We start from the raw sequence: 113,558 nt of genomic DNA, 5'->3' as shown, positions 1-113,558 counted from the left end.
TCTTCGATATCGTCGCAGCCGATCTGCTGCCCAAGCCCGGCCGCGAGGCCTATGACAAGTTCCTCGCCCGAACCGGCGTCTCGCCGGTCCGCGCCGCCATGTTCGAGGATCTGTCCAAGAACCTGACCGTGCCCCACGAGCTGGGCATGCGGACGGTGCTGATCGTGCCGGAAGGCAGCCGCGTCATCTTCGAAGGCGACTGGGATCTGGAGAAGGATACCGCCCCGGAAGTCGACTTCGTGACCGACGATCTCGCCGGCTTCCTGCGCGCGGTGCGCGGCAGCCTCGACTGAGCCATTTCCCTTGCCCAGAAAGCGGTGACCTTTCCGGCCCCCTTGCCGGAAAGCGCGTGACAGGATCGCGCGTGGCTTCGTATATTGAGTTTAGCTCAAAGACCACGTGAGAAATCCGAAATGGCGTCCCTGCGCGCGCTGCATGCCTTTGCCCTTCTGGCCCGCCATGGCCGCGCGTCCCAGGCCGCCGATATTCTCGGCGTCTCGCCCTCCGCCCTGTCCCATCTCATGCGCAAGCTGGAAAGCGAGCTGGGCGCGACGCTGGTGCTGCGCGACGGGCGGGGCCTGAGCCTCACGGAAGAAGGCCAGCGCCTGGCACTGGGGATCGGCGATGCCTTCGAGCGCATCGACGAGGCAGTCGACAGTTTCCGCCGCCGCGGACGGACGGAGCTGCGGATCTCGACCGTTTCCACCTTCGCCACCCGCTGGCTCATCCCGCGCCTGCCGAAGTTCCAGGCCCTGCAGCCGGACGTAGAGATCCTGCTGTCGACCTCCACCCGGGTGGTCGATCTCGACCGGGAGAACTTCGACTGCGCCATCCGTCTCGGCCGGGGTCACTGGCCCAGCGTGGACGGCGAGCTTCTGTGGCAGGAACATCTGGCCGTGGCCTTCTCGCCCAGCCTCATGTCGCCGAACACGCCTCTCACGGCGGAAACGCTCAAGAGCCTGCGGCTGCTTCATTCGGCAGCACGACGCAATGACTGGCCGTCCTGGCTGGCCTTTGCCGGCCTGTCCCATGCGGAGGCCACCTCGGGCACGCTGCTGGAGACCCGCGACCTTGCCATTCAGGCGGCGATCGCCGGCATGGGAGCCATCGTCATCGACCGGCGCTTCGTTGCCGGCGAAGTGGCGGCCGGCCATCTGGTGCTGCCTGACTGGCCCGTGCAGGATCTGGAGACCGGCTACTGGTTCGTCCGCACCCCAGCGCGCCCTCTGACGCGTCCGGTCGCGGCCTTCAAGGCCTGGCTTCTGGACATGGCCCGTTCCTGACGCCGACGCCTTAACCATAATCAATCCAGCATGCGAATATAACCGACGCTCATTCGAACATTCGCGAAGCCTGAAAATGACGCTCAGGCATCCTCTGGCACCTCTCGCAGGCACGCGCTCCCGGAGGTGCAAGAGGCGGTTCATTTTCGAGACATGACTGTCTCAAGGCGCTGTTTCCCCACACTCTTGCGCCTGCAATGCACGGTGTCATTAGCAATTTTTTCACGCCCCCGACGCGAGTATGCGAGCAATTGGAAGGGGGGCGCATTCTATGACCGCCGCGAAACATTCGAAAACCGAAACGACATCTGCCTTCGCCCGGGACATCTCGGGCTTTCTTAATTCCGGCGCCATCCGGCATGAGGAGGTCGTTCAGGTCTGGCCGCTCCTCGAAGAGGCGCTGCCTGGCGTTCTGGAGAACTTCTACAAGGGCATCCTCGCCACGCCCTATCTGGCTGCCAAGATGGGCGACAAGGCGAAGGACACCTCTGGCCTCGTGAAGGCTCAGACCGCCCACTGGAAGCACATCTTCACCCATGAACCGGACCTGGAGTTCGAGAGCCAGGCTGCCAAGATCGGCGCCGCCCATGTGCGCATCGGCTTGACGGGGCCGTGGCTCATGGCTGCCTTCGGTCGCCTGATCTCCGATGCGATCCCGCAGATCGTGAAGGCCAACCGGCTTTCGCCGAAGCGCGCAACCCGCCTGCTGCAGGCCATGGTCAACCGGTTCTTCCTCGACATGATCCTGGCTCAGCGCGCCTTCGAGGAAGGCATGATGCTGAACCAGAAGAATGCGGAAGAGGCGGAAAAGAACCTCTCAAGCCTGCGCAACATTGCCGACACGGTCTGCGAGATCAACGAGCTGTCCATGGCCATGGCCATCCTGAGCCGCAACAGCCGGGACGCCAACCAGAACAGCCAGGCCATTTCCGCCGCTGCGGAAGAGCTGGTGCGCTCCATTCAGGAGATCTCCCAGAACAGCGAGGAAGCCAACCGGGAGGCCTCGGCCACCAACGAGGCAACTCGCGAAGGGCTGGACCGAATGGCCGCCGTGTCCGGCGCCATCGAGGAAATCGCCAGCACCTCGTCGCTGACCTCCGAGAGCCTGCAGGAACTGCACGAAGCCTCCGGCCAGATCGGCGAATTCCTCGCGGTGATCGAATCCATCGCCAACCAGACCAACCTGCTGGCCCTGAATGCGACCATCGAGGCCGCACGCGCCGGTGAAGCGGGCAAGGGCTTTGCGGTCGTTGCGGCGGAAGTGAAGTCGCTGGCCACCCAGACCGCCAAGGCGACGGAAGACATCTCCCGCCGCATCGAGGCGCTGCAGGCCGGCATGACCACGATCCAGAACGCGATCACCAGCTCCCATACCGCTGTTGGCAAGGGTCAGGATGCAATGCTGGCGGCCAACACGCTGATGCAGTCCATCGGCGGCCAGATCTCCACCGTGACCGAGCGCATCACCGACATCTCGTCCATCCTGTACCAGCAGAAGGACACCAGCCAGGAAATCGCGCGCAGCATTTCGCAGGTTGCGGAGATGGCCCATGACAATGACGACCGTCTGGCCACGATGAACCGGACGCTGCAGTCCTCCAACGACAGCTTCTCCGAAAACGCCTCGCGCTGGTTCTCTCCGGATTCCACCCGGTCCATTTGCGAAATGGCCAAGATCGACCATGTGCTGTTTAAGAAGCGGGTGGTGGATACCATCACCGGTCGCGGCGACTGGCGGGCCAATGACGTACCGAACCATCACGGCTGCCGGCTGGGCAAGTGGTACGACAGCATCCAAAACGCCGAGATCCGGGCGCATTCCAGCTTCCGTGCGATGGAAAAGCCGCATCAGCAGGTGCATGAGCTGGCGCGCAAGGCCCTGCAGGCGCACGAAGCCAACGACATGGTCAACGCATTCCAGATCCTTTCCGAGCTGGAAAGCGCAAGCCAGGCGGTGATCAGTTCGCTGAACGCCTTCAGCAAGGCGCTCGACGGCGAGCTTGCCAGTGCCGACAAGCGCGGGTTCGCCCGTCAGGCGGGTGATGGCAAGGCGCGGGTCGAAGGCCAGAATGGCGCGCGCGACCTGGAAGTGACCGACGTGTCGCGCACCGGGATCGGCCTCAAGGGCGTGACCCGTTCGGATGTGGGCAAGGCCATGCAGATCGACTACGCCGGCAAGCGGCATATCGGTGAAGCGGTCTGGTCCGACGGTCAGTCGGGCGGCGTGCGGTTCCTGTCCTCGCGCGAAGACTGACGGATCACCAACGTCGGATCATGAAGACAAGGGCAGAGGCTGAAAGGCCCCTGCCCTTTTGCTTGCGCCCTCAGACTGTCATGCTCGGCCTGTCCCGAGCATCCGGTCGGCCCGCGAGACACCATCAGGCTGGAATCCCGGCAAAAGACCAAGAATGACAACGGCGGGCCAGAGCATCTGTGTCGGCGCTCAGAAGACGGAGGCTGCGAGGCTTCTGCCCGTCAACCTGCTGAAAACAGGTGAGTCCGAAAGGCGTCATCAACTCTGTTTTCTTGAAGTCGTCTCTGATCCCGGCGCTGAAGAGGGTAAGGGCGCCATGGTCGGCTTGTGGAGCACCCCATTGCTCCCTCACGAAAAGGCACGGCGCCATTTACCTCTCCCGGGATCGGTGAGAGGTAACGTCCGCCTCTTGTTCCGCAAGACAGTGCACCAAACGATTTGACTTCGTCATCCCGGGCAAGCGACAGCGCGACCCGGGATCGGTGAGCCACGGAACCCGCTTTTTCCGGCGCCCCCTCTAACCTCTTGGCTCACCGGCCCCGGATCTTCACGCTTTGCCTTCGTCCGGGGTGACGATGGTGGGGGTGGTGTCTGTCCGGTCGAAGGGTCACAAGACGCTGACCTGCGCAGGGACAGCAAAACGGGAAGCATGCCGCACGCTGCGTGCCCCTGCGATAGCGCCTCTGTTCGCGCACGCCGGCCCCTCCTTCGTCATGACGAAGGAAAGCCTCCCTGCCTAACGTGGCAGCAGGATGATCAGCAGGACGCTGCCCAGGATCATCAGGCAGCCGAGCAGATCGCGCGGGCCGAGCCTTTCGCGGAAGACGAGAACCGAGACGGCGAAGGTGAAGAGCAGTTCCACCTGACCGAGCGCGCGCACATAGGCCACCTGCTGCAGGGACATGGCTGTGAACCAGCCCATGGAGCCGCTGACACCGGCCAGTCCGACCAGTGTGGCCGCGCGCCATTGCCGGGCCGTCGCGCGCAACTGCTCCGGCCGGAATCGCACCATCCAGAGACCCATGGCAAGGCTCTGCAGGGCCGTCACGGCCACAAGCGCGAGGGCTGCCTGCAAGAGGAATGGCACGCCCTCGAGCGAGAGACAGGCCACCCGGTAACAGGCGGCCGATCCCCCGAAGAGCGCGGCCGCACCAATGCCCCAGAAGGCGGGCTTTCCGACGCGCTGCCACCACCCCTCGCGCTCAGAGCTGGGCTTGCCCTTGCCAAGGCTGATGGCCGCGACACCGGCCACCCCGATCAGGATCGCCCCGCTCATGGCCCAGGTCACGCGTTCGCCCAGCAGGACGAGGCCGAACACGGCGGCGAGGATCGGCTCGGTCTTGGAATAGGCGGTTGCCACGGCGAAGTTGCGCAGGGTGAAGAGGCGCAGCAGCAGGAAGGTCGCCGCAATCTGGGCGCCACCGCCCAGGGGCACCGCCCAGAGGAAATCGGCGCCCACGTCTGGCCAATCCGGCCGAAGCACGAGCCAGAGGACCGCGCAATAGAGCACGGCAAACGGCAGACCGAAGCCGAAGCGGATGAAGGTCGCCGCCTCCGCACCGATGCCGCCGGTGAGATGCCGCTGAAGGGCCGACCGCAGGTTCTGGCAGAAGGCGGCAAAAATCGTGATGGGAATCCACAGTTCCACTTGAGCCAACCTCAGGGTTCGGAAACGGGGCAAGGAGCGCAATCTATCCTGTTCATCGAACAGAAGCCGCAATTCCGAGTTCAAGGACTGTTGAGAAACGCTGAAGTCTTTCACTCGTCTGCGGGTGGTGCTTCTCCTTGACATCGGCGCCGACCACGGCTTAGGTCCGCCCACCTGTTCCTTTCACCTGCGCATGAGACAAGGCATCCCGATGACCATTGATTTCGCCGGTCTTGAGAAGACCATCGACGCGGCTTTCGAAGATCGCGCCAACATTGACGTCCACACCACCGGGGACGTTCGCGACGCGGTCAACAAGACCCTCAATCTGCTCGATCGCGGCCAGCTGCGCGTGGCCGAAAAGAAGGATGGCGACTGGGTGGTGAACCAGTGGGCCAAGAAGGCCGTCCTGCTGTCCTTCCGCCTCAACGCGATGGAAGTGATCAAGGGTGGTCCGGGCGATGCGACCTGGTGGGACAAGGTGCCCTCCAAGTTCGACGGCTGGCGTGGCGTCGATTTCGAGGAAGCCGGCTTCCGTGCGGTGCCGAACTGCACCGTGCGCCGCTCCGCCTTCATCGGCAAGGGCGTGGTCCTGATGCCGTCCTTCGTCAACCTGGGCGCCTATGTGGATGAAGGCACCATGGTCGACACCTGGGCCACCGTCGGCTCCTGTGCCCAGATCGGCAAGAACGTGCACCTGTCGGGCGGCGTCGGCATCGGCGGCGTTCTGGAGCCCCTGCAGGCCGGCCCGGTCATCATCGAGGACAACTGCTTCATCGGCGCCCGTTCGGAAGTCGTCGAAGGCGTGATCGTCCGCGAAGGCGCCGTGCTGTCCATGGGTGTCTTCATCGGCGCATCCACCAAGATCATCGACCGCAACACCGGTGAAGTCTTCATCGGCGAGGTGCCGGCCTATTCCGTTGTGGTTCCGGGCAACATGCCGGGCAAGCCGCTGCCGGACGGCACGCCGGGCCCGAGCCTCTACTGCGCCGTCATCGTGAAGCGCGTGGACGCCCAGACCCGCTCCAAGACCGCGATCAACGAACTGCTGCGCGACTGATCCGAGCATCTTGCGCGCAAGCTGAGAAAGCCGCCCTTCGGGGCGGCTTTCGTGTTTTCAGGCCGAGGCAGACGGCAAGCTCAGAGCTGGAAGAGGCGCGCCATCACCTCGCCGATGACGAGGGACAGGGCCGTGTCGAGGATGACCAGCCCGATGGCAACGGAAACGCTGACCTGCGCCACATGGCGGGCGATGCGGAACTGGAACCAGAGCATCACCGGAATGATGCTCAGGGTGACCAGCACCAAAAAGCCCGAGGGAATGATCCCGAGCAGATAGGCAAGGCTCGCCACCGCATAGGGCAGACTGATCAGCAGCGCGGACCAGTTGCGCACGATGATGAAGGGCACATAGGTCCGGCCAATGCCAATCCAGCCGGCCAGCGCGGCGAGGAGAAGAGGCAGCGTCAGCCATTCCACGATCAGGCCGGCGCTTCGCGTCAGCCAGAAAGTGCCGAGGGGCAGCGCCTCGACCGGTAACTCGCTCTCCGCGATCATCAGCTGCCACTGGGCCTGACCGGACACGACGAAGAACGGCAGCAGCAGCCCCAGCACGAGGAAGGACCGCCAGAAGCCGGGCAGCGAGACGTCGAAGTGGCGGATGCCCTCGGGACGATTGCAGAACAGCAACCAGCTGCCCTTCACTGCCTCGCGGATTTCCATGCCACTGATCATTGCCTCAGCCCTGTACGGATGCTGCGAAATAGCTCTCGAGGAACCGCTCGTAGATGGCGGCGAGCCGATCGAGATCCGCCACTGGCGTGCACTCGTCGACCTTGTGCATGGTCTGACCGACCAGCCCGAATTCCACCACCGGACAGTAGTTCTTGATGAAGCGGGCGTCAGAGGTGCCGCCGCCTGTGGAGAGCTCGGGCGTGCGGCCGGTTTCCGCCTCGATGGCCTTGCCGAGGGCCGCGATCAGGGCCTCGTCGCGGGTGAGGAAGCTGTCGCTGCCATCGCGGCGGAACGAGATGTTCCACTTCAGATCCGGGCCAGCGGCCTGGGTCAGCACCTGGGTGATGCGGTCGCGCAGGGTCTCCTGGCTCCAGCTGTCGTTGAAGCGCACGTTGAAGCGGGCTTCCGCCCGGGCCGGGATCACGTTGAAGGCCGGGTTGCCCACGTCGAAGGTCACGATCTCCAGATTGGTCGGCTGGAAGCGCTCGTTGCCCTCGTCGAAGACCACGTCATTCAGAGCGGTCATCAGGCGCATCAGGCCCGGGATCGGATTGTCGGCCAGATGCGGATAGGCCGCATGACCCTGCACGCCTTCCACGCTGACCACGCCGGAGAGCGACCCGCGACGGCCGACCTTGATGGCATCACCGAGAGCGTCCGGGTTGGTCGGCTCACCAACGATGCAGGCATCGAAGCGATGACCGCGCTCGGCCGCCCAGGCCAGAAGCTTGTCCGTGCCATTCACCGCCGGGCCTTCCTCGTCCCCGGTGATCAGGAAGGACAGGGTGCCGGTGAAGGCGTCGCCCGCCTTGTCGAGGAAGGACAGGGCAGCGGCGGCAAAGGCAGCGATCCCGCCCTTCATGTCCACCGCGCCGCGACCGAAGAGAATGCCGTCGGCGATCTCCCCGGCGAAGGGCCCGTGGCTCCAGTCCGCTTCCCGTCCGGCCGGCACCACATCCGTATGACCGGCAAAGACGAAATGCGGCGCGCCGCTGCCGATGGTGGCGAACAGGTTCTCCACGTCCGGCGTGTCCGCATCCTTGAAGACCGGGCGGTCGACGGTGAAGCCGCGTGCCTTGAGCAGGGTCTCGAGGAAGGCAAGGGCTCCGCCTTCTTCCGGCGTCACGGAGGGGCAGCGGATCAGGTCACGGGCGATGGAAACGGCGGGGGAAAGCGACTGGGACATGGGATCTCGGACTGGTCGGACACTGGAGCGTGACTGGGACGCAAGGGGGGCGCGGGGGACGCGCCGGTTGAGGGGCAGGAGACGGCGTCGCGGCGCAGGCGTCAAGCCTTGCCGCGATAATAGCTGTCTGGGAAGGGACCATATCGGTTGGGGCCGCGAGCACTGGGGAAGAGCCCGAGCAGGATAACGGCGAGGACATTGACCACCGGCACGAAGATCAGAGCCGCGGCAAAGCCGGGCATGCCCATGTCCTGGCAGCGCTTGATCACCAGCGCCAGCTCCAGCCACTGGAGCACCAGGAACAGGATGGGGAAGAGCGGATTGGATTCCATGAAGCTGGCGATGTCGAGCCCCAGCAGGTCCTCTTCCGGCGGCACGGAATTCAGCCACATGTTCACGGCCAGGCCGACGATCGCCCAGATGAGAAGGAAGCCCAGCCAGTAGACCTTTCTGGAGACCCGCCCGAAGGGACTGGCAAAGAGCCAGAACAGGCCGGGGGTCGCGTTGATCTCGACAGGGGTCTTGGACATGAGCTGCGGTCACCGGGTTCGGAATGTTGCGGTCTGGAGGTAGTCCCTGCCGCCCGGCGGATCAAGCCCCGATTGGGCAAGGGTCTGCGGCACGGGTACGCCGGCTCCAGCCGCGGCCGACGTCTTGCCTTGCCGCCTTCCGAAGGACACCTGCCACAGACCGTCTCACGGGGCTGAAGCATCGACGAAACTCCACTAGCGGAAGTGGTCGGATCGGGTCATGATGACGCAAGGTTTCTCCGCACAGGAGGCCCGAGGGGCGCATTCCCCGAGGGGCGGAGGACTTGAGACCATGTGCTCGGGAGAGGTTTCGGGAGGAGGCCATGAACGAACAGACAACCATTACCGGCGTGGACAAGCCGGCAGAGTTTCGCCCCCTGCCCAAGGTGCGCCAGATCACGTGGGATGACATCACCCGTGCGTTCCGCGCCGGGTTGCAGGATTTTCACACCGCGCCGGTCTACGGACTGACCTTCGGGGCGTTCTTCGCCTTCGGTGGCCTCTTCGTGGTGCTGTGCGCGTCCGCCTTTGGCATGTCTTATCTCAGCTATCCGCTGGCGGCGGGCTTTGCGCTCATCGGACCCTTTGCCTGCGTCGGCCTCTATGAGGTGAGCCGGCGTCTGCAGACCGGCGAAAGGATCACCTGGTCCTCGCTTCTGGCCACCATGTGGGCCCAGAAGGGGCGCGAACTGGCATGGATGGCCTTCGTCGTGCTCTTCGTGATGATCATGTGGATGTATCAGGTGCGGCTGTTGCTGGCGCTCTTCATGGGCTTCCAGTCCTTCGCCAGCCTCGACAGCTTCATGGACAAGGTGCTGTCCACCGGCGACGGATGGATGTTCCTCATCGTCGGCCATTTCGTCGGCGCGGCCCTGTCGCTGATCCTGTTCTCGCTGACGGTGATCTCCTTCCCGCTGCTGCTGGAAGAAGACCGGGATTTCATCACCGCCATGATCACCAGCGTGCGCGCGGTGCTGACCTCGCCCGTGCCGATGATCGGCTGGGGCCTTGTGGTCACCGTCTCGCTCGTGATCGCGATCATGCCCTTCTTCACCGGGCTGATCTTCGCCCTGCCCATCCTGGGTCACACCACCTGGCATCTCTACAAGGCCTGCGTGGTGTCCGAGGGCGAGGCCCAATAGCGCGCTCGGCGCGGGCTGGTCAGTCCGCGTCGTCCTCGTCTGCGTCCAGGTCGGCGTCAGACACATCGAAGCCGGCGGGCGCCGCAAGTTTGCCCGCCGTTGCCTTTCTCCGGTCACCCCAGATCCGCGCAGCTTCCAGGTCCATCTCGGCAGGGCGGTAGTCCACCCGCGTCAGATAGAGGCCATCGGCCGGGGCCACGGGCCCGCAGGCGCGGCGGTCGCGCGCGGCCAGCGCGTCGGTGATGGCGCCCGGGCCCCACTTGCCCTCGCCCACCAACCGCAGGGTGCCCACCATGGAGCGCACCTGATTGTGCAGGAAGGAGCGCGACGAACACTCGGCAATGACGAATTCCCCTTCGCGGCGCACGGAGAAATGCTCCAGCGTCTTCTCCGGGCTTTTGGCCTGACAGCGCGAGTGGCGGAAGGTGGTGAAGTCGTGATGGCCGACGAATTCCTGGGCGGCGGCATGCATGGCCTCCGCGTCCAGCTCCGGCTTGACGTGCCAGGCCAGCCCGCGCTGATGGGTCAGCGGCGCCAGCCGGTTGTGGATGCGGTAGCGATAGGCCCGGCGGATGGCGGAGAAGCGGGCGTCGAAGCCCTCGTGCATCTTCTCGACCGCGAGAATGGCGACCGGATCCGGCTGGCAATGGAAGTTCAGGGCGCCAAGCACGGTCTTCTCCGGCCAGTCCTTCTCCAGATCCGCATGGGCGACCTGCCCCGTGGCATGGACACCCGTATCCGTGCGGCCTGCGCCGCCGATCGTGACCTCCTCGCCGGAGAAGGCGCGGATGGCCCGTTCGATCACGGCCTGAACGGACGGGCCATTGGCCTGTCGCTGCCAGCCGCAGAAGGGGCGGCCATCATATTCCACGGTCAGCTTGTATCGCGGCATCGCGGCAGTTACTCGAATTCTTGAAACGGAGTGGCAAAGGCCACGGTCACGGGCAGGCAGTTCTGGCCCGCCTCGCTCAGTGCACAGGCCATGAAGGCATTGCCCGCATAGGGCGCCTTCACATGCCGCGCCAGTTCGGCGGAAAAGCCGAAACGCGGATAATAGGCCGGCGACCCCAGCACAAGGACCAGATCCTCGCCCTGATCGCTCAGCTGATCCAGCCCCTGGCGGATGAGCTCGGCCCCGATGCCCTGCCGCTGGAACTCCGGCCAGACCGCCATGGGCGCAAGGCAGGTGACCGCCAGATCGCGGCCGGGGCCCACATCGGCCGGGGTCACCCGCGAAAAGGCGATATGCCCGAGCAGCCGGCCCCGGTGGGTCTGTGCAACGAGTTCGAGGACCAGCGCTCCACAGGAGCGCAGGCGTTCCAGGAGATGCGCCTCGTTGCCCTGACCGAAGGCAGCGGTCACCAGCTCGCCAATGGCCGTTTCATCCGCCTCGGTTGCCGGTCGCAGGACCAGATCGGAAGCATTTGCGTCGTCGCTCATGAACCTCTTCCTCTCCCCGATCCGAGCCCGGCTCACAGGTGCCTCAAACGGCCTTCCGGAGACTTCGGGGCTTCTGCGGCCGCTTCTCTCAGGCGAGCCTGTCGCCGACGGCGACCTGCAGCCCGCGCAGGAACTCCGCGCCGCTGACGGCCGTCTTGCCCGCCCGTTGCACCTGGGTCAGACGCACCGCGCCCGCGCCACAGGCCAGAATCGGTCCGTTGCCTTCCGCGTCCAGAAGGGTGCCCGGCTCGGCTGCGGCCGGATCCGTCTCGACGAGCTGGCTGCGCAGGACCTTGACCCGCTCCAGCTTGTCGCCGCGATGCATCTCGAACCACGCGCCCGGGAAGGGCGAGAGACCGCGAATGTGATTGTGCACCGCCTTGGCGTCCTGCGCAAAGTCGATGCGCGTCTCGTCCTTGGAGAGCTTGGATGCGTAAGTCACGCCCTCCTCGGCCTGGGGCGTCTGCATCAGCGCCCCGCGGGAGAGAGCGGCCAGCGCCCGCACCATCAGATCGCCACCGAGCGCGGACAGGCGGTCATGCAGGTCGGAAGCGGTCATGTTCGGTTCGATCGCGACCGTCTCGGACATGCAGATCGGGCCGGTGTCGAGACCCGCTTCCATGCGCATGACCTGAATGCCGGTTTCCGTGTCGCCGGCCATGATCGCCCGGTTGATCGGAGCGGCGCCGCGCCAGCGCGGCAGCAGGGAGGCATGGAGGTTCAGGCAGCCTTCACGCGGCGCATCGAGGATCGCCTGCGGCAGCAGAAGGCCGTAGGCCACGACGACGGCCACATCCGCATCCAGCTCGGCGAAGCGGCGCTGTTCTTCCGGATCCTTCAGGCTGACGGGCGTGAAGACCGGAATGCCGAAGGATTCGGCGGCCTCATGCACCGGCGACTTCTTCAGCTCCATGCCGCGACCCGCAGGACGCGGGGGCTGGGAGTAGCAGGCCACGACCTCGTAGCCCTGGCCAACGATTTCCATCAGGGTCGGCACGGAAAAGTCCGGCGTGCCCATGAAGATGATGCGAAGATCCATGGTCTCTTCCGAAGGTTGGGGCCGGGGGTAAACGGCTGCGCGCGAGACGCGCGCCTGCACATCAGCCCTTGGCGGTCAGCTTGGCCTGCTTGGCAAACTTCTTCATCACCCGGTCGCGCTTCAGCTTCGACAGGTAGTCGATGAAGAGGGTGCCGTTGAGGTGATCGAGCTCATGCTGGATGCAGGTGGCCAGAAGGCCGTCCGCCGTGATCTCGTTCTCCGCGCCCAGACGGTCAAGGAACTGCACGGTCACCTTCGCCGGCCGTTCCACCTCTTCATAGTACTCGGGGATCGACAGGCAGCCTTCCTGATAGACGCTGCGCTCCTCGCTCTCCCACACGATCTTCGGGTTGATGAAGACCATCGGTGCGTTGGGCTCTTCTTCCTTCGACACGTCGAGGACGAACATGCGCTGCAGCACGCCGATCTGGCTGGCGGCCAGGCCGATGCCCGGGGCGTCATACATGGTTTCCAGCATGTCGTCGGCCAGCTGGCGGATGCCGTCGTCAATGGAGACGATCGGTTCGCACGTCTGGCGCAGAACCGGATCGGGAATGGTGATGATCGCGCGTTTGGTCATGGGCTCCACATAGGCAAAGCGCGGGATCAGGTCAACGCGAATCGACGGATCCCGGGCATCGGATCCTAGACGGCGAAGGTTCTGACTGCCTTCTGGAGCGAGCCGGAAACGTCCGCCAGACTGCGCGAGGAATGCCCGAGCACTTCCGCCGAACGCTGACCGCTTTCCACCTGGCTGCGGAGCCGCCCTGCCCCACCCTCGAAGGAGGTGGCCATGCGGGTCATCTCAACGGAGTTGCCATCGACGGTCTCGATGAAGCCGGCCAGCCCGCGGATGCGTTCGGTCACGCCGTTGCTGTGCTCGACCACGGCGCGCACGTTGCCGGTGATGCGATGGGCGAGAACCGACTGTTCGCCCGCCACGCCCCGGATGTTGGACACCGCGAGGGAGATCGTGCGGACCACCTGGGTGAGCTGAGCGATGCCGGAGAAGATCTCGTCGGATCCGGTCTGGACCCTGGCGACCCGCTGCTGGATGTCTTCAACCGCCCGTGCGGTCTGGACCGCAAGATCCTTGACCTCGGAGGCGACCACCGCAAAGCCCCGACCCGCATCGCCGGCGCGCGCCGCCTCGATGGTGGCGTTCAGCGCCAGAAGGTTGGTGCGGCCCGAGACGTCCAGGATGAAGGCGACGATCTCGTTGATCTGGTCCGTAGCCTCCTTGAGCGTATCGACCGTGTCCTGTGCGGCCTCGGCGAAATGAGCGGCCTCGCGGGACACCGTGTCGGCGGCCTCCGCCTCGCTGCCAATCCGGGTGACGGCTTCCGCCACCTGTTCCACGGCGGCGGCCATGGCGGTCATCTGCGAGGCCATGTCGATGGCCACGGCCGCAACCGCCTGCCCTTCCCGGTTCATGCTGGACAGAAGCCCCGAGTTCTCGTCGAGCTTGCCCCGCACCGAGCCTGCGGCATCGGTGTTCGAGCGGGAGACATCATCGACGTGGCGCACATTGTCGCGCACGGACCCCGCAAGACGGGCGAGATCCTCGGAGCGAGCGCCCACCGCATCGGCCTGGCTTGCGATATTGCCGATCAGGTTCTGAAGACGCCCAAGGAAGGGGTTCAGGATCTGGGCGATCTCGGCGGCCTCGTCACCGGAATTTTCGTCGAAGCGGGTGCGCAGGTCGCAGACCTGGCCTTGCGTCATGGCCAGAAGCTGGCGCTGGATCTCGCCGGTGCCCAGCGTCGCGCCATGTTCGGCGATGTTGAGGCCCTGTTCCTCGTCCTCCTGCGAAACGCGGATCCCATAGAGAAGGTCAAGCCCCTTGAGCACGGCAAAGCTGACGCCGAAGCTCCAGACGAAGGCAAGGGCTGCCCCCTCGGTCTGAATCAGCAGCTGGTCGAGGCGTGACCCGGCCGCCAGTTTCTCGTCGAGGGCGAAGACCGCCAGAACGATGGTGCCGAAGACGCCGCAGATGCCATGAACCGACACGGCACCGATCACGTCGTCCAGCTTGAGGGTCCGCTCGATGAAGAGTTCCGACACGACCACGAGGCACCCGGCGAGCAGACCGATGATCGCCGCCCCGTGCGGGCCGACCGCATCGCACCCGGCCGTGATGGCGACCAGTCCGCCCAGCATGCCGTTGAGGGCGCGCATGGGCAGAAAGACCTTGTCGAGGGCCGCACCGAGCATCAACCCGCCGACCCCGCCGAAGACGGCGGCCAGCAGGGTGTTGGCGATGATGCGGGCAAAGGCAGGCGTGCCGGCCGTCGTGGAGCCGCCGTTGAAGCCGAACCAACCCACCAGCAGCAACAGACCGCCGGCGGCAGCCAGTGGCGCACTGTAACCCTGAATGGTGTTGGCAGAGCCGTCAGCGTTGAACTTGCCGAGCCGCGGCCCCAGCACCAGGACACCGGCAAGGCCGATCCAGGCCCCCACCGAATGAACCACGGTGGAGCCGGCGAAATCAATGAAGCCGCGATCGCCCAGATAGGCCGGATTGTCGCCGTTCAGCAGGTTGCCCCAGGCCCAATGGCCGAAGGCGGGATAGATGACCAGCGCGATGACCACGGACATGACCAGATAGGCGGAGAATTTCATCCGCTCGGCCACGGCCCCGGACATGATGGTCGCAGACGTTCCGACGAAAACCGCCTGGAACACGAAGAACGTGAAGTTCCAGTCGCTTGTCATGTCGAAGGCGAAGAGATCCGTGCCGAACCAGCCCCCGGCGGACGTGCCGAACATCAGACCGAAGCCCACCAGATAGAAGACCGCCACGGAGAGCAGCACGTCGACCACGTTCTTCTGGGCGACGTTGATGGAGTTCTTGGCCCGCACGGATCCGGCCTCGAGCAGCAGGAACCCGGCCTGCATCAACAGAACGAGGGTTGCCGCGATCATCGTCCAGATGTGGTCCGAATTGCTCTGCTGGTCCGCGACACTGTGCCTCAGCTCCTCGATCTGGATCTGAAGCGCGGCCTCATCCGCGAGACCGGGCACCACGAGAGCGCTGAACAGGACGAAGGCGAGCGGGACACATCGGAAAGAACGCATGGCGAAACCTGTGGCTGATTTCCATCAGAAGACGCCCTGATCGGTAAATTCTTCATTGATATTTTTACCATTCATGTGCTTGTTTTTTCAGCACATTACCGATTGTTTTGCGAAACTTGCAGTCACTCGACCGGAGGGGATGCCCCCGTCACGCTGTCCCTTTGCCTGACAGATCGCTTTGCGCGCATGTGCGATCCCCGGATGTGGGAACGTCAGAATCGTTCTATGTTTGTTTCCATGAACACGGTTCTCTTCACTTGGGGCACAACGCCCGTCACCTCACTCGAGGCTGCCATCGGCGGCGGGCTCTTCCTGCTTCTGCTCATGGTCTTCCTGCTGATGGGCGCGCGCGCCCAGATCCGGCGCAACAGCGAAACAGAGCTGGCGGCCAGCGAGAGGATCCACGATCTGGAAGATCATCTGGCCCGGCTGCTCCAGTCTCAGGGCGAAATTTCCGGCCGCATGCAGACCATGGCCGAGGTCTTCGGATCGCGGCAATCGGACATGATGCGCGCGGTGAACGAGCGGCTGGACGGCATGGGTCAGCGGCTGGGCACCTCCATGGCCGACACGACGAAGCAGACCTTCGAAGGCCTGCGCCAGCTTCATGAGCGGCTGGCGGTGATCGACCGGGCCCAGCGCACGATCACCGATCTGTCCGGTCAGGTGGTGGAGCTGCAGTCGATCCTTGCCAACAAGCAGACGCGCGGCGCCTTCGGTCAGGGCCGGATGGAGCTGATCATTCAGGACCAGCTGCCGTCGAGCGCCTACAGCTTTCAGGCGACCCTTTCGTCCGGCGTGCGTCCCGACTGTCTGATCTTCATGCCCAATGGCGCCCCGCCGCTGGCCATCGATGCGAAATTCCCGCTCGAAGCCTTTCACCTGATCCGCAACGCGGAGACGGACGAGGCGCTGAGAATCGGCCAGACCCAGTTCCGCCGCGACTTCACCAAGCACATCACGGACATTGGCGAGAAATATCTGATCCCCGGCGAGACCCAGGAGACGGCCTTTCTCTTCGTACCCTCGGAAAGCATCTTTGCCGAGTTGCACGAACGGTTCGAGGACCTCGTCCAGAAGGCGCATCGCAGCCGGGTGGTGATCGTCTCTCCGTCTCTCCTCATGCTGTCGATCCAGGTGGTGCAAGCCGTCCTGCGCGATGCCCGGATGCGCGAACAGGCCCATCTGATCCAGGCCGAGGTGACAAGGCTGCTGGATGACGTGAGCCGCCTGAACGACCGGGTCGGCAAGCTGCAGAGCCACTTCGCCCAGGCCAACAAGGACATCGACCAGATTCTGATCTCGACGGACAAGATCTCCCGGCGCGGGCGCAAGATCGAGGAGCTGGAGCTGGGTGAGGCTCCGTCCGAGCGCTCGGAGCTTGCCACCGGACGTTCTGAGCGCGACGACGACGCAGACCGGCCGCGCCTGCCCGATCTCTAACCCTCGCGCCCACAGGGCTCGTGAAAGGACTGTACCATGCCGCATTTGACCATGCCGCATTTCGCCAGAATGTCAGGGCTTCTCGCTGCGGCAACGCTGCTTGCCCTGTCTCCCTTGGGTGGGCCCGTTGCGCGGGCTGACGGAGACCAGTGCCCCGCCGTTTTCGAAACCACGTGGCCCGGCGGATTGATCGCACGGGGATCGAGCGCCGGAGACTGCTCGACGGCGCGGCTCGCACTTCAGGTGCGGACTGTGGACGATGAGGTGGTCTGGTCCGATGTGCTTCCCGCCCATGACCTGCTGGTGTTCGAATGGGTGAAGACCGGTCAGGACATGGACAATGCGCTGCGCGACTGGCTGACCGTCAACGTCACCCATGACACGACGGCCTCCCTGCCGGAATGGCGCGCAGGTGCCGAGGCGCCGGAGGGGGAGGAGTTCCCCTTCGTGCCGGACGAGAGCCTTGACCAGGAGGCCTATGCGGCGCTTCGAGCGCGCTCGCTGCCCCTCATCTGCTATGTGCAGGGAATGGAGAGCCTGACCTGCCTCACCCGGGAAGGCGCCGATACGCCGCTGCGGCGGATCGGCATCCAGATGTTCCCCGGCTGAGGCGGCGCTTGCTCAGGGCAGGCGACGAACGGCCGTGACTTCACCGAACTCATTCGCGCCGATGCGGGCCAGGGCTGCCTTCAGACCCTCATAGGCCACCGTCATCGTATATCCATTGGCGTGAAGGATGGTCTCCGGATCGGTGATGACGGCCACATGGCCCTTCCAGAAGACCAGATCGCCGCGCCGGGGTGTCTCCAGAGCGCCGGCGCCGAGCAGGGTGCCGGATCCCGCCTCCTGCATGTCGCTGTCGCGCAGAAGCCGGTGCCCACCGGTGCGCGCCGCGACCTGGATGAGGGCCGAGCAGTCGAGACCCAGACTGGTCCGCCCGGCCCAGAGATAGGGCGTGCCGACGAATTCTTCCGCAACAGCCACCCAGTCCGGCTCCACGTGGTCGAGCGGCACCAGATGTTTCGCGACCATGGCGGTGCCGTCGGCAAGAAGGGCGTAGTCCAGTCCCCGCGTGGTGGCCTGGCCGACCACGCTGACTTCGCTGCCCATGGAGACGAGACTGACCGGGGGCAGGCGCAGATCGGCTCCGGGATAGCGGAAGCTGCGCAGTGCGCGCACCCGGTGGGTCGGCGTCACCGGATCGCCCAGACCGTCCGAGGCGACCCAGCCTACATACCCGTCGGAGCCCAGCTGCCCCCAGGCCCAGCCTTCCGGGGTTTCCTCGAAGACCGTGAAGGTCTCGCCGAAGAGCGCTTGGGTGTCCACACCGCAGTCGGGACGCGGATCACGGCGCAGGTCGAGACAATCCCGCACCACCTGGCGCTCGCCCCCCTCGGCAAAGCGGCCAGCCTCCACCCTGCCTTCATAGGCGCGGGCGGCAAGGTCGGGACGGACGGGGTGAAGGCGACGGTCGAAGGAGGCAGACATCTGAGACAATTCCGAAGTGAGGGCGACGGGGCGCGTCCATGGGACGAATCCGGTCGCGAGGCGGCCGTTGAAATGAACAAGTACTGACGGGACCCGGGCGGGTCGCAGCCCGACCCGGGGTTCACCAGGGCAGGCTTGCGGCCTTCTCCGCAACGAGATCTCCGAGCCGCTCCAGATAGAGCGATCCGTCGACCGTGCGGGTGATGATGACATTTCGACGGTCGGCCTCATCCCGCTTGCGGGAGAGAAGCCGCATGCCGCCCAGCGTGTCGAGTGCCCGGGTGATGGCCGGCTTCGTCACGTTGAGCTTGGCGGCGAGCCCCCTCACCGTGTGGGGAGGCGGCTCCAGATAGACCGTGAGCAGGATCGTCAGCTGGCGGGCCGACAAGTCCTGATCGCTGTCGCGCACGAGGGCCAGATTGACCTCGTGCATCAGCTTGAGCGCCTGACCGGCGCGGATCTCGACCCCCATGTCCCGACCCTTGTGTCTCCATGTCCCCGACTGTGTTTGCGAGAGTGAAGCACAAGTTCGTTTCGGAGGCGTTATCTATTCGCCGGAATAGTGATCCGAAATCAGATCGAAGAGCGCCCGGATCGCCTGGGCCTCACCGCCCGCGACACGGCCCGGCCGATCGGAGGGAGCCCAGCCGTAGATGTCGAAATGCGCCCAGCTTTCCGCCTTCTCGACGAAGCGCGACAGGAAGAGAGCCGCGGTGATCGACCCGGCGAAGCCCGTGCCGGAGGTGTTGATGTGGCTGATGTCGGCGACCTTGCTGTCGAGATACTTCATGTAGGGCTGCCAGAGCGGCAGGCGCCACAGCGGGTCCTCGCTCGCCTCGGCGAAGATCGAGATGTCCTCGGCCAGATCCTCGTCATCCGTGTAGAAGGGCGGCAGGTCCGGTCCCAGCGCCACGCGAGCCGCACCCGTCAGGGTCGCCATGTCGATCAGCAGTTCCGGTGCCTCCTCGTCGGCCAGCGCCAGCGCATCGGCGAGGATCAGCCGGCCTTCCGCATCCGTGTTGCCGATCTCGACGGTGAGGCCCTTGCGGCTCGGCAAAATGTCGCCGGGACGGAAGGCATTGGCGGAGATCGCGTTCTCCACGCAGGGAATGATCACCCGCAGGCGTACCGGCAGCTTCGCCGCCATGATCATGGAGGCCAGACCCAGCACATTGGCCGCCCCGCCCATGTCCTTCTTCATCAGGGCCATGGAGCTGCCCGGCTTGATGTTGAGCCCGCCGGTGTCGAACACGACGCCCTTGCCCACCAGCGTGACCTTCGGGGCCTCCGGATCGCCCCAGGTGAAGTCCGCCAGGCGCGGCAGGTTGGTGCTGGCCCGCCCGACCGCGTGAACCATCGGGAAGTTCTGCGCGAGCAGATCATCGCCCACGATGACGCTGCCGCTTCCGCCATGGGCGGCAAAGAGATCCTGCACCGCGCGGGCGAGGTCTTCCGTACCCAGATCATTGGTCGGGGTGTTGATGAGATCGCGGGCGAGCTGGACACCGTCCAGGATGACACAGATGCGTTCCAGATCCACGTCGGCCGGCACGACCAGACGACTCTGGGCGGCAGACGACGCCCGATAGCGGGTGAAGCGGTAGCTGGACAGGGCAAAGCCGAGCACGGCCTGCGCTGCTGCGGGGAAGCCGTCCTCAAGCTGATAGTCGCCAGCCGGAAGGTCGTTTGCAAGGGCTGCAAGCGCGAAGGGGTGGGCCGGGCCAGCAGGGCTGCAGCCGAAGAGCACCGCCTCGCCACCGGACTGGGTGGGCACGAGCAGGGCCTTGCCCTCCTGCGCGGTGTAGCCCTGGCGCGCTGCCCAGGCCGCCGCGGGGCCACCCAGACGCTCCAGAAGATCGGGCAATCCGGCCTCGGTCACGGCGTGAACGGTGACGGGAGAAACGGCATCGGCTTCGCGGATGAGGACGTGGCGCAAGGGGGCCTCCTTGGGGTCTGCGGATCTTGGCGGCGGGCGGGTCTCGGTCGGCAGCGGCCAAGTGCCCCCTGCTCGGGCGACACAGCGGCCATGCCTGCTCCTTCCTGATATGGGGTCGCCCGGACTTTGGCAACTGGCGAGCCGGTGCGGCCTCCTCGGCGAGTTTAAGGAAACATTAGGGTTAACAAGCTACTACTCAGGCGAATTGCAAGACTGGTCCCGTTTGTCTGCTTGAGGAAAACCCCATGGCACCGCTTTGCCCGCACCCTGCCCCGGCCTCCCCCCGACTGCGCCGCAACGCGCGCATTCGCTCGGCCTGCGTGGTTCTGGCGGTGGTGGCGGCCACGGCCCTTGGCGGGTGTTCCAGCTCGCGCCAGGCGGCGGTCGCAACCCATGCGGCTCCGGCCAGCGGCGACGCGATGCCCGGCACCTCGGAGGCCCGCTCCGCCGTCGCCCGCTGGGCTGCCTCCTATGACCAGAATCCGCAGGATGCAGACGCGATCCTCGGCTATGCCAATGCGTTGACCCTGAATGCCCAAACCGCCCAGTCCATGGCCGTTCTGCGCAAGGGTGTGCTTCAGCACCCGGACAACCAGCCGATCGCCTCGGCCTATGGCAAGGTTCTGGCCATGAACGGTCAGTTCGAGGAAGCGCTCAACGTCATCAAGCGGGTGCAGAACCCGGCCCAGCCCGACTGGCGGCTGCTGTCGGCGGAAGCGGCCGTGCTCGACCAGATGGGCAATCACGAGCGTGCCCGCTCGCTCTATCATCAGGCCCTGCAGATCGTGCCGGATGATCCCTCGATCCTGAACAATCTGGCGCTGTCGCACCTGCTCTCCAACGAGCTGCCCGAGGCGGAATACAACCTGCGCCGGGCCGTCGCCCTGCAAGGGTCGGATGCCCGGGTGCGCCAGAACCTGGCGCTGGTGCTCGGCCTGCGCGGCAAGTTCCAGGAAGCCGAACAGGTGGCGACCATGGATCTGAGCGGCGAGGAAGCCCGCGCCAACATCGCCTATCTGCGGGAAATGCTCGGCTCCGCCCGGGGCTGAGCCAGTCTTCATTCACCTGATGAACATGAAAAAAGCGGCCCCCGAACGGGCGCCGCTTTTTTGTCGTCGCGCGACCGTGCGTGCTGCCTACTTGAAATGATCCATGACCTGCATGACCGCAGGACCGAGAATGACGCAGAAGAGTACCGGCAGGAAGAACACGATCATCGGCACGGTGAGCTTGGGCGGCAAGGAGGCTGCCTTCTTCTCGGCCTCCTGCATGCGCTGGTCGCGGTTGTCGTCGGCCATGACGCGCAGGGCGTTGCCGACCGGCGTGCCGTAGCGCTCGGCCTGGATGAGCGCGAGCATGACGTTCTTCACCCCGTCGACGCCGGTGCGCTTGCCCAGGTTCTCATAGGCCTGACGGCGATCGCTGAGGAACGAAAGCTCGGCATTCGTCAGCGTCAGCTCCTCGGCCAGCGGCACGGACTGGATGCCGATCTCCTCGGCCACCCGGGCAAAGGCCGCCTCGATGGACATGCCGGATTCCACGCAGATGAGCATGAGATCCAGCGCGTCGGGCCAGGCGCGCCGGATGAGAAGCTGGCGCTTGGTGATCTTGTTCTGGAGATAGATGTTGGGCAGGAAAACGCCGATGCCGGACACGAAGAGCACGCTGGTGAACTTGGTCAGGGTCGGCAGGCTCGGCGGCGCCAGCATGAAGATGTAGAAGCCGGCGATCACCATGAGTATCAGCGGCGTGACGATGCGTGCAAACAGGAACGTGTAGAGCGGACCGGTCCCCCGGTAGCCCGCCATGCGCAGCTTGTCCTGGGTCTGTTCGTCGGAGAGCATCTGCTTCAGGTTCAGCTCGTCGACGATCTTCTTCACGTTCTCCTTCGGCTTCAGGCGCAGGGAGGCCCGCGGATCGTGGCTGCCCTCGGCGGCAAGGCGCGCGCGCTCGCGAGCTCGCAGCTTGTCGCGCTCCAGAGCCACCGTCTTCATCCGCCCTTTCAGGCCGCTGCGGTCGAACATTGGCATGACGAGAGAGAAGAAGGTGCCCGTCACCGCCACCAGGGTCAGCAGCGCGATCAGAAAACGGGAATTCATGAACTCTGCGGGATCGAACATGACCGTGCCTGCCTAGAAGTCGAAGTTGATCATGTTGCGCATCACCATGATGCCGATGAACATCCAGAAGAGCCCGCCGGCGATGATCATGTGCCCGCCGGAGCGGGTGAAGAGCAGGCCGATGTAGTCCGGCGCCACGAGGAACAGGATCCCGGAGACGAGGAACGGCAGGGCGCCGATGATCATGGCCGACGACTTGGCTTCGGAGCTGAGGGCCGTGATCTTGCGCTTCATGGCCTTTCGGCTGCGCAGCACCTTGGCAAGGTTGCCCAGCGCCTCGGACAGGCCGCCACCGGCCTTCTGCTGGATGGCGACGACGATGGCGAAGAAATTCGCTTCGGCCAGCGGCATGCGCTCGGGCAGACGCGCCACGGAATCAGCGAGCGAGATGCCCATGACCTGGGTTTCGACAATCTTCTGGAACTCGCTGCGGACAGGCTCCGGCGCTTCCTTGGCGACAATCTTGATGCAGTCGCCCAGCGGCAGACCGGCCTTCACGCCACGCACGATGATATCCACCGCACCGGGCAACTCTTCAAGAAAGGCGTTGAAGCGCTTCTTGCGGCGGAAATTGACGAACCACTGGGGCACGCCCAGTCCGCCGGCAAAGGCAAAGCCCAGGGTGATCAGCAGGTTCTTGCTGATGACAAAGCCGATCAGGGTGAAGACGATGCCGCAACCGATGCTGAAATAGATGAAATGTTTGCGGTCCCAGGCCAGCCCCGCCTGTTCGAGCCGCTGGTTCAGGTTCTGCTTGCGCATCTTGTCGGCGCGGGACTTCTGCCGTTCCTCGAACTCCTTCAGCTGATCCTGAACCGAGCGCCGGCGCCGCTCGCCGTCGCGGGCCTTGGAGCGGGTATCCACGGCCTGCGCACGGGACGAGATGGTGGTGAGCCGTTCCTTCTGGCGCTTGCTGCCCGAGAGCACGGGCTGAAACAGGGCAAAGAGCACGCCGCCAATGCTGAAGGCAGCCAGAAGGGCGATGGCCAGGAAGGTGACCTGGGGCCCGAGAAGGTTCTGGATCTCGGCGAGGGTCATGCCATTTCATCCCTGTATTCGGGAAGCTCCGAGGCGTCGAGCGCCGCCGCCAGGCGGTTTTCCTCACCGAAGTAGCGGGCGCGCTCCCAGAATTTCGGACGGCCGATGCCGGTCGAGCGGTGACGGCCGATGATGCGGCCGCTCGCGTCTTCGCCCATCATTTCATAGAGGAAGATGTCCTGGGTGATGATCACGTCGCCTTCCATGCCCACCACTTCCGTGACGTGGGTGATGCGGCGCGAGCCATCGCGAAGGCGGGCGGCCTGCACGATCACGTCGATGGAAGACACGATCATCTCGCGCAGGGTGCGGGACGGCAGCGAGAAGCCGCCCATGGTGATCATCGATTCCAGACGGGACAGGGCTTCACGCGGGGAGTTGGCGTGGAGCGTGCCCATGGATCCGTCGTGGCCGGTGTTCATGGCCTGGAGGAGATCGAAGGCCTCCGGGCCACGCACTTCGCCGACGATGATGCGTTCGGGACGCATACGCAGACAGTTCTTCACTAGGTCGCGCATGGTGATCTCGCCCTCGCCTTCCAGGTTCGGCGGGCGGGTTTCCAGACGCACCACATGGGGCTGCTGCAGCTGAAGTTCGGCGGAGTCTTCGCAGGTGATGATGCGTTCGGTCAGATCGATATAGGCAGTCAGACAGTTGAGCAGGGTCGTCTTGCCCGAGCCGGTACCGCCGGAGATCAGGACGTTGCAGCGGGACCGGCCGATGATCTGCAGGATCGTCGCGCCTTCCGGGGTGATCGAGCCGAAGCGGGTCAGCTGATCGAGGGTCAGCTTGTCCTTCTTGAACTTACGAATCGTGAGGGCCGGACCGTCGATAGCCAGTGGCGGGGCGATCACATTGACACGGGAGCCATCGGGAAGACGGGCGTCACAGATCGGGCTGCTGTCGTCGACGCGGCGGCCGACCTGGCTCACGATGCGCTGGCAGATGTTCATCAGCTGGGCATTGTCGCGGAAGTTGATGCCGGTCTTCTGAACCTTGCCCTCGGTTTCGATGTAAACCGTGTGGGCGCCGTTGACCATGATGTCGGCGATGTCGTCGCGGGCCAGCAGAGGCTCCAGCGGCCCGTAGCCCAGAACGTCATTGCAGATGTCGTCGAGCAGGTCCTCCTGCTCGGCGATCGACATGACCACGTTCTTCAGGGCGATGATGTCGTTGACCACATCGCGGATTTCGTCGCGCGCGTCTTCCGGCCCCAGACGGCTGAGCTGGGACAGGTCGATCGCCTCGACGAGGGCGCTGAAGATCTGGCCCTTGGTCTCGTAATATTCAGCAGACTTCGGACGGCCCTCGGCCGGCGCTGCAGGTGCCGGTGCACTGGCCTTGGGTGCGCTCGGCGCGGGGGCCTCGGGCGCGGGAGGCGGCGCCTTGGAGACAGCCGGCTCCGGCGGGGGCGCCGGCCGCGCCCTCACGTCGTTTTCGAACGATGTCCCGCGTCTTCCAAACATGCGTCGCCTAGTCCCGTGTGTGCCGTGTTACGCGTGTGCCCTCAGGCAGACCTGCGGGTGAGTTTAGACAGAAGACCCTTGAGCGCAGTGCGCTTGACCTTGTTCACGTCGCTGCGTCCGGAGACGAGCGTCGCCAGTTCGCCGAACATGTCGGCCACCGGATGCTTCGCATCGACTTCCGCGATCATCTGGCCGTTGTTTGCCGCCGTTCCGAAGAGCTGCGGATCGAAGGGAATGGAGAGCTGGGCCTTGAGACCAAGGGCCGTGGCGAATTCCTCCGGCTTGATCTCCGGCCGCTTGGCCATGTTCGTGCGGTTGAGCACGAGATGGGGCGGCGCATCGTTGGGGCGCAGCTGGCGCAGGCTGTCGATCACGTTCTTCGCATTGCGCAGGTTCGCCAGATCCGGCTCGGCCACCACGACGATGTCGTCGGCATGGGTGAGAATCTGGCGGGTCCAGCCGTTCCAGCAATGGGGCACGTCGAGCACGATGGTCGGCGTGGCAGCGCGCATCACGTCCATGAGGCCGTCGAAGGCGCTTTCGCTGAAGTCATAGGCGCGTTCGAGGGTTGCGGGCGCCGCCAGAAGGGTCAGATGCTCCGAGCATTTGGCCATGATGCGGTCGAGATAGGTCTCGTCCAGACGCTCCGGGGACGACACGGCCTCGAAGACCCCCTGCAGCGGATCCTGATTGTAGTCCAGCCCGGCGGTGCCGAAGGGCAGGTCCAGGTCGGCGACCGTCACCTCGTTGCGGTAGTTGCGCGCCAGGGCCCAGGCGCAATTGTGCGCGATGGTGGAGGCCCCGCAGCCGCCCTTCACACCGAAGAACGCAATGGTCCGTCCCAGCGGTTCGGCACCCGGCTCGCCATAGAGCTCGCCGATGGCCGCAATGAACTGGAAGAGATCGATCGGCGCGACGAGATATTCGCTGATGCCCTTGGCCATCAACTCCCGGTACAGGCTGACATCGTTGATCTGGCCGATCACGATAACCTTGGTGCCAGCGTCGCAATATTCGGCGAGCTGGTCGAGCTCGTCCACCAGCCGCTGCCGGTCCTCGCCGGCCTCGAGAACGATGAGATTGGGGGTCGGCGCCTGCGCGTAATGCTCGATGGCTGCCGGCAGACCGCCCTGGTGGACCTTCACATGGGCCTTCTGCATACGCCGGTCTTCCGACGCGCTTTCGATGGCGCGCATGGTCCGGTCGTCCAGGCAGAAGCACTGCACCGAGATGCGCGGGACCGCGCGAATGTTGGACGCGCCCTCGGGCACCTCCGCCGGACGGTCGGCATAAGCCTGGTAGGATCCGCTTCCGAAGGGGTCAGACATGGGATTCTCGCTGCTCATCTGCCTTATCATTCCGATACTTGCGCGCCGACACCTTCGGTGTACTGGCTCGAGGTTCCGGTGCCTGCCCGATAGCCCTTGTAGATGATGGCGCGACGCTGCTGGTCGGCCGGGGTCTCAGCCCGCGGCGCCAGGAGATCGGCAGGGTTCTCGACCATGGCCGCCAGGTTCGCCTGCGTGGCGCACCCGAAGTTGTGGTAGTCCTTGTTGACGTTCACGCCGCCGCCGATGTTCTCCGGCCAGTTGCCGCAGGGCCCGGCAACGGCCTTGACCCGGGCATAGGCGAGACGGATCGGCGCATCCGCGTTTGCATCCTCGACCGCATAGGTGCTCAGCATCTGAGCCCCCTGCCCGACGCCGCCCTGGGCGAGTGCCCGGCGGATCTGCGGGGTGAGCGCATGGACCGCCATCTCGTTGGCAGCACCAGAGGGCACGAGGATCTCGACCCGGCCGTTGCCCTTGGCGCGGGCTTCCTTCGCAAAGCCCTCGACGCTGCCCTGAAGGGCGCCGCCAAGCGTGCGGGTGGAGTAGCCGACCGGCAGATCCAGGGTTTCCATGGTTTCAGCCAGGACAATCGGGTGGCGCAAGCGATAGTCGTTGTCGACAAGCACCTGACTGGTCGCCGTGGCTTCTTCCGTGGTCTTGCAGGCGGCAAGGCTGCCGAGCGCCAGTCCGGCAAGGGCCAGCCGCGAGAGGCGGCCGAGGCGAGAGGACTTCTTCGTTCTCATGTTCCGCTCCTCACTTGTAGATGAAGCCGACCTGGCCGTGATAGGTGCCGGCAGGTGCCGCACCGGTGTTGAAGATCTTGTTCAGACGATTCAGGAAGACGTTCTCGCCATCGCTCGGCGGGATCAGGTTCTGGTCCGGACGGGTCATGGCCGAAGCCTTGGCGGGCGACACCGTGTAAGGGGTCACGAAGACCACCAGTTCGGTCTGCTCGCGCAGGAAGTCGCGGCTCTTGAACAGGGTGCCGAGGATCGGCACCTGCATCAGGCCCGGAACGCCGCTGACCGCCTGCTGATAGGATTCCTTCAGAAGACCTGCCATCACCAAGGTGCCGCCGGACGGGAGCTCGATGGTCGATTCGGCGCGACGCACCTTCAGGGCCGGAATGGAGATGATGGACAGGGTCACCGCGCCATCGCTTGACAGCTCGCTGACCTCGGTCTTGACGCGCAGGTTGATCCGTCCCCCGGACATGACCACCGGGGTGAAATCGAGCCCCACACCGAACTTCTTGAATTCGACGCCGATCTTGTCGTTGTCCTGGGACACGGGGATCGGGAACTCGCCGCCGGCGAGGAAGCTGGCGTTTTCGCCGGAAATCGCGGTCAGGGTCGGTTCGGCCAGGGTGCGGATCACGCCTTCGCGCTGGAGAGCCTCGACGGAGGCACTCAGGCTGGCGTCGCCGGAGAGGAACCCGCCGGCGGCAACCGCCTGGTTCACCACATCCGGGTTCACGGTGAAGGCGGTCGAGTTGTTGAAGCCGGCGGTGAAGTTGCCGATGCCCACGGTGCCCGACAGGTTCATGCCGAGCTGCTTGACGACCGAACGGTCGACTTCGGCCACCGTCACCTTCAGGAGCACCTGATCGGAACCGGAGACCTCGATCATGTTGAGCACGGTGCTGGCATCCACCGTAGTTCCGCTGAAGCGCGCGGCGAGATCGGCGGCACGCTGGGCGTCGGCCGTGTTCGCGGCCTGACCGGACAGGATCAGGTTGCCGTTAATGGATTCGGCCGTGATGTTCGAATTCGGGATGGCGCGGCGCAGAAGACGGGTCAGGTCGGAGGTGTCCGGTTCGACGCGCAGGTCGAAGCTGGCGAGTTCGCGGCCGCTGCGGGCGAAGAGGACCAGGTTCGCCTGACCGGCGGCCTTGCCCAGGATGAAGACCCGGTGGCTGCTGCGCACGACGGCATCGGCGACGGCCGGGTTGGACACCAGAACGTCCGCCACTTCGTCGGACAGATCGACGACCACGGAGCGGCCGATGCCGACCGGCAGCAGACGATCACTTGCCTGCTCACCGGATGCGATGTGGATCTGTTTCGGGAAGCCGGATTCGGCCCGCGCTCCGGTGGGCAGGAACGCCGCCATCATGACGGCCGCCAGGGCCCATGTGCCGAGCAGCAGCAGACAGGCCTTGATGTCCTTGCGCCTCATAACTGTTCTCAAACCGATCATTGACCCGTCGCCTGCGTTGTCACACCGTATTTCACCATGTTCACGCCTCCCTTGCGCTGCGGTTCGGGCGCCTCGTTGTCCGAGGAGTCCTCCACGCTGCGCAGGGCGAGATCGATGGTGCCGAGTTTCTGGGCCTGGGCGACCACTTCCGCCTGCTGCGGGGTCAGCTCCAGGGTGGCGGTCCGCTTCGGCGCAAGGGTCTTCTGCTCCTTTTCGCCGGCGGTCACCGTGTCGATGGCGAGAACGCGGATGTTCTCGAGAATGGTCTCGCTGCGGACCGAACCGCCGCTTTCACGCCCGCTGCGGGTGAGGATCAGATCCACCTTGTCGCCGGGCAGGATGAAGCCGCCCGCCGTGGTCTCTGCCTCGACGCCGACGGCGATCGCGCGCTTGCCCTTTGGCAGCATGGCGGCCATGAAGCCCTGATCCGTATCGACGAGACGTTCCACCCGGATCGGGTCACCGTCATAGATCTGCGCCTTGGCCAGCTGGCCAACATAGGATTCACGGCCCTTGGGGCTGCGGGTCTTGGTGACCGCGCCCTTCGGCACCGCTTCCACCGGCCAGGGGGCCCACTTGAGATCCGCCGAGCTGAGCTTGGTGCCGAGAGCAATGTCACGGGCAGCAACGAGCACTTCCTCCCGAGTGACCTCGGCGGCGTCTGGCAGCATGGATTGCTGCGGCGCTGGCGTTCCGGTGTTCATGACCAGTCGGGCGGCGATCAGACCGGCCCCGAGGGCGACACCGAGAACGAGAAGTCGGGCGTACTTCATCACTTGCTTCCACATGTCCGAGGGGCGCACAAAGCGCCTTTACTGGCCAGTGTGGGGTGGAAATGGTCAAAACATGGTTAATCATCCATGATTGGAATTGGTTAACGTCTTTTAACCTGAATGATTATTTGATTAATGGGTGCGAAATCCTCAGCGGTAATCGCAAGGACGGGAAACATTTCACCCGGAAATCGGGGCCGAATTGTACGGAGGGCCGGGAAACCGTCGTGCCTCGCAATTCGGGAATCCTGTCGGCTGCCGCAAGGGTCGGTGCCCTGCGCCTTACAGAACGCCGAGAGCGGGGAACCAGACAGACCGGGAAAACGCCTGAAGACCGGCTGCGGCCAGAGCAATTCCGTAAGGGATGCCTGTGGAGGTGTCATGCAGCTTGAGCAGCCAGGACTGGCCGTGAAGGGCCCGGGGCAGAACCGGGAACGCCTTGCGGCCGATCAGGATGACCAGGGTGAGCAGGCCGCCGTAGATCGCGACCAGGAAGCCGAACTGCAGCAGCGGATCGCCCCAGCCGAGCCAGAGGCCGATGACGGCAGCCAGCTTTGCATCGCCTCCGCCCATCCAGCCCAGCGCGAAGAGCGTGAAGCAGACGACCAGAAGGGTGGTTCCCGCCAGCGCATGCCAGCCCCAGCCGGTCAGCGGCAGGCCGATGAGCAGAGCCGCGACAAGAAAGACGGCCCCGAGCCCGAGCACCAGGCGATTGGGAATTGTCATGGTGAGGAGGTCACTGACCGCAGCCAGGATGAGCCCGAGAGGGAAGAGGGCGACGACGCCCGCCAGCAAGAGATCCACCTGTCCGCACCCCATGGCTTTGGCTCGACCGATGGGCGGACATTGTAAACAGAGGGTTTAAGAACCCCTTAAAGACGCGAGGGGCTGAAACGCAGAAAGCGGGCCCAGGGGCCCGCTTCCGGAAAGTCCTCCCGGCAGCCGACCCGTCACGGGGCGGCTGCGAGGGACTGGCGTCTGGTCCGCGCTTACTGAGCGGCGGAGGACAGGCCGGCGTCGATCTTGCCGAAGATCGAGTTCAGGTTACCACCCATGGTGCCCAGAACGGTGATGATGGCAACAGCCAGGAGACCTGCGATCAGGCCATATTCGATTGCGGTTGCGCCAGACTCATCCTTGGCGAAACGGGCGAGAAGATTGGTCATCTGTTTGCTCCTAGTATTCCACTTGTATTTGACAGCTTCAGGTTCGCCGGATCTGTGCTCGACCGTTCGAACGAGCTCAACCTAGGGCCTGCCGAGTTTCGAAGTGGTTAAATGAGGGCGCCAAATCAAAGATAATCTCGCTAAAAATACCTATGGTTAACAGATCGCATACTTAAATTTTTGGTAAATATATATTTTGCATTTTATCCTTCTGCGTATTTCCGAAAAATAATTTTCATAAGATTTTAGAAATACACGATTATGGGAAGTTTTTTCTTTCCAGTATTTGACATTTCTCCACGCCCCAAGTCATGCACCCGTCGATTAAGCATTCTCGAAATCACGTTTCAGAAATCGATCTTGGCGTGAGTGGCATGCCCCGTCCGGCACAATACTGATCCGCTACTCTCAGATGACGTGAAGAAAAGGCTCCCGAGCCCCCCGTTCTTTCTGAAATGCCGTTAGCGCTTCATTCACCAAGATCTCCGTAAATGGGCCTACGCCGTCCTTCAAATGGAGTAAGTCATGGGTACCGGAGCAAAATTCACGTTCAGGTTGGTCTTGTCCGCCATGCTTACGCTGCCTGCCCTCGCGGTTTCCGCCGAAGAGCGCGACGATACGGTCTATGTCTCCGTCGATCGCGCCAAGGTGTTCCGCATCGACGAGGAAGCCAGCACGATCATTGTCGGCAATCCCCTGATCGCAGATGTCTCCATTCAGGACCGGACCACCCTTGTCGTCACCGGCAAGGCCTATGGCTCGACCAACCTGATCATTCTGGACGAGAAGAACGAGCCCATCATCGATGAGCTTATTGTCGTCCAGTATGCCGAAGACAATACGGTGACCGTGACGCGCAGCTCGACCCGCGAGACCTATTCCTGCACGCCGATCTGCAACCCGACCCTGCGCACCGGCGACAGCAAAGACTTCTTCGGGGATCTGCAGGGACAGACCAGCGGACTTGCGGAACTCTCGGCCGCAGCAGCAGGGATGGCCCCGTCCAAGGCCAACTGAAGGAACCGGCATTCATGACGGATGCGAATGCAAGACAGGAAAACAGAGGCCGCGCCCCGCAACGGGGCAGCGCGCGCGTCTTCCTGTTGCGCAAGCTCCGTCTCTTCCGGCGTGACCGCGACGGCGTGGCTGCCATCGAGTTTGCTGCCATCGCCCTGCCCTTCTTCATGATTCTTTTTGGCCTGGTGGAATTCGGCCTCGCCTTCTTCGTCAACCGCATCCTCGATTTCGCGGCTCTGGAGACCACACGCCAGATCCGCACCGGACAGGCCATGCAATCGGGCATGACCAAGGACCAGTTCATGGCCATGGTCTGCGAGAAGATGACGACGGTGCTCTGCGACGAAACACGGCTGACCGTGGATGTTCAGACCTTTGACGACTTCGCAAGCCTGGCGAATGTGGACAGTCTTCTGGACGAAGACGGGAATGTTATCCCCAGCACCTCCTTCCAGATCGGGGGCGCGAGCGACATCGTGATTGCCCGCCTGATCTACAAGTGGCCGATGTTTACCTCCATCCTCGGCACCGACAGCGGAGATTCCGGCGACATGTACCGGAAGCTTTACACCACGGTCGTCTTCCGCAACGAGCCCTTCCCATGGTGAGCGCTGCCGCCCGCATCCTTCGCTCTTTTGCCCGTGGCTCTGCCGGGGTCGCAGCGGTGGAGTTTGCCCTCGTGCTGCCGTTCCTCATGCTGCTGCTCGTCGGCATGGCCGAGTTCACGACGGCCCTGAACCAGAAGCAGAAGGTGTCCCAGACCGCGCGCTCCGTCGCCGATCTGATCGCCCAGGCCGAGATCGTTACCGACAATGACATCGAGGACGTTGTCTATGCGGCCGAACAGATCATGCAGCCCTATACGGACGGCACGCTGAACGTCATCATCGCAAGCGTCACCTTCGACGGGGACGGAAACCCGGCCGTCGACTGGAGCCGGGAGCGGGATGGCTCCGCCCCCTGGCCGGCCGGTGCCGCGCCGCCTCTGGATATCCCGGATGAAATCCGGTTTCCCAACACCTCGCTCGTGATCGGCTATGCGGTCTCCACCTATACGCCGGCCTATGCGGGGCTGACCGACTACCTGATGCCCTATCTGTCGGCTGTGAACCTGACCGACGTCTATTTCCTGCGGCCACGGCTGACCTCCACCGTCGTCCTGCAATGATTGGGCAAGGCTGTGCGAGACACATGATTTGATCTGTGTCCTTGCGCCGTCATGCGGCCCGTCTACTCTCGTCCCCTGACATGCTGCGAAGCAGCATTCGCGATAAATCGCAGGCGTTCGACAGGGGACATGATGGCCAGCAACGTGACATTCGACCAGATCGAGGTGGGGGCGACCGCAGACCTCACCCGCGTCTGCTCCACCAACGATCTCGTGGTCTTTGCCCATGCCTCGGGCAACCGGAACCCGCTTCACCTGCCCAACAGCGACTTTTCCGGCAGCGACGACGGAAAGCCGCCCGTCGCGCCCGCCATGTGGGTCGGCGCGCTGATCTCCTCCGTTCTCGGCAACATCCTTCCCGGACCGGGCACGATCTACAAGGCACAGACCCTCACCTTCCACGACCGGGTGCGGCCGGGCGACTGCCTGACCATTCAGGTCAAGGCGCTGGAAAAGCGGGCGGGCGGCGTCGTGCGCTTCCGCACCACGGCGCAACTCGCCAATGGAACCCTGATCGCCGAGGGCGAGGCCGAGGTCGTCGCGCCCTCGTTACGCATCGAATATGACCCGAAGGACCTGCCGCCCCTGCTGGTGGAACGGCACCGCCACTTCAACCGGCTGGTGGCGCTGGCCAAGCGCCTGCCCAAGATGCCGACGGCTGTCGTGGCGCCGGACGATGCCAATTCGCTGGAAGGCGTCTATCTGGCCGCTGAGGCCGGGCTGATCGCCCCCATCCTCATCGGCGATCGGGGCCGCATCGAAAAAGCCGCCTCCGGGCTGGAGGGCGATCTTTCCCGCTTCGAACTGATCCAAGTGGAAGACGAGGGCGAGGCAGCGGCGCGGGCCGTGGCGCTGGTGCACGAAGGCCGAGTCCAGGCGCTGATGAAGGGCCACCTGCACACGGATGACCTGCTGAAGCATATCGTCAAGCGGGACGGCGGCCTGCGCACGAAACGGCGCATCAGCCATGTGTTCGTCATGGACATTCCCGGGCGAGAAACTCCGGTCGTGATTTCCGATGCGGCGATCAACATCGCGCCCGATCTGGCAACCAAGGTCGACATCACCCAGAACGCCATCGACGCGGCCCTGAGCCTCGGGCTCACCCTGCCGAAGGTCGGCATTCTCTCGGCCATCGAGACGGTGAACCCGGCCATCCCTTCAAGCCTCGACGCCGCCATCCTGTCCAAGATGGCCGAGCGGGGCCAGATCCACGGCGGTCTGGTGGACGGGCCGCTGGCCATGGACAATGCGATCGACGTGCAGGCCGCCCGCACCAAGGGCATCACCTCGCTGGTGGCCGGCCATGCGGAGGTGCTCATCACCCCCAATCTGGAAGCCGGCAACATGCTGGCCAAGGAGCTGACCTTCATCGCCCATGCGGAAGCCGCCGGGCTGGTGGTGGGCGCCAAGGTGCCGGTCATGCTGACCAGCCGGGCCGACGACGCGCGAGCCCGCCTGGTGTCCTGCGCGCTTGCCATGCTTTACAGCCACTGGCAGCGCAATGGCGTGGCCGTGGAAGCCTTCGTGCCGGAAGAGGACTGCTGATGTCCGACGCCTCGATCCTCGTGCTCAATGCAGGCTCGTCCTCCATCAAGTTCAATCTCTTCGAGGGGGCTCGCCCGACCGTCGCCGGCCAGATTTCCGGTCTGGGGGCCCGTCCCCACATTACCGCGCACCATCTGGAAGGGGATTTCCGGGTCGAGAACCGGGATCTGGATGCACGCGAAGGGGCCAGCCACGAAAGCGCCCTTGCGACCTTCCTCGCCCTGCTCGACGAGTTTTCCCATGACACCCATGTGGATGCGATCGGCCACCGGGTGGTGCATGGCGGCCCTGCCTTCAGCGATCCGATGGTGATCGACGACGCGCTTCTGACCACGCTGGCCGCGTTCAACCCGCTGGCCCCCCTGCATCAGCCGCATAATCTGAGCGGGATCGAGGCCGCACGCGCCGCCTTCCCGGATGCACTGCAGGTGGCGTGTTTCGACACGGCATTTCACCGCTCCCACCCCTGGGTCAACGACACCTTCGCCCTGCCCCGGTCCTTCTATGCGGAAGGGGTGCGGCGCTATGGATTCCATGGCCTGTCCTACGAATATATCTGCGCCCATCTGCGCGAAGACCACCCCGACCATTATGCCGGCAGGCTGATCGTGGCCCATCTGGGCAACGGGTCGTCGATCTGCGCCATCCGCGACGGGGCGAGCATCGCCTCGACCATGGGCTTCACGGCGCTGGACGGACTGCCGATGGGCACCCGATGCGGACAGCTCGACCCGGGCGTCGTGCTCTATCTGATGAGCGAGAAGGGCCTGTCCGCCGATGCGATCTCCGATCTGCTCTACAAGGACAGCGGGTTGAAGGGTCTCTCCGGACTGACCCAGGACATGCGCGACCTGCTGGCGAGCGACAGTCCCGACGCGGCAGGTGCCATCGATTATTACGTGCACCGGGTGAAGCGCGAAGTGGGCGCCATGGCAGCCGCGCTCGGCGGGGTCGACACGATCGTCTTCACCGGCGGCATCGGCGAGCATGCGGCGGAGATCCGCCGGCGGATCTGCGATGACCTCGGCTGGCTCGGCGCGGATCTGGATCCGGAGGCCAATGCTGCCAGCGCGCAGGAATTCTCCCGCGCCGGGTCCCGGGTCTGTCTCATGCGGCTTGTAACCAACGAGGAAGAAATGATCCGCCGTCACACGGCCCGGCTTCTGGCCCGGTAGAGCAGGTCAGGGCTGGCCGGCCATCTCCACGAGCGGCTGGAAGTCGCTGGGCACGGCGGGCGCAAAGCCGCCCGTGAAATCCGGCTCCAGGGCGCGGGCCGCCTCCGGATCCCTCTCCGGCAGGTCAATCAGGGCCGCGGCCAGCCGTTGCCTGAGCTCCGGGGCGAGATCTGCGCGCACCACATGGGAGACGACGGGCAAGGTCGGTGACGCCCAGATCACCGCCAGACCGGCGAACCGGGCGGGATCCTTTACGGCGGCACCTCCTTGCGCAACGGCACGCCAGGCCGTGACCGCATCCAGCCGACCGGAGAGCACATCTTCCTCCCCGGTTGAGAGGGAAGATACGGTGACGATCTCGGCAAAATGCTCTTCCATGGTCCGCCCGGCCACGCGCAGCAGACGGAGGGGCACGGCGCGGGTCGCTAGTGCGCCCGGAGGACCGACGCCCACCCGCGCCCCGGCGAGACCTTCCAGCCCCGCGTCCACCTGTTCCGGACGCACGAGCAGCACCGACTGGATCCCGATCGTGCCGTCTCCCGGGCGGGCCAGAACCAGCGGCACGACACAGTCGCAAGCCGCCTGAAGCGCCGCATGGGCCGCCACCGAGAGGCGCGCCTGATCGATGCGCCCCCGACGAAGGGCCTCGGCGGTATGGGCCAGATCGGGAAAGAGGAACAGGTCGACCGGCCGGTCGATCGCCCCTTCCAGCCAGCGCCGATAGGGCTCGATCTCGTCGCGCGCCTGCGGGTTCTGACCGGTCGCAAGGCCGAGGCGGAAACGCTGGCCGGGCTCTTCGGCAAGAGCAGCAGGTGCAAGCGACGTCAGGGCAGCGAGCGGGAACGCCCTCATCAAAATGACGCAAAGGAGGAAGAGGATCCGGAGCGAATATGCCAGAGTGCATCCAGCGACTCTTGCGCCTCTCCTGCCCTCCCCCGGGTGTCCCGGGCTCTCCTGATCGGAACTGTCCATGTCCGCGCCTTCAGCCTCTCCCGTCCGCAATGTGGTCTTCGATGTGGGCAACGTGCTCATCGCCTGGGACCCGAACCATCTCTATAGCAGACTGATCCCGGATGCCGCCGAGCGCGAGCATTTTCTGACCCACGTGTGCAGCCCGGCCTGGAACCTGGAGCAAGACCGGGGCCGCAGCTGGGCAGAGGCCATCGACGAGCTGTCCGTGCAGCATCCGGAGAAGCGCGAGCTGATCGAGGCCTACAGCAGCGGCTGGCACGACATGGTTCCCGGCACAATTGCCGACACGGTTGTCCTGCTGGAAGACCTGAAGGCCGCCGAGGTGCCGCTCTATGCGATCACCAATTTCTCGGCGGAGAAATGGATCGAAGCGACCGGACGTTTCCCGTTTCTCGGGAACAGCTTCATCGACACGGTGGTGTCCGCCCATGAGCGGCTGCTGAAACCGGATCCGGCGATCTACCATGTGCTGCTGGAGCGCAATGGCCTCGTGGCGGAAGAATGCGTGTTCATCGACGACAGCCCGCGCAACGTGGAAGGCGCCCGCGCGGTGGGCATGCAGGCCATCCACTTCACCGGCCCGGCAAATTTAAGGGCAGCGCTCGCCGAGCTCGGAATCAGGGGCTGATGCGTTGGGATGCGCGCTGGCTCATGCCGCCAGTTCGCGCCGGGCTTCCTCGAAGGATTGCAGCACGTTCAGACAGTTGATGCCCAGGGTGGCCGTGGCATAGCCGCCTTCCATCAGGAAGATGGTGGGCACATTGAGGCGGGCGAGCCGCGCACCGAGACGCTTGAAGTCCTCGCTGGTCAGGCGGAAACCGCCGATCGGGTCCTCCTCGAAACAGTCGAGACCCAGCGAGACGACGAGATAGTCGGGGCGGTAGACGACCAGCCAGCGGCAGGCCTCCTCCAGCGCCGGCTCATAGCCGGTCCAGCCTGTGCCGTAGGGCAGAGGCCAGTTGCGGGTGAAGCCCGTTCCGGCCTGCTCGCCGGTCTCGTCCGCATGGCCCAGGAAGAAGGGATATTCCTGCCGCGGGTCCGCGTGAATGGAGAGGAAGAGCACGTCGGAGCGCTCGTAGAAGATCGACTGGGTGCCGTTGCCGTGGTGATAGTCGAGATCGAGGATCGCCACGCGACTGGCGCCATAGTCCCGCAGCCACTGGGCGGCGATGGCCGCATTGTTGAGGTAGCAGTAGCCACCGTAGAAATCGACTCCGGCATGATGCCCCGGCGGACGGCAGAGACCGAAGGCTGCCGGATGACCCTGTTCCAGAACGAGCTGGGCTGCGGTCAGCGCCGTGTCGGCAGAGGCTTTCGCCGCGGCGAAAGTGAACTCTCCGAGCGGTGTTCCCGCATCCATCGAATAGCGGCCGAGCAGACCGTCCACATGATCGGGCAGCGGCTCCTGGCGCAGGGAGCGGATCGGCCACACGAAGGGGAAGGCCTCTCCGTCCCGGCCGAGTTCCGTCCAGCGCTCCCAGAAGGTCTCCAGGAAGGAGATGTAGCTCTGGGAATGGACCCTGCGCAGGGCGCGGGGTCCGAACTCGAAGGGCGGCACCACGGAGCCGAAGCGCCGATCCCGGATCTGGGCCAGCACCGCTTCCGCGCGAGAGGGTGTCTCCACGGCCGCCTTTACCTGGCCGTCGGAAATCTCGTGAACGGGAGCGTGCCGGAGCTGGATCGAGGAAAAGACGGTCTGCAATGGATGCCCTATGGCTGAAGGAGAATCGCTACGAGAACCGGAACTCGGTCACGTGAGTATAGGTCTCTTCTGGCCGCAAAAGAACATTGGTGAAATTCGCGTGGTTGATGCTGTCGGGCCAACGCTGGGTCTCGAGGCACAAACCGGCATAGGCGCTATAGGGCTTGCCGAGGAGGCCGGGCACCGGAACCTCGATCTTGTAGCCGTCATAGAGCTGCACGCCCGGTTCAGTGGACCAGACTTCCATGCGCATGTCGCCTGCCGGGTCCTCAAGCGCCGCGACAAAGGCAACCTCGTCCCGCGGGGCATCCGACAGACAGAAATTGTGGTCGAAGATCACCCCTTCCTCGCCTGCCTTGCGGCGCAGCTTGCGGCCATCGCGGAAGTCGTAGGGGGTCCATTCCACCTTGCGGATCTCGCCGGTCGGCAGGAACTCGTCGGACACCGGAAGATAGGCGTCGGCGGCGATCTCCAGGGAATGATCGAGGATCGTGTCACTGCCATCCAGATTGAAATAGGCGTGCTGGGTCACGTTGACGATGGTCGGCTTCGTCGTCGTTGCGGTGAACTTCACCCGCACGGCGCCGGAGCCGGTAAGCGTGTAGCGGCAGAGCAGTTCCACCTCGCCCGGATAGCCTTCCTCGCCATCGGCCGAGACGTATTTGAGCAGGACGCTGGCCTTGTCGTGCTGTTCGAGGGTCCAATTGCGGGTGCCGAAGCCGGTTGCCCCGCCATGGAGCTGGTGCTTGCCGTCCTGATTAATGCCGAGTTGATAGTCGGTGCCGTCGATGGTCATGCGCGCATTGGCGATGCGGTTGGCGCAACGCCCCGGCACGGCGCCGAAATAAGGCGAATGGTCGAGATAGCTCTGCAGATCATCGAAACCGAGCACCACCGTGCGGCCATTGACCTTCAGGTCGCGGATGATCGCGCCATAGGTCAGCACCTTGGCTTCCAGCGCGCCCTTCTTCAGGGTGACTTCCTGCACGACGCTGCCATCCGGCAGGGTTCCGAACTCGCGGATCATGGACATTCCTCCAGACTTGTTCTTGTCACGAAAGGCGCGCCATGCGCGCATCGCTGGCGGCAGGGTTTCGCTCCCGGTGCTTCGTCTTTAGGCCAGAATCCGGGGCGCAGAAAGGACGATCTCGCCGTCAGATGGCAGGACGCACCGGCTTTTGCGGCAGGTTGAAACAGCAACGGGCTGCCCCGAGGGACAGCCCGCCGCCAAAATGCTCGTGTGCCAGACCTCAGATGGTCTGGTTGTATTCGCCGACTTCCGGGTTCTCGCGCAGCACCGCATCAACCGCCTTGAACATCTCGTGCAGACGTTCCTTGGCGACCGGGCTTTCCACCACGACCACCAGTTCCGGCTTGTTGGAGGAGGCGCGCACCAGGCCCCAGGTGCCGTCTTCGGTGACGACGCGAATGCCGTTGACGGTGATCAGATCGATGATCGACTGGCCACCGACCTTCTCGCCCTTTTCCTTCATTTCGGTGAAGCGGGCGACCACGCGGTCCACGACCTCATACTTGATCTCGTCGTCGCAGTGGGGCGACATGGTCGGAGAGCCGTAGGTGGTCGGCAGATCACGGCGCAGGTCGGCCATGGTCTTGTCCGGGTTGCGGTCCAGCATGTCGAGGATGGCAATGGCCGAGACCAGGCCGTCGTCATAGCCGCGGCCGATCGGGGCGTTGAAGAAGTAGTGACCCGACTTCTCGAAGCCGACGATGGCGTTGAGCTCGGTCACCCGGCGCTTGATGTAGGAATGACCGGTCTTGAAATAGTCGGTCTTCGCGCCGTTGGCCTTGAGCACCGGATCGGTGTTGAAGAGGCCGGTCGACTTCACGTCCACCACGAACTGGGCGTTGGGGTGGAGGGCGGAGATGTCGCGGGCGAGCATCACGCCGACCTTGTCGGCGAAGATCTCCTCGCCTTCATTGTCCACCACGCCGCAGCGGTCGCCGTCGCCGTCGAAGCCGAGGCCCACTTCCGCGCCGGTTTCCAGAACCTTGTCACGCAGGGCATGAAGCATCTTCATGTCCTCCGGGTTCGGGTTGTAGCGCGGGAAGGTGTGGTCCAGCTCGGCATCCAGCGGAATGACTTCCGCGCCGAGCATTTCCAGGATCTTCGGAGCAAAGGCGCCAGCCGTGCCGTTGCCGCAGGCGGCGACGATCTTGATCGGGCGCTTCAGCTTGGGGCGATCGGTCAGATCCTTGATGTAGATCTCCGGGAAGCCCTGGACGAAGCGATAGCTGCCACCGCCCTTGAGGTTGAACTCCGCGCCGAGCACGATTTCCTTGAGGCGGCCCATTTCGTCCGGACCAAAGGTGAGCGGGCGGTTGATGCCCATCTTCACGCCGGTCCAGCCGTTGTCGTTGTGCGAGGCGGTGATCATGGCCACGGCCGGGACATCCAGCGCGAACTGGGCGAAATAGGCCATGGGCGACAGGGCGAGGCCAATGTCGTGCACGTTGATGCCGGCGGCCAGAAGGCCGTTGATCACCGCGTTCTTGATGGTCGCCGAGTAGGAACGGAAGTCGTGACCGACGACGATGTCGGGTCGAACGCCACGCTCGTGCATGAGGGTGCCGATCCCCATGCCCAGCGCCTGCATGCCCATCAGGTTGATTTCCTTCTCGAACAGCCAGCGCGCGTCATATTCGCGGAAGCCGGTCGGCTTAACCATCGGAAGGGACTCGTAGTCGTAGGTGTTGGGCTGGAGGGATGCCAGCGGCTTGGGAAACATTGAAGACCTCGTGTGATGAAAATGCGGAAATGAGGTTTTGGAGAATGCCTTTACGGAAACTAATATCGTCTACTGAACAAGTAACAGGGTGTCGTCCGAAAAATCAAACCGACGCAACATGTTCAGGGCCGACATTCCGAAGAGCGGCGTTCCCAGGGATTGATCGCGGATGACCATGGCCTCCACATCGCGCAGGCGGATCGGACCGATGCGAAGATCATCGATGCGCGTCGCTGCGGCGCTGGTTTCGCCATTGGCCGTCCGGACGGGGACCGTATAGGCAGAAGATTGCAGGATTATGCCAGCCTCCTCGGCAACACTTTCTGGCAGAGCCACCGTCGAAGCCCCCGTATCCACGAGCATCTCGACGGGCTGACCGTTGATGATGACATCCAGCACATAATGGCCATTGCGTGACCGGCCGATGCGAAAGGCCTTCTCGCCCTCCGTTTCACGCTCGTCATCTCTGGCGCGCTCGTCCCGGACCGGACGTTCGCCCGAACCCGAGAGGAAGAGCGCACCGTCCCCGGAGAGGAAATGCGGCACGAGCGGAACGGTTGCGCACAGAAACAGGGCCAGAAGCAGATAGCGGAACATCAGGACACTCACCGGTCGAGATGGATGCCATCCTGACAGCAAACACTTCCGATTTTCTAAAGGCCGACCGGCAATTCTGCCGAGGTCCCTGGCGCTTTCGACTGGCAAGCCCCGGCATCAAAAAACGCCCGGAACCTGACGGGTCCCGGGCGTTCGCGAAACGGTCGGGCCTTCGAGGCCCCTGTCCTTACTTGGTGCCGTACATGCGGTCGCCCGCATCACCCAGACCCGGAACGATATAGCCCTTCTCGTTGAGCTTCTCGTCGATGGAAGCGGTGAAGATCGGCACGTCCGGATGGGCCTTGTTGAACTTTTCGATGCCCTCGGGCGAGGCCAGCAGGCAGAGGAAGCGCAGGTTGTTGGCGCCGCGTTCCTTCAGCTTGTCCACGGCGGCAATAGCCGAATTGGCGGTCGCCAGCATGGGATCGACGACAATCACAAGGCGCTCGTTCAGGTGCTCGGGGGCCTTGAAGTAATATTCGACCGGCTCGAGGGTCTTCGGATCGCGGTAAAGACCGATATGCGCGACGCGGGCCGCCGGCACCAGGTCCAGCATGCCTTCCAGCAGGCCGTTGCCGGCACGCAGAACCGAGGCGAAGACCAGCTTCTTGCCATCGAGGATCGGCGCATCCATTTCCTGGATCGGGGTTTCGATGCGATGCATCACCACCGGCAGGTCGCGGGTGACCTCGTAGCACAGCAGAAGGGAGATCTCCCGCAGAAGACGGCGGAACCCCTGGGTCGAGGTTTCCTTCTTGCGCATGATCGTCAGCTTGTGCTGGACCAGCGGATGATTGACGACGGTAGCTCCGGACATGCTTGCCTCTCTTCTTTCGGCCCCCTTCGGCGGAGGCGTGATACCTTCACTTGCGTTCTGCTATGCCTGCAATGGTAGCCAAAAAACACCCCTGTCAGCGAGGAAACTTGCCAGCTCGCGCGTCGAACCCGAGTTTTCCAGAGTTGCGGCCCTCGCGAGAGGGCGGGTGCCGGCTTCGAGGATCAGGGTCAGGGGCAGATCCTCCGCTTCCACCTCGAAGATCGCGCGCACCTTCTGCGCCAGGAGATCGACGGCCGCGAGGGTCAGGGCCCGCGCGATGGCAAGCCGGGCCTGCGGATCGGCTGCAAGACCCGCCCCCTCTGTCGCCGGTGACAACGCAAGGACGCCTGCCTGCTGCATCAGGGCCAGATGCGCGAGGTCGGCCGGTGGGGGAACAACCTCCAGATCCTCCAGCGCGAGACCGATCCAGGCCAGAGGCTCCAGCAGGCTGAAGACCATGGCGGACAGCGGCGCCTGCAGCGCCACCGCATGACCGGCGGTCGTGCCGTCCGGCGCCGGCAGGGTGAGACATTCCGACAGTGCGCCGGCCTTCAGTGCGCCGGCCTCCCCAGATGCCGGGTTGCAGGGCCAGGCGTCCGCGAGCAGAAGATCGCCAAGCCGCGCGCCTCCCGTCCAGAGGGGGGCAAGCCCGTTGTGGAGCAGGCGAAACAGGGCTCCCGCGTCGAGAGCCTCCTGCGTATCGCCTTCCTCCAGCGCCTTGAGCAGCGCATGGGCGGGACGCAGTGCCCCACCCCGGTTGAAGAGGTCGGGGCGCATGACGATGACCTCGCCGAGGCGCACCAGATGCCCGTGCAGCTGACGGGCGTGGGCGGAAGGCTCGGCCTCACCGTCCAGCGCCATGGCGAAGTCGGACAGGCTCAGGGTGGTGAGAGACGCGGCATCCACCCGCAAGGGCCGGGCCGGATCCTGCGAGAAATGGCCCTGTGCCAGCAGGGCGAGCGCTGCGACGGACAGTCCGGCAGATCCGCTCACCTCCTTGCCGGAGAAGGGATCGGCGAAGCTCCAGCCGGCGGGTGCGGACACCTGGAAAACGCTCGCCAGGATCGCCAGATCAGCGCTCGCCAGCAGGAACTCCTCGGGACCTGCGAACCCCTGACTGCCGGTCGCGATCCCGAAGCGGTCGATGTCGTCGGCCTCCAGCGCGCGCCAGATGCCGCTGGGGGGAAACTGCAGATCGGGCCAGTCTGCGCGCATGCGTTTCGCCACCTGCTCGGCAAGCGCGTCCAGCGCGGCCGGGTCGACCGTCAGCCCGGCGAAATCGCCGCGCACTGCGGCTTCCCAGATCCGACGGGCCTGGGCGCGGATGCGAACGGGATCGGAGGTGGCTTCGGCCTGCGGACCGGGCGCAGTCTGCGCGGGGCTGGACATTCAACGTTCCTGATCTGTCGGGCCAATTCACAAGCAAAACCTGCGAGGGCACGTTTCGGCCCTTGCATCCTGGCGCAGATGCGGGAACCATTGCGCAACCGCTTTGTTGCCTTTCTGACCCCTTGGGGCGACCCGCGCGTTATCCCGCCTTTTGGTCGCCTTGACAACCGTCGTGCACCAGCATCCGACAAAGGCACGACACGGCCCGTTTCAGTCCGCCTGCGGACACACGGAGCAGGCTTTCCGAGACCCAGCCGAACCGACTAGACAGGTAGACATGTCCGCGATCGTTTCCATTTCCGCCCTCCTGATCGGATCCGCCCTGCTGCTGCTGGCCGGAGGCCTGCACGGCCTGCTGCTGCCCTTGCGCGGTCTGCATGAAGGCTTCTCCGACAGTTCTCTCGGTCTTCTGGGGGCCGGATGGGCTGCCGGTTACATGATCGGCTGTCTGGTGGTGCCGATCATCGTGAAGCGCGTCGGCCACACCCGCAGCTTCGGGGCCCTGTGCTCGCTGGCGGGGATCACCCTGCTGCTCAACCTGCTGCTGATGGAACCGCTGGCCTGGATCCTCCTGCGCTCCCTGTCGGGCTTCTGCTTTGCCGGGGCCGCGATGATCGTGGAAAGCTGGCTGAACGAACGCACCACGCCCAAGACGCGCGGCCGGGTCTTCGGCATCTACACGATGATCAACCTGGGGGCGACGACCCTTGGCCAGATGCTGCTGACCCTGGGCGATCCCACTGGATTCGTCTTCTTTGTCATCGGCTCGATCATCTACTCGCTGGCCCTGCTGCCCACGGCGCTCTCCACCGCTGCCAGCCCCCAGCCCCTGACCCAGGCCCGGCTCGACCCCAAGCTGCTGTGGCGCAACTCTCCCATCGCGGTGCTGGCGATCTTCATGGTCGGCATTTCCAACGGCACCTTCGGAACGCTGGGCGCCGTCTATGGCCGCCGGGTGGGTCTTGAGGTCTCGGATGTCGCGATCATGATGTCGCTGGCCCTGCTTGCCGGAGCGCTGGTGCAGATCCCGGTCGGCTATGCCTCGGACCGCCTCGACCGGCGTCTCGTGCTGGTGGCCATGGCGCTGCTGGCGATGGCCATCGGCTTCACGCTGACGATGTTCGGCGGCCAGAGCGCGGTCGTGACCATCGCCCTGATCACGGCCTTTGGAGGCATGATCTATTCCATGTATCCGGTGATCCTCGCCCATGCGAGCGACCATGCGGAGCCCGGCGACTTTCTCAAGACCAGCGGCGGTCTGCTGCTGATCTTCGGCACCGGAACCATGGTCGGACCGGTTGTCGCCGCACCGCTGATGTCCGCGACCAGCCCCAGCGCCTTGTTCCAGATCACGGCGGCCGCTCATCTGTCGATCATCGTCTTTGCGATCTGGCGCATGACCCAGCGGGCTGCGCTCGCCAGCGAAGACAAGACCGACTTCGTGGTGAACATCGCATCGGCGCGCTTCGCCACGCCGGAGACCTCCGTGCTCGATCCGCGCTCGCCGGACGAGCCGCAGAACGAAGACCCGTCCTACCGGGACCCGGTGGAGGATGAGGTTCCGGCCGACGAAGAGGCTCCGCGCCCGTAACGGCGAGCGCAGCCTGCCAGCTTATTGCAAGGTTACAGCGCTGCGGAGCCCGCCCTCAGGCCGTGGCGCTTTCCAGCCGGACGATGAGCCGCTGCTTGGTGGCCGCGTCGCAGAAGGCGGATTCGATGGCGGTGCGCGTCACCGCGATCTGATCCGCCTCGCTCCAGCCGAAGGTCTTGGCAACAGAGGAATATTCCTTGCCGAGCGTGGTGTGGAAGAAGGGCGGATCGTCGGAATTGAGCGTCACCCGCACCCCTGCCTTGCGCAGCAGGTTGACCGGGTGGAAGCGCAGCACCGAATAGACGCCGAGGGCCGTGTTCGATCCCGGGCAGCATTCGAGCACGATCCGGTCCCGCACAAGGCGTTCCACAAGGGCCTTGTCCTCGATGGCGCGCACCCCGTGACCCAGCCGCTTCACCCGCAGGAAATCGAGCGCCGCGACGATGCTCTCCGGGCCGCCGAACTCTCCCGCATGGGCGGTCAGGCCAAGGCCGGCGTCGCCCGCCATGCGGAAGGCCTTGGCGAAATTCGCGGGATGACCGTCGCGCTCGTCGCCGGCCAGACCGAATCCGGTGACCAGACGATGGGGTGCGGCGATCACTTCCCTGGCAACGCGCTCCACGGCGGCCGCCCCGAAATGGCGCACGCCGATGGCGATCATCCGGCCCTCGATGCCGGTCGCCTCCTTGGCGCGCTCGATGCCGGTGGCCAGACCCTCCACATAGCTTGCATAGGACAATCCGGCGGCGCGGGCATGATCGGGCGAGATGAAGACCTCGCCATAGATCGCACCCTCGGCGGCGAGCATGCGGAAATAGGTCTCGCTCAGCTCGGCATAATCGGCCGGCGTGCGGAACACGGACGAGGCCAGGTCATAGGCCTGCAGGAAGCTGGTGAAATCCGTCCAGACATAGCGGCGGCGCGCGTCGATGATCGGCGACACGTCAACCCCATACTGCTCCGCCTTGCGCAGAACGAGGCTGGGGGGTGCCGCGCCCTCGATATGGCAATGCAATTCCGCCTTGGGCACCGTCACATGTTCGCTCATGCCGCCTCACGTCTGCATCAGGGGATCGCGCACCGGCGGCGCGAACGATTCCCCTGCCGGGAAACCGTAGCGCGCGCGGTCAGCGAAGGAAACTCCGGCCATGGGGGCCTTGTTCGAGATCCAGATGTTCGGCAATCGTCTCGCCGATATCCGCATAGGTCGTGCGGCCGCCGATGGAACGGCCCGCAATGCCCGGTCCGGTCGCCAGAACGGGCACATGTTCGCGCGTATGGTCCGAGCCCTGCCAGGTCGGGTCGCAGCCGTGGTCGGCCGTCAGAACCAGCAGATCGCCGGGCTGAAGCCGGGCGATGAGTTCCGGCAGGCGGCGATCGAAATGCTCGAGGGCGGCCGCATAACCCGGCACATCGCGGCGATGACCGTAGAGGCTGTCGAAGTCGATGAAGTTGGTGAAGACCAGATCGCCCTCACCCGCCATGTCCACGGCCTCGAGGGTCTTGTCGAAGAGCTGGTCGTTGCCCGCGCCCTTCAGGACGGCCGTCGGACCCTGATGGGCGAAGATGTCGGAAATCTTGCCGACGGTGATCACCTTTCGACCGGCCTTGTTGGCCCGGTCCAGAAGGGTCGGCTCGGGCGGCAGGACCGAATAGTCGCGACGGTTCGCCGTGCGGACGAAGTCGGCAGAGGTCTCGCCCACGAAGGGACGGGCGATGACGCGGCCGATGTTGTAGGGATCCACCAGCTCGCGGGTGATCTCGCACAGGCGATAGAGCCGCTCGAGGCCGAAATGCTCCTCGTGGGCTGCGATCTGCACCACAGAATCGCCACTGGTGTAGAAGATCGGCTTGCCGGTGCGCAGGTGTTCCTCGCCCAGCTCCTCGATGATCACCGTGCCGGAGGCATGACGGTCCCCGAGGATGCCGTCGATGTCGGAGGCCGCGATGATCTTCTCGATCAGCTCTGCCGGGAAGGTGGGAATGGTGTCGGGGAAATAGCCCCAGTCGAAGCGCACCGGAACCCCGGCGATCTCCCAATGACCGGAGGGCGTGTCCTTGCCGTTGGAGACTTCGGCGGCATAGCCGTGGAGCCCTTCGGGGGTCGCGACCTCGTCCAGACCGGGCAGATGCTTGCCGGTGGACAGGCGCGCTGCAGCGCCCAGCCCCAGACGGTCCATGTTGGGCAGGCTCAGCGGCCCGGCGCGCAGGCCCTCGCGGTCGCCCTTGCCGGCAGCACAGGCCTCGGCGATGTGACCCAGGGTGTCCGACCCGGCATCCCCGAAGGCGGTCGCATCTTCAGCGCCGCCGATTCCAAAGCTGTCGAGCACACACAGGATGGCACGGGACATGGGATTTCCCTTCCTTCTTGCCGGCCGGGAATAGTCCCGCGCCGACCCTTTGTTCTTTTTCTTTTCGCAGGAGCGCGCCGGTCAGGGCGCGATCCGCTCCACAACGGCTGCGCGCTCCGGCACATCCGCGGCCGCGCCCAGGCGATAGGCCTTGCGCAGGGCACGGGTGGCCATTTCCACCTGCTCCGGCGTGCGGGCATGGACGAGGGCAATCGGGGCATCCGCATCGACCGTGTGGCCGACACCGGCCAGCTCGGTCAGGCCGACGGCCGGGTCGATCACGTCGGCAGCGGCCTTGCGGCCCCCGCCCAGTTCGACCACGGCAACGCCCACGGCGCGGGCATCGATGCCAACAACCGTTCCATGCTCTTCCGCATAGACTGGCGCGATGATCGGTGCCTTTTCCAGATAGAGTTCCGACTTCTCCATGAAGTCGGCCGGACCACCGAGAGCGGTGACCATCTGGGCGAATTTCTCCGCAGCCGCACCGCTTTCGAAGGCGGCGGCCAGCTTGGCCCGGCCATCGGCAGGGTCGCTCGCCAGCCCGCCGGTGACGAGAAGCTCTCCGCCCTGTGCCACGGTCACGTCCCAGAGACGGCTGTCGATATGGGTGCCTTTCAGGAAGTCGACAGCGTTCTGCATTTCCACAGCATTGCCGGCAGCAGAGGCGAGCGGCTCATTCATGTCGGTCAGCAGGGCCGTGGTCTTCAGGCCCGCCCCGTTGGCGACCAGAACCAGGCTTTCGGCCAGCGCCCGGGCGGCATCCAGCTCGGCCATGAAGGCGCCGGTGCCCCACTTGACGTCGAGAACCAGACCCTGAAGGCCGGCGGCCAGCTTCTTGGAGAGGATCGACGCCGTGATGAGGTCGAGGCTTTCCACGGTGCCGGTCACATCGCGGATGGCATAGAAGCGCTTGTCGGCAGGGGCGAGATTGCCCGTCTGACCGATGACCGCGCAGCCCACCTCGGCCACCACCTTCTTGAAGAGGGCGTTGTCCGGCTGGGTCTTGTAGCCGGGAATGCTGTCGAACTTGTCGAGCGTGCCGCCGGTGTGACCGAGGCCGCGTCCGGAGATCATGGGCACCGCCGCGCCACAGGCCGCCAGAGCCGGTGCCAGCATCAGGGAGACGTTGTCGCCCACGCCGCCGGTGGAGTGCTTGTCGAGAACCGGGGCCTCGATGCCGGACCAGTCCATCACGTCGCCGCTGTCGCGCATGGCCAGCGTCAGCGCCACGCGCTCGTCGACGGTCAGGCCCTTGAAGAAGACCGCCATGGCGAGGGCGGCCACCTGGCCTTCGGTGATGGAGCCGTCAGCCAGCCCCTTGACGAAGAAGGCGACTTCCTCGGCGCTCAGCACGCCGCCATCCCGCTTCTTGCGGATCAGTTCCTGAGGCAGCATGTCAGTAGCCCTCCCCTGCGCCCGCACCGGAGCCGTTGATGGTGCCGATCAGGGCATCGAGCAGGCCGCTCGCGCCGAAGCGGAACGTGGCGGCACTGACCCAGTTGTGACCAAGGATGCTGTCGGCGAGCTTCAGATAGGCCGCCGCATCTTCCAGGGTGCGAATGCCGCCGGCCGGCTTGAAGCCCACGTCCTTGAGCTGATCGCGCCGGGTTTCCTCGATGACGGTCAGCATGATCTCGGCCGCCTCCAGGGTGGCGTTGACCGAGACCTTGCCGGTGGAGGTCTTGATGAAGTCCGCGCCGGCGCCGATGGCGATCTGGGATGCCTGATGGATCAGGAGCGGATCCTTGATCTCGCCGGTCTCGAGAATGACCTTGAGCTGCTTCGGAGCCGGAATTTCGGCCCGAATGCGGATGATCATCTCTTCGGCGAAGCCCTTGCGGCCCGCCAGGAAGGCCTTGTAGGGCATCACGAGATCGATCTCGTCGGCACCATCGTCAAGCGCCTGACGGGTCTCCTCAATGACGGCCAGCAGATCGTCGCCGCCATGGGGGAAGTTGACGACGGTCGCAACGCGCACACCCGTACCGCGCAGTTCCATCACGGACTGGGCGACGAACCGCGGCCAGACGCAGACGGCCGCGACGGAGCCATGCTCCCCGACAGCCCGGTTGCACAGGGTGGTGATGTCGGCTGCGGTGCAGTCGTCATTGAGATTGGTGAGGTCGACCAGCCCGAGCGCGCGCTTGGCCAGGTCCACCTGATTGGTGTCACTCATTGCCGATTTCCTTCACGAAGCCGCGCACCAGCTGCTTCATCCGGTCCATGCCGGTGAGCGCCACGCTCTTCGTCTCGTCGTGGGACAGGGCCGTGGCCTGCATGCCGGCCCCGTAATTGGTGATGATGGACATGGCCGCGACGCGCATGCCGAGGAACCGGGCCATGATGACTTCCGGAACCGTGGACATGCCGACCGCATCGGCCCCCAGACCGCGCGCCATGCGAATTTCGGCCGGCGTCTCGAAGGACGGGCCGGAGAACCACATGTAGACGCCCTCGGCCACATCTTCGCCGGTCTCGCGGGCGACCTTCTTCATGGTGTCGCGAAGATCGGCGTCATAGGCCGCGCTCATGTCGAGGAAGCGACTCTCGTCTTCCTCGCCGATCAGCGGGTTCAGACCCGACCAGTTGATGTGGTCGGAGATGAGCATGGGGGAGCCGGGAGTCACCTCTTGGCGCAGGGAGCCCGCGGCATTGGTCGCCAGCAGGATGTCGCAGCCGAGTTCCTTCAGGGTCTCGACCGGCGTGCGCATGACGGAGGGATTGCCGCTCTCGTAATAGTGGGCGCGACCGGACAGGATCGCGACAGGCACACCGCACAGGGTGCCGGCGACCAGCTCGCTGGAATGGGAAGTCACGGTGGACACCGGAAACTCGGGCAGCTTGTTGTAGGAGATGCGCACCGCATCCTCGACCTCATCGGCCAGGGTGCCCAGGCCAGAGCCCAGGATCATGCCGATCCGGTAGGAGCCGGGGCGCGCGGCGCGGACGATCTCCGCGCATTCACGACCAAAACCGCTCATGTGATCATACCTTCGTTTGTCCGGCCTTGTGATCAGGCCTTGTCTTCCTTGAGAACGAACCCGGCGGGCAGAAGCTCCGCGACGGTCAGCGTGCGGCGGATGCCGTCCAGGTTCGCGATGTGGACCTTCACGTCCGGTCCGGCAAATTCGCTCAGCTTCTGGCGGCAACCGCCGCAGGGGGAGCAATTGTCCGCGTCACCGATGACGACGACTTCCGCGATTTTGCGGCTGCCGCCGAGCACCATGGCGCTGATGGCGCCGCCCTCGGCGCAGACGCCTTCCGGATAGGCGCCGTTTTCCACGTTGCAGCCGCAGAAGACCTTGCCGTCGGTGGTCAGAATGGCCGCACCCACCAGAAAGTTGGAATAGGGCGCATAGGCCATGGTCCGGGCTGCCTTGGCCTTTTCGAACAGCTCGTCGACGATGCTCATGACCGTTCCTTCAGATAGGGGACGCCCGAAGCCTTGGGCGGAATGGCCTTGCCGATGAAGCCTGCGAGCAGGATCACGGTCAGGATGTAGGGAAGCGTCTGGAACACCTGCACCGGAACCTCGCCGATCATCGGGATCGACTTGCCCTGCAGACGGATCGCCATGGCATCGAGGAAGCCGAAGAGCAGGCAGGCATACATGGCATTCACCGGCCGCCACTTGGCGAAGATGAGGGCCGCCAGCGCGATGTAGCCCTTGCCCGCCGTCATGTCGCGGATGAAGCCGGAGGACTGGGCGATCGACAGGTAGCTGCCCGCCACACCGGTGAGGATGCCGCAGATCACGACCGCACGGTAGCGCAGCAGCACCACCGAGATGCCGGCCGTATCCACTGCGGCCGGGTTTTCGCCCACGGCGCGCAGGCGCAGGCCGAAGCGGGTGCGGAACAGGATCCACCAGGTCAGGGGCACGGCGGCGAAGGCCAGATAGACCAGAATGTTATGGCCGGAAATCAGCTCGGAATAGAGCGGACCGAGCACCGGCACATCGCGGACGGCTTCGGCGCCGGGCAGGATCACCTCACCGAAACGGCCGCCCTGGGGCAGGGTCGGCGTGCGGCCGCCCTGGCTGAACCAGGCCTGTCCGAGAAGCACGGTAAGACCGGCGGCAAGGAAGTTGATGGCCACGCCGGAAACGATCTGGTTGCCGCGATTGGTGATGGAGGCAAAGCCGTGGATGAGGGCCAGCCCCACCGCCACGCCGATGCCCGCCAGCAGGCCGAGCCAGGCATTCGAGGTCAGATAGGCCACCGCACCCGCGCCGAAGGCGGCGCCGAGCATCTTGCCTTCCAGGCCGATGTCGACCACGCCGGAGCGTTCCGAATAGAGACCCGCCAGACAGGCCAGCAGGAGCGGCGTCGACAGGCGAAGGGTGGAGTCCAGAAGAAGGATCAGGGTCTGATAGGCGTCAAGCATCGTCGTCTCCTAGCCTGCCTGAACCGCGGGCGCGCGGCTGGGGGTGAAGATCCGGACGATGGCCGGACGGAAGAGGTTTTCGAGAGCCCCGGCGAAGAGGATGACGAGGCCCTGGATCACGATGATCATGTCGCGGCTGATGGCCGGCATCTCGAAGGCCAGTTCCGCACCGCCCTGATAGAGCATGCCGAAGAGGATGGCCGCGAGGATGATCCCCACCGGATGGGCACGCCCCATGAGCGCCACCGCAATGCCGACGAAGCCGTAACCGGCCACGAACTCGATCAGCAGGCGATGCTGGGAGCCCATGATCTCGTTCAGGGCCATCATGCCAGACAGGCCGCCGGAAATGAGCATGGTGATGATGATGATGCGCGCCGGCGACATGCCCGCATAGACCGCTGCCGTGGCATTGGCGCCGAAGGAGCGGATCTCGTAGCCCAGGCGCGTGCGCCAGATGATCACCCAGACCAGCGCGCTGGCGATGAGCGCCAGCACGAGGGCGAGGTTCACCGGAGCGGTGCCGAAGTCGACCAGAGACTGGATGTCATTCAGGAAGGGCAGACGGCCGCCCTCCTCGAAGGTGCGGGTCTCGGGCTGCATGGAGCCGGGCTTGGCCAGCACGTTCACCAGCAGATAGACCATCAGCGAATAGGAGATGAAGTTGAACATGATCGTCGTGATGACGATGTGGCTGCCGCGCTTGGCCTGAAGCCAGGCGGGGATGAAGGCCCAGGCCGCGCCCATGACGGCCGCCCCGGCCACGGCCACCGGCAGGGTCACCCACCAGGGCACGATCCGGTCCAGCGCCAGACAGGCCAGGGCGACGCCCAGACCGCCCACATAGGCCTGACCTTCGCCGCCGATGTTGAACAGCCCGGCGTGGAAGGCCACGGCGACGGCAAGCCCGGTGAAGATGAAGTTGGTGGCGTAGAACAAGGTGAAGCCGACGCCTTCACCGAAGCCCAGCGCGCCCCAGATGAGCACACGCACCGCGTCGATGGGGTTCTCGCCGATCAGCAGCACCACCAGGCCCGACACCAGGAAGGCGGCGATCAGGTTGATCAAGGGAATGAGGCCGTAGTCGACCCAACGGGGGAGCTGTCCCGCGCTCATGCTTTTTCTCCCGCAACGGCGCCGCTGGCGGCGCCCTGGTCCTGGACGCCCGCCATCAGCAGGCCGAGTTCGGTCTCGTCGGCACCCGCCTCGCGCTCGCCCACGATCGCACCGTCGAACATGACGAGAATCCGGTCGGCGAGGGAGCGGATCTCGTCCAGCTCGACGGAGACGAGCAGGATCGCCTTGCCTTCGTCGCGCAGCTCGATGAGACGCTTGTGAATGAATTCGATGGCGCCGATGTCGACGCCGCGTGTCGGCTGACCGACCAGAAGCACATCCGGATCTCGCTCGATCTCGCGGGCGAGGACGATCTTCTGCTGGTTGCCGCCGGAGAAATTGGCCGTCCGCAGATCCGTGCTCGGCGGGCGGATGTCGTATTTCTCGATGGCCTCGCGGGCTTCCTGCTTGATCGCCGCAATGTCGAGGAGCAGGCCCTTGGCGTATTTCTCGGACCGGTGATAGCCGAGCACCGCATTCTCGTATTCGGCGAAGGAGTTGATCAGGCCCATGCGGTGACGGTCTTCCGGCACATGGCCCATGCCCTTTTCACGCATCAGCGCCGGGTCGATGTCCATTGTGGCCAGATCCAGGGTCTCGCTCCGGATGCTCAGGCGGCCCGAATCCGCCTTGCGGATGCCGGCGAGGGCCTCGAGCAGCTCGGACTGGCCATTGCCGGAGACGCCGGCGATGCCGACGATTTCGCCGGCCTTCACCTTGAACGAAATGTCCTTGACGACCCGGACACCGCGCGCGTCGGTGACATTCAGGTCTTCCACCTCGAGAATGGTGCCCATGGGATCGGCCGGCGTCTTCTCCACATGGAGGAGCACGCTGCGGCCGACCATCTGTTCCGCCAGCTCTTCCATGGAGGTTTCGGCGGTCTTCAGGGTCGCGACCATCTCGCCGCGGCGCATGACGGAGACCGTGTCGGTGATCGCCATGATCTCGCGCAGCTTGTGGGTGATCAGCAGGACCGTCTTGCCCTGATCGCGCAGCACTTCGAGGATCTTGAAGAGGTGATCGGCTTCCGCTGGGGTCAGCACGCCGGTGGGTTCGTCGAGGATCAGGATCTCGGCGCCGCGATAGAGGGCCTTGAGGATCTCGACACGCTGCTGGAGCCCGACGGGCAGATCACCGACAACCGCATCCGGATCGACCTTGAGGCCATATTCCTGCTCGAGGCGGCGCAGTTCCTGGCGCGCCTTGCGGGTGCCGCCGGACAGGGTTGCCCCGTCTTCGGCGCCCAGGATGACGTTCTCGAGGACCGTGAAGGGATCCACCAGCATGAAATGCTGGTGCACCATGCCGATGCCCAGATCGATCGCCTGACGGCTGTCGGCAATGCGCACCTCGCGACCGTCCACGTGGATGGATCCGCTGTCGGCCTGATAGAAGCCGTAGAGGATCGACATCAGGGTGGACTTGCCGGCCCCATTCTCGCCGATGATGCCGTGAATCGAGCCCTTGCCGACCAGAAGGTCGATGTTCCTGTTGGCATGAACGGGGCCGAAGCTCTTGTTCACGCCCCGCAATTCGATGGCTGGTGTCTCGCTCATGCGCCGCGCCCCGCTGCTGTTGTTCTTCTCATTTCTTGTTCGTCCGATCCCGGCACGGCATGCCGCGCGCCGCCGCGCGCCCTGACTGCCTGCCCGATTTGCCGCCCCGGCCGGATGTGCGGCCAGGACCTGTTCAGGATCTCTGCGGAAGCGCTCGCCTGGGCGATCGCTTGCGCCGGGATCCGCCATCCCGCAAGAAGCTGCGGGAAACCGAAGATCCCGTGCACCGAGGCACGGCGCACGGGATCCATCACGGAACCAACCCGATTACGGGCAGGTGTTGTCAGCCATGTAGTCGTGCACGACCACGGTGCCGGAGATGATGTCGGCCTTGGCCTTCTCCACGGCAGCCTTCATGTCGGCGTTGACCAGCGACGCGTTGTTGTCGTCGAGGGCCCAATCCACGCCACCTTCGGCCAGACCGAGAACCTGCACGCCGGAGCTCCAGGCGTCGTTCTTGGCATCTTCGAAGGTCTTGGCGACGGCCACGTCAACGCGCTTCAACATGGAGGTCAGGACGGAGCCCGGGAACAGGCCGTTCTGGTTGGAGTCCACGCCGATGCCGAGCTTGCCGGCGTCGTGAGCAGCCTGCAGAACACCGATGCCGGTGCCGCCAGCGGCGTGATAGACAACGTCTGCGCCCTTGTCGAACTGGGACTTGGCCAGTTCGCCGCCCTTGACCGGGTCGTTCCAGGCCGCGCCGGTGTCACCGGTCATGTTTTCGAAGACTTCGGCATCGGACTTCACGGACATGACGCCCTGCTTGTAGCCGCAGGCGAACTTGCGGATCAGGCCGATGTCCATGCCGCCGACGAAGCCGACCTTGCCGGTCTTGGAAGCAAGAGCTGCAGCCACACCGACGATGTAGGAGCCTTCATGCTCCTTGAAGACGATGGAGCGCACGTTCGGCAGGTCGATCACGCTGTCGACGATGGCGAACTGGATGTCCGGGAACTCCTTGGCGACCTTCTCAACCGCGTTGGCCTGGGAGAAGCCGATGGCGATGATCGGGCTCTGGCCGCGCTTGGCGAAGTTGCGCAGGGCCTGTTCGCGCTGAGCGTCGTTCTGGATTTCGAAGTCGCGGTAACCGATGCCGGTGTCCGCCTTGAACTTTTCAGCGCCGGTGAAGGCAGCTTCATTGAAAGACTTGTCGAACTTGCCGCCCAGGTCGTAGAGCACGGCCGGGTTGATGTCTGCGGCCATGGCGGCAGCAGAGAACGCCAGACCCGCCAGGGTCGAGACGCTGATCGTCAGGAGCTTCTTCACGCTTTTGTCCTCCGACATTACGCGGGCCCGGTATGGACCCCTGTAAATGACTTCCCCTCGGAACCCGCCCGGTTTCAGGCCGTGCGGGCCAGCTTTGATCCGACCATCTTCTTCAGAGCCCGTGCAAGGGTCTCGTCGGCGATCAGGTCGGTTATGACACCCGTGCGCAGGGCTGCAAGAACGGCAGTTGCCTTGCTTTCCCCACCCACCAGTGCAATCACGCGGGCACCCTTGACCTCATCGAAATGAAGCCCGACGGCGCAATCCCCCAGGGGGGCGGATGCCTCTTCGCCGTCGATTGTCAGAAAACGCCCCATCAGGTCGCAGACCGCGCCGCTGCGGGCCAGATCGCTCTCCTCGTCGCGGCTGATCATGCCGCGCTGAATGAGGTGACCTTCCTTCTCCACCGAGCCGATGCCGATGATGAAGACATCTGCCTGACGGGCGCGGCGCATGACTTCCTGAACGCTCTTCTGGGACAGGAAGACCCGCTTTTCCTCTTCGTTGGCCGCGAAATAGGGCACCGGAAGATAGTAGCCCTCGCCGCCGACACGGGCCTGCAGGAGCTGCACCACGTCATAGGGATTGGCTGAAAGGGAGCGCGTCAGGGATCCGCAGATCGACACGATCTCCAGATCGTCCCGGGTCTGGCGGGACACGGCCTCGAAGGCGGCCTTCAGAGTGCGGCCCATGCCCACGCCGACGCGGCGCACTTCGGGAGCGGCCAGAAGGGACGAGAGCACCTGGCCTGCGGCGGAGGCCACCGCGCGGATGGCCGTGGACTGGTCCGCGCCACCCAGATCAGGCGCGATTGTGCAGCGCTTGAGGCCGAATTCCTCGCAGAAGAAGCTTTCCAGCTGGAGACACTCCAGCGGACGGCCTTCGATCTGGAACTTCACGAAGCCGGACTTCTGGGCGTGAGCAATGAGACGATGGACCTTGGCGCTGGAAATGCCCATCTCGGCAGCGATCTCGCCCTGCGTCCGGCCACCCACGAAGGAGAGCCAGGCCGCACGGATCGCCTGATAGGTCATCCAGTCCTCGTCACGTCCCTGCATGCGCCCTGCCCTGTTCCGGACGGAGACACCCCGGAGACGACGCCCCTGGAGACCCGACCAAGCCGAGGCCGCGAGAACCGGGAAACCACCCGCACCCGCGCCACGCCAAAACTGTTTACAGACAGCGAGACAAGTCCTCGAAAGGGATGCCCGTTCGAAAGAATCTTCACCCGCTGAGAATTTCTTCATTTTGCCCCGCGAGCCGCAAGCCGGTCAAGCACGAAACCCGCGAGAAACCCTGAATCCTGATGATTATCCCGACCTGCCCAAGGATTAACCATGAATTGGCGAAACTGACCTTGCGGCATGGGCAGCACCTGCCGCCGGCTTGCACAGGGCCGAAAGCGCCGGAGCTCAGGCCCGTGTCTGCGAAAAGATCCCATCAAGGAAAACACGATCTTTGCCAGCAACGCGAATCAGGCAAGTATTGAAACGTATTACCCTGCGAAAATCCGGCCAACCCATACGTCACTTTACCAGTACTACGTCATTTTGCCGAGAAACGAAGAGATAATCTTTTGCCATGAAACTGATTCCGGGGAGGTGAAAAGAACGACCGAACGGTCATGACATGAGGAGAACAGTCATGCGTCTCGACTTGTCCTGCAAGTTGCGTGGTCGCGTAGCCATGGTGGCGCTGGTCACCGGCCTGATCTCGGTATCCTCCCCTCCGGCCGAAGGCCGTGACTTCCGGCTGAATGGCCGGACCACTCATACCGCCGCCTACGACCCCTCCCGCGAGGTGGACGTGGAACTTCTTCTGGCGGTCGACATCTCCCAATCCATGGACACGGACGAACAGGAAGTGCAGCGCGCCGGATATGTGGCGGCCCTGACGTCCCGCGAGGTTCTCGATGCGATCAAGTACGGTCCCATCGGGCGCATCGCGGTTGCCTACATGGAATGGGGCGGAATGGGCGAGCAATACATGGTCGCCAACTGGGCGATCATCGAGGATGAGTCCTCGGCCCAGGCTTTTGCGGCCCAGATTGCCGAAGCCCCCCTGCGCCAAGTGCAGCGCACGTCCATCGCGGCGGCCCTGCAGAAGGCGGTCCAGCTGATGCAGGACAACGAATACGAGGGACTTCGCCAGGTGATCGACATTTCCGGAGACGGCCCGAACAACCAGGGCGGCTCCGTCACCAAGGCCCGGGACGAGCTGCTCACCTCAGGCCTCACCATCAACGGCCTGCCGCTGATGATGAAATCGACGGAAAGCGCCTGGCAGGCCATGCTGCATCTGGATCACTATTACGAGGATTGCGTGATCGGCGGACCCGGCTCGTTCGCCATTCCCGTACGCTCCAAGGAAGGGTTCGAATCCGCCATCCGGATGAAGCTCATCATGGAGATCGCGGGATTGAGCTTCGAGACGCCGCTGGTTCAGCGGGTTGCAGGTCGCGCGCCGATCCGATGCTCCATGTTCGACTGATTCCGGGCTCGAATAACGCCTGCTTGCCGGAACCGGCCTCGGGAGTGCGCGAAAAGGCGCGCATGAGCGGGTTTGCGTGCGGATCTGTCCTTTGCCTTCGCGATCAGGCGAGGTAAAGCTAGCCTCTCTTTAGACGGATCCAACTCCGGGAGGCTGGAAGCACCATGAGCGATGGCCACGACGCCCTGCCGACCCTGGCCCTTGTGGCGCATGACGCCAAGAAGGAGCTGTGTGTCGAATTCGCCCTGCGCAATCAGGAGAAGCTCGGGCATTTCAATCTGGTCGCCACCGGGACGACCGGCGGGCGCATTCTGGAAAAATGCCCCAACCTGCTGGTGCGCCGGCTGAAGAGCGGCCCGCTCGGCGGCGATCAGCAGATCGGCGCCATGATCGCCCAGGGCGAACTGCACGGCCTGTTCTTCTTCGTGGATCCCTTGAGCCCGATGCCTCACGACGTGGACATCAAGGCCCTGATGCGTCTTGCGCTCGTCTATGATATTCCGATGGCCCTCAATCTCTCGACGGCGGAAATTCTCCTGCGCTCGGCGCGGCTGCAGGGGCTGAAGACCTCGTCGAGCACTCCGGAAATCAAGCTTACCGCCTCATGAGTTTCATCAAGACCCCCGAGAGCGCCCTGCCCTTCCCCGTCCTGGTGGCGGATATCGGCGGGACCAACGCCCGTTTTGCCCTTGTGACCGGCCCGGACGCGGAGCTGCTGATCGCGCCTGCCACGGCGACGGCGGACCATCCCGACATTTCCTCTGCCATCGCCGCCAATCTCGGCCACTTCGGTGGCTTGCGGCCGCGCAGCGCCGTGGTGGCGGTGGCAGGCCCGGTGACCGGCGACCGGATCCCGCTGACCAACGCCGCCTGGGTGATCGAGCCGCGCGACATGATCGCCCGCCTGTCCCTGGACGACGTGATCATCCTGAATGACTTCGAGGCGCAGGCGCTGGCCCTTCCCGGCTACCGGGGCTCCGATATCGAGGCCATCGGCCCGTTCGATGCCTCAGGTATTGATACCGGTAACGCGACGAAATTCGTGCTCGGCCCGGGCACCGGGCTGGGCGCTGCGGCCATGATCCGCGCCATCGGCATGTGGATCCCCGTGCCCGGCGAGGGCGGTCACGTGGAAATCGGACCGGTGGATGCGGAGGATTATCGCATCTGGCCCCATATCGAACAGGTGGGCGGGCGCCTGGGCGCCGAGCAGATCCTCTCGGGCACCGGGCTGCCACGGCTGGCCCGCGGCGTTGAGGCCGCCCTCGGCCAGACCCGAAGCTTCCGGACCGCGGCCGACATCACCACGGCGGCAAGCGCGGGAGACGAAGTGGCCGTGAAGACGCTTCAGGTGTTCTCGCGCGCCCTTGGCCGGGTTGCGGGTGACTTCGCCCTCAGCCTGCTGGCCCGCGGCGGGGTCTATCTGACCGGGGGCGTGACGAGCCGCATCGACCGGTTCCTGACCGATGGCAGCTTCCGAGAGGCCTTTGAGGCGAAGGCGCCCCATGATGCGCTGATGCGGACCATCCCGACCTTCGTCGTCCGGCACCCCAACCCGGCACTGGAGGGGCTGGCCGCCTATGCCCGCGCGCCCCATGCCTTTGCGGTTGAAACCGGCGGACGGCGCTGGAAGGCCGCGCAGGCTCCCGAGCACGCCGGCTGACGGGCCCGCCCGCGAGGGCCTGAGGACGCCAGACCGCAAGAGACCCGACATGACTCGTGTTCCGAACTCCCGTCTGCCCCTGCCCATCGACAGGGTTCTGCCGGAGGTGCTGGCGGCGCTGGAGGCCGGGCCCAATGCGGTGCTCGTGGCCGATCCGGGCGCCGGCAAGACCACCCGCGTGCCGCTGGCCCTGCTCAACGCCCCATGGCGCGGCGACGGCCGGATCCTCGTGCTCGAGCCGCGGCGCCTCGCCGCGCGCGCCGCCGCCCGGCGCATGGCGCAGGAGCTGGGGCAAAAGGTCGGACAGACCGTGGGCTACCGGGTACGCATGGACAGTGCGATCGGTCCCGAGACGCGCATCGAGGTGATCACCGAGGGCATCTTCACCCGGATGATCCTCGATGACCCGGACCTCACCGGCATTGCCGCCGTTCTCTTCGACGAATTCCACGAACGCTCCCTCGACGGAGACCTGGGCCTTGCCCTGGCGCTGGAGGTGCAGGGCGCCCTGCGCGAGGATCTGCGCCTCATGCCCATGTCGGCGACGCTCGAAGCCTCTCGGGTCAGCGCGCTTCTCGGCAATTGCCCCGTGATTTCCTCCTCCGGGCGCAGCTTTCCTGTCGAAACCCGCTATCTCGGCCGCGATCCCCAGGCCCGTCTCGAACCGCAGATGGTGCGGGCGATCCGCAAGGCGCTGGTCGAGGAGACCGGCTCCATCCTGGCCTTCCTTCCCGGACAGGGCGAGATCCGCCGCTGCGCCGAGATGCTGGAGCAGGACCTGCCGGCCGGGTGCCTTGTGGCGCCGCTCTATGGCGGGCTGGACGCAAAGGCCCAGGATCAGGCGATCCAGCCGGCAGACCCGGGAACGCGCAAGATCGTTCTGGCCACGGCCATTGCCCAGACCTCGCTGACCATCGAAGGGGTCCGGATCGTCATCGACTGCGGCCAGTCGCGGGTGCCCCGTTTCGAGCCCCAGACCGGCCTGACCCGGCTGGAGACCGTGCGGGTGTCGCGGGCCACGGCCGACCAGCGGCGCGGGCGCGCAGGCCGTACAGAGCCCGGGCTCTGCTTTCGCCTGTGGGACGAGGCCCAGACCCTTTCCCTGCCCGCAGCCGAAGAGCCTGAGATCTTCAACACGGATCTTGCGGGCCTCGCCCTGACCCTTGCGCAATGGGGCAGCATCGAGCCGCAAGGGCTGGGTTTCCTCGATCCGCCGCCCTCGGCGGCCTACCGGGAGGCCGTATCCCTGCTGCAGGATCTGGAGGCCGTCGATCCCGCCGGCCGCCTGACGGAGACAGGTCGCCGCATGGCCCGCCTGCCGCTCGCCCCGCGCCTGTCGCACATGGTGCTGCGGGCGCTGGAGCAGGACCTCGGTCATACCGCGTGCCTCGTCGCTGCCATTCTCTCTGATCCTGCCATCGCGGGCCGGGATCCGGACCTGCGCGACCGGGTGCGCCGACTGCGCAACGACAGTTCGCCAAAGGCGCGCGACACAAGGCAGGCCGCCCTGACCTGGGGGGCGCTCGCCGGTGCGGACCGTCAGTCGCTCGGGCGCGAGCTGGTGCGGGACGAGGCCTGCGGCCCGCTCCTGGCGCTGGCCTATCCGGACCGGGTGGCGCAGGCGCGCGGCCAGCGTGGTCGCTTCCGGCTGGCCAACGGGCGAGGTGCGGAGTTGCCCGAGGAGGCGGCCCTGGCGGCAAGCCCGTTCCTGGTGGTTGCCGACCTGCAGGGCAAGGCGGCCAACGGGCGGATCGTGCTGGCGGCGCCGCTTGAGCGCGGCGATCTGGATGACCTCTTCGGCGACCGCTACGCGGAAACCGATGAGGTGAAGCTGGAACCCGACGGGCGCGTGCGGGTGCGCCGGGTGCTTCGGCTGGGGGCTCTGGAGCTGGAAGACCGCACCGTCGCCAATCCGGATCCGGCCACCTTGCAAAGCGCGCTGACCGGGGAATTGCAGCGGCGCGGAAGCGACCGGCTGGCCTGGTCGAAGGAGCAGCAGCGCCTGCGGCGGCGGATCGCCTATGTGCGCGCCCAGATGCCCGAGGGCGAGCGGGAGAGCCTGCCCGACCTGTCCGACAGCGCCCTGACCGAAACCCTGCCCGACTGGCTCGGCCCCTATCTTGCGGGCGTGACACGACTGGATGCGGTGGATGCCGAGATCCTCGGCCAGGCACTTGCGGGCCTTCTCCCCTTCGACGCGCAGCAGCGTCTGGAGCGGGAGGCCCCGACCCATTTCACCGCCCCGACGGGCAACCGGGTGCCGATCGACTATGGCGGGGAAACGGGGCCGACCGTCGCCATCCGCGTGCAGGAACTCTTCGGCCTGAAAACCCACCCGTCCATCTGTCAGGGGCGCGTGCCGCTGACGCTGGAGCTCCTGTCTCCCGCCCACCGGCCGATCCAGATCACCCGCGACCTGCCCGGCTTCTGGACCGGGTCCTGGCGGGATGTGAAGGCCGACATGAAGGGACGCTATCCGAAGCACGTGTGGCCGGAGGATCCGGCAGAGGCCCAGGCCACCGCCCGCGCCAAGCCCCGCAGCTGAGCGACCGACCAAGGCCGGTCCGCCCCCAGTCCCGCGCCCGTGCGCCGGTTGCGAATCCATGCTAGCGTTTCAACTGGCGGCTACAGGTGCGCGTGGTTCGCGTTCGACCACCGAGAAACGGGGTTCATGACTAGACAACGTCTCATCGAAGCACTCGGCACCCGGGAGACCTTTCCCTGGGAGACCGTCTCCGAATGTCTGTCCGATCCTGACCGCGCCATTCCCCCCTTGCTGCTCCTGCTGGAGCGGGAGGCCAGAGGGCTGACGATCTCACCCGAGGAGGAGCGGGCCATCTTCCTGGCCAGCCACATTCTGGCAGCACTCAGGGTGAGTGATGCCTTTGCACCTCTTTGCGATGTGCTCTGCCGGTCGCCTGAGCGGGCGCAGCTGCTCTTCGGCGACACGCTTGCCGACAGTGTTCCCATGGCGCTGATGGCGCTGGCACGCAACCGGGCAGAGGCCTGCTGGGCCTGCGTCGCCAATCCGCGTGCGGACTGGATGGTGCGCGAGGCCTTTCTGCGGGCCTGGACCCATGAGGTGCTGCACGAGAGGGTGCCGCAGACCGAGGCAGCCGAACGGCTGCGCGGGTTCCCGACCCGGATTGCGCCGGATCCGGGCAGCTATCTCTGGGCGGGGTGGATGACGGCGATCGCCGATCTCGGCCTGGTCGAACTGCGGCAGCTGGTGGAAAGCCTGTTTGCCACCGGTCATGTGGCGCGCGACGAGTTCGGCTATCTGCCGGTCGATCAGGCGGCGTTCCGGGAGGATCTGGCCGAAGGGGAGCGGCTGCGCCGACAGGGCGCTATGGCCCATGCCTCCTGGGCCAGCGACAAGGGCTATCGGCCGCTCGGCCCCCTGCGCGCCGACTTCGAGATCGGCGCACGGCATCTCTATCAGCTGGACGGGCAGGCCTTGCGGCGGAGCCCCTATCCGGCGCCCCTGTTGCGGGTGGCGGAACCGGGCGAGGACTTCAACGGCTGACCCGCCCCGGGGCATCATGCAGGCCAGGCAAGGAGGCTCACCCTTGCTGGCGCGCGCTTACTCTTCCGCGCTGGCCGGGGTCGAATTCAGCAGACCATAGTTGTCGATGCCGATCCGCTCGATCAGCTCCAGCTGGGTTTCGAGGAAATCGATGTGGCCTTCCTCGTCGGCCAGAAGCCCCTCGAACAGCTTCATGGAGACCACGTCGCCCGCGTCGTCACAGACCTTGCGGGCCTCATGATAAAGGGCTCGGGCGCTGTATTCACCGGCCAGATCGCATTCGAGGCAATCCTTCAGGCTGGTGCCGATGCGCAAGGGATCCAGAACCTGAAGGTTCGGATAGCCTTCGAGGAAGAGAATGCGGTCGATCAGCATGTCGGCGTGATCGCGCTCCTCCTGCGCCTCCTCTGCCTCCTTGGCCGCAAGACGGACATAGCCCCAATCCTCCAGCAGGCGGGCGTGCAGGAGATACTGGTTCACCGCCGTCAGCTCGTGCCGCAGGGCCAGATTGAGATATTCGATGACGCGCGATTCGCCCTTCATGGAGCGTATGTCCTTGTTCTGCATGAGATCGTCGACGAAACTATCCCTTCGCCGGCTCATGTGCAATGCGCAGAACCGCGACCTGACGCCCGATTGTCTTACGCCTGTCTGAGACGATCACGGAGGCAGGGTGGAAAGGTTCGAGACGGAAGGAAGATCAGGCGCTGGCGGCCAGACGCAAACGGCCATAGGCCGTGTTGGCGCCGCTGCGCTCTTCCGGCGTCTGGTCGTGGATCAGCTGCACGACATTGGGGAAACAGTTGCCGCACTTGGGCCGGCAGCCGAGATGGCGGAAAACCGCGCCCGGGGTCGGGACCTTGCCATTCGGGTCAGCGCGCATTTCGTCAGCCGCCTTGCGCAGCTGCTTGTCCGACAGCACATTACACGAGCAGATGATCATTAGGCCGTCCGGTTATTCTTCGTTTTTGATAGGCAATCTGGCATAGATGGGTTAGATCGCGCACCTAAAGTGAACTGCGACAGTCAAGTTTTTACTACCCCAATTGGCATGATGAAATCAAGGCACAGTGCATGACCGAAAAGACATCCGTTGATGAGAGGCCCACGCTCGTCCTCACCGGCGCAAGCCGGGGCATCGGCCACGCCACCGTGAAGCGGTTCTCAGCGGCCGGATGGCGCGTGATCACCTGCTCCCGCCATGCCTTCTCCGACAAGTGCCCCTGGCCCATGGGGCCGGAAGATCACATCCAGGTGGATCTCTCCGACCCGGAGAACCTCGGCTACGCGGTGCAGGAGATGCGCAAGCGTCTGGAGGCCAACGGCTCGAAGCTGCATGCCCTGGTGAACAACGCCGGCATCAGCCCGAAGGGCGACAAGGGCGCACGGCTCGATTCCATGGATACGCCGATGCACATCTGGCGCCATGTGTTCCAGGTGAACTTCTTCGCCCCGATCATGCTGGGGCGTGGCCTGTTCAACGAGCTGAAGAAGGCCGGCGGCAGCATCGTCAACGTGACGAGCATCGCCGGTTCGCGTGTGCACCCCTTCGCGGGGACGGCCTATGCCACCTCCAAAGCTGCACTTGCCTCGCTGACCCGCGAGATGGCCGCAGACTTCGGTCCGCACGGCATTCGCGTCAACGCCATCGCGCCGGGCGAGATCGACACGTCCATCCTGTCTCCGGGCACGGAAAAGATGATCGAGGACTTCCCCCTGCGCCGCCTGGGACGCCCGGACGAGGTGGCCGACACGATCCACTATCTGTGCAGCCCCCAGTCTTCCTACGTGACCGGGGCGGAAATCCACATCAACGGCGGCCAGCACGTCTGAGCAGACGCGAGCACAGCCTTGCTGGAACAACAAAGGGCGGCCATCGGGCCGCCCTTTGCATATTTTCCATCGCGTCTGCCGATCAGCCGGCTGCCGCAACCGCCCGCTTGGCCATGACCGTCACCAGATTGGCGCGGTATTCGGCGGAGCCATGAATGTCGGACAGAAGCTCGTCCGCATCCACCGTGACGCCAGCCACCGCAGACGGCGACCAGTTGGCCGCAAGGGCGCTTTCCATCTCGGCAATGCGGAACACGCCGTTCTGGCCGGCGCCCGTTGCCGCGACCCGGACCATGCCCCCGGTCTTCGCCACGAAGACACCCGCCATCGCATAGCGGGAGGCCGGGTTGGGGTACTTGGCATAGGCGCTCTTCTCGGGAACCGGGAAGATTACGGCCGTGACGATCTCGTCCTCGTCGAGCGCGGTGTCGAACATGCCCTGGAAGAAGTCTTCCGCAGCAAGTTCCCGCTTCGAGGTCACCACGGTGGCGCCCAGCGCCATGAGGGCAGACGGATAATCCGCCGCCGGATCATTGTTGGCGATGGAGCCGCCGATGGTGCCCATGTGGCGGACCGCCGGATCGCCGATGCCAGCGGCCAGGCTGGCCAGCCCCGGAATGCGGTTGCGGACGATGTCGCTGGTCGCCACGTCGTAATGGGGCGTTCCGGCGCCGATGCGGATCGCGCCGCCCTCGTCGGAAATGCCCTTCATGGCCGCGATGCCGCCCAGATCGACCAGATCCGAGGGGGAGGCCAGGCGCTGCTTCATGGTGGGGATCAGGGTCTGACCGCCGCCGAGAAACTTGCCGTCCTCGGCGCCGGCGAGAAGGCGCACGGCCTCCTCGACGCTGGATGCCCGATGGTAGTTGGTCTCATACATCTCTGGGTCCCCTTATTCGGCAGCCTGGGCCATGACACCCCGGCTGGCGCGCCAGACCCGTTCCGCGGTGGCGGGCATGGCGAGGTTGTTGTTCTGGATGGCGTCGGTGATGGCGTTGATCACCGCCGGAGGCGAGCCGATGGCCCCGGCCTCGCCACAGCCCTTCATGCCGAGCGGATTGCCGGGGCAGGCCGTCTCGGTGGTGTAGAGCTCGTAGGAGGGCACGTCATCGGCGCGCGGCATGGCGTAGTCCATGTAGGAGGCTGCCAGAAGCTGGCCGGCTTCGTCATAGACGGCATTTTCCAGCAGGGCCTGGCCGATGCCCTGGGTGAGGCCGCCATGCACCTGTCCCTCGACGATCATCGGATTGATGATCTTGCCGAAGTCGTCGGCGGCCACGAACTTGACGATCCGCGTCTTGCCCGTGTCCGGATCGACCTCGACCTCGCAGGCATAGGTGCCTGCCGGGAAGGTGAAGTTGGTCGGATCGTAGAAGGCGCCTTCCTTCAGGCCCGGCTCCATGCCTTCCGGCAGGTTGTGGGCCGTGTAGGCGGCCAGAGCCACCTCAGTGAAGGTGAGCTTCTTGTCGGTGCCGGCAACCTTCAGTTCGCCGCCCTCGATCTGGATGTCGGCCTCGGAGGCTTCCATCAGATGGGCCGCGATCTTCTTTGCCTTGGCCTCGACCTTGTCCAGCGCCTTGACGATGGCCGACATGCCGACGGCCCCGGAGCGGGAGCCATAGGTGCCCATACCGAACTGGACCTTGTCCGTGTCGCCATGGACGATCGCCACCGCATTGGTGTCGACGCCGAAACGCTCGGAGACGAGCTGGGCAAAGGTGGTCTCGTGGCCCTGGCCATGGCTGTGGGAGCCGGTCAGCACCTCGATGGTGCCAACGGGATTGACCCGCACTTCCGCCGATTCCCAGAGGCCGACACCGGCGCCGAGAGAGCCGACCGCAGCCGACGGTGCGATGCCGCAGGCTTCGATGTAGCAGGACAGACCCATGCCGCGCAGCTTGCCACGGCTGGCCGCTTCCGCCTTGCGGACCGGGAAGCCGTCATAGTCGATGGCCTTCAGGGCCGCGTCCAGGCTCGAATCATAATCGCCGGCGTCATAGCACATGATGACAGGCGTCTGATGGGGGAAGGAGCGGATGAAGTTGCGCCGGCGGAACTCGGCCGGGGAAAGCCCCAGCTCGCGCGCCGCCGTTTCCATGATGCGCTCGACGACGAAAGTGGCTTCCGGCCGCCCTGCCCCGCGATAGGCATCGACGGGGGTGGTGTTGGTGTAAACCGCCTTCACGTTGGCATGGATCGCCGGGATGTCATACTGGCCCGACAGCAGGGTGGCGTAGAGATAGGTCGGCACCGAGGACGAGAACAGCGACATGTAGGCGCCGAGATTGGCCACGGTCTGCACCCGGAAGCCGGTGATCTTGCCATTGGCATCGGTCGCCAGCTCGGCCACGGTCTTGTGGTCACGGCCATGGGCATCGGTCAGGAAGGCCTCGGTGCGGTCACTGACCCACTTCACCGGACGGCCGACCCGCTTGGAGGCCCAGAGCGCCACGATCTCTTCCGGATAGATGAAGATCTTGGAGCCGAAGCCGCCGCCCACGTCCGGCGCGATGACCCGCAGCTTGTGCTCGGGCGCCACGTTGTAGAAGGCCGAAAGCACCAGGCGCGCCACATGCGGGTTCTGGGAGGTGGTGTAGAGGGTGTAATGCTCCTCCGCCGCGTCATAGTCGGCAAGGGCCGCCCGCGGTTCCATCGGGTTGGGCACCAGACGGTTGTTGTCGATCTCCAGCCGGGTGATGTGGGCGGCCGAAGACAGGGCGGCATTGGTCGCGGCCTCGTCGCCGATGTCCCAGTCATAGATCAGGTTGCCCGGGGCTTCCGGATGAAGCTGCGGAGCGCCTCCGGCCAGTGCATCGGTGGTGCTGACGACGACGGGAAGCTCCTCGTAGTCGACAACCACCTGGTCGGCCGCATCGCGGGCCTGGGCCTGGGTGTCGGCGATCACAACGGCAACGGCCTGACCGGCAAAGCGCACGGTTTCCGATTCCAGCGCGCGCCAGGCGCCCATGTTCATTGGCGACCCGTCCTTGGAGTGGATCATCCAGCCGCAGATCAGGTTGCCGATACCGTCGGCCACGAGTTCGTGACCGGTGAGCACGGCTTCCACGCCGGGCATGTCCAGCGCGGCGCTGGCGTCGATGTTCGTCACCTTCGCGTGCGCATGAGGGGTCCGGACAAAGGCCGCATAGGTCATGCGCGGCAGCACCATGTCGTCGGTGTACTTGCCCTTGCCGGTGATGAAACGCTTGTCTTCTTTTCTGAGGGCACGTGCCCCGATACCTTCAACTCCCATTGCTCTCCTCCCGAGACAGCTGGATCAGTTGCGTGATGAATGGCGAACGTCGGCTCGCAATCACTCGGCGGCAGTGCGCATCGCGACCATCTGGTCGGCAGCGGCTTTGATCGCCTTGACGATGTTGTGGTAGCCGGTGCAGCGGCAGATGTTGCCTTCCAGCTCGTGGCGGATGGTGTCCTCGTCCAGCACGCCATTGTGACGGCGGATCATGTCGACGGCGGTCATGATCATGCCCGGGGTGCAGAAGCCGCACTGCAGGCCGTGATGCTCCCGGAAGGCCGCCTGGACCGGATGCAGTTCCGGACCGTTGGCCAGTCCTTCCACGGTCATCACCTCCGCACCGGCAGCCTGAACGGCCAGCATGGTGCAGGATTTCACGGCGCGCCCATTCACATGGACCACGCAGGCGCCGCACTGGGAGGTGTCGCACCCCACATGCGTGCCGGTCAGTCCCTGGGCCTCGCGAATGTAGTGCACCAGAAGGGTCCGGTCCTCCACATTCGCCGACACCTTCTTGCCATTCAAGGTCATGGCCACTTGCGTCATCAGTCTCTCCCTCTCAAACCGGGCGGCGCCTCCTCAGCGCCGTCCCGCTCACTCGCGTGTGTGACGGGCCCATACCGGGTCCGTCCTGTCAGGTCCGACGGGCACGGGGTGCGGGCTCCTCTTCCCGCAAGGCCCCACCCGGTAGAACCCTGTTCAGTTGGCCAGCGCCAGGGCGGCGATGATCACCGCCAGCGCGATCAAGCCCCAGACGAACGGTCCGCCAAGCACCCCCCGGCCGGCCGCGACCTCCACCTTTTCCTCCGCATCATGGACGCGGCGCTCGATGGCCTCTTCCGCGTCCTCGATGGCTTCGGCAAGGTGATAGGGGGCATCTTCCATGGCGATATGGCGCGCCTCTTCCATGACGCCCGCGTCCAGATCGTCATCGCTCAGGGGGGCATCGACCGCCCCGAGCCGCCGGGAAAAGGCGCCGAAGAACTCGTCGGCCATCTTGCGGGCGGTGCTGTCGATCAGACGGCTTCCAAGCTGGGCGAGCTTGCCGCCCACCTGCGCATTGGCGACATAGGTGAGAATGGTTTCTGCGCCGTCCTCGGCGAGGCGGACTTCGGCGCCGCCCTTGGCAAAGCCGGCCACACCGCCCTTGCCTTCGCCCACGATGCGATAGCTCTCGGGCGGGTTCAGATCCTCAAGGGTGACGGCTCCGGTGAACTTGGCCTTGACCGGGCCGACCTTGGCGGTGACCACGGCCTGCATGTGGGTGTCATCGGTCTTTTCCAGCGTGTCGCACCCGGGGATGCACTCCCTCAGGATGTCCGGGTCGTTCAGCGCCGCCCAGACGGTCTCGCGACTTGCGGGAATGCGATACTCGCCCTGAATGTCCATGATTGCCCTGCTTTCCTCTCCCGTCCCATGCGGCCCTCTGCGGGGCCTTTTGACGACACGGTGTCCGATGCGCGGGTCATCGCGCCTGTCGGGCCCTGCCGAAAAGAGACGGGCACCTTGTGACTGTTCGGTTCCGCAACGTCCTTATGGACTTGCCTGTCAGAGTGACGGGTGTTTGAGGCCGGAGCAAGGGGGCCATGTCCGGCACACCCGATTTTTGTCGCGCGGGCGTCTCATCCACCGCGCCTGGGGGCTAGGGGCTGGGGGCCGCGGCCCGCGTCAGGCCGAGGGATCCTCGATGTCATACTGCTTCATGCGCCGGTACATGGTGGCACGCGAAATGCCGAGATCCCGCGCCGCAGCCGACACGTTGCCACGACGGCGAGCAAGCGCGCGGCGAATGTCGCTCGGGCCGCCCTTGATCCCGTTGGGCTGGATCGGGTCCTCGCGCTGGAGCACCTCCGCCAGGCTGGGCAGCCGGGCAAGCACATCATCGGAGATCGCCATGGTCTTGCGGGCGAGACGGGTGGCCCCGAGCACCAGATCGTTGTCATCCACGGCCAGCAGCGAGACACCGGAGGCCCCATGTCCTTCGGCCATCATCACCCGGCAGTTCGGGAAGGCCTTGCGGAAGAGGTCGGTCTCGATGGCATGGGCGCTGTCGGCCACGACCGTGGAAAGCACGACGGACATGGCGTAGCTCATGTCCTCGCGGCAGCTCGACAGGTCAAGCGCGCCGACCAGCTCGCCGAAGGCGCCGAAGATGGGTGCCGACATGCAGCTGAGGCGGATGTTGGTGGAGAAGAAATGCTGATCCTGATGGATGATCATCGCCCGCTTCTCGACCAGGCTCGTGCCGATGCCGTTGGTGCCCGCGTGGGATTCGCTCCAGTTGACCCCGGACGCCAGGCCCCAGCGGCTGTATTCGGCCGCTTCCGCCGAAATGGCACGGGTGTCGATGATCAGGCCATCCTCGTCGGAGAGGATCGCACAGCATCCGACCTTGCCTGCAGCGCGCACCAGACGCTCGAGCGCGGGGGCTGCGACTTCGACAACCTTGGCGCTGCGCTCGCGCGCCTGACGGATGGCGGCGTCCTCGAGCCGGTCGAGCGCCCGCGGCGGTGTCGCCGGATCCAGCCCGTGATACATCATCGACCGACGCCAGGAGGCTGCGAGCGTGGAGGTCGCAGCCTGGGCGCTGTCTTCGACGGTCTGCACGACCAGGTCCACATGAGACCTCGTGAGATTCACCGGATGCATCAATCTAGGCTTTCAAGAGGGCATTTCTGGCCATTGTTCATCCGTCAATCGACCAAATGCCATGATAATTGTCAAAACTTTTTAATCCTCAACGGTCTGGAGGACGACAGGCCCGGCAGGTCTGGTAAAAACACCTCTCGCGGTTTCGCGGAAGTTTCGGTGAGAGTTTCGGAAGGATCCGCTGAGGCAGTCGCCGGAAAATTGCCGCGGATCGATTGACCCGGCGGCGTCCCGGGCCTAATGGCATCAGACCGAGTTATCCGCAGAAACCGGATGAAACACATCCTCCCGAGAAATGCCGAGCCCCGATCCCATGTCCGTTTCCTTCGCCAAATCCGGCACCCCTCCGACCCAGTCCTGGCCCGTCATCCTGGAGACGGCCGGATGGTCGGACTATCGCCTTCTGGACATGGGACACGGCCGCAAACTCGAGCGCTACGGGCGTTATGTGATCGACCGTCCCGAGCCCCAGGCCATGGGAACGCCGCGCCTCGACGAGGCCGCCTGGCGCAAGGCTGACGGCGTCTTCACCGGCGACACGGACGAGGAAGGCCCTGGCCGCTGGAAGTTCGGCGGCAATGTGGACGAGACCTGGAACATGGCTTACGGGCCTGCGCGCTATGTCGGGCGCTTCATGTCCTTCCGCCATGTGGGCGTCTTCCCGGAGCAGGCCGCCCATTGGGACTGGGTGAACGGCAAGGTGCGCGAGGAAGTCGCCCGTCGCGGCGACAGGCCGATGAAGATCCTGAACCTCTTCGGCTACACGGGCCTTGCCTCGCTGCTGCCGGCGGCAAATGGCGCGCATGTCACCCATGTGGATGCCTCCAAGAAGGCGATCGGCTATGCAAGGGAAAACCAGACCCTGTCGGGCCTGGACGACCTGCCCATCCGCTGGATCTGCGAGGATGCCTCGAAGTTCGTCGCCCGCGAAGTGCGGCGCGGCAGCACCTATGACGGCATCATCCTTGATCCGCCGAAGTACGGCCGCGGGCCGAAGGGCGAGGTCTGGGACATCTATGTGAACCTGCCGGAGATGCTGGACAACCTGCGCCAGCTGCTGTCGCCGGACGCGGTGTTCATGATCCTGACCGCCTATGCGATCCGCTCCAGCTTCCTGTCGATCCACGAACTCATGGCCGAAACGCTGAAGACCCAGGGCGGACTGCTGGAGTCCGGCGAACTCGTGATCCGCGAAGACAAGGGTGCGCGCGCCCTGTCCACGTCCCTCTTCAGCCGGTGGAGCAGCCGATGACCTCTTCCAACGCCCCCCGCCGCACCGGCGCCGTCAAGCAGATCACCAGCCACTCGAACCCGCTGATCAAGGAGATCAAGGGGCTTCTGACCCAGCGCAAGCACCGCACGCAGGCCGGCCTCTTCGTCGCCGAAGGGCTGAAACTTGCGACCGACGCGCTGGAAGCCGGCTGGGACGTGCATTACCTGGCCCTCGGCCCGGACATGCGGGACAATCCGGTCGCACAAAAGGCCGCGGCAACCGCAAAGGCCCGCGGCGCGCTGATCCTCGAGGTCAATACCGCGATCCTTTCCGCCATGACCCGCAAGGACAACCCGCAGATGGTGGTCGGGGTCTACGAGCAGCGCATCAGCGACCTGCGCAACCTCGACCCGCACGCCCAGACGGTGCTCGTCGCCCTTGACCGGGTGCGCGATCCCGGGAACCTCGGCACCATCATCCGCACGGTGGATGCGGTGGGTGCCAGCGGCGTCGTGCTGGTGGGCGATTGCACCGATCCCTTCGCGGTGGAAACGGTGCGCGCCACCATGGGCTCGCTCTTCCATGTGCCGCTCTACAAGGCCACCCGGCAGGATCTCAAGGATCTCATCGTCCGCTGGCCGGGAACCGTGGCAGCAACCCACCTGAAGGGGTCCGTCGACTACCGGACGCCGGATTATACCGAACCGACCCTTCTGGTGATGGGTAATGAGCAGCAGGGGCTGGAGCAGGATCTGGCGGATGCGTGCAAGACCCTGATCCGGATCCCGCAGGTCGGCCAGGCCGACAGCCTCAATCTGGCCGTGGCCACCGGCATCAGTCTCTACGAGATCCGCCGCAAGCATCTCGCTCTCTAGATCAAGGTCTGCACATGCGTCTATTCGTCTTCGGCATGGGATTCTCCTCCAAGGCCATCGTCGAGCAGGTCCGGGATCGGTGCACCTGGATCGGCGGAACGACCCGCTCTGCCGAAAAGGCGGAAACGCTCGCCGCCAACGGGGTGACGCCTTTCCTCTTCGACGGGAAGCAGGCCTCGGACGCATTGCTGGCGGCCCTTGCCGAGGCCACCCATGTGCTGGTCTCCATCGCCCCCGACGAAAGCAGCGATCCGGTGCTCAACACGTGCGCCGAAACCTTGCGGGCAAGCGGGCCGGATTGGATCGGCTACCTGTCGACCGTCGGGGTCTATGGCGACCATGACGGGGCATGGGTGAACGAGGACACGCCGTGCAAGCCGGTCTCGCGCCGATCCGTGCAGCGGGTGGCGGCGGAAGCGGCCTGGTTGGAGCTGGCGCAGGAGACGGGACTGCCGGTCCAGATCTTCCGGCTCTCGGGCATCTACGGCCCCGGACGCAACACGTTCGAGAATTTCCGGAAGGGCACCGCACGACGGCTGGTGAAGCCGGGGCAGGTCTTCAACCGCATCCACGTTGCCGATATTGCCGGCGCCGTCGAGGCGGCCATGGCGCGGCCTCAGACCCGCATCTACAACGTCACCGACGACATGCCCGCTCCGCCACAGGACGTGGTGCTTTATGCCGCGCAACTGCTGGGTGCGGAGCCTCCGGCAGAGATCCCCTTCGAGACGGCCGATCTGACACCCATGGCCCGCTCCTTCTATGGCGAGAACAAGCGCGTCTCCAACGCCCGGTTGAAGGAAGAGCTTGGATATACGTTCAAATACCCAGATTACACGGTGGCGTTGCAGGATCTCGCGCGTTTATACTTATAAAATTCGCTCAACAATCACATACCCTCGGTTTAGTGGCGTAAAAACCCCTACTTTTAATTTTATTTTTACCAGCACGCTAGGTATTTTGCACTAGGGCTTTCGCTTCCCTTGTTTCGTAATTCTTTAAATTTTTAGGTGATCTTTGTTCAAACAACAGGGAGCTCCTAAAATGCTTCGGAATTTCTCACTGGCTTCTGCGGCACTCAGCCTGACCGCAACACTTCTTTTCGCCCCGTCGACCTTTGCTGAAGAGAAGGGACCGGACGCCACGGCCCTGATCGACGAGAAGGTCATTGCCGATGTGCGCAGCTGGCTCGACAACCCGATTGTCGCCTTCTCCATCAACAACCAGAACAGCGCCCGCGGGTCGCTGGGCCAGGCGGAGATCGACGCCCTCGACCAGCAGTGGCGCAAGGAACGCGAAGAAGAGGCCAAGCCCCTCATCTCCGCAACCCTGAGCGCGCCGCTCTCCATCTATCTCCTGCGGGTGCAGGCCGGAGCTGTCGGGCTCTACCGCGAAGTCTTCGTCATGGACGCCAATGGCCTGAACGTCGGCCAGAGCTCGATTACCGGCGACTACTGGCAGGGCGACGAAGACAAGTTCCAGAAAACATTTCCTAACGGTTCTGATGCAGTCTTCATTGACGCAGCGGAATGGGACGAAGATTTCGGCATCTGGAAAGCCCAACTCAATCTGTCCATTGCGGACAGCACCACCGGCCAGCCGATTGGTGCGGCAACGATCGAAATCAACCTGACTGAGCTGCAGCGGCGCCAAACCCCATCAAGCTGAACCGCTGACCCGGAGATGTTACGAATGATCAAGAACCTGTCAGTCACACAGAAGAGCGCAGCGGCCTTTGTCGTCCTGGCCCTGATTGGTGCTATTGCCGGGGGCACCACCTACGTGAAGTCCAACCGTGTCGCCAGCGAGGCCATGGTTGTCAGCCGCATCGGGGAGGTCTCCCGCGATGCGCTGGACATGCAGCGCAACATCCTGGAGCAGGCTCTCAGCACCAAGAAGTTTCTGCTGACCGGTGATCGCGGCTTGGTGGATGAAGCGCGCGCGCTGACCCCGACGATCCAGACCCAGTTCGACACCCTGCGCTCCGGCTTTGCCACCAAGGCACCGCAGAACATCGACAAGCTGGACGTGCTGGAGGCCGCCTGGAAGAGCTGGCTGAGCGAAATCACCGAGCGCCAGTTCACCCTGATGGAGAAGCCGGAGACCGTCGACATGGCTCGCGCCATGGAACAGGCCCCGGAGGCCCGCAACAAGCTGAACAGCATCATCGCCGCCACCGGAGACCTGACCGGTGTTCTCGCTGAAGAAAGCCGCGCGCAGAACGCTTCCCAGATCGACGAGCTGGACAGCATGCAGACCCTCTCGGTCGTCAGCGCCGGCGCTCTGGTGCTGCTGGCGATCTTCCTCGGCTACATCAACTTCCGCCTCGTTTCCCGACCGCTGGCCCGTCTGACCGACGTGGTCGAGACGCTCGCACATGGCGACACCTCCGTGAAGCTGGACGAAGACGATCGCCGCGACGAGATCGGCCGCATGGGCGCGGCACTCGCCATCTTCCGCGACAACCTGATCAAGACCCGCGAGCTGGAGGCCCAGTCCGAACAGCAGAAGATCGAGGCCGAGCGGATGAAGCACGCCGAGATGGAGCGGGTTGCCCAGGAGTTCGAGCGGACCGTCCTCGGGATCACCGACGAGATGATCTCGTCGCTCGACCAGTTGTTCTCCAAATCGGGTTCCTTGCAGCATCTCGCCGACAGCACCACCCAGCAGGCCATGTCCGTCTCTGCCGCCTCGGAACAGGCGACCAGCAACGTCAACACGGTGGCAGGTGCCACGGAAGAGCTCTCCGCCTCGATCCGCGAGATCAACGAACAGGTTCGCGCGTCCTCCCGTCTGGCGGCGGAGGCCTCTGAAGAGGTCGAACGCTCCAACCATGCGGTCGGCACCCTGCACCAGGTCGTGGCCAAGATCGGCGACGTGACCAGCCTCATCAACGAGATCGCCTCCCAGACCAACCTGCTGGCCCTCAACGCCACCATCGAGGCGGCACGCGCCGGTGATGCCGGCAAGGGCTTTGCGGTCGTGGCATCGGAAGTGAAGGCGCTGGCCGAGCAGACGTCCAAGGCGACGGAAGAAATTGATCGGTCGATCTCCGAAATGCGCACTGCCGCGAACCAGAGCATGGAGGCCACCAACAGCGTCTCCGAAATGGTCCGCTCCATCGCCGAGCGCACGTCCCAGATGGCCATTTCCACCGAGCAGCAGGATGCGGCCACCCAGGAAATCGCCTCCAACGTCAGCGAAGCCGCAAACGGAACGCGGTCCGTCTCCCAGTCGATCTCCGAGGTCAGCGGCGCAGCCGGCCAGACCAACGAGCTCAGCATGGAGATGCGCAACAGCGTGGAGCAGCTGCATCAGCGGTCCACCACCATGCGGGAGGCGATGAACGCCTTCCTCTCCCAGATCCGGGCGGCCTGACCCCAGCCACCCGTGGCGGGATGACCCGGACCGGGCAATCCGTTCCACCAGTCCCGACCAGCAACGCCGCGCCCCCGCGCGGCGTTGTCGTTTTCGGCAGGCCCGTTTCGGCAAATCTTGCCTCACGTGCGGATTGCCCCTTGCGGAATGCCACCGCCCTCCCCACATGAGGGAAAGATTGCAAGACACCGCAGCGCAAGGCGCCGGGTCCGTTTTCCTTTCATTAACCATGCATGGCGCAGACTTGCCGTCTGACGCAGGGGAACAGGATTGCCGACAAGGTGGCCGGTGTCACAAAATCGTTCAAGAACCCCGCTATTTGAGCCGGGTACGAATTTTAAGAAGTAGAAAGACAAGTACAATGCAACACGGCAACGTGAAGTGGTTCGACAACAGCCGAGGTATCGGCCGGATCGAGCCCGAAGACGGGGACGACATCCTCGTCGAACTCGCAGCGATGCGCCGGTCCGGAATCGACACTCTCAGCGAAGGCCAGCTCGTGGCCTATGACCTGGAGTGGCGCCGCGGCGTCGCTGTTGCAGAGGACCTCAAGGTTCTCTGACGGAGACAACGGATCTCCAGCGGAAAGGGCGGCTTGAACCGCCCTTTTTTGTTGTCCGAACGCCGTCCACCTCCCTCAGGAATCCCTTTCGGAAATCTCCCGACGGGTCATTGTTCTGGACGGCAGGACTGCTAAAGTCCGGTGATCCGATTGCAGATGGGTCCATGAAGGAGGGGTTTATGGCCGTCAGCCCGTGTCGCGTTCTGATGATTTATCCGAGGTTCGCGTCGAATTCCTTCTGGAACTACAAATCCACCTGCGAGATGGTCGGCGCGAAATATCCCGCTCCGCCGCTGGGGCTGATCACGGTTGCCGCCCTGTTGCCCCAGGAATGGGACATCACCCTCGTCGACCGGAACACGGCAGAGCTTCTCGACAGCCATTTCGAGAACGTCGATCTGGTGATGACCGGCGGCATGCTGCCCCAACAGGCCGACGCGCTGGCGCTCATTGAAAAGTGCCGCGCCCTTGGCCTGCCCGTCGTGGTGGGCGGGCCCGATGCGACCACCAGCCCCGAGATCTACGCGCGCGCCAACTTCCTCGTCCTCGGCGAGGCGGAAGGCATTCTCGACCGCTTCGTTGAAGCCTGGAACGACGGCACGCGCGAGGGCCGCTTCGATGCGGAGAAGTTCAAGGCCGACGTCACGTCCACCCCGATCCCGCGGTTCGATCTGCTGACCTTCCGGGATTATGTGCAGGTGGGCGTCCAGTATTCGCGCGGCTGCCCCTTCACCTGCGAATTCTGCGACATCATCGAGCTTTACGGCCGGGTGCCGCGCACCAAGACCACGCCCCAGATGCTGGCGGAGCTGGACCGGCTCTATGCGCTCGGCTATCGCGGCCACGTGGATTTCGTCGACGACAACCTGATCGGCAACAAGAAGGCCGTGAAGCTGTTCCTGCCCGAGCTGATCGCCTGGCAGAAGGCCCACAACTATCCCTTCGAACTGTCGACGGAAGCCTCGCTCAATCTGGCCGACGACCCGGAACTGCTGCGGATGATGCAGGAGGCTGGCTTCTTCACCGTCTTCGTCGGCATCGAGAGCCCCGATCCGGACGTTCTGATCGCCACGCGCAAGAAGCAGAACACCCGGCGCGACATCGCCCGCAGCGTGCACAAGATCTACGAGGCCGGGATCATGGTCATCGGCGGGTTCATCGTCGGCTTCGACGAGGAAAGCGAGCGGGTTGCCGACGAGATCACCGCGCTGATCGAGGATGCCGCCATTCCGGTGGCCATGACAGGCCTGCTCTATGCGCTGCCGACCACCCAGCTGACCAAGCGCCTGCAGCGGGAGGGGCGTCTTCATGCCGATTTCGGCACCGACGACCCCGACACGCTCGACGGCGACCAGTGCACGGCCGGGTTAAACTTCGAGACGAAGCGGCCACGGGCCCAGATCCTGCGCGACTTCCGCAAGATCATCGACAAGGTCTATGCGCCGGAGGCCTATGCCGGGCGGGTGCGGCGGGTGGCGACCATGCTCAACACCTCCGGGGCCAATGCGGACCTTTTCGGCGCCACGCTTCCCCACGACCTGCGCATGTTCGGCCGGCTTGTGCTCACCATGACCTTCGCCGGCAAGGACCAGCGCGCGATCTTCTGGAAGACGCTCTTCTGGTGCCTCACCCATCGTCCCTCAACCATCAAGCAGGTGCTGGTGATGATGGCGCTCTATGTGCACCTGGGGCCGTTCTCCCGCTTCGTGCTGCAGCAGATCGACACCCAGATTGCTGCCGTCGAGGCGGGCGAATGGCAGAGGCCGCCGCTGGTCGCCGCCGAATGAGCCATGCGGACATGCTCCGGCTTGACCCGCCGGCGCCGGAAGCGGCCACTCATCTGGTCGCGCTTCTGCATGGTTATGGAGCGGATGCGACGGATCTGCTCGATGTTGCCCGCGCGTGGCAGGCGGCGCTGCCGCAGATTGCCGTCGTGTTGCCGGAGGCGCCCGAGCCCCTGCCCCACCCCATGCTGGGCGGCGCACAGTGGTTTGCCCTGACGCACCGGGATCCGCGCGAGATCGCGACCGGTGCGGCCAGCGCAGCCCCAGCCCTTCTGCGACGGCTGGACCCTGAACTGACCCGGATCGGGCTCGGCTGGGACAGGCTGATCCTTGCAGGCTTCTCTCAGGGCGCGATGATGGCGCTGGAGGCCGGACTTCGCCATGGCCCCGCCCCCTGCGCCGGCATCCTGGCCTTTTCCGGACGGCTTCCCGACCCGATCCCCTCTCAACCGGTACACGCAGGGGCACTGCCCCCGGTTCTTCTGGTTCACGGAGAGGAGGATGACGTGGTCGAGCCGTGGCATCTGGAGGTTGCCCGCGACGCGCTTCAGACGCTTGGATGCGCCGTCGAGACGGTGATCCTTGCCGATGTGGGGCACTGGATCGATCCCGCCGGTTCGGCGGCTGCGATCCGGTTCCTGAGCACGCTTACGGGCCCTTCGTCCGCCTAGTGGATCTCCGGTCCGGAAGTCGCCAGACTGAGCGCCAGCTTGCGGGCAAAGGCCACCGCACTCTCCCCCCTCATCGAGAAGGGATCGAACTTTCCGCCGATCGCATATTTCAGATAGAGGTCCGGGCTGATCAGCCCCTCGCGCACATAGCCCATGTTCCAGCGTTCGAAGGTCCTGCAGTCGATCTGCTCGAAGGCGAGGACGACCGGATCCTTGTGGCGGGCGTCGCGAACGATGTTGTTGTAGAGCGCATTCACCACCTCGCGCTCGCCCTCCAGGCACTGGATCACGACGCCGGACTGGAAGTGAAGTGCACCCGTGATGAAACGCTTCCTGTTGGCAACGCGCGCCTCTTCCACGATCGTCGTCATCTGGGCGCCGGTGATGCCGTCGGCGCGGCTCGCGTAGATCAGTTCAACGAGAAACATGCGATCCTCCCTTCAACCCTGCCTGGTGATTGGGCGGCAGGGCGAGGGTCAGGATCGGGCCCCAGATGCAAAGAAAGGCTTGCGCGGCGAACACCAAATCCGCAGATACCCGTGAGATCGCGGTAGAGAGTTAACAGCAAATTAAGTTTTTACGTAGAGGATTCCGCCAGTTTCAATCCTCACGCGAAGACGGAAAGCGCCCATGCAGATCTCCATCGAGACAACGACCCAGACGTCGTCGACGCTGGTCGCCACCCTCTCCTCCTCCGGACGTCAGGGCAACGGGCGTGCTGAGGGCGCGAGCAAGGACAAGAGCGAGGCGCCTCTCGCCAACGCGCTGGAAGCGGCCACCAAGAAGGCGGAGGAAGATGCGGTGGTGATCGCCGCCCTCCAGAAAGCCGCCGAGCAGCGCAAGGGCGCCGACGAAAAGGACAGCGAAAAGAGGGCCCTGGCCTCGATCGAGGATTACCGGAAGACGGCCGGCAAGCTGAAGTCAGCGCTCGGAGACAAGGAGATCCGCGACGAGGGCCGCAGCAACCTGCTGCAGATCGAAAGCGCCAGCATCTCCACCACGACCGTGGAAGCCACCTTCGGCGACCAGACGATCTCCGCCGAGTTCGTCTCGATCGACCGGGTGTCCTATGACAGCCGCACCGGTCTGTCGGCCCGCTCGGCCAGTGCCGCCTCCATCGAGGCGGATTTCGGCGACACCAGCCTCAGCTATCAGAGCGCCTCGGTCAGCTCGCTTTATGCGGGGACCGGCGAACAGGTGGGCAACCTGCTCGCCAGTCTTGCCTGATCAGGCCCCTTCCCGTCCGCGGACGGGCGTGATCATGCCACCTTCAGATAGGCAGCGATGATGTCGCGCGCGGCCTTCAGGTCGTCGCGGTGGATCATCTCGGTGACCGTGTGGATGTAGCGGGTGCCGACCACGATGCCGACAGCCTTTGCACCGGCTGCAGCCTGCTGGGCCGCGGCGCCATCCTGGCCACCAGCGCGAAGCATGGTGCGCTGGAAGGCAATGCCTTCCTGTTCCGCCAGCGCCTCGAGTTCCTTCACCAGCTCACGATCGGCGATGAAACTGCTGTCCTTGACGTGCAGACCGAAGCCTTCACCCTGGACCGTCGTGCGATCCTGTTCCGGAACGCCCGGCGTGTCGCAGGCCAGCGTCGTGTCGATGCCCAGACCGATGTCCGGCTTGATGGCATAGGCTGCGGTGCGGGCCCCGCGCAGACCGACCTCTTCCTGAGAGGTAAAGGCCACGTGGATCTCGCAGCCATGGTCCGCATCGCCCAGCGCACGGATCGCCTCGATGCCCAGCCAGCAGGCAATGCGGTTGTCGAGGGCCTTGGAGACGATCTTGTCGCCGATCTCGATCAGCGGCTCGTCCATGGTCACCATGTCGCCGATGCGGATCTTGTCCTTGGCCTCGTCCCCACTGAGACCGATGTCGATGATGAATTCGTCCGGCTCCGGCACCTTCTTGCGTTCGTCCGGAGAGGAGATGTGGATCGGACGGCCGCCCGGGTTCATCACGCCCTTGAACGCGGCGTCATCGGTGGTCAGGAGAACGCGGCGGGAGAAGAGGTTGCGCGGGTCGAAGCCGCCGACGGGCTGCACATGCAGGAAGCCCTTGTCGGTGATGTGGGACACCAGGAAGCCGATCTCGTCCATATGGCAGAGCAGCATCACCTTCTTCGGGGCAGAGCCGTCTTCCGGCTTGCGGCGGGCATCGCGGCGGCAGAGCAGCGACCCCATCGGGTCCACCGTCACCTCATCGAAGAGGCCTTCGATCTCGGAGAGGATCAGCGCGCGAACACGATGCTCGTGGCCGGGAACGCCGGGGGTTTCGCACAGACGGCGCAGCAGGTCGATATTCATGTGACACAAGTCCTTTCGTTCTGGCCGGGAGTTTAGAGCCTGAGCAAGGCTTGGCAATCACCGGGCGGAACTTAAGCACCGCTTTGCAGGCCAGACACGCTTGCGACCTCTGGCGCGCTTGCGGGATGACGTTAGGGAAGTCAGAATTCAAGTGCCGGTCTTCAAGCTTCAGGATCGCGGCGCATGTGGGAAGCACATGTCAGGAGCAGTGGAAACACCGTCACAGCCCGGCCGCATTTGCCCGAAAGGATCCGGCTCATGAATCCGGGCCGGTGGCCCGTGACCGAACCACCAGACGACCCGGGGGGACCATGGCGCAAGGCAAGCGGATCATCCTGTCCATCGACGGCGGCGGCGTGCGCGGGCTTATTCCGCTGCGCATTCTGGAAAGCGTGGCGGCCCGCATGGCGCACAAGGGCCACGAGATGGTGCCGCACCAGTGCTTCGACCTGATCTGCGGAACGTCCACCGGCGGACTGATCGCCGCCGGGCTCGCGGCCCCCAAGCCCGGCGGCGCCCGTGACGAGCCGGCAGCCACCCTCAGCGAGCTGCGGCACTTCTACGAGCAGGAAGCGCGGGAGATCTTTACCTACTCACCCGCCCACCGGATCGGCCGCTTCCTGAGCAACCCCTTCGGCCTCTTCGACGAAACCTATGATGCCCGGCCGCTGGAGGCGTTGCTGAAGGCCCGTTTCGGCTGGACCTCCATGGCGTCTGCGCTCACCCATCTGGTGCTGACGGCCTATGACATCGAACGCCGCAAGGCCGTGTTCATGGGCAACACCCGCCAGCATGACGGCACCCGAAGCGACGACTACTACCTCTGGCAGGCGGTGCGGGCGACGACGGCTGCCCCCTCCTTCTTCGAACCCGCCCTGATCGAGAACCTGACCACAGGCGATGAACAGGCGCTCGTCGACGGCGGCGTCTTCATGAATGACCCGGCGCTGGCGGCCTATCTCGAGGCGCGCAAGATGGGATGGGCCGCAGAGGATATCGTCATCCTGTCCCTGGGCACCGGCCGGGCGAAGGAACAGCCCTTCCCCTACAAGGACGCGAAGGGCTGGGGGGCGCTCGGCTGGATGCGCCCGGCAAACGGAGTGCCGATCCTCTCCATCTTCTCCGACGGACAGGCGCAGACGGCCTCCTATCAGGCCGGACGCCTGTTCAATGCCCCGGGCGAGGCCCGCTACATCCGACTGAGCGGCCCGCTTCCCGCAGGGGCAGAGGCGATGGACAATGCCCGTCCCGGCAATATGATCACGCTCAATGGTGTGGCGGATCGAATCATCCGGGACAACACCCTGCTCCTCGACGAGATCGCGGATCTGCTCATCGATCGAACCCGATAGGCACATGACCCAAACGACCGACAAGGCCCGACCTGCCGCAACCGCCCTCCGCCTGATCGCCTGGATGCTGGCGGGTGCTGTGCTGGCGGGCCCTGTGCTGACGGGTTCTGTGCTCTCTGGCCCGGCTCTCGCCGCAGCCCCCGACCCGGCGCCCCTGCCCCCGCACAAGCCCGGTGTCACGGCGAAGGCCGTTTCCGACACGGCGGCGCGTCCGGTCAGCCCGATAGCCGGAAGTCTGGATCCGCAGGCCCCCGCTCGGGATTATTTCGGGGCTGTGGCAGCGCCTGCCTCCCTCGCCAGCCGCTCCATCGGCTCCTATGCCAAGGGCTGTCTTGCAGGCGGGGTCGCCCTGCCGATCAACGGCAAGGGCTGGCAGGTGATGCGCCTGTCGCGCAACCGCAACTGGGGTCATCCCACCCTCGTCGAGTATCTGGAAGATCTTGCGAAGGACGCGCCGGGGCTCGGCTGGCCCGGGCTGCTTGTGGGCGACATGGCGCAACCGCGCGGAGGCCCCATGACCTCCGGCCATGCCAGCCATCAGATCGGGCTCGACGCGGATATCTGGCTGAAGCCCATGCCCGACCACGAGATGAGCCGGGAGGAGCGGGAGAATGTGTCCGCCGTCTCCATGCTGAAGGGGCCGATGGATGTGAAGGGCGCAGATCGCTCCGTAGATCCGGCGGTCTTCACCGATATTCATGCGCGGCTGATCCGCCGGGCCGCCCAGGACAAGCGCGTCGCCCGCATCTTCGTCAGTCCGGCGATCAAGAAGGCGCTCTGCGATTTCGAGACCGGCGACCGGACCTGGCTGCGCACGGTGCGTCCCTGGTGGGGCCACCACTATCACTTCCATGTGCGGCTCTCGTGCCCGGCAGGCAGCGCAGGATGCGAGAACCAGGCCCCACCCGCGCCCGATGACGGATGCGGCAAGGAGCTTGCCTACTGGCTTTCCGACGAGCCCTGGGTGCCCAAACCACCCAAACCGGGCGAGACGCCCAAGGTCGTGAAGAAGAAACCGATGGCGCTGGCGGCCCTGCCCGATGCCTGTCAGGCCGTTCTGAAGGCCGAGTGACCGGACGCAGCCTCCTCCCTCAGGCCGCGGGCGGCACTTCCCGATCATCCAGGACGAGGGACGCCAGCACCAGATCCAGCCAGCGGCCAAACTTGTGCCCGACCTGCGGCAGGCGGCAGGAGACATCGAAACCGAGGCTGGCGTGAAGCGCGAGGGAGGCCTCGTTGGAGCTGTCCACCGCGCCGACGAGGACGTGATAGCCCTCCGCCCGCGCCCGGTCGATCAGTGCGAGCATCAGGGTCTTGCCGATGCCGCGCCCCTGAGCCTGTGTTGCGACATAGACAGAATGCTCGGCGGTCAGGCGATATCCCGGCCGCGCCCGGAAGGCGCCGTAGGTGCCGTATCCCAGCACCTGATCCGCTTCGTCCACGGCGACCAGCACCGGCAGTCCGTCGGCACGTCGCCCCTCGAGCCAGAGACGGCGATCGTCCAGCGTATCCTCGATAGTGGTCCAGGCCGCCGTCAATTCGCGGACGGCGTGATTGTGGATGGACAAAAGCGCGGGAAGGTCGCGGTCCTCGGCGGGGCGCAGATGCATGGCTGGTCTCGTTGTCGAAAGGCACTTCGACGAGGTTCTTAGCCGACATCCTGACGCTGTGCCTGCCCAAAGAATGGAAGTCTCCGGCGCGTGAGGAAAGAGAGCGCGCCGCGTGCATGCAAGGGCCGCAGGAGGCAGGCTGCCGGATGGGGCAGGAGCTGCGCACAGATCAGGCAGAACAGCCTTCGGATTCCGCCGGTTTTCTCGCTTCAAGCCTCTTTTCGAAATGCCGTGCCGATGATAAACGAGCGCCATGACAACGAAGACGCTTTCCAACATCCGCAACTTCTCCATCGTGGCCCACATCGACCACGGCAAGTCGACCCTTGCCGACCGGCTGATCCAGATGACGGGCACGCTGACCGACCGCGAGATGACCGAACAGGTTCTCGACTCGATGGACATCGAGCGCGAGCGCGGCATCACGATCAAGGCCCAGACCGTGCGCCTGATCTACAATGCCCAGGATGGCCAGCAGTACATCCTGAACCTGATCGACACTCCGGGTCACGTGGACTTTGCCTACGAGGTGTCCCGCTCGCTGGCGGCCTGTGAAGGCTCGCTGCTGGTGGTCGATGCCTCGCAGGGTGTGGAAGCGCAGACGCTGGCCAACGTCTATCAGGCCATCGACAACAACCACGAGATCGTCACGGTCCTGAACAAGATCGACCTGCCGGCGGCCGAGCCCGACCGGATCAAGGAGCAGATCGAGGATGTGATCGGCATCGACACGTCCGAAGCCTGCATGATCTCGGCCAAGACCGGCATGGGCGTCGACACGGTTCTGGAAGCCATCGTCAAGCAGCTGCCCGCGCCGAAGGGCGACCCGGACGACACGCTGAAGGCCATGCTGGTCGATAGCTGGTATGACACCTATCTCGGCGTCATGGTTCTCGTGCGCATCATCAACGGCTCGCTGAAGCGTGGCCAGAAGATCAAGATGATGGGCACCGGCGCCGTCTATGACGTGGACCGGGTCGGCGTGATGACGCCGAAGTTCCTGCAGGTGGACGAGCTGCATGCCGGCGAAATCGGCGTGATCACCGGCTCGATCAAGGAAGTGGCCGATACCCGCGTCGGCGACACCATCACTCTGGAGAAGAAGCCCTGTGCCGAAGCTCTTCCGGGCTTCAAGCCGGCCCAGCCGGTGGTGTTCTGCGGTCTCTTCCCCGTGGATGCGAACGACTTCGAGGACCTGCGTGCCGCCATGGGCAAGCTGCGCCTCAACGACGCCAGCTTCTCCTACGAGATGGAAACCTCTGCGGCGCTGGGCTTCGGCTTCCGTTGCGGCTTCCTTGGCCTGCTACATCTGGAAATCATCCAGGAGCGCCTGTCCCGCGAGTTCGACCTCGACCTGATCGCGACCGCGCCGTCGGTGGTCTATCAGATGACCCTGACCGACGGGTCGGACGTTGAGCTGCACAACCCGGCCGACATGCCGGACGTGGTGAAGATCGACGAGATCCGCGAGCCGTGGATCCGCGCCAACATCATGACGCCGGACGAGTATCTGGGCGGCATCCTCAAGCTGTGCCAGGACCGGCGCGGCATGCAGGTGGACCTGTCCTATGTCGGTTCGCGTGCCATGGTCGCCTATGACCTGCCGCTGAACGAAGTGGTCTTCGACTTCTACGACCGGCTGAAGTCCATCTCCAAGGGCTACGCCTCCTTCGACTACACCATCTCCGACTATCGTGCCGGCGACCTGGTGAAGATGTCGATCCTCGTCAATGACGAGCCGGTGGATGCGCTCTCCGTTCTCGTGCACCGCAGCCAGGCCGAAAAGCGCGGCCGCGCCATGTGCGAGAAGCTGAAGGAGCTGATCCCGCGGCACATGTTCAAGATCCCGATCCAGGCCGCCATCGGCGCCCGGGTGATTGCCCGCGAGACGCTTTCGGCCCTGCGCAAGGACGTGACCGCCAAGTGCTATGGCGGCGACGCCACCCGAAAGCGCAAGCTTCTGGAAAAGCAGAAGGCGGGCAAGAAGAAGATGCGCCAGTTCGGCAAGGTGGAGATTCCGCAGGAAGCCTTCATCCAGGCCCTCAAGATGGACGATTGATCGTCCCTCTTCCAATTCCATCATGGAGCCCCGGGCCCGAGACATCAGGCGCCGGGGCTCTTCTTTTCCGTTGCAGGGCATTCCGACGGCCCTGAGCTCACCGCAAGGAGCCCTCCATGAGCCTTGAAACAGACCTTCACGCCCGCGCCAACGGCGTCTGCGAACTCTGCGGCGCCCAGACGACCCTGGAAGCGCTGGCTGTTGCCCCGAAGGACGGCGAGACCGTGGACGAGACGATCCTCGCCTGCGAGGCCTGCCGGGAGCAGATCGAGGGTACCGAGCTGGACGCCAACCATCTGCGCTGCCTCAACGAGAGCGCCTGGAGCCAGGTGCCCGCCGTGCAAGTTGCCGCCTGGCGTCTGCTGAACCGTCTCTCGGATGAAGCCTGGGCGCGCGATCTGCTTGACATGATCTATCTGGACGAGGACACCCTGGCCTGGGCGCAGGCCGGGCAGGCCGCATCCGGCGCCGATGGGGAGATCGTGCACAAGGACACGTTCGGCGCGGTGCTGGCCGCCGGTGACACGGTGACGCTGATCAAGGACCTGAAGGTCAAGGGCGCCAACTTCACTGCAAAGCGCGGCACGGCCGTTCGCAACATCGGCCTGGTGCCGGACAATGCCGGCCAGATCGAAGGCCGGGTGAATGATCAGCGCATCGTCATCCTGACCGAGTTCGTCAAGAAGGCCTGACCCGGACGCAGCCGCGCAGGGTGTGATCTGCAGCACGCTGTGCGCGCAAATCTCTGATAATCTCCCGCCATTGCTTCGGGAGATTTCCAGAATGACATTGCAGATGAAACGCATATCCGCCTGCCTCTTCGGCGGCATGGCGCTCGCCGGCCTCATGGCCGCCACGGGCAGCGCACAGGCCGGCTCCTATTGCGGCGCGCGCGGCACGGACATGGGCGCGCTGGCGACCGCCCTCACCGGCACCTGGACCACGGTCAATGGCGCCGGCGAACTCTCCATGATGGGCATGCGCATGCCCCTGCCACCCGCGCCGCCGGAGACCTCGTCGCTAACGGGGGCAGGCGACGGCACACTGATCCTGTCCTCGGCCGGGCTTCAGGGCAGCTACATGATCGAGGCCATGGCAGCGGCTCCGGCCGATCTCGCAGGCCCGACAGGTCTTACCCTGGAAAGCGCCGAGCTTGCCGCAAGCCTCGCCCCGAACGGACCCGGATGTGACCCAGCGTCGCTGCCGCTGCTGCACACCAGCGGCCAGATGCAGCAGGAGGGCGGTCTCATGACCTTCCATCTCTATCTGCTGGCGGCGGACGAAAACCATCTCTACGGCATCACCACCATGGAGCTCGCGGCCGATGGGGCGCAGGGCAAGGGAAGCCGGACGATCACCTTCAGCCGCTGACCACATGGCCGGGGGACACCCCACCGGCATCCGGATACAGAAAACGGCGCTCAGGGTCTCCTGGCGCCGTTGATCCCTCGGTGTCGTGGTTGCCCCCGATCGCCTCAGCGATGGGTCGGCGGCAGGTCCGCGAGTTCGCGCGGGCTCATGCGCTGGATCGCCGGATGATCCAGCGGCTCCTGTCGGGCAAAGGCACGGTCTGCCAGCGGGTTCTGCCGGCGGGCGAACATGGTCATCAGCATCATGATTTTTCTCCTTATTATCTTCGATGCGGTTGAAACCGTCATGGCCAAATTCCTTTTTCTGAATTCAGCTATGCTGTACATATAGGCCCGGTGACCGCCGATAAAAATCGACTTCTTCTGCAATTCGATTTAGAAAAACTATATGAAGAACCTCAACCGCATTCACCTCTCCGGGCTTCGTGCCGTGGAAGCCGTCGGGCGTCTGGGCTCGCTGAAGGCCGCCGCGGAAGAGATGGGCGTGACGGTTGGCGCGGTCAGCCAGCAGGTGCAGAAGGTGGAAGCCCAGCTGGGACAGCCGCTGTTCGAACGCCGCGCGCGCGGCCTGCATCCCCTCGCCTCCGCCCAGCCGGTGCTCACCCAGCTGAGCGTGGGCATGAGCGCGCTGTCGACGGCGGTCGAGATGACCGAGCGGCGGCGGCCCGATGCGCTCACCGTCTCCGTCGCGCCGGTCTTCGCCGGCAAGTGGCTGGTCTGGCATCTGAAGCAGTTTGCCCGCGCCCATCCGGGCATCCGGGTGCGCGTCGAGGCCTCCGTCGCCCTGACCAATCCGCTGCTGTCCGACGTGGACCTGTGCATCCGGGTCGGGCGCGGTCCCTATCCGGGCCTGAAGGCGGAGCGCCTGCTCGGACAGCGGATCTTCCCCGTCTGCAGCCCGGCGCTGGCCGCCAGCTTTTCCCGTCCGGAGGATGTCTTCGACCTGCCGGTGATCCTGGATCCGGGGCAGATGTTCACCTGGGACGACTGGCTGGCGGCGACCGGGCGCAGCGGGCAGACGCTGGTCAACGGCCCGACCTTCTCGGACGGCGCCCTGTGCCTCGATGCCGCGGTCGCCGGACAGGGGGTGTTTCTGGCCTGGGAGACGCTGGCCTATTACGCGCTGGCAAGCGGCCAGCTGGTGCGCCCCTTCCCGGAAATGATCGAGACGGGCATTTCCTACTGGCTGGTGCGCGGGCCGCACCAACCCTATGAGGGCCCGGTGAAGGCCTTCAGCGAGTGGATCAAGCAGGAGCTGCCGCGCTCGCTGGAACTGCCCGAAAATTAGCGGTTGCGCCGGTTCGCGTCCTGACTAAACTCGCGCTCGATGAGACCGGACCCGAGCCCCCTTTGCGCCCCCGATGGCCCGCTTGCCCTGACGCCCCGCGTGGCGCTGCTGGGCGGAGGACACCTGCGCCTGTTCGACCGGCAGGGGCCTGCCTGCGGACGATTTAGCCGCTGACGCACTGCCCTGTTCCGGGCCTCTCCCTGATCTGCGGCCTGCATGCGCGGCCCTGCGATCTTTCCTGACCAAATTTCGCGCCCATCGTGGCAACGCGGGGCTTTTTTCGCTAAAAGACCCGCACCTCATTCCGACGTGCGGCCGGGGTTGCTCCACAGCAACCCTCCGGCCCGAACCACTCGAGCGACCATGTCCGACCTGACGACCCTGGAAACCGACCTGCTGGCAGCCATCGAGGCGGCCGCAACCGAAGCCGCCCTTGAAGAGGTGCGCGTTGCCGCCCTCGGCAAGAAGGGCAGCCTTTCCGAACTGATGAAGACCCTGGGCAAGATGAGCCCGGAAGAGCGCCAGGTGATGGGCCCGGCTCTGAACGGCCTGAAGGCCAAGATCACCGACGCCATCGCCACCCGCAAGGCCGTGCTGGCGGAAGCCACCCTGAACGCGCGTCTGGCCAGCGAAACGGTGGATGTGACCCTGCCGCTGCGCGCCTCGCCGCTGGAAACCGGGCGCATTCACCCGGTCTCCCAGGTCATCGACGAGCTGACCGCGATCTTCGCCGACATGGGCTTCTCCGTCGCCGAAGGCCCGGATATCGAGACCGACGAGCTGAACTTCACCGCGCTGAACTTCCCCGAAGGCCATCCGGCGCGCGAGATGCACGACACGTTCTTCTTCAACCCGAAGGGAGACGGCGAACGGCTGCTGCTGCGCACCCACACCTCGCCGGTGCAGATCCGCACCATGCGCAATCAGGAACCGCCGATCCGCGTGATCATTCCCGGCCGGACCTATCGTTGCGACAGCGACCAGACCCACACGCCGATGTTCCATCAGGTGGAAGGGCTTGTCATCGACAAGGGCGCGCATTTCGGTCACCTGAAGTGGGTGCTGGAAGAGTTCTGCAAGGCCTTCTTCGAGGTCGAGAACGTGAAGATGCGCTTCCGTCCGAGCTTCTTCCCCTTCACCGAGCCGTCCATGGAAGTGGACGTCCAGTGCGACCGCTCCGGCGCCGAGCTGAAGATCGGCGAAGGCAGCGACTGGCTGGAGATCCTGGGCTGCGGCATGGTGCATCCGAACGTGATCCGCAATTGCGGCCTCGATCCGGACGTCTATCAGGGCTTCGCCTGGGGCATGGGCATCGACCGCATCGCCATGCTGAAATACGGCATGTCCGATCTGCGCGCCTTCTTCGACGCGGATGTGCGCTGGATCCAGCATTACGGCTTCCGCCCACTCGACCTGCCGACGCTCGCCGGCGGCCTGTCCTCCTGATCCGTTCCATCCGGCCCGCCCGGGCGCGGCGTTTTGCCTTGCAGCCCGGGTCCGTCAGGCCACACGAGACATAAAGAGCAAGCTCATGAAATTCACTCTCTCCTGGTTGAAGGACCACTTGGACACGGATGCCAGCCTCGACGAGATCGTCGAGAAGCTGACCATGATCGGCCTCGAGGTGGAGGAGGTCATCGACCGCTCCGCCCCGCTGAAGCCGTTCAAGACCGTGAAGGTTCTGGAAGCCACCCAGCACCCCAACGCGGACCGTCTGCGCGTGCTGAAGGTCGACACCGGCGAAGGCGAGCCGCTGCAGGTGGTCTGCGGTGCCCCCAACGCCCGCGCCGGCATGGTCGGCGTGCTGGGCAAGCCCGGCGACTATGTGCCAGGCCTCGACGTGACCCTGTCGGTCGGCAAGATCCGCGACGTGGAAAGCTTCGGCATGATGTGCTCCGAGCGCGAGCTGGAGCTGTCCGACGCCCATGAGGGCATCATCGACCTGCCGGCAGACACGCCGGTCGGCATTCCCTTCGCCACGATCGCAGGTCTCGACGATCCGGTCATCGAGATCGGCCTGACCCCGAACCGTCCGGACTGCACTGGCGTCTATGGCATCGCCCGCGATCTGGCGGCTGCCGGCCTCGGCAAGCTGAAGGAACGCTCCCGCGAGCAGATCAAGGGCGCCTTCCCCTGCCCGGTTTCCGTGACGCTGGACAACGACGGCACCGAGTTCTGCCCGGCCTTCGGCCTGCGTCTCGTCAAGGGCGTGAAGAACGGCCCGTCGCCGAAGTGGATGCAGGACCGCCTGATGGCCATCGGCCTGCGGCCCATCAACACGCTGGTGGACATCACCAACTACCTGACCTTCGATCAGGGCCGTCCGCTCCACGTCTTCGACGCCGCCAAGGTGGCCGGCAACCTGACGGTCCGCCGCGCAGCCGCAGGCGAAAGCCTCGAAGGCCTGAACGGCAAGACCTACACCCTGGACGAAAGCGTCTTCGTCATCGCCGACAACAACGGTCCGGAAAGCCTGGCCGGGATCATGGGCGGGGAGCATTCCGGCTCGACGGAAGAAACCGTCGACGTGCTCATCGAGAGCGCGCTGTGGAACCCGGACATGATCGCCGCCACGGGCCGCAAGCTCGGCATCAACACGGATGCGCGCTACCGCTTCGAGCGCGGCGTCGACCCGGATTACATGCTGCCGGGTCTTGAAGCCGCAACCCGCCTGGTCCTCGACCTGTGCGGCGGTGAGGCCTCCGAGGTTCTGGTGGCGGGTGAAGTGCCGGAAATCACCAAGACCATCGACTTCCCCTATGGGGAAGTGAAGCGCCTGTCGGGCATCGAGGTTTCCGTTGCCGAGATCAACGTGATCCTGAAGTCCCTCGGCTTCTGGATCTCCGGCTCCGGCGACACGGTGAAGGTTGCCGCGCCGTCCTGGCGTCCGGACATTCACGGCAAGGCCGACCTGGTCGAGGAAGTCGTGCGCATCCTGGGTCTGGACCGGGTGATCCCGACGCCGCTGCCGCGCACCGGCAGCGTCGGCCAGAAGGTGCTCACCACCGGCCAGATCCGCCGTTCGCGCGCCCGCCGGGCCCTCGCCTCGCGCGGCCTGAACGAAGCAATCACCTGGTCCTTCATCTCCGAAGCCCAGGCCCAGCATTTCGGTGGCGGCGTGCCCGAGCTGAAGCTCGCCAACCCGATCTCCGCCGACATGTCGGACATGCGCCCGACCCTGCTTGCCGGGCTGCTGATGGCCGCCCAGCGCAACGCCGACCGGGGCAACGGTGACGTGGCCCTGTTCGAAGTGGGCCAGATCTTCGAGAACGATACGCCGGAAGGCCAGAAGATGGTCGCCAGCGGCGTTCGCCGCGGCACGGCCAAGCTCGCCGGCGGCGGCCGTCACTGGTCTGCGGCCACCGCTGCCGTCGACGTCTTCGACGCCAAGGCCGATGCCGCAGCTGCCCTGGCCGCCATCGGCGCGCCGGTGGACAAGCTCCAGGTCTTTGCCGAGGCACCGTCGTATTTCCACCCGGGCCGCTCCGGCTCCCTGCGGCTCGGCCCGAAGAATACGCTGGCCGTGTTCGGCGAGATCCACCCGCGCACCCTGGCCGAGCTGGACATTGACGGGCCGATCGTCGGCTTCGAAATCTTCCTCGACGCCCTGCCCGAGCCGAAGGGCAAGGGTGGCCGCTCGAAGGGCGCGCTCAACGTGTCCGACCTGATGCCGGTGCGCCGCGACTTCGCCTTTGTCGTCGCCAAGGATGTGAGTGCCGAGACCCTGCTGAAGGCCGCCCGCGGCGCCGAGAAGCAGCTGATCACCGACGTGACCCTCTTCGACATCTACGAAGGCAAGGGCGTGCCGGAAGGCCACAAGTCGCTGGCCATCGACGTGACCCTGCAGCCGGTGAAGAAGACCTTCACCGACGAGGAAATCGACGCGGTTGCCAAGAAGGTGATCGCTGCGGTGGAGAAGGCAACCGGCGCCACCCTGCGCGCCTGAGCCGAAGGGCCGGCGAGACCGAGCAAAAGCCGCTCCGGGAAACCGGGGCGGCTTGTTTCTTGCCCTCTCCTTCATTCGGAGGAGAGGAGGCTCGCTCGTGCCGAAGGATGAGGTTGGGAGAGGGTCGCTTCGGCGAGCTGGCTGGCTCCCCGTTGCCATACTCTCGCCCTTCGGTCCTCACCCGACGCGTTGCGTCGACCTCTTCCGGTCCCGGGAGAGGTAACTTGCGCTGTGCCTTCCGGTGAGGAGACAACAGAGGGGCAAGGTTCCAGCTTCCCCCAGCAGGCCCCATAACCTCTCCAAAGTTGGGAGAGGTCGGGCCAACGGCCCGGGTGAGGGTTGAGACCATCCTGCCCGTCCCGGCCTTGAACCGGGACCCGGTATGCGCCAGGCTAGGCCTCGACCATCCGGACCGGGATCAGGCCGCGCACGGAGTTGCCGACATAGATCCGCTCGGCCATCCTGAGGTCTTCCAGCCGCAGGTCCGCTTCCATCGCCCGGCCGCTTTCCAGCAGCGCGGCGCGCAGGGTGCCCGGCAGCAGGCCATGCCGCAGGGCCGGGGTCAGCAGCTTGCCATTACGCAAGACGAACAGGCTGGTGAAGCTGCCTTCGGTCAAGAAGCCGTCCTCATTGAGGAAGAGCACTTCCCTGGCACCTGTCACCGCCGCGACCTGGGTGCGGATCTCGTCATAGAAGGCGCGATTCGTGGTCTTGTGCAGGCGGAAGCGCAGATCGGCCCGGATCGGCTCCGGCGCGATCGCTACCGGCCAGACCTCGTCACCGCGCACCGGATCGAGCGGCGAGGCGGCCACGGCCACCTGTCCTCGCTCGCTCAGGGTCAGGCGCAGGCGCAATGGCGCGGTCCCCTCGGCAATGGCCGCCTCCAGCGCGGTCTCCACCTGTCCCGGATCCAGCGGATAGGCGAAATAAGCAGCCGCATCGGCCAGACGCCGCAGATGCCGTTCCTTCAGCAGGATGCCGGCCTGCGGATCGAAGGCCATGGTCTCCAGCAGATCGAACCGGGGCGTGCTGTCGGCATGGAGGAACTTCAGCTTGAGCTTGCACTCGTCATATTCCGGGGCCGCTCCACTGTCATGGACCACGCCCGAGCCTGTGCCGATCTCGCCGGTGCCGTCGGACCGCAGCACGAGGGTGCGAATGGCCACGTTGAAGCGGAAGTCGCCGGAGGGCTCCACACAGCCGATCGAGCCGGTGTAGACGCCGCGCGGGCTGGTCTCCAGCCGGTCGGCAATCATCATGGCGGAGAGCTTCGGGGCGCCCGTGATCGAGCCACAGGGGAAGAGCCGTTCGATGATCTGCGGGAAGCCAACGCCCTCCACCAGATCGCCTTCCACCGTGGTCGTCATCTGATGCAGGCTGCGATAGCGCTCGACCCGGCAAAGATTCCGCACCCGGACGGTGCCGGGGTGGCTGATGCGGGACAGGTCGTTGCGCATCAGATCGACGATCATGATGTTTTCCGCCCGCTGCTTTTCGCTGGCCGCAAGCTCGCGCGCCAGGCGGTCGTCCTCGCGGCTGTCGCGTCCACGCGGAGCGGTGCCCTTCATGGGACGCGTGCGCAGGGTCTGCCCTTGCCGCTCCAGAAAGAGTTCGGGCGAGAGGGACAGGATGGCCCGGTCCGCGAGGCGGATGAAGGCGGCATGTTCAACCGGCTGCCGGCGCAGCAGGGCGAGAAACTGGCTTTCGGCCAGCCCCTCGTGGCTGAGACGCGCGCGCAGGGTGAAATTGACCTGATAGATGTCGCCACAGGCCAGATGCTTCTGGCACTGCCGGAAGGCCTCGTCATAGGCCGCGCGGTCCATGTCGAACAGCGATTCGGACAGATGCACGGGCGCAGGATCAGCAGGCGCAAGACGGCGTTCCACCGTCGCCAGATCGATCTCCTCGAAGCCGCCATAGACACCGAACCAGCCGAGAAGGTCGTCCTGCCCCGGCGTTCGGACCTGTTCTCTCTTCTGCCAAAGCTGACGGAGCTTGTCCTCGAAGGCATAGCCCAGCTCATAGGCCAGGAACCCGGCCAGATGACCGCCGGCGCGACGCGCCGCCTCGACATCGGCCAGAAACGCCGGCACGTCGGACAGGGAGCGGCATTCCAGAATGCGTTCCGGCGCCGTGTAGAGCCTGCCCTTGCGGGTGCCCAATGCATCCAGAAGCAGAACTGAGTTGTCTTGCAGCAAGGAAACGCCTGTGGAGTTCAAAGGGACGCAGCGGCGGAGGCCGCCCCTCTCAAGGCCAAGGCGTTTGGCAGGCAGCGCCCGCTACGTCAAGACAGGAAAGCCGGGACCAACGGAAAAGGCCGTCCCGAAGAACAGGACGGCCTTTCATGGTCAGCAGTGCAGCGCCCGATCAGGCCGCCACATCGCGCAGGAAGGCATCCACCGCCGCTCGCATGCGTTCGGCTTCCTGCTCGAGCTCCTCGGCCGCATGGGCCACGCTGGAGGCGGAGGACTCGGTGGTGGCCGCCGCATCGGTGAGACCGCCGACACTGTTGGCCACGACACCGGTGCCGTTTGCCGCCTCTGCCACATTGCGGGAGATCTCGTTGGTGGCCGAGCCCTGCTCTTCCACCGCGGCTGCGATGGTGTTGGTGTAGTTGTTGACCTCGTTCATGGTCGACGCGATGGCCGCAATGGCCTCGACGGCCGCCTTGGTCTCGTTCTGGATCGCCGTGATCTGGGCGCCGATTTCCTCGGTTGCCTTCGACGTCTGGTTCGCCAGTTCCTTCACTTCGGCCGCCACGACCGCGAAGCCCTTGCCTGCTTCACCTGCACGGGCTGCCTCGATGGTGGCGTTCAGGGCCAGAAGGTTGGTCTGTTCGGCAATGGCCTGGATCAGGGTCACCACCTCGCCGATGCGGTTGGCGGATTCCGCCAGACCGGCAACGCGCTTGTTGCTGGTCTGGGCCCCTTCCGTGGCATGGGCCACGATGCGGGTGGTTTCTTCCACCTGCCGGGTGATCTCGTTGATGGAAGCGGAGAGTTCTTCCGCCGCGCTGGCAACCGTCTGCACGTTGTGAGACGCGGTTTCCGCGGCTCCCGAGGCCTCAGCCGCACGGCCCGAGGTATCCTGTGCCACACCGCCCAGCTTGTGGGAGGCATCGCGCATTTCGCGGACCTGGAAGGTGACCGTATCCAGCTTCTCGGCAATCTCGTTGCGGAAGACGGCGATACGCTCGCGCACGGTTTCCTGACGTGCTGCATCTTCCTGCATGCGGGCCCTTTCGGCATCCTGCATGCGAGCGGCCTCAATGTTGGCTTCTTCCGCTTCTTCCTGGGCCTTCGTCACACCGAGGAAGGCACGCTCGAGCTGGGTGACGATCCACAGGAGGATTGCGGCTTCGACCACAACAATCACGGCGTGCAGAACGACACGGGAGAAATCCGATCCCCCAGGGAAGAGCGCCCAGGGAAGGGCGAAATTGAGGGTCAGGTGATGGACGGCAACCACGGCGGAGTAGGCCACGATCGCGCGCCAGTCGACCCAGCCGCTCAGCACCGCCATGACGGCGAAGAAATACATGTGAGCGTCGATCTGGAACGACGTGGCTCCGTCTTCGGTGACCATGGATGCAACCACGAGGCCGACGAGAGCTGCAAGAGTGATCGCGGTCGCGATACGGGTTTCGCTTCCCGTGCCGAATTTCACCCAGGTGCCCGTGGCCGCCGCTCCGAGCAGCAGGGCCGCACCGGAAAGCACCACGCCGGGGGCCTCGGGATGCCACCAGCTGCTGGCCATGACCAGAAGCACGTTCCCCCAGATGAAATAGATGATGTAATTGGCAAAAAAGGACCGCAGTGCGTCCAGTCTGTTCAACTTCGTCTCTTGCATTCCGTCTACCTCCCCCGCTCACCGGAGAACATGGTGGCGCAGCTTTGCCAGACCCGGGCGGACACAACCGCGATCGCGCCCGCGGCATAGAAACGTCCAACCCCCGTGCCTGCCCCGCCCTGCGAGATGGCAACACGCCCGCCCGCGCTTGTGGACACGATCCGTCCGCCCGCCTGGGCGACGACTTCCGCCGCCAGCCCGCTCCAGGGGGCGGAGATCACGGCAACGGCTTCACCCCGCCCCGGCTGCACCGCGGCGACGATCAGCAGCAGGCAGGCTGCGCTGAAATAGGTCGCTATGAAGCTCCGGGACATGATTGGTCGGCCTTGCTGCTTATTTCGTGCAGCTTCGGAGAATGCACCTTTACCTTTAATAATTTCTGAGGATCGACCGGACCCTGTTCTACGTAAAAATGCGATGTCTGAATTTATACATATGATCTGGAACAAAAAAATCGCCCCAAAGAGCGGCTCCCGGGGCGATTTTTTGTGCCGGATTATCAGACCCGAAGGTCATGCAGGGTTTCGCCTGCAAATTTCGGAGCGAAGATCTTGCAACCTTTCGACTATCCCTGCGGCAACCCGTCGCGCTCATGGCGCAGACCGGAGACGTCCACCTCTATCCCTGGGGCGTGGCAGGCAAGGCCGGGCAGCTGACGCCCGTTCCGCCGAGACCGCAATAGCCGCCGGGGTTCTTGGCCAGATATTGCTGGTGGTATTCCTCTGCGAAAAAGACCTCGTCGAGATTGCGCGTTCCGATTTCCGTCGTGATCCCCGCCCGGTGGCCAGCAGCCTTCAGGGCCTCGTCGTAAAGTTCCCGGGAGGCGTTGACCGCGGCGAGATCCGACCGGTCCTGCACATAGATCGCCGAGCGATACTGAGTGCCGGTGTCATTGCCCTGGCGCATGCCCTGGGTGGGATCATGGCCCTGCCAGAAGACCTGGAGCAGGCGGTCAAGCGACACGCGCGCCGGATCATAGACCACGAGCACCACTTCCGTGTGCCCGGTGCGGCCCGTGCAGGTTTCCTGATAGGTCGGATTGGGGGTGAAGCCACCTGCATAGCCAACGGCGGTGACCCAGACCCCGTCCAGCTGCCAGAAGAGCCGCTCGGCGCCCCAGAAGCAGCCCAGCCCCACGACAAGGGTCTTGAACCCGTCCGGATAGGGACCCTTCAGCGGGCGGCCGGAGACGAAGTGGCCAGCGCCCGGATCGATGGCCTGCGCGCGGCCGGGCAGCGCCTCCTCCGGCGACACCATCGAGAATTTCTTCATGAGCATGGTCATGAACGACATGCGTCCCTCCTTGCGATCCTGCAGCGGATCCAGCCTCCTTATCTAGGCCGGAGGCGGGACCGCTTCAAGCGGAGGGTGCGCGGGACGCGATCACACGTAGGAGAGGGTGCGCGACGCCCGTGGCCATCCCGCCCAGAGAAGCAGTGCTCCGGCCAGAGCGAAGACAAGGCTGAGAGGCGCCAGCGCCAGAAGATCAAGCGAGCTGCTCATGGCCGGCCCATCCAGAGGGGCTGCGCCATCAATCGAGGCAACGCGGGTGAAAGGCTGACCGCCAACCATCAGCCAGAACTCGCCGAAGGTGGTGAAAACCATGTCCGAGCGGGCAATCATCTTGCTGCCGTCCACCACGGCGGTGACCAGCGCCGCAGCGACCGCAGCGCAGCCGGACAGACGGGCCAGAAAACGCACAAGACCAAACATCCAGAACTCCCTGGAAGGCTCTCCCGATACCGGGCGCCCTCCCTTCCTCAAAAATCACTTTGCCCCGACCGGGGCCGCAACATCGTTCCTGCTGTGTCGCCTTGACGTCCGAGACAGCGCCGGATCGCCATTCCGCGGACAAATGCGTCCTCCGGGATCCGGGCCGTCGGGCCGTGCAACAAGGGACACACTAGACGCAGCAAAGGGTTGCAACGAAATGAACGTCACGTGACCGGAACGGTTCCAGACTGACGTTAGGTGAGTTTGCAACTTTTGAAATGGCGGATTTCCGCGGTTTTTTCAACCTATCCACAAGCCCGGGAGCCGCATTCAAAAAAATGCGAAACGCGGCTTGCCATGCGGAGAACGCCGAGTATATTGCGCCACCTGAGGGCGGTGATCAACCGCTCCCGACGGACAGGTGGCCGAGTGGTTGAAGGCGCACGCCTGGAACGCGTGTATACGGGCAACCGTATCGAGGGTTCGAATCCCTCTCTGTCCGCCATATCTCTTTTAAGTCTTTGATTTTATCAGGCTTTTTCGGTCGCTGTTTTCCGGCCCCACACTCAGCCCCACACGACGATTGCTCCTCCACATGCCCGGAACACGGTCACAACCCTCGTGATCTTTTTCGTTGCACTGCGTCTCGCGCAATGTCGCCTTCGATACCGTGAAGGCGAAGGTCAGGGATCACGCGCGCAACCGTCTGCATGACGGCATGCCGTCGCACGGCTCTGGCTAGACTGGAAGCAAGAAGCAGGTTGCCTGTCCGCTATGACGCGATGCTTCAGGAAATATCGCGCGCGCCCTGACCGGCCGACAATTTCCAACACATCACTGTAGAGCCCATCGTCACCGAAACACATGTTGGTCCGGGGCTGATTTCCGTTTTCGAAGACCCTTGAAAAGGATCATGCCACTTGTGCAGGCTTGCGGCCTGGCTTGCTGAACATCTCGATAGAGTCGCGTGCACTGGACCCGCCTCGACCCGGGAGGGGCGACGCCAAAGACACTGGATGTGGGCACGCCGATCAGGTTTCGATCCACGCCCCCCGGGAGGGGGCGACAGCCTTCGGCGTCACGACACGCACCATCTACCGCTGGTTTCGATCCACGCCCCGGGAGGGGGCGACGCACGCCGCCAGCCCCGGCAAGGGTCAGCGCGCCGTTTCGATCCACGCCCCCGGGAGGGGGCGACCCAGAGGCAAAGCCGACGCCGAGCAGACCGCCGAGTTTCGATCCACGCCCCCGGGAGGGGGCGACTGGTAGGTGTACGTCACGCCCGGCTCGCAGGACTGGTTTCGATCCACACCCCCGGGAGGGGGCGACCCGCCCGACAGATCCAGCTGCGCCCCCCGGCGCCCGTTTCGATCCACGCCCCCGGGAGGGGGCGACTTCCCCGGCAGGGCCGAGCCCTCGGGCAGCCTGCGTTTCGATCCACGCCCCCGGGAGGGGGCGACCTTTTGAAATGCAGGAAACGGTTGAAATGCTCATGTTTCGATCCACGCCCCCGGGAGGGGGCGACGTGGTGTGCGCCGAGTTGGACCGATCCACAACCGTTTCGATCCACGCCCCCGGGAGGGGGCGACAGCAGCCTGAGACCACGCATCTGTCACCGTAATGTTTCGATCCACGCCCCCGGGAGGGGGCGACTGTGTCACGCTAACACGTTGATCAGGCGACATGAACCGCCATGCCAGCGCGAACCCTGACAACATGCTTGCCCATGCCTCCGGCCCGAAGACCCGAGATTCGACAAAGAGCTGTCTTTTCAAAGAGCTGGCCAGATCGCGACCCTGCCGGGCCTTTCCGGCACGCTTGACGTTCGCGCGGCGTGGCACACGCCACCGCCGGCGCCTTCACACGATCAATGTTCCACCCAGATCGGTCGCGGGCTTGGCGCCAACGTGCTCCACCCGACGCTGCCAGTTTGCGCCGAGGTGATAGTAGCGCAGACTGTCATGGGCGGGATCGATCACCCGTTCGAGGCGGGCTTTCAGTTTCGTCCATTGTGCCGGATCGACCTCGATCTCGAAGACGGAATACTGCACCCTCTGACCATAGTCGCGGCAGGCCTTGGCCACCGCGCGAAGGCGACGGGCACCGTCCCCTTCCGACGTCCGGACATCATATGTCACAAGCACCAGCATCTGCGCTCCTATTTCCAGAACCACGGCGGATAGGCGTCCATGTCGCCGCGCAGGTGCCCCGCCAGCATCTGCGCCTGCAGATAGGGCACAAGCCCCAGGGGTGCCTTCTCGCCGAGGAACAAATGCTGTCGCTCCTCGCGCTTGCGCTCCTGCCAGGCGGTCAGAACCGTCTTGCGAGCGTCGTCGCTCAGAAAAACCGCGCCCCCGTCCTTCGTCTCGAAGTCGGACGCCCTGAGCTGACGGCGGTTGAACAGGGACAGGGCCAGCCGATCGGCCAGAACCGGACGCAGCTCCTCCATGAGATCGAGCGCGAGGCTGGGGCGGCCGGGCCGGTCCCGGTGAAGAAACCCCACCGCCGGATCCAGACCCACGCTTTCGCAGGCAGCCCGGCAATCATGGGTCAGAAACGTGTAGAGAAAGGACAGAACCGCATTGACCGGATCAAGCGGCGGACGACGGCTGCGCCCACGCCAGCAGATTTCCGGGTCCGGCGAGCGGATCAGATGATCGAAGACGGAGAAATAGAGATTGGCTGCCTCCCCTTCCGACCCGCGCATTCGGTCCAGGGTTTCGTCCGTCGCCTCCACCCGGCGGGCGATCATGGCCATCCGGTCGGCCGCGTGGGTGATTTCGCTCAGAACCTGCTCGGAATACTCGGTCCGGTAATCCCGCAAGGCACGCAGCAACACGGCGCGCTGGTTGACGATCTTGGCCGTCACGATGGACCGGACAATCTCCTCCGGTGCATCCGACGCCTGATACTGCGCCCGCCGCAGGAGCACGTTGCCCGACACCGGACCTTCGACCCGGGCCAGAAACCGGCCGTTCCGCTCCAGAAAAACCAGAGTGATTCCGGCGGCGGCGCAGGCCCCCATCAAGGCCGGAGACGCATAGACCGCGCCAAAGGCAACAACGGAGGCCAGCATGTGCAGGGGCACACGGGCCTTCTCGACACCTTCCACATCCGCCACCAGGTTTTCGCCATCCTTGCGCAAGGCGGAACCTTCGGTGGTGATATAGACCGTGTTCAGCAGCTTCTTCATGGCGCTTCCGCCTCAAGGGCTCCGTTCAGCATCCGCCGACGCCAGGCCTTCACCGGGCGGGAGACCGTTTCGGGGCGGCAAAGTTCCTTCAGCGAGCAGGCCCGGCACCGGGATGTCTGGAGAGTCGGGCCCGGGGTTTGCCGGGATCGGAAAACAGCGGCAAGGGAGGCCACCGTCGCCTCGGTCAGTTGCCGAAGGTCCCTGTCGCAGGGCACGCTCACCCTGCGGCGTGTCTCGGCGTAGAACAGCACGCCGTGCGGCACGGTCAGACCGGTCATTTCCTCAAGGCAAAACCCTTGAGCGCATAGTTGCACCTCGTCGGCCCGGTGCAGCTTCGGCTTTCCGCGCTTGTACTCCACCGGACAGGGGATTTCGTCATCCGGCCAGCCGGGAAACTCGACCACATCCGCAACGCCAGCGAGATTGAGACGCTTGCAGGCGAGCGGCAGAGCCATGACGCGGCGCACACCGCGCGCCTTGCGGCTGCCGCCCTTGTCGGCCACGGCATGGAGAACGTCGCCCTCGGCCGTGAAACGGTTGTCCGCCCACAACCGCTCCAGATGGATCAGGGCCGCCTGTCGCAGGCAATAGACCGCATGCTGCAGGGCCGAGAGGGGGATGGCCTCCCCTCCCGCAGTCTCAGAACCTGGGGCCCAGTCCGGCACGCCTAGAACTTCTCGATGATCTCGACACCTTCCGGGCAGTTGTCCCGGTCGATTTCGATGATGTAATCGGAGAATTTCCGGGCCGGAGGCTCGTTGCCGATCCGCTTGTCATCAACGGCGCGGAACTCACCGTCAACGTTGCGCCCGATGCGAACCAGATCAAACAGCTTGTGCGCAGGTGCATTGCCCAGGGCATTGGCGTGCTTGAACACGACCAGCTTGCGGGTCGCCATTTCGCCACGGGCGGCCGCATGATCATGCTCGAACATCATTTCGAGAGCCTGCCAGAACAATTCGAGATCCCCTTCGGAAAATCCTGTTCGCTCGGCAAACTTCGCAGAGATGAAGCCATGAGCGACATACAGGCCGTAGGGCACGATGTGCTTGCGTCCCATGGTCCGGTTGTCGGTCCGATCATTGCTGTCGTCACCTTCCGCCTTCTGCTTCCGTTCCACTTCGTTGGTCGCGGCCATGCGGGTAATCGAGATTTCCAGAGGCAGGATCGGCTCGACGGATGTGGCAAAGGCCATCTGCACCGGGCCCTTGACCTGACCGCAGTTGATTCCCGTCGACATGACCGCACCGAATGTGCGCACATCAAAGAAATTGGCGCACATGAAGTCCTTCAGCTTCGCCGCTTCAGTGTCGTCCTTCGGGTTCAGCTTGGCTGCCTTGTCCAGCTTGGAATCGTCCGGATAAAGCGCCTTGTACGCCTGCCGATGCTTCTCGTTCAGGATCGAGCCTTCCTCGACATAGATGTGAAAGCCATCCTGTCGTTCCCTGGCCAGCTCCACATAGTTCCGGATCTTGCGCTTCAGGCTGACATCAGTGACCAGCCCCCGGTTGGTCTCCGGATCGAGCCTCGGCATGTTGCCTGCATCCGGGTCCCCGTTCGGATTTCCATTCGTGACCTCGAAAACGAGGGCAAAATCATAACGGTTGGAAATTGCGGTCATTGGCTGGCCTCCCCGGCATCAGAGCTAGTATCCTCTGACTTTCGATAATTAAACTGATGGTAGTATCCGATAGAAAACTTCCCCTGATCCGAAAGAGACAACGACTTCGGAAACTCAGTCGGAAGTAAATTCATAATTTCAGCAATCTGACCTGAGAAAAATCTCTCAAGCTTACGCGTATTTTCATTCTTCTCTGCCTTACTTCTATGATGAAGATTGAGCTTTAAAAGCAGCGGAAAAACTGTTCTCGGTGTTGCGGAAGCAGCTCCAAAGTACCGATCCCGTATCGTCGCATTCACCTTTCCCAGCGCCAGAAGCTGAATTTTCTCAAGTACTGCAAACAGACGCCCGAGGACGTAAGCAGGATCAGGGTTTTGTGTGTCCAGTGCCACGGGAGCCTCCCAGTTGAAATTTCGGACGAGATTGGCTTTCAGAATGCCGGCGCGGAGCGCGTTGATCTCGCCGTCGGCGCGGAGGCGCGTCAGAACGGCGGAGAGAAGCGAAAGCGGATACCGCCCTCCGCTCAGGATCGAGCGCATCCATTCCCCTGCCAGATTGGGCGGAACGTTCTCTCCCTTCCCCAGCACCGCCGTCTCGCGCAGATAGCGCCAGAGCGGCGGATAGCCGTCGCGCGGCGGCGGATCTATGCGCATGTCGGAGATGAAGCACTGATAATGGCGTGTCAGCTCGCCAAAGCTGTTCTCAAAGTAGAACCTGACCGACAGCCGAGCGGCATTGGGCGCAAGGCCGAGCACGAAGAACCGGATTTCCCCATCCAGCTGGACGCCGAGATCCTGAAGATGGTCGCCCTTGCGGATACGCTCCAGAAGAATGCCGATTTCCTTGACGGCATTCTCTTCTTCCGCTGCAGGATCCGTGTCGAAATACCCCGCAAACAGCTGCTCGGCCATTTCCTCCACCTGATGCGCAGCCCCGCCAAGACCAGATGCATCGGCCCAGAAGACGGTGGACGCATCCCCGATCTGGAGACGGTGGCCGCTGCCCTTTTCCAGGAAGCGGTTCAGTGCCGTGGTGTATCTGAAGGCGGCATCCTCCGAGACCGGAGCGTTGTCGCCCTGCTCGTGCCCATAGGAAGTGAAGGCGTCGAGATTGAAGGAGACCAGGGCCGCACCGGACGACTGAGCGCCCCAGACCCCCTTGATGGAGGGATGAAGCCGGGCCACAGGACCGTGTCGACCCGACACAAGGCAGATCTGCCCGGACCTGTCCCCAGCGGCCCCAGCGGCTGCCCAGAGTGCCTGGGCCGCTGCCCGATCATGAAGATAAACATGGATCAACCGCTCGTCTTCCAGGGCGAAGATCACGTTCTGATCCTTCATCTCCTCCGGCCATTCGAGCTGGGAAAACCTATCGGGGGTCCAGTCCCCCAAAAACTGAAGCAACGCCTTGAGGCCAGTGTCCTCAGTTCCCGAAAGCAAAGCCTGATGATGCTCGACGAAGGCCGCATGCTCGGCTTGCGTGCGCTTGCCCTCCCCCGCCGTCACGCCAAGCACATAGGATGTCTTGTCCCAGAAGGTGTTGGGCGAGATCCCGGCCGTGCGCTTGACCGGATGGGGCACCAGCATCTGTCTCGGCACAGGCTTCTTCCCGCTCGTGTCGCGCAGGTCGGTCACGTGGGCAACGGAGCCGTCTTCGTTCAGGGAAATGCAGAAGCCGACCTTCTCCGAAGAGAAGCCGGACGGCGGGGCGTCGGGGAGCCGGTCATAGGCCCGCGCAAGAGAAGACAGGACGCTCATCGCAGCACCTCCGCCGAGCCGGGCTGTGGAATCCGGACCACGCCCTTGTCGAGCTGAGCCCGAAAGAACATGGACGGTCGCCCCGGTGCCTGATGATCGATGTCCCAGAGCATGAAGCCAAGGTCACGGGTCTCTGAGACCGTCTCCGGCAAGGGGGCCTCGGCAGGGATCAGCTCGAAATGTGCCGCAAACTCCCGCGTGCCCAGACAGGGCTGGTGAAAGCACTGGCCCCGCTCGGCCCGCCGGTTGAAGATGTCGAGATGCTTGCCCTCGTTGTCGTCGGCACCGGCCTTTTCCGTCAGCTCGAAATGCGCCTCGATCACATAGGCCGGCCTGACCAGAACGGTCGCGGCGCGCTGCTGCCGGTCCTCGTCCACCAGCACCTGCAGCCCACCCAGATCGCCGCGCTTCATGGCGGTCCTGATCTTGCCCGCAGGCGCCTTGGACCCGACCTCGTTGCGGCGGATCGACTGAAACCGGATCGGCTCCAGCACATGAATGGCGTCGATCACCCAGCGGATCGCCGGCTTCCAATGGATCGCCTCCAGGATGCCCCGCGCCGCCGAGGGCGTCATGACATCATAGGAGACCCTCTCCACCTTCATTTCCGGACGGGTGAAGCAACCGTGGTCTCCCCAGACCTTCAGTCGGATTCCATATGACAAACCGAACCTCCCCTTGCGCCGATCGCTAGATCATCAATTGTTCCGCAGCCAGATAGTCCGCGTCTTCCCAGAGCAGACCCACGTCCGGCAGATAGAGCCCCTCGTCCTTCAACACGCAGAACTGGTCGCCACGCTGCGCCGGCGCCGCAAACTCCGCCTTGCCATTCGCCACGAGACGCGCCCGCGCTTCCGGCGGCACCTGGACGACAAAGGTCTGCAAGGCCCTTGCAAGCGCGGCGGAGGATTTTTCCGGAACGCCCAGAAGGCGGATCGCCTCCCGCGCCTCGTCGTCCCCCGCCCCATCACCCCATGGGACAATCACGGGCACCATGCCGCTCTCGATCATGCGGAACTTCTCGGCCACCGTGCGGAAGGCGTAGTCCGTGCCCTTCCTGCTGTGGGTGAAGAGATCGAGAATGCCCTCCCGGTCGAGATCGCCTCCCATGCGCCAGTAGACCTCGGCGAAATAGGCTTCGATGGCGGCAAGAGACTGCAGATCCTGCGCATGGGTCGTCCGCATGCGCTCCATGTCGCCCATCAGGCTCCGAATTTCCCGGGGAGGCGGATAATCAGGAGACGAGAACACGGTGACAATGCTCTCCTCGGTGGCCCGCCGGCCTTCCCGGTTGCAGCGGCCCGCCGCCTGGATGATCTGATCCAGCCCCGCCTCCGCCCGCCAGACCTTCGGGAAGTCCACATCGACACCAGCCTCGATCAGGCTGGTGGCGACCACACGGCAGGTCTGCTTCCCCTCCAGCCTGCTCCGCACCTCATCGAGGATCTGACGACGATGCGCCGCGCATTGCCGGGTCGTGAGATGGACCAGGCCGTCCAGCCTCGCCTGCTCCGCCTCCCGAAACAGGTCCAGCGCATGCTTGCGGCTGTTGACGATGACGAGAGCCTGCTCCTCCCCCTCCAGCTGGGTGATCAGATCGCCGTTGGCCATGGTCCCGACCATGCGAACCGTTGCGCGCCGCAGCTTTCGCGCCAGTTCGTGGGGATCGGGAGCCAGTTCCCGCCCTTCCAGGGACAGCCCGCCCTGCACTCTGTCCTTGCCAAGGGCCGGCTGGGTGGCCGTGCACAGGATGATGGTGCAGCCATAGGCGCGGGCCAGCTCGTCAAGCATCCGCATCGCCGGCCTGAGCAGGTGACGTGGAATGGTCTGCGCCTCGTCCAGAATGATGACGCTGCCGGCGATGTTGTGCAGCTTTCGCACTCTGGAGGTTCTGGCCGCAAACAGGCTCTCGAAAAACTGGACATTGGTGGTGACCACGACCGGCGCGGCCCAGTCCTCCATCGCCAGCTTCAGCTTGTCCGCCTGCTGCCTGTCCTCCTTGCGCCCCTGCTGCCACTTTTCCTCATCGATCGCAGAATGGTGCTCGAGAACGACGTCATCGCCGAGGAGTTTCCGGAAAATGGCTGCCGTCTGGTCGATGATCGAGGTGAAAGGGATCGCATAGATGATCCGCCGGTGACCATGGTGGCTGGCGTGATCCAGGGCAAAGCCCAGGGATGCCAGGGTCTTGCCCCCGCCCGTCGGCACAGTCAGCGTGAAAAGGCCAGGCGAATTCGCGGCCTGCGCTCTCACATGATGCAAGATATCGCCGCGGAGACGGTTCAACTCGCCGCCCGCATCGGCCTTCTCCGCCATGTGGGCGTCAAAGAGCGTCAGAAACCGGGGCAGGCACTCCTGCAGAGCCGGCCAGTCCCGGTCCCGCGACCTGCCTTCCAGCCGGTCATAGAAGGCCTCCGTATCCTTGAAATCCGCGTCCACCAGACAGGAAAGATCATGCGGGCCATGACCGACAGGGAGAAGTCCGCATCCGCCGGGGGGATGGTCCGCAGGAGGTCCGGGGCCAGCCCCTCAGACCAGCGTTGCGAGGCTTCGGCGAGCGCCTGTTGCCAGATCGGGTCAAGCGCGGGCACGTCGGCTTCCAGGCGCCGATCAAGGCTTGCGGCGGTCTCATTCTTGCGGTCCGGCAATCCGGCATGGTGGCCCGCAATGCAGTAAGCCACAAGCTCCAGAACGATCCGACCGGCCGCCGGCAACTTTTCAGCTCGGGCCATCATCTCCACGGCCCCGGCGGACGAGTGATCTACCCGAATGTCGTCACCCGCGAGGCGCCGTTGGAACTGGCGCGTGTATTTGCCCAGATCATGATGGAGGCCAGCCAGATATGCCGGTTTCTCGAGCCCCAGAGGTCGCCCGAAATCCGCGGCCCTGCGGGCCGTTTCCTGCAGGTGATCCTGCAGCCTCTGCCAGTCGCCTTGATCGTCTGGGGAGCCGGAATGAGCGAAGAACATGAAAACTTCTTGGTGTAAAAACGATAATCACACCTTATGAAGCGCTCCCTCTGAATGAAACAGGAAATTTTTCCGCATTCACCCCAGTTCGCGTGAACTGGTACAGATCTGATGCAATGCTGACTTTCGCGTGTCTCTCGGTAAGATGTTTTGCACAGGGTTAGATACGAGCGATTATCACAAATGCGCTCACCCGGTGCACTATCTACTAGGGGTTGAAGCACTCCTCCAAACGTCCGACAGCACCCACCTCTCCCAGTCCAGCATCATGTCGCGGCGTTGATCGAGGAGGTCGGTGCGGTGATAGGTGGCCTCGACGGCGTTCCTGATCGTGTTGGCGAGTGCCCGCTCGGCCAGATCGCGGGCATAGCCATTCTCCGAGGCCCAGTCGCGGAAGCTTGAGCGGAAGCCATGGGCGGTGGCCATCGCGATCACGTGTGACAAGCGCATCAGTCCCGAGCAAAGGCACAGCGTCCCTCGAAGGCACGCTCTTCGGAACCGTTCCAGACGGGAAGGCACGGCCTCAACCGGCAGAGATCGTGCCTTCCCACCCCGTTTCTTGCGGCCGGGTCCTTACCAGGTGAACTTTCCGGTCAGGGCGATGGTTCGGCCGCGGACCCAGGGATTGTCGTCGCTCGACACCATGTTGGAGACGTCATCCAGAAGATTGGAAACCTTCAGCTCGATGTCGAAGGGGTTCCCCTCGATCTCGGCAACCGTGTAGCCCACGGTGGCGTTCAGGCTGAGATTGGTGTCGAAATCATAGTCCTCGTAGACGTCTGTCAGTGTCGAGACGTCGGCCCCATCATAGGTCGCCACGATCCCGAGCTCGTCCGCATCATCGCCGCTGTCACGCACGCCGGTGTAACCGAAGACCACATCTCCACTCAGGCCGAGACGCAGCCTGCCCTCCAGCCACGTGGAAGTGACGCCAAGATTGAAGCGCAGCGGAATATCGAGATTGCCGGTGACCTGCTGGAAGCCTGCCTTGGTGTAGGTCGAACCGCCATAATAGATATATTCATCGTCGATAGATTCATCGAAGTATGTGTTGTTCGAGATATCGCGCTGGGCCCAGACTCCAGCCAGATGCACCCCGAGCTTCTCGAGATATTCTGTCTGGATCCGCCAATCGCGAGTGTATTCTAAGGTTACCGACTGGTAGCTCGAAGAACCTTCGTTGCTCAGGATATTGTTCCGCGTGGTGCTTTCGCTCGAACGGGAGAACTGATCGCGCCCCTGTCGGTTGAGATACTTCAGGCGCCAGTTGCCGCCGCTGAACGGATCGTCATAGGAGACCGCACCGGTCAACTCGTCGTTGTAGGGGGTTCGCAAGTCCCCGTCGCCGTAGCGGTAAGGTGCGGTCAGCGTTCCCGCGACCCAGCCCCCCACTTCGCCGGTCGTAGCGTCATAGCTGCGCGAGTAGCTCGTGCGGCCACCCGTGTTGTCATGGATCGCGTATGTGATGTAATCGCCGGAGTAGTAACGGTTTGCGCCAAAGGTGAAGGACAGGTTGTCGAACGGCGTCACCGTGGAGACGAACCGCGGCGCCACGTTGTAGTTCTGCAGATAGGTGTTGTAGTCGCCGCGCAAGCCTGCCCGGATCTTCAGCCAGCGCCATTCCTGCTCGGTCTGGGCATAAAGGTCGAACTTGCTGGCGTTTACCGTGGTGTCATAGTCGTCATAGACCAGCCTGCTGGAGAAATAGACGTCCCTCGTGCAGGTGTCATCGCCCGTGTCACAGACAAAGCTGCCGGGGAATCCGCCGTAGGTCTCATATTCCGCGTCGGCCGTAGTCTTTGTGGCGGTATAGGTGTCGAGCCCGGAGAATGTCCGGCTGGCGCGGGTATATTCGAAGCCGCCGCCGAGCAGGAAGGTGCCCCAGAGCAGGTCACCATCAAGTTCGGAGGTGCCACCAAGGGTAACATCGTCCAGCGACTTGCTGCCGGCCCCGCCCTCATAGCAGTAGGTCGTCGAGGTGGATCCATCCGGGTTCTGGCACCAGGTGGAGAAGAGGTCGCTATCAGTGACATAAGTCGTTCCGCTACGCGTCCGCTCCCTGTAAATGGTCCAGACCTTGTATTCATCGACGCCCGACTCGTTGGTCACACTCTGGTAATTAAAGAGACCCTTGCTGTTCAGGTGCACTCCGCCAAGGATATCCAGGTCACGGTCGAAATCGAGGACGTTCTGCACGGCGACATTGCCGACATCGATCCCGACGTCATACATGGCATTGGACACCCATTCCTGCACGGCATGGGTCAGGTTGGTGGACCAGTTCAACTCGCCTTCGTCCAGCTCCTTGCTGACAGACACCCGATAAAAATCGGAAATCGATGAGAACGGCACATATTCCGAATCCTCATCAACGACATACTGAACGTCCATCTGCTTGTCCGCGCCGCCATAGCGACGGGAGAATGCGACAAGCGCGGCGATGCTGTCGGTCACAGGGCCGTCGGCCGTGACCGAGAAGTCGAACTTCTGCCACTCCGGCTCCGTGCGGCCCTTCGGGTTTTCACCGTCATCCGTGGCGATGTGATAGTTCGCGAAGCGGTTGTCCTGATAGCTGAAGGTGGTCGCGCCACGCCACTCGGTGGCGTCCGGATCCGGCTTCCTCAGCTTGTAATTGACCACTCCACCCTGGAAATTCCCGTATTTCGCGGACACGTTGGAATCGAAGAGCTCGACCTCCTCGACAAAGGTGCTCGGCGTGTACTGGCTCTGGGAGCTCATGCCGTAGAACCCGCGAATGTTGTTCGCGGACTGGGTGCTGTCCCACCGCGAGATGCCGTTGCCATAGTCGCTGGAAACAGGGTCGTAGGCGCCGGCCGTGCTATTGATCGACACGCCGTTGAGCATGAACATGTTCTCGTCGGTCTGGGCTCCGGAGATTGAAACTTCCAGCGGACGGAAATCAACGACGTCATCCGCGTTCTCGCCCTCGTCATCGGCTTCCGCGGAATTGTTCAGATACTGGACGGTCGGCAAGCTCTTCAGGATGCTCGTCGCATCCCCCGTGGTGTCTGTCCGGGTCGACACCGACTGGGCATTCATGGTGGTTCGGCCCGTATCGCTGGAACCAACCTCGCTCAGGCTCGCAGCCCCCTCCGGCGTATCCGTCCCGACAATCACCACCTCGAGCGTTGTCGTCTCCTGAGCAAGACTCTGACCCAATCCACCGCCCGAAAGGCCAATGGAAAGCAGGGTCAACCGCGATACCTGCCGCAAAAGTGAACCACGAATGTTCATGGAAATCGCCTTGTTTCAATTGGGAATTCAAGTGCGCAGATACGACCCTGAGGAAATAGGTGGAACCAATCAGAGGATGCCGCGGAAGCGAACAAGGCTTCTTCGCGCGCGCTATGGCTGACCTAAAGGCAGACTCAAAAAACTTGAGTCAAGAAGTCAAAAATTCACCTTTTCCCAAGAGGGAGTCAGCGTCACAGATTTCATTCCGCTTCGGCAAATAAATCGCGGCAGCAGAAACACGTGAAAGAAATGCAACCATAGCGGGTATCAAAACATGATTTTCTTACTCATATTTTTACCCGTTGCAAAATTGACACATTTGGCACGCGCGGCAGCAGGCGAGCGCTCAAATGCAATCGCCCGCAGCCGAGCTGCGGGCGACGGAATTCAGCAGAGCGCCGGTACGGCTTTCAGGGGGCTTTCCTGGGCAGTGCGATGACCGTCAGGCTTCGGGCCAGCGGGATGAGCGACTGTGCCAGGGCCTCGATCCGGTCCTGCGTCAGCCGATCCGCCAGCTGGGCCATGGTCTCCAGATAGCGCGCATCGCCATAGCTGCGGAGGCTCAAGCCAAGGCGCCGGACCCAGGTATTCGGGTCTTCCAGGCGGCCGCTTTCAGCAAATCGGAGATCCTCGCGCAAGCGATCAAGCTGCATTCCGGTCAGGCGATTGGGAAGGTCATCCAGCACTGTACGGGCCGCCAGAGCCAGTTCCTCTGCCCGGTCCGGCGCGCATGTGAACGATACGTCGAGTTCAAGCCGATCGGTCCAGGGGGACAAGGTCATTTCAAAGGCCACCGAATAGACGCCTCCAAGCCGCAGCCGGAGTTCATCCTTCAGCGCGGTCTGGGTCAGTGGTGTCAACGCAGACAGAAGGAAGGCCTTTTCCGGTGACCATTCCATGTCCGTACTGCCAAGCAACCTGACGCTCGCCATGGCCTGCTCATAGACGTGCACCGTTTCCTTGCGATGACCATCCACCTGGCGGGACGGCACAGGACCGAGCGTGGCCTGACGCGGAATCCTGCCGACATGCCTCGCGAAGAGACTCTCGAGGCCGAAACCCGCAGCCGGTTGGGGGCGCGGGCCCACGACCAGCCAGGTTACCGGCTGCATCAGAATATTCGCCGCGGCTTCGGACAGGTCCTGCAAGGTCAGATGTTCGAGGTCCCGGGCGTCGGGCCGCGTGGCCGTGTTGCCGAAGCGCCAGGCATTCACCTGCATGGCCAACTTCTGAGAGGGAGTGAAATCGCGTGCAAGATCTTCCCCCATCTGAGACCTGAACGCCGAAAGGGCATCTGCGGAAAGGGAGACATGAAGGATCTTGTGCCCGTAGGCCCGCAGGAGCGAGGACAGCTCTTCCGGACTGGCGATCGCCGCGATGTCCAGCTCACCAGGTTTGAGGGCCACACTCCATTTCGGGTCCTTGTTCTCGCGATAGCTGGCATTTTCCGTCTCGGTCCAGAAATCGAAGCCGCTCTGGTCCCAAAGCTGGATGGCAGCCTGGGACAACCAACTGGGATACTGACGATTCTCGAATCCGGGCTCCGACAGGGCCTTGATTGTCAGCTTGTCGCCGGGTGTCGGCCGATCCAGCCAGACCAGCCGGTCACCGTTCTCCAGACGCCAGCCGATGACACCTTTGCCAAGATCCTCGGGAGCGGACAAAC

The 113,558-nt window shown here is 64.4% G+C and carries 104 protein-coding genes, 1 tRNA gene and 1 CRISPR repeat array (2 of these 106 running past the window's edge); of the genes, 39 read left to right on the top strand and 66 right to left on the bottom strand.

Annotated features, from left to right (window positions below; translation table 11 throughout):
• From FR728_RS01045 to FR728_RS01035, 3 genes are all read left to right on the top strand, one after another.
• Positions 1-293, top strand: partial view of a pyrimidine 5'-nucleotidase gene (locus FR728_RS01045; protein ID WP_149890808.1) — the 3' end only. 451 nt of this gene lie to the left of the window's left edge; the window shows 293 of its 744 coding nt (coding positions 452-744); the start codon falls outside the window, past its left edge; its stop codon occupies positions 291-293.
• Between the two features lie 120 nt (positions 294-413).
• On the top strand, positions 414-1,283 hold the full coding sequence (locus tag FR728_RS01040) for a LysR substrate-binding domain-containing protein (RefSeq protein ID WP_149890807.1): 870 nt from the start codon (positions 414-416) through the stop codon (positions 1,281-1,283).
• A gap of 271 nt (positions 1,284-1,554) precedes the next feature.
• The gene (locus tag FR728_RS01035) at positions 1,555-3,537 is read left to right on the top strand and encodes a methyl-accepting chemotaxis protein (RefSeq protein ID WP_188318752.1); all 1,983 of its coding nucleotides are present in this window, start codon (positions 1,555-1,557) and stop codon (positions 3,535-3,537) included.
• A 736-nt stretch (positions 3,538-4,273) separates the two neighbouring features.
• Here the strand turns inward: FR728_RS01035 and FR728_RS01030 are convergent.
• Positions 4,274-5,185: a DMT family transporter gene (locus FR728_RS01030; RefSeq protein ID WP_149890805.1), complete on the bottom strand. Its 912-nt coding sequence runs from the start codon at positions 5,183-5,185 to the stop codon at positions 4,274-4,276.
• 211 nt (positions 5,186-5,396) lie between these two features.
• On the opposite strand from FR728_RS01030, the gene dapD reads away from it, so the two are divergent.
• Positions 5,397-6,245 carry a 2,3,4,5-tetrahydropyridine-2,6-dicarboxylate N-succinyltransferase gene (gene dapD, locus FR728_RS01025; RefSeq protein ID WP_149890804.1) on the top strand — a complete coding sequence of 283 codons (849 nt, stop codon included), beginning with the start codon at positions 5,397-5,399 and terminating at the stop codon, positions 6,243-6,245.
• A gap of 80 nt (positions 6,246-6,325) precedes the next feature.
• Here dapD and FR728_RS01020 read toward each other — a convergent pair whose 3' ends face one another.
• The 3 genes from FR728_RS01020 to FR728_RS01010 all read right to left on the bottom strand — a co-directional run bounded on the left by FR728_RS01020 (position 6,326) and on the right by FR728_RS01010 (position 8,635).
• Positions 6,326-6,919, bottom strand: coding sequence for a hypothetical protein (locus tag FR728_RS01020; RefSeq protein ID WP_208998606.1), 594 nt, complete (start codon positions 6,917-6,919; stop codon positions 6,326-6,328).
• A 4-nt stretch (positions 6,920-6,923) separates the two neighbouring features.
• Positions 6,924-8,105, bottom strand: coding sequence for a succinyl-diaminopimelate desuccinylase (gene dapE / locus FR728_RS01015; protein WP_149890803.1), 1,182 nt, complete (start codon positions 8,103-8,105; stop codon positions 6,924-6,926).
• A 101-nt stretch (positions 8,106-8,206) separates the two neighbouring features.
• Positions 8,207-8,635 (bottom strand): DUF805 domain-containing protein, encoded by a 429-nt coding sequence (locus FR728_RS01010; RefSeq protein ID WP_149890802.1) that lies wholly within the window; start codon positions 8,633-8,635, stop codon positions 8,207-8,209.
• Between the two features lie 323 nt (positions 8,636-8,958).
• On the opposite strand from FR728_RS01010, the gene FR728_RS01005 reads away from it, so the two are divergent.
• On the top strand, positions 8,959-9,777 hold the full coding sequence (locus FR728_RS01005) for a DUF2189 domain-containing protein (RefSeq protein WP_149890801.1): 819 nt from the start codon (positions 8,959-8,961) through the stop codon (positions 9,775-9,777).
• A 19-nt stretch (positions 9,778-9,796) separates the two neighbouring features.
• Here the strand turns inward: FR728_RS01005 and truA are convergent, their stop codons facing one another.
• From truA to amt, 5 genes are all read right to left on the bottom strand, one after another.
• Entirely contained in the window at positions 9,797-10,669 is an 873-nt protein-coding gene (gene truA, locus FR728_RS01000) for a tRNA pseudouridine(38-40) synthase TruA (protein ID WP_149890800.1), read from the bottom strand.
• A gap of 8 nt (positions 10,670-10,677) precedes the next feature.
• Complete coding sequence (locus tag FR728_RS00995) at positions 10,678-11,217, bottom strand: GNAT family N-acetyltransferase (RefSeq protein WP_149890799.1); 540 nt, start codon at positions 11,215-11,217, stop codon at positions 10,678-10,680.
• Positions 11,218-11,305: 88 nt separating this feature from the next.
• Positions 11,306-12,256, bottom strand: coding sequence for a methionyl-tRNA formyltransferase (gene fmt / locus FR728_RS00990; protein ID WP_149890798.1), 951 nt, complete (start codon positions 12,254-12,256; stop codon positions 11,306-11,308).
• Between the two features lie 61 nt (positions 12,257-12,317).
• Entirely contained in the window at positions 12,318-12,836 is a 519-nt protein-coding gene (gene def / locus FR728_RS00985) for a peptide deformylase (protein ID WP_149890797.1), read from the bottom strand.
• A 65-nt stretch (positions 12,837-12,901) separates the two neighbouring features.
• Positions 12,902-15,334 carry an ammonium transporter gene (amt, locus tag FR728_RS00980; protein ID WP_149890796.1) on the bottom strand — a complete coding sequence of 811 codons (2,433 nt, stop codon included), beginning with the start codon at positions 15,332-15,334 and terminating at the stop codon, positions 12,902-12,904.
• A 225-nt stretch (positions 15,335-15,559) separates the two neighbouring features.
• Here amt and FR728_RS00975 point away from each other — a divergent pair, with 225 nt between their 5' ends.
• Both FR728_RS00975 and FR728_RS00970 read left to right on the top strand, forming a co-directional pair.
• The gene (locus FR728_RS00975) at positions 15,560-16,777 is read left to right on the top strand and encodes a DNA recombination protein RmuC (protein ID WP_244304345.1); all 1,218 of its coding nucleotides are present in this window, start codon (positions 15,560-15,562) and stop codon (positions 16,775-16,777) included.
• Between the two features lie 252 nt (positions 16,778-17,029).
• Entirely contained in the window at positions 17,030-17,386 is a 357-nt protein-coding gene (locus FR728_RS00970) for a hypothetical protein (protein WP_149890795.1), read from the top strand.
• Positions 17,387-17,398: 12 nt separating this feature from the next.
• Here FR728_RS00970 and FR728_RS00965 read toward each other — a convergent pair whose 3' ends face one another.
• The 3 genes from FR728_RS00965 to FR728_RS00955 all read right to left on the bottom strand — a co-directional run bounded on the left by FR728_RS00965 (position 17,399) and on the right by FR728_RS00955 (position 20,201).
• A complete protein-coding gene (locus FR728_RS00965) occupies positions 17,399-18,265 on the bottom strand; it encodes a C40 family peptidase (RefSeq protein ID WP_149890794.1) in 867 nt (288 codons plus the stop codon).
• A 121-nt stretch (positions 18,266-18,386) separates the two neighbouring features.
• Positions 18,387-18,737, bottom strand: a complete 351-nt coding sequence (locus FR728_RS00960; RefSeq protein ID WP_149890793.1) for a MarR family transcriptional regulator — start codon at positions 18,735-18,737, stop codon at positions 18,387-18,389.
• A gap of 75 nt (positions 18,738-18,812) precedes the next feature.
• A complete protein-coding gene (locus tag FR728_RS00955; protein WP_149890792.1) occupies positions 18,813-20,201 on the bottom strand; it encodes a leucyl aminopeptidase family protein in 1,389 nt (462 codons plus the stop codon).
• 245 nt (positions 20,202-20,446) lie between these two features.
• On the opposite strand from FR728_RS00955, the gene FR728_RS00950 reads away from it, so the two are divergent.
• Positions 20,447-21,250 carry a tetratricopeptide repeat protein gene (locus FR728_RS00950; protein ID WP_149890791.1) on the top strand — a complete coding sequence of 268 codons (804 nt, stop codon included), beginning with the start codon at positions 20,447-20,449 and terminating at the stop codon, positions 21,248-21,250.
• An 87-nt stretch (positions 21,251-21,337) separates the two neighbouring features.
• Here the strand turns inward: FR728_RS00950 and FR728_RS00945 are convergent, their stop codons facing one another.
• The 9 genes from FR728_RS00945 to FR728_RS00905 form a co-directional block, all read right to left on the bottom strand.
• Positions 21,338-22,321 carry a type II secretion system F family protein gene (locus tag FR728_RS00945; protein WP_149890790.1) on the bottom strand — a complete coding sequence of 328 codons (984 nt, stop codon included), beginning with the start codon at positions 22,319-22,321 and terminating at the stop codon, positions 21,338-21,340.
• 12 nt (positions 22,322-22,333) lie between these two features.
• Positions 22,334-23,359 (bottom strand): type II secretion system F family protein, encoded by a 1,026-nt coding sequence (locus tag FR728_RS00940; RefSeq protein ID WP_149890789.1) that lies wholly within the window; start codon positions 23,357-23,359, stop codon positions 22,334-22,336.
• A complete protein-coding gene (locus FR728_RS00935; RefSeq protein WP_149890788.1) occupies positions 23,356-24,825 on the bottom strand; it encodes a TadA family conjugal transfer-associated ATPase in 1,470 nt (489 codons plus the stop codon). The genes FR728_RS00940 and FR728_RS00935 overlap by 4 nt, the downstream gene beginning before the upstream one ends.
• A 41-nt stretch (positions 24,826-24,866) precedes the next feature.
• Complete coding sequence (locus tag FR728_RS00930) at positions 24,867-26,153, bottom strand: CpaE/TadZ family protein (protein WP_149890787.1); 1,287 nt, start codon at positions 26,151-26,153, stop codon at positions 24,867-24,869.
• 26 nt (positions 26,154-26,179) lie between these two features.
• Complete coding sequence (locus FR728_RS00925; protein WP_149890786.1) at positions 26,180-26,899, bottom strand: CpaD family pilus assembly protein; 720 nt, start codon at positions 26,897-26,899, stop codon at positions 26,180-26,182.
• Positions 26,900-26,909: 10 nt separating this feature from the next.
• Positions 26,910-28,334, bottom strand: a complete 1,425-nt coding sequence (locus FR728_RS00920) for a type II and III secretion system protein family protein (RefSeq protein ID WP_149890785.1) — start codon at positions 28,332-28,334, stop codon at positions 26,910-26,912.
• A 17-nt stretch (positions 28,335-28,351) separates the two neighbouring features.
• Positions 28,352-29,128: a Flp pilus assembly protein CpaB gene (gene cpaB, locus FR728_RS00915; RefSeq protein ID WP_149890784.1), complete on the bottom strand. Its 777-nt coding sequence runs from the start codon at positions 29,126-29,128 to the stop codon at positions 28,352-28,354.
• 282 nt (positions 29,129-29,410) lie between these two features.
• Complete coding sequence (locus FR728_RS00910) at positions 29,411-29,932, bottom strand: A24 family peptidase (RefSeq protein WP_244304344.1); 522 nt, start codon at positions 29,930-29,932, stop codon at positions 29,411-29,413.
• Positions 29,933-30,117: 185 nt separating this feature from the next.
• Positions 30,118-30,294 (bottom strand): Flp family type IVb pilin, encoded by a 177-nt coding sequence (locus FR728_RS00905; RefSeq protein WP_149890782.1) that lies wholly within the window; start codon positions 30,292-30,294, stop codon positions 30,118-30,120.
• 570 nt (positions 30,295-30,864) lie between these two features.
• Here FR728_RS00905 and FR728_RS00900 point away from each other — a divergent pair.
• From FR728_RS00900 to FR728_RS00880, 5 genes are all read left to right on the top strand, one after another.
• Positions 30,865-31,311, top strand: coding sequence for a pilus assembly protein N-terminal domain-containing protein (locus FR728_RS00900; protein ID WP_188318751.1), 447 nt, complete (start codon positions 30,865-30,867; stop codon positions 31,309-31,311).
• Positions 31,312-31,325: 14 nt separating this feature from the next.
• Positions 31,326-31,919 (top strand): TadE/TadG family type IV pilus assembly protein, encoded by a 594-nt coding sequence (locus tag FR728_RS00895; RefSeq protein ID WP_149890780.1) that lies wholly within the window; start codon positions 31,326-31,328, stop codon positions 31,917-31,919.
• Positions 31,913-32,479, top strand: a complete 567-nt coding sequence (locus FR728_RS00890; RefSeq protein WP_149890779.1) for a TadE/TadG family type IV pilus assembly protein — start codon at positions 31,913-31,915, stop codon at positions 32,477-32,479. Before FR728_RS00895 ends, FR728_RS00890 begins: the two co-directional genes overlap by 7 nt.
• A gap of 132 nt (positions 32,480-32,611) precedes the next feature.
• Entirely contained in the window at positions 32,612-34,027 is a 1,416-nt protein-coding gene (locus tag FR728_RS00885; RefSeq protein WP_149892134.1) for a bifunctional enoyl-CoA hydratase/phosphate acetyltransferase, read from the top strand.
• Positions 34,027-35,202: an acetate/propionate family kinase gene (locus tag FR728_RS00880; RefSeq protein WP_149890778.1), complete on the top strand. Its 1,176-nt coding sequence runs from the start codon at positions 34,027-34,029 to the stop codon at positions 35,200-35,202. The genes FR728_RS00885 and FR728_RS00880 overlap by 1 nt, the downstream gene beginning before the upstream one ends.
• A 6-nt stretch (positions 35,203-35,208) precedes the next feature.
• On the opposite strand, the gene FR728_RS00875 is transcribed toward FR728_RS00880, so the two are convergent.
• On the bottom strand, positions 35,209-36,054 hold the full coding sequence (locus tag FR728_RS00875) for a phosphate/phosphite/phosphonate ABC transporter substrate-binding protein (protein WP_188318750.1): 846 nt from the start codon (positions 36,052-36,054) through the stop codon (positions 35,209-35,211).
• Between the two features lie 118 nt (positions 36,055-36,172).
• Here FR728_RS00875 and FR728_RS00870 point away from each other — a divergent pair, with 118 nt between their 5' ends.
• Positions 36,173-36,802, top strand: a complete 630-nt coding sequence (locus FR728_RS00870; RefSeq protein ID WP_149890776.1) for an HAD family hydrolase — start codon at positions 36,173-36,175, stop codon at positions 36,800-36,802.
• 21 nt (positions 36,803-36,823) lie between these two features.
• Here FR728_RS00870 and FR728_RS00865 read toward each other — a convergent pair whose 3' ends face one another.
• From FR728_RS00865 to FR728_RS00840, 6 genes are all read right to left on the bottom strand, one after another.
• On the bottom strand, positions 36,824-37,876 hold the full coding sequence (locus tag FR728_RS00865) for a histone deacetylase family protein (RefSeq protein WP_149890775.1): 1,053 nt from the start codon (positions 37,874-37,876) through the stop codon (positions 36,824-36,826).
• A 28-nt stretch (positions 37,877-37,904) separates the two neighbouring features.
• Entirely contained in the window at positions 37,905-38,903 is a 999-nt protein-coding gene (locus FR728_RS00860) for an aldose epimerase family protein (RefSeq protein ID WP_149890774.1), read from the bottom strand.
• A 223-nt stretch (positions 38,904-39,126) separates the two neighbouring features.
• On the bottom strand, positions 39,127-40,626 hold the full coding sequence (locus FR728_RS00855; RefSeq protein ID WP_149890773.1) for a phosphomannomutase/phosphoglucomutase: 1,500 nt from the start codon (positions 40,624-40,626) through the stop codon (positions 39,127-39,129).
• A gap of 69 nt (positions 40,627-40,695) precedes the next feature.
• On the bottom strand, positions 40,696-41,223 hold the full coding sequence (locus tag FR728_RS00850; protein ID WP_149890772.1) for a retropepsin-like aspartic protease family protein: 528 nt from the start codon (positions 41,221-41,223) through the stop codon (positions 40,696-40,698).
• A gap of 187 nt (positions 41,224-41,410) precedes the next feature.
• Positions 41,411-42,040, bottom strand: coding sequence for a uracil phosphoribosyltransferase (gene upp / locus FR728_RS00845; protein ID WP_149890771.1), 630 nt, complete (start codon positions 42,038-42,040; stop codon positions 41,411-41,413).
• 60 nt (positions 42,041-42,100) lie between these two features.
• The gene (locus FR728_RS00840) at positions 42,101-43,429 is read right to left on the bottom strand and encodes a DUF1688 family protein (RefSeq protein ID WP_149890770.1); all 1,329 of its coding nucleotides are present in this window, start codon (positions 43,427-43,429) and stop codon (positions 42,101-42,103) included.
• 277 nt (positions 43,430-43,706) lie between these two features.
• On the opposite strand from FR728_RS00840, the gene FR728_RS00835 reads away from it, so the two are divergent.
• The gene (locus FR728_RS00835; protein WP_149890769.1) at positions 43,707-45,020 is read left to right on the top strand and encodes an MFS transporter; all 1,314 of its coding nucleotides are present in this window, start codon (positions 43,707-43,709) and stop codon (positions 45,018-45,020) included.
• A 55-nt stretch (positions 45,021-45,075) separates the two neighbouring features.
• Here FR728_RS00835 and FR728_RS00830 read toward each other — a convergent pair whose 3' ends face one another.
• The 11 genes from FR728_RS00830 to FR728_RS00780 form a co-directional block, all read right to left on the bottom strand.
• Positions 45,076-46,068 carry an adenosine deaminase gene (locus FR728_RS00830; RefSeq protein WP_149890768.1) on the bottom strand — a complete coding sequence of 331 codons (993 nt, stop codon included), beginning with the start codon at positions 46,066-46,068 and terminating at the stop codon, positions 45,076-45,078.
• A gap of 79 nt (positions 46,069-46,147) precedes the next feature.
• Positions 46,148-47,371, bottom strand: coding sequence for a phosphopentomutase (locus FR728_RS00825; protein WP_149890767.1), 1,224 nt, complete (start codon positions 47,369-47,371; stop codon positions 46,148-46,150).
• Between the two features lie 81 nt (positions 47,372-47,452).
• Complete coding sequence (deoA, locus tag FR728_RS00820; protein WP_149890766.1) at positions 47,453-48,769, bottom strand: thymidine phosphorylase; 1,317 nt, start codon at positions 48,767-48,769, stop codon at positions 47,453-47,455.
• A 1-nt stretch (position 48,770) separates the two neighbouring features.
• Positions 48,771-49,550: a deoxyribose-phosphate aldolase gene (deoC, locus tag FR728_RS00815; protein WP_149890765.1), complete on the bottom strand. Its 780-nt coding sequence runs from the start codon at positions 49,548-49,550 to the stop codon at positions 48,771-48,773.
• Entirely contained in the window at positions 49,543-50,355 is an 813-nt protein-coding gene (locus FR728_RS00810; RefSeq protein WP_149890764.1) for a purine-nucleoside phosphorylase, read from the bottom strand. Before FR728_RS00810 ends, deoC begins: the two co-directional genes overlap by 8 nt.
• A 32-nt stretch (positions 50,356-50,387) precedes the next feature.
• On the bottom strand, positions 50,388-50,786 hold the full coding sequence (cdd, locus tag FR728_RS00805) for a cytidine deaminase (RefSeq protein WP_149890763.1): 399 nt from the start codon (positions 50,784-50,786) through the stop codon (positions 50,388-50,390).
• On the bottom strand, positions 50,783-51,760 hold the full coding sequence (locus FR728_RS00800; protein ID WP_149890762.1) for an ABC transporter permease: 978 nt from the start codon (positions 51,758-51,760) through the stop codon (positions 50,783-50,785). The genes cdd and FR728_RS00800 overlap by 4 nt, the downstream gene beginning before the upstream one ends.
• Before the next feature lie 9 nt (positions 51,761-51,769).
• A complete protein-coding gene (locus FR728_RS00795) occupies positions 51,770-52,876 on the bottom strand; it encodes an ABC transporter permease (RefSeq protein ID WP_149890761.1) in 1,107 nt (368 codons plus the stop codon).
• Positions 52,873-54,435 carry an ABC transporter ATP-binding protein gene (locus tag FR728_RS00790; RefSeq protein ID WP_149890760.1) on the bottom strand — a complete coding sequence of 521 codons (1,563 nt, stop codon included), beginning with the start codon at positions 54,433-54,435 and terminating at the stop codon, positions 52,873-52,875. Before FR728_RS00790 ends, FR728_RS00795 begins: the two co-directional genes overlap by 4 nt.
• A gap of 267 nt (positions 54,436-54,702) precedes the next feature.
• Positions 54,703-55,701: a BMP family lipoprotein gene (locus FR728_RS00785; RefSeq protein ID WP_149890759.1), complete on the bottom strand. Its 999-nt coding sequence runs from the start codon at positions 55,699-55,701 to the stop codon at positions 54,703-54,705.
• A gap of 74 nt (positions 55,702-55,775) precedes the next feature.
• Positions 55,776-56,759 carry a sugar-binding transcriptional regulator gene (locus FR728_RS00780; protein WP_149890758.1) on the bottom strand — a complete coding sequence of 328 codons (984 nt, stop codon included), beginning with the start codon at positions 56,757-56,759 and terminating at the stop codon, positions 55,776-55,778.
• Positions 56,760-57,345: 586 nt separating this feature from the next.
• Here FR728_RS00780 and FR728_RS00775 point away from each other — a divergent pair.
• From FR728_RS00775 to FR728_RS00755, 5 genes are all read left to right on the top strand, one after another.
• On the top strand, positions 57,346-58,191 hold the full coding sequence (locus tag FR728_RS00775; RefSeq protein ID WP_208998603.1) for a DUF1194 domain-containing protein: 846 nt from the start codon (positions 57,346-57,348) through the stop codon (positions 58,189-58,191).
• 164 nt (positions 58,192-58,355) lie between these two features.
• Positions 58,356-58,799, top strand: a complete 444-nt coding sequence (locus FR728_RS00770; protein WP_149890757.1) for a methylglyoxal synthase — start codon at positions 58,356-58,358, stop codon at positions 58,797-58,799.
• The gene (locus FR728_RS00765) at positions 58,796-59,854 is read left to right on the top strand and encodes a glucokinase (RefSeq protein WP_149890756.1); all 1,059 of its coding nucleotides are present in this window, start codon (positions 58,796-58,798) and stop codon (positions 59,852-59,854) included. Before FR728_RS00770 ends, FR728_RS00765 begins: the two co-directional genes overlap by 4 nt.
• 49 nt (positions 59,855-59,903) lie before the next feature.
• Complete coding sequence (gene hrpB, locus FR728_RS00760; protein ID WP_149890755.1) at positions 59,904-62,399, top strand: ATP-dependent helicase HrpB; 2,496 nt, start codon at positions 59,904-59,906, stop codon at positions 62,397-62,399.
• 126 nt (positions 62,400-62,525) lie between these two features.
• Positions 62,526-63,380 carry a DUF1186 domain-containing protein gene (locus tag FR728_RS00755; RefSeq protein ID WP_149890754.1) on the top strand — a complete coding sequence of 285 codons (855 nt, stop codon included), beginning with the start codon at positions 62,526-62,528 and terminating at the stop codon, positions 63,378-63,380.
• A 57-nt stretch (positions 63,381-63,437) separates the two neighbouring features.
• Here FR728_RS00755 and bfr read toward each other — a convergent pair whose 3' ends face one another.
• Entirely contained in the window at positions 63,438-63,923 is a 486-nt protein-coding gene (bfr, locus tag FR728_RS00750; RefSeq protein ID WP_149890753.1) for a bacterioferritin, read from the bottom strand.
• 157 nt (positions 63,924-64,080) lie between these two features.
• Entirely contained in the window at positions 64,081-64,323 is a 243-nt protein-coding gene (locus tag FR728_RS00745) for a (2Fe-2S)-binding protein (RefSeq protein WP_149890752.1), read from the bottom strand.
• Between the two features lie 131 nt (positions 64,324-64,454).
• Between FR728_RS00745 and FR728_RS00740 the strand changes: the two genes are divergently transcribed.
• A complete protein-coding gene (locus FR728_RS00740; RefSeq protein WP_149890751.1) occupies positions 64,455-65,213 on the top strand; it encodes an SDR family NAD(P)-dependent oxidoreductase in 759 nt (252 codons plus the stop codon).
• An 82-nt stretch (positions 65,214-65,295) separates the two neighbouring features.
• Here FR728_RS00740 and FR728_RS00735 read toward each other — a convergent pair whose 3' ends face one another.
• The 5 genes from FR728_RS00735 to FR728_RS00715 all read right to left on the bottom strand — a co-directional run bounded on the left by FR728_RS00735 (position 65,296) and on the right by FR728_RS00715 (position 71,076).
• The gene (locus tag FR728_RS00735) at positions 65,296-66,093 is read right to left on the bottom strand and encodes an FAD binding domain-containing protein (protein ID WP_149890750.1); all 798 of its coding nucleotides are present in this window, start codon (positions 66,091-66,093) and stop codon (positions 65,296-65,298) included.
• Between the two features lie 12 nt (positions 66,094-66,105).
• On the bottom strand, positions 66,106-68,466 hold the full coding sequence (locus tag FR728_RS00730; protein WP_149890749.1) for a xanthine dehydrogenase family protein molybdopterin-binding subunit: 2,361 nt from the start codon (positions 68,464-68,466) through the stop codon (positions 66,106-66,108).
• Between the two features lie 60 nt (positions 68,467-68,526).
• Entirely contained in the window at positions 68,527-69,015 is a 489-nt protein-coding gene (locus tag FR728_RS00725) for a (2Fe-2S)-binding protein (protein WP_149890748.1), read from the bottom strand.
• 153 nt (positions 69,016-69,168) lie between these two features.
• A complete protein-coding gene (locus tag FR728_RS00720) occupies positions 69,169-69,858 on the bottom strand; it encodes an SRPBCC family protein (RefSeq protein WP_149890747.1) in 690 nt (229 codons plus the stop codon).
• Between the two features lie 279 nt (positions 69,859-70,137).
• Positions 70,138-71,076, bottom strand: a complete 939-nt coding sequence (locus tag FR728_RS00715) for a GAF domain-containing protein (protein WP_208998602.1) — start codon at positions 71,074-71,076, stop codon at positions 70,138-70,140.
• A gap of 355 nt (positions 71,077-71,431) precedes the next feature.
• On the opposite strand from FR728_RS00715, the gene FR728_RS00710 reads away from it, so the two are divergent.
• From FR728_RS00710 to FR728_RS00675, 8 genes are all read left to right on the top strand, one after another.
• Positions 71,432-72,370: a class I SAM-dependent methyltransferase gene (locus FR728_RS00710; RefSeq protein ID WP_188318749.1), complete on the top strand. Its 939-nt coding sequence runs from the start codon at positions 71,432-71,434 to the stop codon at positions 72,368-72,370.
• Positions 72,367-73,206 (top strand): TrmH family RNA methyltransferase, encoded by an 840-nt coding sequence (locus FR728_RS00705; RefSeq protein WP_149890744.1) that lies wholly within the window; start codon positions 72,367-72,369, stop codon positions 73,204-73,206. Before FR728_RS00710 ends, FR728_RS00705 begins: the two co-directional genes overlap by 4 nt.
• Before the next feature lie 14 nt (positions 73,207-73,220).
• Complete coding sequence (locus FR728_RS00700) at positions 73,221-74,081, top strand: SDR family oxidoreductase (protein WP_149890743.1); 861 nt, start codon at positions 73,221-73,223, stop codon at positions 74,079-74,081.
• 169 nt (positions 74,082-74,250) lie between these two features.
• The gene (locus FR728_RS00695; RefSeq protein WP_208998601.1) at positions 74,251-74,874 is read left to right on the top strand and encodes a hypothetical protein; all 624 of its coding nucleotides are present in this window, start codon (positions 74,251-74,253) and stop codon (positions 74,872-74,874) included.
• A 24-nt stretch (positions 74,875-74,898) separates the two neighbouring features.
• Positions 74,899-76,584 (top strand): methyl-accepting chemotaxis protein, encoded by a 1,686-nt coding sequence (locus tag FR728_RS00690; RefSeq protein WP_149890742.1) that lies wholly within the window; start codon positions 74,899-74,901, stop codon positions 76,582-76,584.
• A gap of 361 nt (positions 76,585-76,945) precedes the next feature.
• On the top strand, positions 76,946-77,146 hold the full coding sequence (locus tag FR728_RS00685) for a cold-shock protein (RefSeq protein WP_149890741.1): 201 nt from the start codon (positions 76,946-76,948) through the stop codon (positions 77,144-77,146).
• A gap of 206 nt (positions 77,147-77,352) precedes the next feature.
• Positions 77,353-78,933 carry a B12-binding domain-containing radical SAM protein gene (locus FR728_RS00680; RefSeq protein WP_244304343.1) on the top strand — a complete coding sequence of 527 codons (1,581 nt, stop codon included), beginning with the start codon at positions 77,353-77,355 and terminating at the stop codon, positions 78,931-78,933.
• A gap of 11 nt (positions 78,934-78,944) precedes the next feature.
• Positions 78,945-79,601 (top strand): alpha/beta hydrolase, encoded by a 657-nt coding sequence (locus tag FR728_RS00675; RefSeq protein WP_188318748.1) that lies wholly within the window; start codon positions 78,945-78,947, stop codon positions 79,599-79,601.
• On the opposite strand, the gene FR728_RS00670 is transcribed toward FR728_RS00675, so the two are convergent.
• On the bottom strand, positions 79,598-80,029 hold the full coding sequence (locus tag FR728_RS00670; RefSeq protein ID WP_149890738.1) for a BLUF domain-containing protein: 432 nt from the start codon (positions 80,027-80,029) through the stop codon (positions 79,598-79,600). The genes FR728_RS00675 and FR728_RS00670 overlap by 4 nt on opposite strands.
• Before the next feature lie 202 nt (positions 80,030-80,231).
• Between FR728_RS00670 and FR728_RS00665 the strand changes: the two genes are divergently transcribed.
• On the top strand, positions 80,232-80,828 hold the full coding sequence (locus FR728_RS00665) for a hypothetical protein (RefSeq protein WP_149890737.1): 597 nt from the start codon (positions 80,232-80,234) through the stop codon (positions 80,826-80,828).
• A gap of 32 nt (positions 80,829-80,860) precedes the next feature.
• Here the strand turns inward: FR728_RS00665 and FR728_RS00660 are convergent, their stop codons facing one another.
• Positions 80,861-81,910 carry a M42 family metallopeptidase gene (locus FR728_RS00660; protein WP_149890736.1) on the bottom strand — a complete coding sequence of 350 codons (1,050 nt, stop codon included), beginning with the start codon at positions 81,908-81,910 and terminating at the stop codon, positions 80,861-80,863.
• Positions 81,911-82,221: 311 nt separating this feature from the next.
• Between FR728_RS00660 and FR728_RS00655 the strand changes: the two genes are divergently transcribed.
• Both FR728_RS00655 and mepA read left to right on the top strand, forming a co-directional pair.
• A complete protein-coding gene (locus tag FR728_RS00655) occupies positions 82,222-83,262 on the top strand; it encodes a patatin-like phospholipase family protein (protein ID WP_149890735.1) in 1,041 nt (346 codons plus the stop codon).
• A 64-nt stretch (positions 83,263-83,326) separates the two neighbouring features.
• Positions 83,327-84,334 (top strand): penicillin-insensitive murein endopeptidase, encoded by a 1,008-nt coding sequence (mepA, locus tag FR728_RS00650; protein WP_188318823.1) that lies wholly within the window; start codon positions 83,327-83,329, stop codon positions 84,332-84,334.
• A gap of 19 nt (positions 84,335-84,353) precedes the next feature.
• On the opposite strand, the gene FR728_RS00645 is transcribed toward mepA, so the two are convergent.
• Complete coding sequence (locus tag FR728_RS00645) at positions 84,354-84,872, bottom strand: GNAT family N-acetyltransferase (RefSeq protein ID WP_149890733.1); 519 nt, start codon at positions 84,870-84,872, stop codon at positions 84,354-84,356.
• 253 nt (positions 84,873-85,125) lie between these two features.
• Between FR728_RS00645 and lepA the strand changes: the two genes are divergently transcribed.
• The 3 genes from lepA to FR728_RS00630 all read left to right on the top strand — a co-directional run bounded on the left by lepA (position 85,126) and on the right by FR728_RS00630 (position 88,302).
• Positions 85,126-86,931, top strand: coding sequence for a translation elongation factor 4 (gene lepA, locus FR728_RS00640; RefSeq protein ID WP_149890732.1), 1,806 nt, complete (start codon positions 85,126-85,128; stop codon positions 86,929-86,931).
• A 116-nt stretch (positions 86,932-87,047) separates the two neighbouring features.
• A complete protein-coding gene (locus FR728_RS19515) occupies positions 87,048-87,623 on the top strand; it encodes a PhnA domain-containing protein (RefSeq protein WP_149890731.1) in 576 nt (191 codons plus the stop codon).
• Between the two features lie 103 nt (positions 87,624-87,726).
• Complete coding sequence (locus tag FR728_RS00630) at positions 87,727-88,302, top strand: hypothetical protein (protein WP_149890730.1); 576 nt, start codon at positions 87,727-87,729, stop codon at positions 88,300-88,302.
• Positions 88,303-88,406: 104 nt separating this feature from the next.
• On the opposite strand, the gene FR728_RS19280 is transcribed toward FR728_RS00630, so the two are convergent.
• Complete coding sequence (locus FR728_RS19280; RefSeq protein ID WP_188318840.1) at positions 88,407-88,547, bottom strand: hypothetical protein; 141 nt, start codon at positions 88,545-88,547, stop codon at positions 88,407-88,409.
• A gap of 142 nt (positions 88,548-88,689) precedes the next feature.
• Here FR728_RS19280 and FR728_RS00625 point away from each other — a divergent pair, with 142 nt between their 5' ends.
• From FR728_RS00625 to pheT, 3 genes are all read left to right on the top strand, one after another.
• A complete protein-coding gene (locus tag FR728_RS00625) occupies positions 88,690-89,589 on the top strand; it encodes a LysR substrate-binding domain-containing protein (protein WP_149890729.1) in 900 nt (299 codons plus the stop codon).
• Positions 89,590-89,952: 363 nt separating this feature from the next.
• Positions 89,953-91,035 (top strand): phenylalanine--tRNA ligase subunit alpha, encoded by a 1,083-nt coding sequence (gene pheS, locus FR728_RS00620; protein ID WP_149890728.1) that lies wholly within the window; start codon positions 89,953-89,955, stop codon positions 91,033-91,035.
• 85 nt (positions 91,036-91,120) lie between these two features.
• Entirely contained in the window at positions 91,121-93,535 is a 2,415-nt protein-coding gene (gene pheT / locus FR728_RS00615) for a phenylalanine--tRNA ligase subunit beta (RefSeq protein ID WP_149890727.1), read from the top strand.
• A 392-nt stretch (positions 93,536-93,927) separates the two neighbouring features.
• On the opposite strand, the gene pabB is transcribed toward pheT, so the two are convergent.
• From pabB to FR728_RS00590, 5 genes are all read right to left on the bottom strand, one after another.
• Positions 93,928-95,733: an aminodeoxychorismate synthase component I gene (pabB, locus tag FR728_RS00610; RefSeq protein ID WP_149890726.1), complete on the bottom strand. Its 1,806-nt coding sequence runs from the start codon at positions 95,731-95,733 to the stop codon at positions 93,928-93,930.
• A 169-nt stretch (positions 95,734-95,902) separates the two neighbouring features.
• On the bottom strand, positions 95,903-97,369 hold the full coding sequence (locus FR728_RS00605) for a methyl-accepting chemotaxis protein (protein ID WP_244304342.1): 1,467 nt from the start codon (positions 97,367-97,369) through the stop codon (positions 95,903-95,905).
• 20 nt (positions 97,370-97,389) lie between these two features.
• A complete protein-coding gene (locus FR728_RS00600; protein ID WP_149890724.1) occupies positions 97,390-97,698 on the bottom strand; it encodes a hypothetical protein in 309 nt (102 codons plus the stop codon).
• Between the two features lie 304 nt (positions 97,699-98,002).
• Positions 98,003-98,677, bottom strand: a complete 675-nt coding sequence (gene msrA / locus FR728_RS00595; protein ID WP_149890723.1) for a peptide-methionine (S)-S-oxide reductase MsrA — start codon at positions 98,675-98,677, stop codon at positions 98,003-98,005.
• A 90-nt stretch (positions 98,678-98,767) separates the two neighbouring features.
• On the bottom strand, positions 98,768-99,097 hold the full coding sequence (locus FR728_RS00590; RefSeq protein WP_149890722.1) for a hypothetical protein: 330 nt from the start codon (positions 99,095-99,097) through the stop codon (positions 98,768-98,770).
• 415 nt (positions 99,098-99,512) lie between these two features.
• Here FR728_RS00590 and FR728_RS00585 point away from each other — a divergent pair.
• Positions 99,513-99,602: transfer RNA gene (locus FR728_RS00585), tRNA-Ser, on the top strand.
• A gap of 662 nt (positions 99,603-100,264) precedes the next feature.
• A CRISPR array of direct repeats spans positions 100,265-100,750; the repeat unit is 31 nt; unit sequence GTTTCGATCCACGCCCCCGGGAGGGGGCGAC.
• 206 nt (positions 100,751-100,956) lie between these two features.
• On the opposite strand, the gene cas2 is transcribed toward FR728_RS00585, so the two are convergent.
• The 11 genes from cas2 to FR728_RS00535 all read right to left on the bottom strand — a co-directional run.
• Complete coding sequence (cas2, locus tag FR728_RS00580; protein ID WP_149890721.1) at positions 100,957-101,247, bottom strand: CRISPR-associated endonuclease Cas2; 291 nt, start codon at positions 101,245-101,247, stop codon at positions 100,957-100,959.
• Between the two features lie 8 nt (positions 101,248-101,255).
• Positions 101,256-102,290: a type I-C CRISPR-associated endonuclease Cas1c gene (gene cas1c / locus FR728_RS00575; protein ID WP_149890720.1), complete on the bottom strand. Its 1,035-nt coding sequence runs from the start codon at positions 102,288-102,290 to the stop codon at positions 101,256-101,258.
• Positions 102,287-102,955 (bottom strand): CRISPR-associated protein Cas4, encoded by a 669-nt coding sequence (gene cas4 / locus FR728_RS00570; protein ID WP_208998600.1) that lies wholly within the window; start codon positions 102,953-102,955, stop codon positions 102,287-102,289. Before cas4 ends, cas1c begins: the two co-directional genes overlap by 4 nt.
• Positions 102,956-102,957: 2 nt before the next feature.
• The gene (gene cas7c, locus FR728_RS00565; RefSeq protein WP_149890719.1) at positions 102,958-103,911 is read right to left on the bottom strand and encodes a type I-C CRISPR-associated protein Cas7/Csd2; all 954 of its coding nucleotides are present in this window, start codon (positions 103,909-103,911) and stop codon (positions 102,958-102,960) included.
• Positions 103,908-105,668, bottom strand: coding sequence for a type I-C CRISPR-associated protein Cas8c/Csd1 (gene cas8c, locus FR728_RS00560; protein WP_149890718.1), 1,761 nt, complete (start codon positions 105,666-105,668; stop codon positions 103,908-103,910). The genes cas7c and cas8c overlap by 4 nt, the downstream gene beginning before the upstream one ends.
• Positions 105,665-106,333 (bottom strand): type I-C CRISPR-associated protein Cas5c, encoded by a 669-nt coding sequence (cas5c, locus tag FR728_RS00555; protein ID WP_149890717.1) that lies wholly within the window; start codon positions 106,331-106,333, stop codon positions 105,665-105,667. The genes cas8c and cas5c overlap by 4 nt, the downstream gene beginning before the upstream one ends.
• Before the next feature lie 25 nt (positions 106,334-106,358).
• Positions 106,359-108,107 carry a CRISPR-associated helicase Cas3' gene (cas3, locus tag FR728_RS00550; RefSeq protein WP_244304341.1) on the bottom strand — a complete coding sequence of 583 codons (1,749 nt, stop codon included), beginning with the start codon at positions 108,105-108,107 and terminating at the stop codon, positions 106,359-106,361.
• Positions 108,002-108,637, bottom strand: a complete 636-nt coding sequence (locus FR728_RS19510) for a CRISPR-associated endonuclease Cas3'' (RefSeq protein WP_244304340.1) — start codon at positions 108,635-108,637, stop codon at positions 108,002-108,004. The genes cas3 and FR728_RS19510 overlap by 106 nt, the downstream gene beginning before the upstream one ends.
• A 201-nt stretch (positions 108,638-108,838) precedes the next feature.
• The gene (locus FR728_RS00545) at positions 108,839-109,081 is read right to left on the bottom strand and encodes a hypothetical protein (protein ID WP_341872921.1); all 243 of its coding nucleotides are present in this window, start codon (positions 109,079-109,081) and stop codon (positions 108,839-108,841) included.
• Between the two features lie 129 nt (positions 109,082-109,210).
• The gene (locus FR728_RS00540) at positions 109,211-111,817 is read right to left on the bottom strand and encodes a TonB-dependent receptor (protein ID WP_149890716.1); all 2,607 of its coding nucleotides are present in this window, start codon (positions 111,815-111,817) and stop codon (positions 109,211-109,213) included.
• A 485-nt stretch (positions 111,818-112,302) separates the two neighbouring features.
• Positions 112,303-113,558: the 3' portion of a M16 family metallopeptidase gene (locus FR728_RS00535; RefSeq protein ID WP_188318747.1), read on the bottom strand. The gene runs 1,609 nt beyond the window's last position; only the last 1,256 of its 2,865 coding nucleotides appear in the window; its start codon lies beyond the right edge, outside the window; it ends in the stop codon at positions 112,303-112,305.

The sequence above is a fragment of the Roseibium aestuarii genome (genome assembly GCF_008477545.1).
Taxonomy (GTDB): Bacteria; Pseudomonadota; Alphaproteobacteria; order Rhizobiales; family Stappiaceae; genus Roseibium; species Roseibium aestuarii.
The sequence above is the reverse complement of the archived record's forward strand: the minus strand, read 5'-3'. Positions and strand labels throughout refer to the sequence as shown.

What these genes read in the sequence shown, in the direction of transcription:
- FR728_RS01040 (WP_149890807.1), top strand. Translation starts at nt 414, where the DNA reads ATGGCGTCCCTGCGCGCGCTGCATGCCTTTGCCCTTCTGGCCCGCCAT.
- FR728_RS01035 (WP_188318752.1), top strand. Translation starts at nt 1,555, where the DNA reads ATGACCGCCGCGAAACATTCGAAAACCGAAACGACATCTGCCTTCGCC.
- dapD (WP_149890804.1), top strand. Translation starts at nt 5,397, where the DNA reads ATGACCATTGATTTCGCCGGTCTTGAGAAGACCATCGACGCGGCTTTC.
- FR728_RS01020 (WP_208998606.1), bottom strand. Translation starts at nt 6,919, where the DNA reads ATGATCAGTGGCATGGAAATCCGCGAGGCAGTGAAGGGCAGCTGGTTG.
- dapE (WP_149890803.1), bottom strand. Translation starts at nt 8,105, where the DNA reads ATGTCCCAGTCGCTTTCCCCCGCCGTTTCCATCGCCCGTGACCTGATC.
- FR728_RS01010 (WP_149890802.1), bottom strand. Translation starts at nt 8,635, where the DNA reads ATGTCCAAGACCCCTGTCGAGATCAACGCGACCCCCGGCCTGTTCTGG.
- FR728_RS01005 (WP_149890801.1), top strand. Translation starts at nt 8,959, where the DNA reads ATGAACGAACAGACAACCATTACCGGCGTGGACAAGCCGGCAGAGTTT.
- truA (WP_149890800.1), bottom strand. Translation starts at nt 10,669, where the DNA reads ATGCCGCGATACAAGCTGACCGTGGAATATGATGGCCGCCCCTTCTGC.
- FR728_RS00995 (WP_149890799.1), bottom strand. Translation starts at nt 11,217, where the DNA reads ATGAGCGACGACGCAAATGCTTCCGATCTGGTCCTGCGACCGGCAACC.
- fmt (WP_149890798.1), bottom strand. Translation starts at nt 12,256, where the DNA reads ATGGATCTTCGCATCATCTTCATGGGCACGCCGGACTTTTCCGTGCCG.
- def (WP_149890797.1), bottom strand. Translation starts at nt 12,836, where the DNA reads ATGACCAAACGCGCGATCATCACCATTCCCGATCCGGTTCTGCGCCAG.
- amt (WP_149890796.1), bottom strand. Translation starts at nt 15,334, where the DNA reads ATGCGTTCTTTCCGATGTGTCCCGCTCGCCTTCGTCCTGTTCAGCGCT.
- FR728_RS00975 (WP_244304345.1), top strand. Translation starts at nt 15,560, where the DNA reads ATGTTTGTTTCCATGAACACGGTTCTCTTCACTTGGGGCACAACGCCC.
- FR728_RS00965 (WP_149890794.1), bottom strand. Translation starts at nt 18,265, where the DNA reads ATGTCTGCCTCCTTCGACCGTCGCCTTCACCCCGTCCGTCCCGACCTT.
- FR728_RS00960 (WP_149890793.1), bottom strand. Translation starts at nt 18,737, where the DNA reads ATGGGGGTCGAGATCCGCGCCGGTCAGGCGCTCAAGCTGATGCACGAG.
- FR728_RS00950 (WP_149890791.1), top strand. Translation starts at nt 20,447, where the DNA reads ATGGCACCGCTTTGCCCGCACCCTGCCCCGGCCTCCCCCCGACTGCGC.
- FR728_RS00945 (WP_149890790.1), bottom strand. Translation starts at nt 22,321, where the DNA reads ATGTTCGATCCCGCAGAGTTCATGAATTCCCGTTTTCTGATCGCGCTG.
- FR728_RS00940 (WP_149890789.1), bottom strand. Translation starts at nt 23,359, where the DNA reads ATGACCCTCGCCGAGATCCAGAACCTTCTCGGGCCCCAGGTCACCTTC.
- FR728_RS00935 (WP_149890788.1), bottom strand. Translation starts at nt 24,825, where the DNA reads ATGTTTGGAAGACGCGGGACATCGTTCGAAAACGACGTGAGGGCGCGG.
- FR728_RS00930 (WP_149890787.1), bottom strand. Translation starts at nt 26,153, where the DNA reads ATGTCTGACCCCTTCGGAAGCGGATCCTACCAGGCTTATGCCGACCGT.
- FR728_RS00925 (WP_149890786.1), bottom strand. Translation starts at nt 26,899, where the DNA reads ATGAGAACGAAGAAGTCCTCTCGCCTCGGCCGCCTCTCGCGGCTGGCC.
- FR728_RS00920 (WP_149890785.1), bottom strand. Translation starts at nt 28,334, where the DNA reads ATGAGGCGCAAGGACATCAAGGCCTGTCTGCTGCTGCTCGGCACATGG.
- cpaB (WP_149890784.1), bottom strand. Translation starts at nt 29,128, where the DNA reads ATGAAGTACGCCCGACTTCTCGTTCTCGGTGTCGCCCTCGGGGCCGGT.
- FR728_RS00905 (WP_149890782.1), bottom strand. Translation starts at nt 30,294, where the DNA reads ATGACCAATCTTCTCGCCCGTTTCGCCAAGGATGAGTCTGGCGCAACC.
- FR728_RS00900 (WP_188318751.1), top strand. Translation starts at nt 30,865, where the DNA reads ATGCTTACGCTGCCTGCCCTCGCGGTTTCCGCCGAAGAGCGCGACGAT.
- FR728_RS00895 (WP_149890780.1), top strand. Translation starts at nt 31,326, where the DNA reads ATGACGGATGCGAATGCAAGACAGGAAAACAGAGGCCGCGCCCCGCAA.
- FR728_RS00890 (WP_149890779.1), top strand. Translation starts at nt 31,913, where the DNA reads ATGGTGAGCGCTGCCGCCCGCATCCTTCGCTCTTTTGCCCGTGGCTCT.
- FR728_RS00885 (WP_149892134.1), top strand. Translation starts at nt 32,612, where the DNA reads ATGGCCAGCAACGTGACATTCGACCAGATCGAGGTGGGGGCGACCGCA.
- FR728_RS00880 (WP_149890778.1), top strand. Translation starts at nt 34,027, where the DNA reads ATGTCCGACGCCTCGATCCTCGTGCTCAATGCAGGCTCGTCCTCCATC.
- FR728_RS00875 (WP_188318750.1), bottom strand. Translation starts at nt 36,054, where the DNA reads ATGAGGGCGTTCCCGCTCGCTGCCCTGACGTCGCTTGCACCTGCTGCT.
- FR728_RS00870 (WP_149890776.1), top strand. Translation starts at nt 36,173, where the DNA reads ATGTCCGCGCCTTCAGCCTCTCCCGTCCGCAATGTGGTCTTCGATGTG.
- FR728_RS00860 (WP_149890774.1), bottom strand. Translation starts at nt 38,903, where the DNA reads ATGATCCGCGAGTTCGGAACCCTGCCGGATGGCAGCGTCGTGCAGGAA.
- FR728_RS00855 (WP_149890773.1), bottom strand. Translation starts at nt 40,626, where the DNA reads ATGTTTCCCAAGCCGCTGGCATCCCTCCAGCCCAACACCTACGACTAC.
- FR728_RS00850 (WP_149890772.1), bottom strand. Translation starts at nt 41,223, where the DNA reads ATGTTCCGCTATCTGCTTCTGGCCCTGTTTCTGTGCGCAACCGTTCCG.
- upp (WP_149890771.1), bottom strand. Translation starts at nt 42,040, where the DNA reads ATGTCCGGAGCTACCGTCGTCAATCATCCGCTGGTCCAGCACAAGCTG.
- FR728_RS00840 (WP_149890770.1), bottom strand. Translation starts at nt 43,429, where the DNA reads ATGTCCAGCCCCGCGCAGACTGCGCCCGGTCCGCAGGCCGAAGCCACC.
- FR728_RS00835 (WP_149890769.1), top strand. Translation starts at nt 43,707, where the DNA reads ATGTCCGCGATCGTTTCCATTTCCGCCCTCCTGATCGGATCCGCCCTG.
- FR728_RS00830 (WP_149890768.1), bottom strand. Translation starts at nt 46,068, where the DNA reads ATGAGCGAACATGTGACGGTGCCCAAGGCGGAATTGCATTGCCATATC.
- FR728_RS00825 (WP_149890767.1), bottom strand. Translation starts at nt 47,371, where the DNA reads ATGTCCCGTGCCATCCTGTGTGTGCTCGACAGCTTTGGAATCGGCGGC.
- deoA (WP_149890766.1), bottom strand. Translation starts at nt 48,769, where the DNA reads ATGCTGCCTCAGGAACTGATCCGCAAGAAGCGGGATGGCGGCGTGCTG.
- deoC (WP_149890765.1), bottom strand. Translation starts at nt 49,550, where the DNA reads ATGAGTGACACCAATCAGGTGGACCTGGCCAAGCGCGCGCTCGGGCTG.
- FR728_RS00810 (WP_149890764.1), bottom strand. Translation starts at nt 50,355, where the DNA reads ATGAGCGGTTTTGGTCGTGAATGCGCGGAGATCGTCCGCGCCGCGCGC.
- cdd (WP_149890763.1), bottom strand. Translation starts at nt 50,786, where the DNA reads ATGAGCATCGTCGACGAGCTGTTCGAAAAGGCCAAGGCAGCCCGGACC.
- FR728_RS00800 (WP_149890762.1), bottom strand. Translation starts at nt 51,760, where the DNA reads ATGCTTGACGCCTATCAGACCCTGATCCTTCTTCTGGACTCCACCCTT.
- FR728_RS00795 (WP_149890761.1), bottom strand. Translation starts at nt 52,876, where the DNA reads ATGAGCGCGGGACAGCTCCCCCGTTGGGTCGACTACGGCCTCATTCCC.
- FR728_RS00790 (WP_149890760.1), bottom strand. Translation starts at nt 54,435, where the DNA reads ATGAGCGAGACACCAGCCATCGAATTGCGGGGCGTGAACAAGAGCTTC.
- FR728_RS00780 (WP_149890758.1), bottom strand. Translation starts at nt 56,759, where the DNA reads ATGCAGGGACGTGACGAGGACTGGATGACCTATCAGGCGATCCGTGCG.
- FR728_RS00775 (WP_208998603.1), top strand. Translation starts at nt 57,346, where the DNA reads ATGCGTCTCGACTTGTCCTGCAAGTTGCGTGGTCGCGTAGCCATGGTG.
- FR728_RS00770 (WP_149890757.1), top strand. Translation starts at nt 58,356, where the DNA reads ATGAGCGATGGCCACGACGCCCTGCCGACCCTGGCCCTTGTGGCGCAT.
- FR728_RS00765 (WP_149890756.1), top strand. Translation starts at nt 58,796, where the DNA reads ATGAGTTTCATCAAGACCCCCGAGAGCGCCCTGCCCTTCCCCGTCCTG.
- hrpB (WP_149890755.1), top strand. Translation starts at nt 59,904, where the DNA reads ATGACTCGTGTTCCGAACTCCCGTCTGCCCCTGCCCATCGACAGGGTT.
- FR728_RS00755 (WP_149890754.1), top strand. Translation starts at nt 62,526, where the DNA reads ATGACTAGACAACGTCTCATCGAAGCACTCGGCACCCGGGAGACCTTT.
- bfr (WP_149890753.1), bottom strand. Translation starts at nt 63,923, where the DNA reads ATGAAGGGCGAATCGCGCGTCATCGAATATCTCAATCTGGCCCTGCGG.
- FR728_RS00745 (WP_149890752.1), bottom strand. Translation starts at nt 64,323, where the DNA reads ATGATCATCTGCTCGTGTAATGTGCTGTCGGACAAGCAGCTGCGCAAG.
- FR728_RS00740 (WP_149890751.1), top strand. Translation starts at nt 64,455, where the DNA reads ATGACCGAAAAGACATCCGTTGATGAGAGGCCCACGCTCGTCCTCACC.
- FR728_RS00735 (WP_149890750.1), bottom strand. Translation starts at nt 66,093, where the DNA reads ATGTATGAGACCAACTACCATCGGGCATCCAGCGTCGAGGAGGCCGTG.
- FR728_RS00730 (WP_149890749.1), bottom strand. Translation starts at nt 68,466, where the DNA reads ATGGGAGTTGAAGGTATCGGGGCACGTGCCCTCAGAAAAGAAGACAAG.
- FR728_RS00725 (WP_149890748.1), bottom strand. Translation starts at nt 69,015, where the DNA reads ATGACGCAAGTGGCCATGACCTTGAATGGCAAGAAGGTGTCGGCGAAT.
- FR728_RS00720 (WP_149890747.1), bottom strand. Translation starts at nt 69,858, where the DNA reads ATGGACATTCAGGGCGAGTATCGCATTCCCGCAAGTCGCGAGACCGTC.
- FR728_RS00710 (WP_188318749.1), top strand. Translation starts at nt 71,432, where the DNA reads ATGTCCGTTTCCTTCGCCAAATCCGGCACCCCTCCGACCCAGTCCTGG.
- FR728_RS00705 (WP_149890744.1), top strand. Translation starts at nt 72,367, where the DNA reads ATGACCTCTTCCAACGCCCCCCGCCGCACCGGCGCCGTCAAGCAGATC.
- FR728_RS00700 (WP_149890743.1), top strand. Translation starts at nt 73,221, where the DNA reads ATGCGTCTATTCGTCTTCGGCATGGGATTCTCCTCCAAGGCCATCGTC.
- FR728_RS00695 (WP_208998601.1), top strand. Translation starts at nt 74,251, where the DNA reads ATGCTTCGGAATTTCTCACTGGCTTCTGCGGCACTCAGCCTGACCGCA.
- FR728_RS00690 (WP_149890742.1), top strand. Translation starts at nt 74,899, where the DNA reads ATGATCAAGAACCTGTCAGTCACACAGAAGAGCGCAGCGGCCTTTGTC.
- FR728_RS00685 (WP_149890741.1), top strand. Translation starts at nt 76,946, where the DNA reads ATGCAACACGGCAACGTGAAGTGGTTCGACAACAGCCGAGGTATCGGC.
- FR728_RS00680 (WP_244304343.1), top strand. Translation starts at nt 77,353, where the DNA reads ATGATTTATCCGAGGTTCGCGTCGAATTCCTTCTGGAACTACAAATCC.
- FR728_RS00675 (WP_188318748.1), top strand. Translation starts at nt 78,945, where the DNA reads ATGCTCCGGCTTGACCCGCCGGCGCCGGAAGCGGCCACTCATCTGGTC.
- FR728_RS00670 (WP_149890738.1), bottom strand. Translation starts at nt 80,029, where the DNA reads ATGTTTCTCGTTGAACTGATCTACGCGAGCCGCGCCGACGGCATCACC.
- FR728_RS00665 (WP_149890737.1), top strand. Translation starts at nt 80,232, where the DNA reads ATGCAGATCTCCATCGAGACAACGACCCAGACGTCGTCGACGCTGGTC.
- FR728_RS00660 (WP_149890736.1), bottom strand. Translation starts at nt 81,910, where the DNA reads ATGAATATCGACCTGCTGCGCCGTCTGTGCGAAACCCCCGGCGTTCCC.
- FR728_RS00655 (WP_149890735.1), top strand. Translation starts at nt 82,222, where the DNA reads ATGGCGCAAGGCAAGCGGATCATCCTGTCCATCGACGGCGGCGGCGTG.
- mepA (WP_188318823.1), top strand. Translation starts at nt 83,327, where the DNA reads ATGCTGGCGGGTGCTGTGCTGGCGGGCCCTGTGCTGACGGGTTCTGTG.
- FR728_RS00645 (WP_149890733.1), bottom strand. Translation starts at nt 84,872, where the DNA reads ATGCATCTGCGCCCCGCCGAGGACCGCGACCTTCCCGCGCTTTTGTCC.
- lepA (WP_149890732.1), top strand. Translation starts at nt 85,126, where the DNA reads ATGACAACGAAGACGCTTTCCAACATCCGCAACTTCTCCATCGTGGCC.
- FR728_RS19515 (WP_149890731.1), top strand. Translation starts at nt 87,048, where the DNA reads ATGAGCCTTGAAACAGACCTTCACGCCCGCGCCAACGGCGTCTGCGAA.
- FR728_RS00630 (WP_149890730.1), top strand. Translation starts at nt 87,727, where the DNA reads ATGAAACGCATATCCGCCTGCCTCTTCGGCGGCATGGCGCTCGCCGGC.
- FR728_RS19280 (WP_188318840.1), bottom strand. Translation starts at nt 88,547, where the DNA reads ATGATGCTGATGACCATGTTCGCCCGCCGGCAGAACCCGCTGGCAGAC.
- FR728_RS00625 (WP_149890729.1), top strand. Translation starts at nt 88,690, where the DNA reads ATGAAGAACCTCAACCGCATTCACCTCTCCGGGCTTCGTGCCGTGGAA.
- pheS (WP_149890728.1), top strand. Translation starts at nt 89,953, where the DNA reads ATGTCCGACCTGACGACCCTGGAAACCGACCTGCTGGCAGCCATCGAG.
- pheT (WP_149890727.1), top strand. Translation starts at nt 91,121, where the DNA reads ATGAAATTCACTCTCTCCTGGTTGAAGGACCACTTGGACACGGATGCC.
- FR728_RS00600 (WP_149890724.1), bottom strand. Translation starts at nt 97,698, where the DNA reads ATGTCCCGGAGCTTCATAGCGACCTATTTCAGCGCAGCCTGCCTGCTG.
- msrA (WP_149890723.1), bottom strand. Translation starts at nt 98,677, where the DNA reads ATGTCGTTCATGACCATGCTCATGAAGAAATTCTCGATGGTGTCGCCG.
- FR728_RS00590 (WP_149890722.1), bottom strand. Translation starts at nt 99,097, where the DNA reads ATGTTTGGTCTTGTGCGTTTTCTGGCCCGTCTGTCCGGCTGCGCTGCG.
- cas2 (WP_149890721.1), bottom strand. Translation starts at nt 101,247, where the DNA reads ATGCTGGTGCTTGTGACATATGATGTCCGGACGTCGGAAGGGGACGGT.
- cas1c (WP_149890720.1), bottom strand. Translation starts at nt 102,290, where the DNA reads ATGAAGAAGCTGCTGAACACGGTCTATATCACCACCGAAGGTTCCGCC.
- cas7c (WP_149890719.1), bottom strand. Translation starts at nt 103,911, where the DNA reads ATGACCGCAATTTCCAACCGTTATGATTTTGCCCTCGTTTTCGAGGTC.
- cas8c (WP_149890718.1), bottom strand. Translation starts at nt 105,668, where the DNA reads ATGAGCGTCCTGTCTTCTCTTGCGCGGGCCTATGACCGGCTCCCCGAC.
- FR728_RS19510 (WP_244304340.1), bottom strand. Translation starts at nt 108,637, where the DNA reads ATGTTCTTCGCTCATTCCGGCTCCCCAGACGATCAAGGCGACTGGCAG.